The following is a 114,633-nucleotide window of genomic DNA, read 5'->3' as shown; positions in this document are numbered from 1 at the left end:
AACGGCAGTCGCCGAAAGGATCGCAACGGCGGTAGCGCAACCATTCGGCGTCATTTTTTCGCCCGATGTGGCGGCGACCGGAGGCTGGGAAGCTTATGACTGTGCCCTTTCCTACTACAGTTATCGCAGGATGATGACAAAAGCCGCGCTAGCGACATCTCAACAGTGTCTGACGGCCCTGATACAGAAATACCCGAAGGATGCCACGTCGCTCGCGATGCTGTCGCTGACCAATCTTGACCAGGTACGCTTCGCCTACAAGCTTGGCATCGTTCCGCCAAAAGAGGCGCTAGAAAGGGCCTCTGAACTCGCCAACCGTGCGTTCGCCATCGATTCGCAAAATGCCCGTGTGCTACAGGCACTCATGCTGTCCTATTTCTTCAGCAACGATGTCCCTGCCGCCCTGGAAGCAGGCGCAGCATCCTATGCCCTGAACCCAAACGACACGGAGGTCGCCGGCGAGTATGGCTTACGGTTGTCCATGAGTGGGAAATGGGACACCGGCTGCGATCTTGTCAGCAAGGCAGTCAGTCATGGTGCCGGCCCAGCGGGATATTACGAAGTGGGGATGGCGCTTTGTGCGTTCATGAGGGGAGATCTTCAGGCCGCGGAACTCTGGTCGCGGATGTCAGACCTGACCTATAACCCCATGCATCGAATGGTTCTGGCCTCAATACTCGGCGCCTCGGGAAAGACGATACAGGCCCGTAAGGAGCTGGATTGGCTGAATGCGAATGCGCAGAACTTGATGCCAAACATAAAACGGGAAGTGAAGACACGGCTCGCCAGGCCCGAAGATCAGGACAAGGTTTTCGCTGGCTTGCGGGCAGCCGGATTGGCACTCACAGAGGACCCGATCTCCAACTGATCTCACTCATCTCTGCATCAGCCATCAGCCAGGTCGAAGACAGTAGATGATACGCGATGCTACAGGGCACCTTTGAACCTGCATGTTAGCTTCCTCAATCAGTATGAGGGTATTTCGCTGGGATACACATGCAGAGATATGGCACGGCAGTCCTGATCGTTCTTCTGACGAGTTGTGGGCACCCGAAAGGTGTAATGGCACCGGTTCCGGCACCGATCGGCGACACCAAAGTCGCCGGCAAGGTCGATATGCTGGTCGCGACGACCCGCCAACCCTCCGGATCGACAGCAACACTGTTCGACGGCGAGCGGGGCTCGAAACCGCATTTAACCGAGATTACGGTCTCAATTCCCAATGGCCGTGAGCAGGGCAGTGTTCAGTGGCCAAAGAAATTGCCTCCCGATCCCAGGACGGACTTTGCCGTTACGAATGTCCGGCAGATGGAGACTGTTGCCGAGGGCCGCGCCTGGTTCAAGCAACAGGCCAATGGCAGCCATGCCCTCGTTTTCATCCATGGCTTCAACAACACCTATGGCGATGCCGTCTTTCGCCTCGCCCAGATCGTCCACGACAGCAACATGCAGGCGACCCCCGTATTGTTTACCTGGCCGTCACGCGCGGAAATCACTGGGTATCTGTACGACAAGGAAAGCACGAATTACTCCCGTTCGGGGCTGGAACAGGCGCTGCGAACGCTTGCCGGCGATCCCAGCGTGAAGGACATAACCGTACTGGCGCATTCGATGGGCTCATGGCTCGCGATGGAAGCGCTACGGCAGATGGGGATCAGAGACGGCCGGGTCGATCCGAAAATCAAGAACGTGATCCTTGCCTCACCCGATATCGATATTCAGGTATTCGCAAAGCAATATGTAGAAATGGGTGAACCGCGGCCGCGCTTCACGATCTTCATGTCGAGCGACGACAAGGCACTTGCAGCCTCCAGCTTTATAACAGGACGCGTGTCCCGCCTGGGGGCAATCAATCCAGCCGAAGAACCCTATCGCTCACGGCTGGAAAAAGCGGGCATCACCGCAATCGACCTCACGAAAGTGGAGACGAAAGACGGCCTCAACCACGGAAAATTCGCAGAAAGCCCGGAAATCGTGCAGCTGATAGGGCAACGCCTGATCATGGGACAAACCCTGACGGATTCCAATGTCACGCTCGGTCAGGGTATCACCGCAGTGGTCGGCGGAACGGTGACAAATATTGGTGCCGTTGCCGCAAGCGCCGTGGCCGCGCCAGCAACGATCGTCGAGCAGCCCTTGTCAGCCAAGACAAAACGGCCGCCCGCGGAAACGACACTCGACGCAGACCTCAAGCCTCAGCAGCTCGTTCGGTAGGAACGGGATGGCCGTTGAGGCTCATCAAGGCCATGCCCGCTAATCTCGATCGCCAGAGATAGCTGCATGACACGTCTACTACCGTAAAATACGTCCCCGAACGGCTCTCGTCATGCCACGCTTCCGATGCGTTGATCACCGACAGAAAGAGAGCGCGAGATGCTGAACAGACGAATGCTTATCGTCACCATCGTGGTTGGTACGGCCGGCTTCGGCATGCCCGTCGCGGCGCAAACGCTCAGCTATGCCGAAGCAACAACCAAGCTGGCCGAGACCTGTGGGGGCGACATTCAAAAGCTCTGCAAAGGGCTCAATCTCGGAAATGGACGTATCCTCGAGTGCTTGCAACAGAATGCGGCCAAGGTATCGGCAGGCTGCAAAGGTTCTTTTGCTCAGGTTTTCCAATCCATCAGCAAGCGCGAAGAGGCCCAGTCCTCCTACGAGCAGACATGCAAGCGAGACATGAATGCGCGATGCGCCGGCGTCAAAGGCGACGGCTTCGTTCTTGCCTGCCTGGTCAAGAAGGAAAAGCGAGTCAGCCCGGAATGCTACCAGGTGATCACTGACGCAGGTTGGAGATGATGTCATGCAGCCTATGATTTCCAGAGCCGCACTTCTGCTGTTTTCCATCATGGCCTTGCCGATGGTGGTGCCGGAGCCAGCCTTTGCCCAAGAGGTTTCCCAGGAGCGGATCGTCAAGGGCCTCGGCAAGCTTACCGCCGCAGCCCCGGCGATCGATATCGAGATCCTGCGCCAGGAAGCAATCAATGGCGGCGACAAACCAATGTCCGCGCTCCCCAACTGGGGACGTTTAGCAAAGCTTCCGCAGATGGTGGTCGAGATCAATTTCGAAAACGATTCAGTTGCTATCCAGCCAACATCCTACCGAACGCTCGGAATGATCGCGGATGCGCTGCATCATCCGAACCTCTGGGACTACAATTTTCTTGTCGTAGGCCACACAAGCGCAACAGGCAGCGACGCACATAATCTCGATCTGAGTGGCCGACGCGCCGATGCGATCAAGGAGGTCCTCGCGACCACGTTCGCAGTCAATCCGTCGCGGCTTTACGCCGTCGGTGTCGGAGAGCATCTGCCGATCGAGGGGAGCAAGGAAGACGCATCCGTAAACCGCCGGGTCCAGCTCATCAATCTCGGTGTGTTCAAACGCAGATCCTAGCGATCGGCCGGCGCTCGTTTTCGTAAGGCCGGGTTCGCCCGACCGCATATCCGCTTATGCCGTGGCTTCGGAGATGAACATTTCGGTCCGAAACCGCTCAACAGATCCACAAACTGAAACGTCCCACCCGTTCGGGTTGGCGAGGAGGATATTATGGGTGACGCAAGCATTTATGCGAAATTCGAAGAACTGAGCCCGTTCGAGATCAAGGATGAATTGATCAGGCTTGCGCAGGTCGACAAGGCCGGAAAGGCCTATCTCAATGCCGGGCGAGGAAATCCCAACTGGATCGCCACCCGAGCACGCGAGGCATTCTTTCTTCTCGGCCAGTTTGCCCTGACGGAATCCAAGCGCACCTTCTTCGATGCCGAAGCTGGCGTGGCCGGTATGCCGCCAACCAGCGGCTGCTACGATCGTCTCAAGACTTGGACTTCCAAGCGCATCACGGATCCCGAGACGCCGGGAGCCGATACGCTGCAAGCGGCCGTCGATTTTGCGATCATGAAATTCGGTTTCGATCCCGACAAGTTTGTCAACGAACTGACGGACTCGATTATCGGCGATCACTACCCGGTACCGGACCGGTCGTTGGTGCACAATGAAGCGATCACCCACGAATATCTGATGTGGGCGATGTGTGCCGGCCACCGCCCGACAGCCAAGTTCGATCTCTATCCGGTCGAGGGCGGTACGGCGGCGATGTGCTACATCTTCAAGGCATTGAAGAATGCCCGCCTGCTCAATCCCGGCGACACGATCGCGCTCGTCACGCCGATCTTCACCCCTTATCTCGAAATGCCGCATCTCGAAGATTACGCCCTCAAACAAATCCATATTTCGGCGGAAGCGGAAGATCGTTTCCAGCTGACAGACGACGATCTGCGACCGCTGGAAGACAAGACGGTCAAGGCGCTGTTCATCGTCAATCCGGGTAATCCTTCCGCCGTCGCCATCGATCCGGACTCCATGGGAAGGCTGGTCTCCTTCGTGCGCACCAAGAGGCCCGACCTGATGATCCTGACGGACGACGTCTACGGAACCTTCGTGCCGAATTTCGAGTCCGTCATGGGGCACCTCCCTCACAACACGATCGGCGTCTATTCCTTCTCCAAATATTTCGGCTGCACCGGCTGGCGGCTCGGCGTCGTCGCCGTCGCCCAGGACAATATTTTCGACAAGACAATCCAGGCGATGCCGGAAGCGACACAGAAGCTCATGGACGCCCGTTACAAGGCGCTCACGCCGAAGCCTCGCGACATCAAGTTCATCGACCGGGTTGTCGCCGACAGCCGCGATGTGGCGCTGAACCACACCGCCGGCCTGTCGCTGCCGCAGCAGGTCATGATGTCATTATTCGGCCTTGTGGAGATGATGGACGAGAACAAGCTCTATCAGAAAGCCTGCATGGCAATATGCGAGAAGCGTTTTCACATGCTCATGGACGGCATGGGCATCGAATTTGCCGCGCGACCCTATTTCGACCGCTATTACGGCATCATCGACTACGAATACTGGGCGCGGAAATATGTCGGTGACGAGGTTACCGACTGGGTCAAGGAGAATGTGCATCCGCTCGACATTGCCTTCAAGCTTGCCGAGGATCACGGTATCGTGGTGCTGAACGGCTCTGGCTTCGAGGCCCCGAACTGGTCGGTGCGCGTATCTTTCGCCAACCTCCCGGACGAATCCTATTCAGCCATCGGGCGCGGCATCCGCTCCGTCGCGCGCGGCTATCTTCAGGCCTATCGTGCCGCCAAAGGACAAACAGCCCAGCCGTAAGTGTCGATTGGGCCAGACAGTGTTGACCCGCATATTTCTCGCCCGCCCGCAATGGAGAGGCAAGACAAACACGCACATAAATTGCCCCGTCAATCTTGTGAGGACAAGACAATGCGATATCATCGTACACAGGCGCGTTTTTCATTCCTCGGGAGCTCCATTCTCGCAGCTGCGGCCATCTCCCTGGGCCATTGCCCGGCAGCCAATGCACAGGGACCGCTTGACGACTTTCCTCTCGTCATAACCTGCCAAAATAAGGACACCTATCATGTGTTCTATCTCTCAAGGGTAGCGAAAGACGGAACGGCAACCTTTACGGCCTCCGATCGACTGGCTGGAACGATCACAGTCACCGGACAGGCCAAGGCGGTTGGTGACGCACTTTCAGGTGGCAGTTGCGCGGGAAAAAGCCTGGAAGATTTGCGGGCGTCCGGACAGGCACGCGATGCCAAACGGTGATTGACGCTGAAGCGGTGATCACATCACGTGGCCGCAGTAGGCTGGCATCATGAGGAAGCGGGAGGACTGGACTCAATCTAGTGTTCGCTCGTCGGAACTTTCCTATTAAAGGCCCCCTCTTCACCTCGCAGCCCAGAGTAAATTGCGTAAAATCCGGTAAAATCTATCGCAGAAGCCACCACCATGGTGCTTCCTCATTTGAGCTTAATCAGAACGCCATGTGAAGGAGCAACCAATGAAGAAGCGGATATCGGTTCTTAATCTTGTGATAGCCCTGTCACTTTTGATCCCGGCACCACCATCTGCCAACGCGCAAGAGACGACACGGAAAGAACATCGGAGAATGAATTGGGCAGAAAACCTGCCGGAATCGGTAAGGAATTTTCACGGCAAGCGCTTCACCGTTTTGCATTACCACACGCAGCATGAAACAGGGCACCATCCCAAACCTGGAACAAAAAAAGAAATAGAAGCTATCCGATCTGCTGTGCGAGGGAACAAGTGGCTCACAGCAGAGCTTAGGGCGAGAAAGATCAGACCCGAAGATATTCAGTGGGTTGAAAGAACTATGAATGGCAGTCTGATATTCTACATTAAATGACTCTTGCTTGGGTCAGTCCGAGAATTCATGACTACGGTGCAATCTGACCCGCTGCCGGTTTCATGGACATCGACTTAAGGTGTTCCTCCTAAAACCGGACTTTCACGCCCGCTTCCGTGCCGTTCTTGCCGAAGCGGAGGCTGCGGTTGGGCCGGATTGCGTAGATAGCGGTCAATGGCACGAAATCCAGCATATCTCCAATGTAGTAGGTCGGAGAACTCATTTCATGAGATTGTAGAATCTTATGCGCCAATACCCCGACGATATATCGCTTCTGTGTTGACGATATCCTCCCTTAATCTGTTTCCGTCATCGCCAGTCAGGTGGTGCCGGAAGAGAAATTGCGCCCGAACGGGCCACATGCGAGCTGAGTTTCTTAAGCCGCAGGAGAAGATGGAGACACAATGAGCATCATGCGTAAGACGCTGGGCTTAAATGCTGAAACCGAAATCCCATTTGTCGGATTCGGCACCTACCTCATTCCCGATGATCAGGCAGCCGAAGCCGTCCGTACGGCAATAGGCGTAGGCTATCGTCACATCGATACTGCGGCAGTGTATGCGAATGAGGATGGCGTCGGTGAGGGCATCCGGGCGGGCATGAAGGACAATGGCCTTACCCGTCAAGATATCTTCGTCACCACGAAGCTTTGGCCTGGCAATCCCGAATGGAATGAAGCGGCGAAGACCGAAGAGCAGACGGGCATTGAGGCTCATGAAAGCCTAGCACGTCTCGGGCTCGATCATGTCGATCTCTACCTCATCCACTCCCCCCATGGCGGCGCTGAGCGCTTGGGCCAGTGGAAGGCACTCCAGAAGCTGAAAAGTTCCGGGAAGGCTCGGGCGGTAGGTGTGAGCAACTATAATATCGCCCATCTTGAAGAGATCAGGAATTCCGGTTTGGCGATGCCGGATGCAAACCAGATCGAACTTCATCCGTGGTCGCAGAAGCCGGAACTTATCGCCTACATGCGCGCCAACAACATAGCCCCGATCGCCTACAGCAGCTTGGCACCGCTTTCCACCTGGCGTGCTGAGCCGGGACAGGACAGCGCAAAGACCAACGACATGAAGAATGGCGACGATCTGCTTCTGCGGACTGCCGCGAAATACGGTGTTTCAGAAGCTCAGCTTCTTCTTCGCTGGGGTGTGCAGAACGGTTATGCCGTTCTGCCGAAAAGCCTGAACCGAGAACGGATGCTCAAGAATCTCGACCTCGATGGTTTCTCAATCGACGAGAGTGACATGGCCGATATCCGTTCACTCGACCGTGGTGACGGCATCGCTTGGTCAATAGGGGATCCGAGCAAGATCAGCTGAACCGTTTAAGGAGCGCCGGAGAGTTTGTTCGAACTCTCGGGCGCTTATTTGTCAATGGCCGCCTGAAGTCTGGCGACCAGAGTATCGATCGTCACCCTGAGACGCGGTGAAGTAAACTCGGCAGCTTGCCAGACCGCGAACGTGTTGAGCGGTGTGGAAGGGAACTCTTCAAGCAACGGGACGAGACGACCGTCAGCGACCTCAGAGCGTACAAGCCAAGTCGGAACCCAGGCCAATCCCATGCCCTGTACCGCGGCATCGACTATCGCTTCCTGATTGTCGAATTGATATCGCCAGCGAAGCTCGGGTTCCATCAACTCGCCACCGGGGTGCCAAAGTGACCAGGGATAAGGCTGATCGTTTCGCCAGTAGACCAGAGCATCGTGCTCACCGATGTCTGCGACCGTCTTCGGTCTTCCTCGGGCCTCAAGATAGGATGGCGATGCGCAGACAATCTTTTTCTGGGCAGCGATCTTGCGGGTCTGAAGCCCACTTCCCTGTCCAGGCCCGTTGTTGCGAACCGCCAGATCGTAACCCTCACCGGCGAGATTGACCAAGGTATCGGTGTAGCGAAGGTCAAGCTCGAGTTTGGGGTGCTCGCGAGCCAGATCAAGAAGGATGGGCTGTACACAATACCGTCCGAAAAGCAGCGGCATGGAGATCTTCAGCTTGCCGCTGACCTCGCGTTTACCCGTCTCCAGAAGCGCCTCGCCCATGCGGATCTCGTCGAGCGCGCGCAGGCAGCGTTCGAAGTAAGCATGACCATCTTCAGTGAGGCTCTGACTTCGAGTGGTCCGATGAAAAAGCCTTGTGCCGAGACGGGCCTCCAGACGGCCGATGGTTTTTCCGACCGCGGATCTCGTCAGCGAAAGGCGTTCCGCAGCCTTGGCAAAACTACCTGCCTCAGCGGTTGCCACGAACACCGATACCCCATCGAGGTTATCTCTCATCATACACTTCTGTCGAATACATGGAACCAATTTCGGGATTAATTATCCCCACTGCGGATAAATAATCTACATTAATAGTGAGGTTACGCAAGCTTGATCGGTCCGGTTCAACAGAGCGACCATGAGAATAGCAAATCAAGGAGAGTGGTAATGAAGGTCTTCGAACTCCGTGGAGCGAACGGGCTCGAGAGCGTCGTTCGAGGAGAACGGCCTGAACCTGTTCCAGAACGCGGGCAGATCCTCGTCCGGATGAAGGCGTGGTCCTTGAACCATCGGGATCTGTTGATCGTCAACAACAACTACAACGGATTGGTGCCAAACGGATCCATCGCGCTTTCCGATGGCGCAGGCGAAGTTATCGCAGTCGGTGAAGGTGTTCGGCGTTTCAGAGCCGGTGATCGGGTTAGTCCCACCTTCTCCAGTTCATGGATATCAGGGCCGATGGCAGCAACCGATCCCGCAGGATTTCGGGGCGCGCTCGTTGACGGTGTTTTGGCAGAACTCGTCATCTGCGATGAACGCCAGGCCGTGATGATCCCAGACCATCTCTCGTTTCAGGAAGCCGCATGCCTTCCGTGCGCAGCAGTGACCGCTTGGAACGCACTGTTCGGTCCACGCCCGGTCCTGAGTGGCCAGACGGTTCTCACTCTTGGGACTGGTGGCGTATCAACCTTCGCCATCCAGTTTGCAAACGCGGCGGGGGCTCGTGTCATCTCGACCTCTTCCAGCGACGAGAAACTCGAAGTAGCGCGTCGACTTGGGGCAACCGAAACCATCAACTACCACGCTTCACCGGAGTGGCAGGACGAAGTTCTCCGTCTAACGGATGGCCGCGGTGTCGACCATGTCGTTGAAGTCGGCGGCGGCGGAACCATCAATCGATCCGTGGTAAGCACCACAGTTGGCGGCCAGATCCATATGATCGGAGCCCTTTCTACCGGCGCGCTGAATCCTCGTCTTCTCGTGTCATGGAAGACGCTTCGCGGCATCATGGTAGGCTCCGCGGCGGATCACGCATCGATGAACCGATTGGTCGATTTTCACCGGATCCAGCCATTAATTTCAGATGTCTTCTCTTTCGAGGATACGGTCGAGGCATACCGATATCTGGAATCAGGGTCTGCTATCGGAAAGGTCGTCATCAAAGCATGATGCGCGACAAGCCAGTCTCCCGACAGATTTTATTTAGTTTATCAAAGCGTCTCAGCCAGCTTCGTGTCGGGACACTTGGCTTCAAACCACCCTTGTCTTAACGACCGCTTTGGGCCGAATTCGGACATGTCGCAGAAGCGCTACAAGCGGACATTGCAATTGAAGCCGGTGGCCGGGTGTGGCCGATACAGCAGCAATGGTGCTGGTTGATTTGCCGACGGCGATGCTAACGACTGGCCGAGTGTCTCGGGGACTTTCCCTCAGCCCAACTGGGAGTATGAGAGAACTGGAGCTGCCGTGATGCGAATTACAATCCACCACGAAATCGCTGTCTGTATTCCGCCGGAGTGAGACCTACGACCCGATTGAATACTTTTCGAAATGCGCTCGGATCGCTGTAATGCACTTTCCAAGCAACCGTATCGACCGGGTCCTGGGTAAACTGCAGGAGATCGCGGGCTTTGTGCATGCGTAGGCGCTGCACGTACTCGCCTGTCGTGTGACCGGTAGCCTTTTGGAACCTGCGCATGAAGGTACGTTGTTCAAGACCAGCCTGTTCGGCAAGAGCACCAAGTCCGCTCTCCTTTCCTTCGCTGGCCTGGAGCCAATGCTGAACTTTCAGAATGGCCGCGTCACCATGGTTCAGGCGTGGAGAGAAGGTGCTATAGTAGCTCTGCTCTCGGCCCGGCGGATCAACCAGAAATGCGCGTGCAGTGTCCAGCATGACGTTGGGGCCGAGGAAGCGTTCGATAAGCTTGAGACTGAGGTCGATCCAGGCCATCACGCCGCCGGCCGTCAGAATGTCACCATCGTCGATAATGATCCTGTCCGTGTTGATCGAGACGTCGGGGAACGTTCGGATAAGTTGTTCCTCATACGTCCAATGGGTTGTGACCGTTCGTCCCGCAAAAAGCCCCGTCTCGCCAAGAAGAAAGGCTCCTTTACAGACAGAGCCAAGCACCGAGCCTTTGGAGTGTTGATCGCGAAGCCAAGCAGCGTAGACCTCTGCCACGGCCTTCGCAGGCGGATCGCCCAATCCGGGTGGAACAATGATTACCGTTGGATGCCCAGATGCTCCCGGCAGAGTGTCGTAGGTTCTCTCGGGTGCACTCTGGCCTGTAGCTGTGCGCCAATGGCTAATTCTTAGTCTTAGCGGGTTACCGCCGCCTTGCGCGCGTGCACGAGCCTCGGCGGCGGCGAAGAGGTCGGTCATTCCGAGCACCGAGGCGGCCTGTGCGCCCTCGTAGTCTACAATCCCTATCTCAGGGATGAACTCACCATTGTCCATATCGACCCACTATTTGTCATTACCGCCACTCACATGACGCAAATCGGGCGGATATTCTAGCTCATCACTTCAGAAAAGGAGATGCCTGATGAGCAAACGCGCAATAGTCATTGTCGACCTCCAAAAGGACTATTTGGGTTCGGGTCGGTTTCCGCTGGTGGGTATCGATGCTGCGGTCCTAAAGGCGACGCAGGTTGTAGAGGCCGCTAGGAAAAATGGCGACCTCGTCATCCATATCCGCCATGAAAGTCCTATAGAAGCGCCATTCTTCGCCATCGGAACCGAGGGCACAGACATCATTCCGGCAATCGCGCCTGGTGAAGGCGAGACTGTCATTACGAAGAATTACCCAAATGCGTTCCGAGAGACGGACCTCGCCCGCATCCTCAATGCCTCGGCGGTCGAAGATGTCGTTCTGGTTGGTGCGATGAGCCACATGTGTATCGACGCCACTGCACGGGCCTCGGCCGACCTTGGCTACCGCACCACCATTGTCGAAGACGCCTGCGCCACGCGGGATGTCGAGTTCAAAGGTGAAGTCGTTCCCGCCGCCATAGTTCACGCGGCCTTCATGTCGGCACTCGCATTCGCCTATGGCCAGGTGGTGTCCACTGCCGACTTCGCCTCGTAACTTAAGAACTGATCGAAAGTCCCTTTCATGAACATCAAAACGAATTCAGTAACACGACGGCATGCGCTGACGATCGGCGGCGCGGTGCTCGCGTCGTCGCTGATATCTCCATCTCTCTCCATTGCCGCAACCGCCGGCAAAGCTACCGACGCGAAGATCACTCAAGTCCGCAACGCGACTCTTATCGTTGAATACGGTGGAGCACGGTTCCTCGTCGATCCGATGTTGTCCGAAAAAGGCGCGTTTCCTGGATTTCCAGGATCGGCCCATAGCCAACTTCGAAATCCGCTCGTCGAACTGCCCATGCCTATCGACAAGATCATCGATGTCGATGCGGTCATCGTGACACATCTGCACCCTGATCATTGGGACGAAGCGGCGAAGTTGAGACTACCGAAGTCCCTTCCCATCTATGCCCAGAACGAAGCGGATGCCATTCTGATCAGGAGGGACGGCTTCAGTGATGTCCGCGTCCTTTCTGACAGTTCCGAGTTCAATGGCGTGAAGCTGACGAAGACTGTAGGTCAGCACGGCTCGGATGAAACACTGGCTGTTGCGGGCGAAATCCTCGGAAAAGTCTGCGGCGTTGTGTTTCGCCATCCCAATGAGAAGACGATCTACCTCGCAGGCGATACTGTCTGGAACCGCTTCGTCGAAAGCAGTATCGCTCGGTACAAACCCGATGTGATCATCCTCAACACGGGCAACGCCGTCGTGCTCGGGTTGAACCCGATCATAATGGGGCGCGAAGACGTCCAGGCTGTCCACAAAGCGGCTCCAGCAGCAACGATCATCGCGACACACATGGAGGCGATCAACCATTGCATCCTCAGTCGTGCTGACCTGAAGGACTTCGCCGAGAAACAGGGTTTCGCGAGAAGCCTTCTCATCCCGGCCGACGGGGAAGTCCTACCCGTCTAAGCTACGACGGCCGCGAACACGTATGATCGTAAGCGTCATGTGGTAAAATCGAGCTGGAGGGTGAAAAGCTTACATAGCTTACCGCCCTGCAGCTCGTTGTTCTGTTGCAGCCCCTAAGCCATGCGATCCTAAAGCTGGCAGAACGAGGCGACGGCTGCAAAAGTCGATCGGAAGATGTTCCGCAAGGGCCGACTTCTGTCGTAACTCAGAAGCGCCAACAGCGGTCATGAGCGACCATCCAAAGCGGATGATCTTCCGGTCACAGAAGTCTTAGCGAATCTGAGGTCGGCGGACATTCTACCCCGCTTCAAATATGCCTGAGGACCGCCAACCTTCAGCAGTGGACGACCCATCCAACGCTGACGATGAAGGCCAAAGCGGCTCCCATAGAAATTTGAAATCCTGAAAAGGCCATCCTAATTCCTCTCACAAGTGTGCATCCGACATATCAACGCGCCACCTGTCTGATGAGATTAAGCCCATAGTACGTCACAACGGCGCATAGACCGACAATCGACCCGTAATTGACGAAGAATTGAAGCGTGCTTTCGTTGAAATCCCACATGTCGAGCGAGTAGGTCAGCATCAGCTTGGACCCGAACGCCATGTCGAACGAGCTCTTCACGCCCCAGATTGTAATGACGAGCGCCACCGTGCGGAGTGCGATGGTGCGAACAGTGCTTCGCGCGGCGAGGCCGAGGGTTGCTCGGACCGTGTTCATCACGACCGTCCAGCGCGTGCCCAGGTGGATCGCGATGATGAACAGGGTCCAGTATCCCGCGAACATGTGGATTTCCCGAACCGCGAACGCGCCATCCAGCGCCATGAAGGAGAAGAGATCGCGCGATATCAGCAGGCTCGTCGCCAGCATCACAAGCATCGCGACCGCCAGACAGACGATCGTGATGATGTTGAACAGCCGAACGGTATCGCGTCGGCCCTTTCGGACGTTCCCGTACCAGCGCCGGTTGAAGACGTTGTGGCCGATCACCAGCGCAAACAGCGCTGTGCCGAGGATCTCATGGGACAGGTTGTCGAGCCACCAGTAGGCGAGACAGGCGATGATCAGCGCGACGGCCAGGAAATCAAGAAACAGGCGAACGCGGAATAGAGTGGTCATTCGAATTCGAACCGGCGCATTTCGTTGAACGTGTAGAGGAAATCCCGGTCCGACCGAGATGTGTGGCAGCGCTGACAGCGCGCGGTGTTCTCGTCCATGTTGATCGTGCCGTCCGGCTTGAACCATTGGAACTGCCAGTCGGCGGTTCGGCGATTCTCGTCATAGTCCTGGCCCCAGTTCTCGCCCTTCTCCATGATGAAGTAGCGGAACACCTTTCCGTCGCGATAGTCGACAAGGGCGACATGAGTGCCATTCGGGATCGGCTGCCCGGCCTTGACCGCCTCGATGGCCTCGCGGGTCGTCATGATGTGCTCGGTGACCTCACCACGGTTGACCGTCGTATAGTGAACGAGCTTATCGATGTCGGGCATCGTTACCCGTGTCGGCTCGGCCTGAACCTGCATGCCGACCATGAGGACGGTGGTGGCGACGAATGCGGCGGCACCGAAGGTTTTAAGGATATTACTCACCGACATCTCCGCGCTTCTGCCCGTATTGTTCATCGCTGACGCGTTCCATCCAGTCGACGGTCTTGCCATCCAGGGCTTCGGAAATGGCGATGTGCGACATTCCGCTGTCAGGGGCGGCGCCATGCCAATGCTTGACGCCGGGCGGTATCCAGACGACGTCGCCGGGACCAATTTCCTGAATGTCACCTTCCCAGTGCTGGACCAGTCCAGCACCTTCCGTCACGATCAGCGTCTGTCCGAGCGGATGTGTATGCCAGGCCGTCCGAGCGGCAGGTTCGAAGGAGACGAGGCCTCCTCCGACACGGGCTGGCGAGGTTGCCTGGAAGCGGGACTGAACCTTTACGGAGCCAGTAAAATATTCCGGCGCACCGGCGGTCGCCACCTGCGAGGCGGCACGCGTTACGGACACCTCACGATCAGGTTCGGCAAAGGCCGTTGTCGCGCCGAGTGCCATGGCGGCGGTGATGATGGATTTGGGGTTCATGGTGCAGTTCTCCGCGAACACATCTTTGGCGATAGCGGCGGCAGAGACGGCGCGCGGCCAACCCGAATAGAAGGCCATATGCGTGATGGTCTCGACGAGCTGCTCTTCGGTCACGCCATTCGCTTTTGCGCGAACGAGATGCGACCTGAGCTGATCCGGACGGTTGAGAGCGATCAGAGCACTGACGGTCACCAGGCTGCGGTCACGCTGGGAAAGCTGCGGCCGCTCCCAGACGTCAGCGTAGAGAACATCGTCGGTCAATTCCGCGAGCTTCGGTGCGATGTCGCCCATCAGTTGCTGGGTCCGGGATTTTGCGGACTCAAGGTTCGATGCTGGTTCCTGTGCCATGGTCGTCTCCAATCCAGCTCCGAGCACGATGGCTGCGCCAAGAATTCCCGACATGATTTTCTTCAAGGTGGTTTCCTCTCTGGATGTTTTGGCCCGCACCGATCTGCCGACGCACAGGCTGCGGGCGCTTGGCGCGCCCGCCCGGAAAGACCGTCAGGCCGATGCGAGGTGGCGGTCGAAGAACGGCTTCAGCTTCGACAAGGCCGCATCGACATATTCGGGGACCCAATAGGTCTCGATGTGCTTTGCACCTTCGATCTTGAAGAGTTCCTTGTCCGTCGTGCCCGTCGCCTTCGGGAAAGCGTCCTCGGTCATGTAGAGGGTGTCGGCATCGCTGCCTGCGATCATCAGCAGAGGCACGTCGATCAGCGCGATCTCGTCGGTCGCATCCCAACGCATCAGGTCCATCAGGCTGCTTGTCGTATAGCGGAAGGTCGATCCGGGATGGGCGTTGGTGCGCCAATAATACTCGTAGCCCTGGCGGTAGAGATCGAACGGCAAGGCGGCGATCTGCGCATCCGTCATATCGGCATCGCCGGAATAGAGGACTTCGCCACCAGCAGCTTCCTGAGCCCGCGCAGTGGATGCCTGCTGCAGGCGCTGCTGGATCGTGTCCATCTGGCTATCCTTGAAGCCATTACGACGGACGCGACCGGAGTTGAACATGCTGAGCGTTGCGAGCGCCTTAAAGCGCTTGTCGGTCTTGGCGGCTGCCAGAGAATAACCACCGCCGCCGCAGATGCCGAACAGGCCGAGACGCGCAGTATCTACACCAGGGAAGCTGCTGACAAAGTCAGCCATGCCGTGGATGTCCTCAATACGGTATTGCGGCTTGTCGGTGCTGCGCGGCGCACCACCACTTCCGCCTTGATAGGCGGCGTCGGCCGTGATCGTGATAAAACCCTGTTCCGCCAGGCGCTGGGCGTAGAGGCCTGTTGTCTGCTCCTTCACGCCACCATTGGGATGCGCCAGAACGATTGTCGGATATTTCTGGGCCGGATCGTAGTTCGCCGGGGTATAGACATTGGCAACGATGTCGAGGCCATTGAGCTTGTATTTCACCGGATGGATATTGACCTTGCCCGCTTCGTTCTTGGTGATCGCCCCATCATAAACGAGGGTGAAGGGGTTCTGCTTGTAATCGGCAGCGACTGCTTTCGTCGGCATTGTAGATACTCCTAAGACCGCACCGGACACGATGAGAGCGGATGCTCCCAGAAATTCACGTCTGTTTGCGTTGATGATATCGGCGGCCATTGCCTGGCTCCTTGTATGTTTGGGTAAGGGCGTCGAAGCTCTTTTCGCGCCTGCGGCGGTGGATCAGTCGAGCTTCTTGTCGGCGAGGAATTTCGAGACCTGGTCGGCGATCTCGACATTGTTCAGGTCCGACATCAGAAAGTGAGTGCCGCCCTTGATACCGACGTCGGGCAGATGGACGACTGTCGCATCGCCGCCATGCTTGTTAACGGTGTCGACCCAGAGCTTGGCCATCGCCAGACGCACACGCCAGTTGTCCCGACCGCGCTCAGAGGTCGGTTCGATCGGGAAATTGTCGCCGTAATAGATGATGATCGGCAGCTTGGTCAGCTTCTCGAAATCGGCGACGGGCACGACTTCGCCCTTAAGCGTGCCGGCAGCACTCGGCATGTCGGCAGGAACCTCACCTTCCGGGAAGATGAAGCCACTGCCGGGTTCAAGCGCCACGATGCCTGTGACATTGGTGTTCTTGATCGCGGTCAGCCAGCCGGGGCCGCCGGCCTGCGAATGGGTGAACAGGATGCCGGGTCCGGTCTTGTCGAACAGCGCCGACATCGCATCGGAGATCACGTTGGCATCGTAAGGCCCGGTGTTCGGTGTGACCGAACGGAGAAACTGGTCGAGGGCTTCAGGGCTGCGGTCGAACTGGACGTTCTGAAAATAGTCGGGCCATTTTCCGAGCCGGAACTGGTCGAAGAAAAGCTGGTCGTAGGGTGTCGGCTCGATCGTGGCCGCCACGGTGGAATTGCCAGCCCGGCCACGTCGCGGCTGATCGACGAGATAGGTGGAGAAGCCCTTGCGCAGGAAGATGTTCTGGAATCCTTCGCGACCGTCCGGTGTCGTTTCCCAGCTCCGGGCCGACTGGAAGGCTCCATGCAGCATGACGATCGGCAGTGCCTTCGGGTTCTGAGGCTTCTGATAAAAGACGTAGGCATGGTCGCCATGCAGGGCCTGACCCGCCGCGGTCGGCGCATTGTTGTCATAGGTGCCGGGTGTGACTGACACCGATCCACCGACCGCAAAGCTTCCCTGTTCCTGGATGATCAGGGGCTCCGGCTTTGGTGCTGTCTGGGCGTAGGCCGTGCCCGAGGAGAGGACCAGTGCGGAAACCGCAACAGCGGAAAGGGTTCTGGTGAACATGATCGCGATACCTGCCTTGCAACATGAAGTTGGACAGAAGCTACGCGAGCGCCATTCAGGTGATTAGATACCTATTTCCGATTGAAGGTATTAGCCTGCCTTATTAATCACGTTCCGTTGATTACCTCGTCATCCGCGATATCGCAGCGCGTCGACCACAAGGGCGAAAGCTGGTGAGGCGTGACGGCGGTTCGGGTAATAGAGGTGATAGCCGGCAAACGGAGCGCACCAGTCTTCAAGCACCCGGACCAGCCTTCCTTGCGCGATATCGTCAGCCACGAGATCGTCCGGCATGTAGGCGAGACCGAGGCCGCGCCTCACCGCATCGAGACGCATCGCGATATTGTTGAACACCATCTGCCCGTCGACTCGGACCTTGAGCTCATGCCCGTCCTTCTCGAACTCCCACGCCAGGATATTACCGTAGGTCGGCATCCTTATCTGAATACAGTTGTGTTCTGTCAGATCTTCCGGCACCTCGGGCCACGGGTGCTGGTGGAAATACGATGGAGCGCCGACAACGGCCATCCGCATCTCCGGCCCGATCCTGACCGCAATCATGTCCTTGGCGAGTTGCTCGCCCAGGCGGACACCCGCATCGTAACGTTCGGCGACGATATCGGTCAGACCGTAGTCGACGGTGATCTCGACGTTGACGTCGGGATTATCAGGAAGGAATTTTTCAAGCGCGGGTGCCAGCACGGAAATCGCCGCATGTTCGCCAGCCGTGATCCTGACGGTGCCCGCGGGTTTGTCACGCATCTCGCTGAGCGCCGCCAGTTCCGCCTGGATTTCCTCAAACCGGGGACCTGCCGTCTGGAGAAGACGTTCGCCTGCTGCCGTGGGTGATACCCGGCGTGTCGTGCGGGTCAGCAACCGTAGCCCGAGACGCTCCTCGAGACCTCGGACGGTCTGGCTAAGGGCGGACTGCGAGACACCGAGCTTCACGGCTGCCCGCGTAAAACTCTCCTCACGCGCGACCGTTACGAATGCGAGCAGATCGTTGAAATTCTCCTGAGGCATTCATTAGGCATCCTTATAGCTTCATCCCGATTACTGCCCCTAATCGACATGGTCGGCAAGGGCTATCTTCCCGTCATCACAATGCAGCTTTGCCGTGGAGGACGGCGAAAGCCATCCAAATCATCGGGATTGCAATGCCTCACGGAAACACCGCCACCTCACCACCGAACAAGACCGCCATCCTGGCGACCATCCTGATCAGCTACGTGATGATCGTGCTCGACATCTCGGTCGTGCTCACGGGCCTGCCGAAAATCCATACCGAACTCGGTTTCTCCGATGCCGGGCTTGCGTGGGTGCAGAGCGCCTATACTCTGACGTTCGGAGGTTTCCTCCTGCTCGGTGCGCGTGCCGGAGACATTCTTGGCCGTCGCCGCATGTTCATCATCGGCATGACGATCTTTACCATCGCCTCCGTCGCGATTGGTGCGTCGCAGTCCTCGGCATGGATGCTGTCCTGGCGTGCTGTTCAGGGACTGGGTTCTGCCATTCTCGCGCCCACCACGCTCGCTCTCCTACAGACCAGTTTCGATGAAGGCGAAGAGCGCGTCCGCGCTGTCTCGCTCTACAGTGCCGCGGCAGGCGTATCCGCGACTGTCGGTCTTGTCGTGGGCGGCCTCCTTGCCGACTGGCTTTCATGGCGCATCGGGTTTCTGATCAATCTCCCGATCGGCATCGCCATGGTCATCGCGGCACGCATCTATATTCATGAGACAGACAAACGCCCCGGCGCTTTTGACCTACCCGGTGCGGTAACCTCGACGCTGGGCATGGGTGCCTTCGTCTACGGCTTCATCCGGTCCGCGCAGGCAGGCTGGGACACGGCGACTTTTGCCACCATTGCCGCAGCCATCATCATGCTTTGTGCGTTTGTTTTGATCGAGCGCCGTGCCAGTCAGCCCATTCTTCCGCTTCGCCTGTTTTCCGACATGGAACGTTCGGGAGCCTATGCAGGCCGCGCGCTTTATATCAGCGCGATGGTAGGGTTCTTTTTCTTCACGACCCTATATCTCCAGCAGGTCGCAGGTCTGCGCCCCGCATTGGCAGGCCTGGCCTTCGTTCCGGCAACGATGCTGCACGTCCCGATCGCGATCATCGTGCCACGGCTTATTCGGCGCTTTGGTCACAACACGATCCTGATCACGGGCATGCTGATCGGCATCGTCGCCATGGCATGGCTCAGCCGCGCGGGTGTCGGATCGAACTACTGGACCGCTGTGGCGATGCCGATGATATTGATCGGTATCAGCCAGGGTCTGACCTTGAGCCCGCTCACCTCGTCTGGCGTGGCGCGTGTTGCTCGTGAGGAAGCAGGTGCCGCCTCTGGTGCCGTAAACGTCGCGCATCAGATCGGCAGCTCCGTGGGACTTGGCATCCTTATTGCCATTGCAGCTAACGGCTCCTCCGGCCTCAGCGGCGCGGACCTCACGGCCTACCGGGTTTCCCATGCGTTTAATACCGGCACCGTCATGCTGGTAGCGACATTGCTGATCTCGCTTTTCACCATCGTTCCTGCTGCACGGCGGCAGGCTCTGTCCCAGGAAGAAGCCGCTCCAGCTAAATGCGCGGCCTGATCAAGGAAATGACAATGAAAAAACGAACCCTCGGAACACTTGAAGTCTCCGCGCTCGGCCTCGGATGCATGGGGCTCAGCCACGGTTATGGAGCAGCGACCGATACCAGGGATGCCATTGCCCTCATCCGCACCGCTTACGATCACGGTGTCACCTTCTTCGACACCGCACAGGTCTACGGCCCGTTCACCAACGAGGATGTCGTCGGCGAGGCGTTGCAGCCGATCCGCGACAAGGTCGTCGTCGCCACCAAGTTCGGTTTCGAGCTTCCAAGCCCGGACGGCGGCCAACACATGAACAGCCGACCGGACTACATCCGCCAGTCGGTCGAAGGATCGCTGAAGCGTCTGCGCACCGACGTCATCGATCTTCTCTACCAGCATCGCGTCGATCCGAATGTGCCGATCGAGGATGTTGCCGGAACCGTCAAGGACCTGATCGCCGAAGGCAAGGTCAAGCATTTCGGGTTGTCCGAAGCTGGCGCACAGACCATTCGCAAGGCACATGCCGTGCAGCCGGTCACGGCGCTTCAGAGCGAGTATTCCCTGTTCTGGCGCGAGCCCGAGAAGGAAATCATTCCGACGCTTGAAGAACTCGGCATCGGGTTCGTGCCTTTCAGCCCGCTCGGCAAGGGCTTTCTCACGGGCAAGATCGACGAGACCGCAACCTTCGGAAAGGGAGACTTCCGGAGCATCGTCCCGCGCTTCCAGGCGGAGAACCTGAAGGCGAACAAGGCGCTCGTCACCGCCCTGACGCAGATAGCCGACACCAAAGGCGTCACACCCGCCCAGATCGCGCTGGCATGGCTGCTGGCTCAGAAGGAATGGATCGTGCCGATCCCCGGCACCACCAAGCTTCACCGACTGGAGGAAAACCTCGGTGCGGCAACGATCGAACTCACCGCCAACGATGCCGGCGAGATCGCGGACGCGCTCTCGAAAATCGACATCATCGGCGACAGATATCCGGCGCACCTCCAGTCCCGCGTCGGCAAATGACAACAGGAGAATGACCATGAAAACCAGAAAACTCGGAAATCTCGAAGTCTCCGCACTCGGTCTTGGATGCATGGGCATGAGCTCGGCTTACGGCCCAGCTGCCGACAAAGCCGAGATGATCAAGCTGATGCGGTTCGCCCATGACGAAGGCCTCACCTTCTTCGATACCGCCGAGGCTTACGGCCCCTTCGTCAACGAAGACCTCGTCGGCGAGGCTCTCGCCCCGATCCGCGACAAGGTGGTCATCGCCACCAAGTTCGGCTTCGACATCGATCTCGAAACAGGCGAACGCCGCGGAGGCACCAACAGCCGTCCGGGACATATCAAGGCCGTCGCCGAAGCCAGTCTCAAGCGACTGAAGACCGACCGTATCGACCTCTTCTACCAGCATCGTGTCGACCCCGCCGTTCCCATCGAGGACGTGGCGGGTGCGGTAAAGGACCTTATCGCCGAGGGCAAGGTCAAGCACTTCGGCCTCTCGGAGGCAGGCGTCGGCACGATCCGCAAGGCACACACTGTCCAGCCAGTCGCTGCTGTCCAGAGCGAATACTCGCTGTTCTGGCGTGGCCCCGAGACGGAATTGCTGCCCGTGCTTGAAGAACTGGGGATCGGTTTCGTGCCCTTCACCCCGCTCGGTGCAGGCTTTCTAACGGGCAAGATCGATGAAAACACCAAATTCGACTCGACCGACTTCCGCAACGCTGTCCCGAGGTTCACGCCCGAGGCACGCAAGGCGAACTTTGCTCTGGTCGATGCGATTACTGTGATCGCCGAGAACAAGCGATCGTCCCCAGCGCAGGTCGCGCTCGCTTGGCTGCTTGCCCAGAAGCCTTGGATCGTTCCGATCCCAGGCACGACAAAGGAACATCGCCTCAGGGAGAACATGGGCAGCGTCGATCTCGAACTGACTTCGGCTGACCTTGAAGAGATCGCGTCCGTGCTCGCGAAGTTCGAGGTCGTTGGTGAGCGCCTGCCAGAGGCCGTCCTGAAGATGACTGGCCTCTGACATGAACGGCGTGTCGCCCTCCCGTTTCGAGTTCTATGCCATAGGCACATGCTGATCCGGGCCGGCTCGCCGAGAAGCGGATCGACGGTGATTAAGATGCCCCAGAACGCAAGAAAGCCCCGCGTGTTGCGGGGCTTGTTTATCGGATTATTTGGGTCCGCTGACGGACCGGCTTAATGTCTTTTGTTGTATTTGGGGAAGTTTTTGGTTGCGCGGGCCTGAACATAGAGAGACTTGTAAATTCCTTCGCTCTTGAACGGATCTGAACCATCGACACATGAACCTGACCGCCAGATGTGTTGTGGGGAAATGGCCAGCTTGGGCTTCCCTTTTTTAGAGCTTGCCGAAGCGGGTCCGTTCCCGAGCCGGTATGTCCTTCTATGCAGAGGACCAGAAACAGCGAAGGATGGAAGAGTTCACAGGTAGGGGCCGGACGCTCTTCTGCGCTCCGGGCGCCTGGACACCACTCCAGTTTGCGAGTTTATCTCATGTGACCTATGCTCCGCTTCCCGGTCGGCAGCCTGTATCTATTTGCCCCTCGGTTGTGACCACCATGGTTTCGAACAGGTCGATGCGATGGAAAGGAGCCTACTCCGCTACATCTGGAGTCATACCCGCAGGCAACAACTTTGGATCCTGCTCGTCGTGGCGGCATCCATGGTACCGTATTTTTTGGCCTTCGACCTGCCGAAGCAGATCATCAATGGCCCAATTCAGGGTAACGGCTTTGAAGCACTGGATGCGCGACAGCCGTTTTTCCGAGTTGTCTACGACCTTCCATTGATCGGGCGTGCGGAAGTTTTCAGCGGTATAGATCTTAATCGCCAGCAGATGCTTATGGCCCTGAGCACAACATTCCTGCTTCTGGTGCTGATAAACGGGCTCTTCAAGTTCTACATCAATACATACAAGGGCAGGCTCGGCGAACGGATGCTGCGTCGTATTCGCTTCGAACTCGTAGACAGGGTACTGCGCTTTCCTCCCAAACATTTTAAACGGCTCAAATCCGCCGAAATCGCCAGCATGGTCAAGGACGAGGTGGAACCACTAGGAGGCTTTACAGGGGACGCGTTCGTTCTGCCCGCTCTACTTGGTGGGCAGGCGCTGACAACGCTTGGTTTCATCATCGTTCAGAATGTGTGGCTTGGTATGCTCACCGCCGGCATCGTAGGGATACAGCTGAGCATCGTACCGCGGATGCGTCGAAGGGTGCTGGAACTCGGGCGCTTGCGCCAATTGACTGCGCGCGAATTTTCGGGCCGTGTCAGCGAAATCGTCGACGGCATCGGAGCAGTCCACAGCAACGATACTTCCAATCTCGAACGCGCCGACATCGCTTGGCGCCTTGGCCGGATTTTCTCGATCCGCTACGACCTTTATCGGTGGAAGTTTCTGGTAAAGTTTGTCAACAATCTCATCGCTCAGGTCACTCCGTTCATCTTCTATGCTTTCGGCGGCTATTTCGTTTTGATCGGAAAGCTCGATCTAGGACAGCTCGTCGCCGTCATTGCCGCCTACAAGGATCTTCCAAGCCCATTAAAGGATCTCATCGACTGGGATCAGGCACGCCAGGACGTGCAGATAAAGTACGGAACAGTATGCGACCAGTTCAGCGTCGAACCGCTTATCGCGCAATCGGTTCACGCGCCTGCCAGTGGACCGACTTCACGACTGGAGACTTCCATCATCATCAACAATCTCACACTTGTCGACGATACTGGAGCGAGGCTGCTGGATGGGGTTTCCGCCGAGATTAAACCCAATGAGACTGTCGCCCTCGTAGGTGCCGCCGGCAGCGGAGCGGAAGCGTTTGCAGAGGCTCTCGCTCGTCTCGTCTGGCCGGAATTCGGCGGCATTACGATTGGTGATCAAGATCTGCTCGATATGCCGGAGTCGATTACGGGACAACGTATTGCCTACGCTTCAGGCGAGCCGTTTTTGCTGCATGGCAGTGTGATGGACAATCTACTTTATGGACTGAAAAATGCTCCAAGGCCAAGTGCAACGACTCACAACGAGCGGCGGATTGAATCGGAGCGCTATGCCATCGAGGCGCGCATGGCAGGAAATGTCGACTTCTCGCCACACGGGAATTGGATTGACTACCAGGCAGTCGGAGCAGATGGGCTGGACGATCTTCTCCATAAGGTCCTGCCGACATTGGACGACTTGCAGATATCCGGTGACATTTTCGGGCTGGGACTGCGCTCCACGATCGATACGAAAGAGCAATCGGCCGTTAGCGGGAGGATCGTCGAACTGCGTGGCTCCCTGCGCAAGCGTCTGGTAGAGACGCAACTTGACGAAATGCTCATACCGCTCGATTTCGATCGCTACAACATACAGGCGAGCGTCGGAGAAAACCTCTTCTTCGGAACCTGGAGCCGGGGAACCTCCCCCGACCTTGACGTGATCACACACCCCTGTTTCCAGCGGGTTCTGAATTCGACCGGCCTCGATCATAGCCTCTATGAAATGGGCTTGGAGATCGCTGAAACCACCGTCGAACTCTTCCGCGACGTGGCACCCCAGCATTCTTTCTTTCGCAGGCTTACATTTATGGCTGCGGAAGAGATTCCGATCTATCAGGCAACGTTGTCGCGATGCCGCGGGCTTCGCTTTGAGCACATCCCCCCTGAAGATCGCGCATCGATTATCGTACTGAGCCTGGCTTATATCGAACCGTTTCACCGCTTCGGCATTCTCACCGAGCCAATGATGGACCGGGTTGTGGCCGCGCGGAAACTCTTTCATACGGACATTCCCGACGACATAGCAAACCTGATTAACCGCCATGATCCCGAACGCGTTACCGCATCGGCGACGGTACTCGACAATGTGTTGTTCGGCCGCATCGCCTCTCAGGTGGCCGACGCCGATGCCCATATTCAGGCCGTTGTGAAGGAGCTGTTTCGCGCGGCGGGTCTTTATGAGAATGTCTTGTCGCTGGGTCTGCAGTTTGACGTTGGCGCTGGAGGAAAACGTCTTTCGCTGGCACAGCGGCAAAAGCTCAATCTTGCTCGTGCGTTGATGAAACGCTCGGACTTCACTATATTCAACAGGCCTTTGTCGGCACTTGACCAGCGGGTTGACGAAGAGATCACGCGGGGCATCGTCCAACGGCGAAACAAGGCGGAGCAAGCCTCCACTATCCTGTGGGGCCTTTCCGATCCGCGTGTGGCGCAAATTTTCGATCGGGTGCTATTTTTTCAGCGTGGATCGTTGATCGGCAATGGGACCTATTTTGAACTAGCGCGGTCAAATGCCGCGTTTCGAGAGTTCCTAGACTTGCCTTCCGACCACCGATGAACATCGAGATGCTATAGAAAAATATCTTGCTGGAGAGACTAAATTGCTTAGCGATGAGGTCCAGACATTGAAGGAAGTACCTATCTTCGCAAGCATCGAGCCGTCTAAGCTGAAGCTGCTCGCTTTCGCTTGCGATCGCATGACATACCGAAAAGGCCAGGATCTTTTCCGCCAAGGTGACCAGGGCGATGCCGCCTTTGTGTTGCTATCCGGCACGGCAAACGTGATCGTATCATCTGCCTCCGGCGAGCTGACCGTCGCGGAAGTCGGCCGCAATGCGGTCGTTGGGGAGATGTCTATTCTGTGTAATATTCCACGCACGGCAACGGTACGTGCTACGTCGAAATTGGAAGCATTGCGTATTTCTCAGGATCACTTTCTGGCGTTAACCAGCGAATTTCCCGCTGTTGCTTCGGAGATCATGCGCACGCTTGTAACACGCTTGAGCAAGACAACCGCCGAACTCGTCAAGGCGCGCCTGCCGCCCACCCCGGACTGACCAACATCTGGTTCAGCGCAAGATGGCGAAGACCGCTTGCCATCTTTTGGAAGCATTGGTTGCTCGAAAACCTGACAACTGCTATATTTCGCCCTCCTGATTTACTGAATGCGGCGTGCAGGTGGGAGTGCGCCTGAAGCTCTCCCGGCTAAGGAGGGTTGTGCCGTGATCTTCGCTAAATCGATATTTTTACTGGTCACTCTATCGGCCAATTTGGCGGCCGCAGGCCAGCTACACGAGGCAGCACGGAATGGGAATCTTGCGCTTCTGACACAGGCTCTCGACGCGGGAGACAATGTATCAGATGCGGATGAGGCCGGAGATTTGCCTCTCATCCTGGCCTCGCTAAGTGGAAATACCGACGCCGTAGGTTTAATTCTCGCCCGCGGTGCAGATATAGAGGGCCGTAACAAAAGCGGGCTGACTGCGCTGCACGCCGCCGCCTATGCCGGAAACCTCGACATAGTGAAACGTCTTGTGGCTGAAGGGGCTGCAGTTAACGACACCCAAAATTTCTACCACATGTCCCCGCTTCATGCAGCGGCCGAGGAAGGTCATGCCGATGTCGCCGCATTTCTCGTTGCCAACAAGGCGAATATCGAAGCGACCGAGAGGAATGGCTATACGCCACTTACGCAAGCCGGGTGGCGCGGATATTGGGATGTCGGCGAGATGCTAATCAAGGCGGGGGCAACATGCCAGAAGGCTGAACTCGTCGGTGAACCGCTCTACAAGGAGTGCATAAAACGGAAGTCGCCCTGATATGACTTGAGGACGACATCGGGAGGGACATCATGTCCACAGATAGGAAAAAGCGTTATCTTGGGCTGGCTACGCTGGCAATTTGTGCCTCGCTGGCGCAAACCGCAGCTGGCGAAGACTTCGTGAATACGGGCTATTTTGGCAATGTGGCGATCAAGGGATATGACCCGGTTGCCTATTTCGTCGATGGCAAGGCGGTGGAAGGGAACGCCCAATATTCCCATCGCTGGCTGGGAGCGATCTGGTATTTTGCCAGTGCCGAACACCGGGATCTTTTCGTCAAGGAACCCTCCCGCTATGCCCCTCAATACGGGGGATATTGCGCGGATGGCGTGTCGTTCGGGACGGTAACGACTAATGTCGATCCACGCGCCTGGCGCATCATAGATGGCAAACTCTACATCAGTTATGATCCCGGTGCGGCCGAAGGCATGGAGACAAACAAGTCAAAGGTGCCGGAATCGCAAAAACACTGGGCCGACGTCCAGCAGACGCTCATATCCGAGAAGATCCAGAAGCAGTGGAAATGACGTTGTTGTGATCAGCGCGCTTTTTCCTCAAGCGAGAAATACTGCAGCGATCGCGGCGTAATATGGACATATGCGAAATTGGCCATCCCCGTATTCACGTTGCGATAAACGGTGCCGCACACCAAGCGATCTAGAAAATAACCCTCGAACTTCTCGCATAGTCTGTCGCCCTTGATTTCCGCAGTGCCGGTAATGCTTGTGTTGGCGCTGCGGTAAGCCGTCTTTCCGTCCGGGCTGAAATACTGGAGGAATTCGGATCCGTTTCGATGCCTGCCAATCCATGTCTGATTGTCGGTCAAAGCCCTCAAATCCGCCTCTGTTAAACGATCCCGGTCATGGCCCTCGAAGCCGAATGGCCAATCCGGAATGCCGGCGGATTTGAGTGCGGTAAGATGATGGTCGAGATCTTCGTCTGGCCAATAGTCATAGAGATAGCGATAATAGCTCAGATTGCTTTCCGGAAAGAGCCCAAGCAACCGTGTCGCTTCCTCTCGCGCACGCGTTTTGTCGCCAATGTTTGCGTAAGCTGCCGCAAGATATTCCCGGGCCGGTTCAGTTTTCGGAAGATTCTTCAGCGCTGCCTCGATTAGCGGGATCGCATCACTTTCCTTACGCGCGGTATAAAATACTATCCCTGCGAGCAGCTTGAAACCAGGCGCTGGCGAAGGATCGAGCCGGAGCGCCATCTCAATTGTGGAAACAGCCTTCTCAGCCGAGCCTGTATGCGCCTGGATAAGCGCCAGGTTGGCAAGCGCCTCTGCGTCGTTGGGTTGGGCCGCTATCGCGTTGTTGGCCGACGCAAGCGCTTCGCCGCTGTGACCGTCGACCCACTGCAGCAAAGCGAGGACGGTATGCGCCCGGGAATTTTCAGGATCCAATTTCAGTGCCTGTCCCGCCGCGTCATAGGCAATCTTTCGCGCCACCGCGGCCGACCACATAAAGTTGTAGTCGTTACGCCAGACGTCGACTGCTACCCGGGCTATCCCAGCATAGGCGTCCGCAAATCGGGGATCGAGTTCGATAGCCTTTTGATAGAAAGACAATGTCCGCCGATAGGTATCAACATCGCCATAGATGAATCCCTCGTGCTGGGCCCGCATGTAATAGTCGTAGGCCTCCAGACTGTCGGTAGGCATACGGGAAAGCTGTTGCTGCTCCCCTTTGCTCAACTTGACCGAGAGCGCCGATATGATCCGTCCTATCACATCATCCTGAACGGTGAACAGATCAGCATATTGGCGGTCGTATTTTTCAGCCCAGATCGACAGGCCTGTCATCGCCTCGATCAACTTGGCATTGATCCTCAGGCGTGTTCCGTCGCGCTGCAATGTCCCTTCGAGCACATATCGGACCCCTAGGGCAGACGCCACTTCTTGGATCGTGCCGGATTTTTCACGAGCATCCGAGACAGAATGTTGAGCGACCACGAAGAGTCCGGAAACCTTGGAGAGTTCGGTAATGAGGTCATCTGTCAGACCTTCGGCCAAGTGATCGCGGGTTGTCTCACCGCTCACATTGGCGAAGGGTAACACCGCGACGGATGGTTTGTCCGGCAAAGGATAGGCATATTGTCCCGTCGGCTGCGGGTTAAACAAAGTGGACTGCGCATGCCACCATGTCAGGCTGATCACTGCAATCAGCCCACCGATCATGGTGATTGCAACCGGTATTCGCCTCCGCCATACGAACCTGAAGATTGGAAATCGCCGCAGTGGCGGCGCCTCAGCCAAGACACGGTATACCCTGATGTGCTCGGAGAGACCCTTGAATTTTCGACTACCCAATGACTCGTATTCAACATTGATCTTGGATCTGACCTGATCGTAGGTGGAGCCGGATATCACGATGCCGCCAGGCACGGACAATGCCTCGATTCGGTCGGCGATATTCACGCCTTCGCCGTGCACATCATCGTCCTCGACAAGAACATCCCCGAGATTGATGCCAATGCGGAATTGCAGTTGCGCAGCTCCAACGGAAGTATCGCGCTGCTCCCTCTTCTGTCTCTGGACATCGATTGCGCACCTAAGAGCGTCAACGACACTATGAAATTCCACGAGCAGTCCGTCGCCCAGTGTTTTCACGAACCGGCCATTGTTGGCCTCGATAGTGGGGACCCAAATATTGTACGTGTCGGACCGAAATTGCGCGCGCGTCCTCTCTTCGTCGATTTCGCTGAGACGGCTGTAACCGACGACATCTGCGATCAGGATGGCGGCGAGACGACGTTCCATGCGTCCTCCCAATGTCCGTGAGGTTACAACAAACGGATCGTCGATGCCACCGGCTCGCCGTGCAACCGCAGATACCCTATCGATGGCGCCGCTGCGAGCTTATATCACAACGTCTCCGCTTGGCTTAAGCCCCTGAACAGGGACGATCATTGCCCCTCTGAGCCGATTTCTGGATATTGAGTGGAAACTTACGCCTCAGAGCGAAATTCCACGACCTCCCCGGTCTCCGACGATTGCTGGGCGGCCAGTCCCATCAGCACCGCCCATTTTCCATCTTCCACCGTCACCTCCACAGGCCCATCTCCTCGCACGGCACGCAAGAAGCGCTGGTGCTGGTAAAAGGTCGAGCCGTTATGATCTCCTGCATCCAGCAGTGCCGGATCGACAGGGATGTCGATCGCGCGTGGCCCTTGCGGCTCGCGCGGCGAAACGATCACCTTGGCGACCGGCGGGCTCCCGAGATGTTCCGGCCAGAAACGCCCCGGCCCCGGCACCTTGCATTCGATCTTGCCATCCGGCCCGATGGCCGAAATTTCCTCCTGATACCGCGAGCCTTCGGCGAACATGCATAGTTCCAGCATTGCGCGCGCACCGGAAGCGAAGTCGACAATCGCATAACCATGGTCCCAGATATCCGGCTGCAGACCATCATATCGCTCATCGGCATGGTTCACCGCCTGCCCGCCGGACGCCATGATGCGCACCGGATCGGATTTGAGGATCAGCCGCATCAGATCGAAAAAATGGCAGCATTTTTCCACCATCGTGCCACCGGTCCGGTTGTTGAAACGGTTCCAGTCGCCGACCTTTTTCAGGAAGGGAAAACGGTGCTCGCGAATGGTCAGCATGCGGATGCCGCCGGTTGCGGCTTGCGCCTCGGCAATCAGCCGCGCCACAGGCGGCATGTAGCGATATTCCATCGCCACCCAGATCGGCGCCGGATATTTTTCGCGCAAGGTCTCGATGCGGGCCATGTCGTCGGCGCCGGTGAACAGCGGTTTTTCCACCAGAACCGGCAGCGGCCGGATCGCCGCGATCTCCTCCAGCTGTCCGAGATGAAAATGATTGGGGCTGGCGATCAGCAGGCAATCGATCGCCTCGATGGCCAGAAGCTCCTTGACCGACCCGACCAAAAGCGCATTCGGAGCAACATCGGCAGCGCGTTGCCGCATACCCGCATCCGGCTCGAAAATCGCCACCACATCCGCATCCGGCAAAAGCGCCAGATTGCGCAAATGCTCCTGCCCCATCATGCCACAGCCAATCACACCGTAACGCACTGCCATATTCCCTCCCGTTATTTCAGCCGCGACACATAACGGGCGACCGAATGGTCGATCCATGTGCGCGAAACCTCCGCCCGTTTGCCATCCTGCGCCTCGCTGACACGCAGCACCTGCAACGCCGGCTCTCCCGCCCGGCGGCCAAATATTTTTGGCGCCCATTCCGGCACCGTATCGAGACCGATGCTGTCTTCCGCCCGCACGATCCAGAGACCGAGAGCCTCGCGGTAATAGAGGTAAAGCGACTCCGACAACTCTTCCGCGCGGATGGTTTCGACGTAATCGCCGTCTAGCCAGATCTCTTCCAGCGCCGCCACCTTGCCGGACAGGAAACGAACACGCCGGATGCGATGCCCCTCTTTAGACGTTCCGAAATCCGGCAGATCGCCAAGTTTCGGCAGACGCCTCACATCGAGAATATCCGCAGTCGGCAAACCGCCGCCGTCGAGCAGTTCCAGCCGGAACATCGCATAGATGCTTTTCGGATCGCTGACGGCACGCACGTAATTGCCCGAGCCCTGCACCCGCTCCAGCATGCCGCGCGATTGGAGTTCCGCCAGCGCCTTGCGCAGCGTGCCGGTGGCGATGCCGAGCTTTTCCGACATCTCCCGTTCTGGCGGCAGTTTTTCGCCCTCGATCAGCCGGCCGCTGGCAATGTCCCGGATCAGAAGCTCGGTGATCTGCAGATAGATCGGCAGGCTGCCGGATGTCTGCTGCATGCCGTCTCCCATCACGCGCAGCCGAATTGATACACTATTGATTTACATCAATCGCAATGTTACGCAACAGGCAATCGATCTCGGGGAGGAGAATTCCGATGACCGTTGTGCCCGTTCGATCCGCTGATCTAGACGCATCCGAAGTTTCGTGGTTTTCCGCGCTCTGCTCGGATGATTACGCCTTTCTCGGCGTGCCCGACGGCGTCCTGCGCTCCAGCTTCGACCATTGTTCCGACATTGTGAAAAAGGCGGAAGCGCTGGGGTTCCGCAACATCCTCTGCCCCTCTTCCTATCAGGTCGGACAGGACACGCTGAGTTTTGTCGCCGCCTGCGCGCCGATCACCGAGCGTATTAATCTTCTCGCCGCCATCCGCTGCGGCGAAATGCAGCCGATCATGCTGGCGCGCACTGTCGCCACACTCGACCACATGCTGAAGGGCCGCCTCACGCTCAACGTCATCAGTTCCGATTTCCCCGGCGAGGTCGCCGACAGCGCTTATCGGTATCGCCGCAGCCATGAGGTCGTGCAGATCCTGCGACAGGCCTGGACCCGCGACACGATCGACCACGATGGCGAGATCTACCAGTTCAAGAACGTATCCACCGAACCCGCCCGCCCCTACCAGCAGAATGGCGGGCCGTTGCTTTATTTCGGCGGTTATTCACCGGATGCGCTGGAACTTTGCGGCGCTCAGTGCGACGTCTATCTGATGTGGCCGGAGCCGAAGGAACAACTGGCGGAACGCATGCGCGCCGTCCACGCCCGCGCCGAGGCACATGGCCGGGTGCTGGATTACGGTCTGCGCGTGCACATGATCGTACGTTATACCGAACAGGAAGCGCGGGAGTATGCCGAGCATCTCGTCTCGAAACTGGATGACGAATACGGCAAGCTGATCCGCGAACGGGCACATGACAGCATCTCGCTCGGCGTGTCGCACCAAGCGCGTGCCCGTGAACTCGCCGACCAGTTCGGTTACGTGGAACGCCACCTCTGGACCGGCATCGGCCGCGCCCGCTCCGGCTGCGGTGCCGCCATTGTCGGCTCGACGGATCAGGTTCTTTCGGAGATCGAAGCCTATCGAAAGATGGGCATTCGCGCCTTCATCTTTTCCGGTTACCCGCATCTCGACGAGGCCGAACATTTTGGAACAAAGGTCCTGCCGCAGTTAAAAACCTGCTCGCTTCCGCACGCATATGGTCGCGTGCCAAAAGAGACGCCCGCCACGCCGCTCGGCACCGGCGAACGGCGCTAATTTTTACGCACCGCTTCCCGGATGGGTGAACAGGCGGTGGCCATTGTCGTCGAAGACATGCAGGACCGGTTTCGACAGGTCGAAATGCACCGTGTCCCCTGCGTTCAGCCGCTGCTGGCCCGGCAGCACCGCCAGCAGCTTTTCGCCGCCGATATCGCCATGCACGACGGTTTCCGAGCCCAACGCCTCGACCAGATAGAGTTTTGCGGCCGGATGCTGCGGGTCGCTGCTGACTACCAGATGTTGCGGCCGCACGCCAACGGTCACCTTGTCGCCAACCTGCAGCTTCGCCTGCCCGGTCTGCAGATCCGCACGATAACCGCCTGCGAAGGTGAGCGTGGCCGAACCGGAAGACACAGCCACCACATCGGCTTTAAGAAAATTCATGTGCGGCGCGCCGATAAAACCCGCCACGAACCGGTTGGCCGGCACGTTATAAAGCTCCAGCGGCGTGCCGACCTGCTCGATCTTGCCGGCCCGCATGACGACGATGCGATGCGCCAAGGTCATCGCCTCTACCTGATCGTGCGTGACATAGATCATCGTTGACCCCAGCCGCGCATGCAGCGCGGCCAGTTCCGCACGGGTCGAGACACGCAGTTCGGCATCGAGGTTGGAGAGCGGCTCGTCCAGCAGGAAGGCCGTCGGACGCCGCACGATGGCGCGGCCGATGGCGACACGCTGCCGCTGACCACCAGAAAGCTGGCCCGGACGGCGATCCATATAGGACTCGATTTCCAGCATGCGCGCCGCTTCATTGATGCGCTCGGTAATCTCGGCCTTCGGCATGTTGGAATTTTCCAACCCGAACGCGAGATTCTGCCGCACGCTCATATGCGGATAGAGCGCATAGGACTGGAACACCATGGCAAGCCCGCGATCGGCCGCCGTCACGTCATTGACGCGTTTGCCGTCGATTTCGATCTCGCCACTGGTCACCTTTTCCAACCCGGCAATGGTGCGCAGCAGCGTCGATTTTCCGCAGCCGGACGGACCGACAAAAACGACGAATTCGCCGTCCTTGATATGCAGGTCGATATCTTTCAGAACCGCGAGTGCGCCATAGGATTTCTTGACGTCGGTGAGTTTGATTTCGCCCATCGGTGTCCCTTACTTCAGGCCGGTGCCGGCAATGCCGGTGGTGATGAAACGCTGCAGGAAAATGAAGACCAGCACGACCGGGATCATGGTGACGACGGTCATCGCCAGAATGAAGTGCCACTGCACATTGAGTTCGCCGGAATAGATGCTCAAGCCCACCTGCAAGGTGTAAAGCTCACGCCGCGACAGCACGATCAGCGGCCACAAAAAGTCGTTCCAGCGCCAGACGACCGAAAAGATCGCCAGCACGGCGAGCGCCGGTGCCGTCAGCGGCAGCACGATGCGCCAATAAATCTGCCATTCCGATGCCTTGTCCATGCGCGCCGCATCGATCAGCTCGTCGGGAATGGTCAGCATATATTGCCGCAGGATGAACACCCCGGTCGGCGTCGCCACCGTCGGCAGGATGACACCCCAGAGGCTGTTGAACAGGCCAAGCGACGAGATGATCGAATAAAGCGGCACCATGATCACCGACAGCGGCACCATCAGCGTCGCAAGGATGACCAGCATGGCGAGCGAACGCCCTTTGAACTCGTATTTCGACAGCGCAAAGGCCGCCATGGAATTGACCACCAGCGTGATGACAGTCGCCACCACCGTCACGAACACCGAATTCCACAGGTAACGCAGGAAATCGAAATGCACGAAGGGTTCGGTATAGTTGTTGGTGGCGAACGACATGGTGCGCACCGGCGTGCGGTCGTTGATATTGACCTTGACGATCTCGCCCGGCGCCTTGGGATCGACCATCTGCGCCACCAACCCGATACGCCGCACTTCCGCCAAAACCCGCGTCGAACCGTCCGGCATCCTGGCGTCATAGAGCATCAACGGCTTGTCATAGCCTTCCACTGTCGCCTGGCTGGTGACATAAGGCAGGATCGACGGCGGGAATTCGGCAAGCGCCGCCGGTGTTTTCAGCGAGGAAAACACCAGCCAGACGGCAGGGCCGAACATGATGATCAGGCCTCCGACCAGCCAGACCCAGGTAAAGATATCGGTCCAATGCCAGCCCTTGCCACCCTTACGGCGCAGGATGAAACGCGCGACCTTTCCCATCAGCGTTTCCCCTTGTTTTCGCCGCGCTTGCCGATGCCGAGCTGGATCAGCGTCAGCACCACCAGCACCGTGCCCATTAGGATCGAGGCGGCAGCCGCCAGACCCGGATTGCGCAGTACCGAAGCAAAGCCCGTTTCATAGATATATTGGGTCAGGAACAGCGTGCTTGTGCCCGGCCCGCCGCCGGTCAGCACGTAGATTTCGTCAAACACCTGCACCGACTTTATCAGCGCCAGCACCACGACGACGAGAAGGTTTGGCGCCAGCAGCGGCAGTGTGATGCGCCAGAAGACACGCGCCGGCTTGGTGCCGTCCATCTCCGCCGCCTCGTAGAGATCCTTCGGGATCGCCTGAAGGCCGGCCAGAATGATCAGCGCGTAAAAACCCATATGCGCCCAAAGCGACACGCCGATCGTGGCGGCAAAGGTCCAGTTGCGGTCGGTCAGCCATGTGTATGGATCCATGCCGAACTGGTAGAGGCCGAAATTCAAGAGGCCCTGCCGCTGCAGGATCCACTTCCAGATCAGCCCGACCACAACCGGCGACAGCAGAACGGGGAAGAAGAAGACGGCGCGCCAGAAGGACCGGGCGGCAAGTTCGCGATTGAGGATCAGCGCCGTGATCAGCGCCGTCAGGATCATCAGCGAGACCTGCAGGACCACGAACCAGAACGTGTTGCCGACGGCGGTCCAGAAGGCATCCTCCTGGCAGGACATCGGATCGAGATAGTTCTGGCACTCGAACAGGCGTGAATATTGATCGCCGCCGACAAAATCGCGCTCGGAGAGGAAAAAGGCGGTGCCGCCAGTCATCGAGTAGACGAAGTTGATGACCAGAGGCAGCAGCACGAAGATGCCGAAGATCAGCATGTTCGGTGCCAGGAAAAACGCCGCCATACCACCGATGCCGGTCGCCTTCTGCAGGCGGCGCAAGGGCGCATCGATGATGCGCATGACGGCGTTGATGGGGCCTAAGAGGAGGCTGGAGAGAGATGGTGTTGTCATGCTTTGCTTGATCTCCCGCCGACTTCGCGTTTCGTGATTTGCCCCTCATCCGGCTGCCGCCACCTTCTCCCCGTTCTGACGGGGAGAAGGGCTTTGTGGCAACGCCTTGCCTCGAATTTATAGGGCTGAGCTGGGCACGTCCCCTCTCCCCGTAATGACGGGGAGAGGTGGAGCGCAGCAAGCTGCGCTTTAGGTGAGGGGCAACCTTTCAGCCGTAGCTGATGCGGTTACTTACCCGCATCCTTCACCTTCTGGGCGATATCCGAATCGATGCGCGTGAACGCATCATCGATCTTCAATTCGCCCGCCAGCGTCTGGCCGATACGGGTGACGATCGCCGCATAAACCGTGTCGGACCAGCGCCAGCCCGGCAGTTTCAGCGCGGCTTCAGATGTCGTCTTGGTGGACTCCACGAAGACATTCAGCGCGGCCTTGGCCTGCTCATTGTCCGACTTGAAATTGAGGCCACCCTTATCGACCACGGCCTTGTTGCCGGGCAGGAACAGCGTGCGCTCGGAAAATTCTTTGACGACTGCTTCCTGCGCGAACCAGTCCATCACGGTCGCGACGTCCTTCTGGTTCTTGGTGTATTTCACCGCGACGAGTGCCGCACCACCCGGCATGCCGGTGCAGGCGGCCGGGCCACAGGGGCTGCCGACAGCAACCCAGTCAAAGTTGTTGCCGATCTTGGTGGCAAGGTTCGCCACCTGCCAGGAACCGGAATAATAGAAGGCAAGCTGGCCGTTGATGAAATCGTCGGCTGCCGCGCGATAGGTGCTGCCGGCAGCAGACACCCAGACATCCTTGCTGACAGTGCCGTCACCAGCCCAACCGACGAACTTGGTCAGGTAATCCTTGGCAGCAGCGTCCAGCGGCGCAGGCTTGCCGTCAGAGCCGATATAATTGGCACCGTAGGACAGAAGCGGCGCAGTGATGCGATGGCCGGAACGGTCGATCGCCATTGCGAACGGCACCTGCTGGCTTTCCTGCACCTTCTTCGAAGCGGCTGCCCAGTCTTCCCATGTCGCCTTCGGGCCGGGGATCGGCACGCCGGCCTGATCGAACAGGGTCTTGTTGGCATAACCGCCGGTCAGTGTGATCTGCGTCATGAAGCCGGAAATCTGGTTGGAACCGTCCGGGCGCATCCAGTCGGCCTGGCTGCCGTAATTGTCGTCCCAATATTTGGCGTCCTTCACCAGCGGGCGCAGGTCCAGCCAGTGTTTGGACAGTTCCTTGATGGCGGTGACGCGGGCAATATCCGGCCCGTTGCCGGCTTCCAGCTGCACCGGCAACTGTTCCTTGATGACGCTATAGGCGACATTATCGAGAATGACGTTGATGCCGGGGTTTTCCTTCATGAAACGCCCGACGAGGTCCTTCATCACCTCGCCTTCAACGCCATCGGAATACCACATGATGCGCACATCGCCGGCATGGGCCGCCGTCGAGGTGAGAAAAGCGAGCGCGAGGCCCGTAAGAAGCGATCTGGTCTTCATGCGCATTTTCCTCCTCTGATGGACTAAGGCCTCCCAACCCGTCCGTTGACCACAATCAGGCAGCAAGCATGTTTGCTTCGCCCTTCACGCTGTAATCTTTCCGCGCGATCACGCGGCCTTCTGCCTCCACCGTTCCATCGGCACGGAAAGACACGCTACCATATTCCGGGTCCTCGACAACGATCGTGCCATCGGCACCATGCTCAGCCGACAATCCGGAAAACCGGTTTTCCACCGAGGCAATATCACCGGCCTCGCAGACCCTTACGATCCAGCGCGTTTTTTGCCCGTATTGTCGCAGTTCCGCACCGGCAGACGGTCCATCACTGGTCGCATGCAGATCGGACCCGGCACGCAAAAGCACGGCCCCCTCACCCGAACGGGCGAGTGCCAGACTTCCCGAGACGCGGCTTTCATCGAACTCGGCGGCCGGGAACCAGGCATGGGTAAAGTCCGGCTGTTCCTCGTAAGTGGTGAATTCCAGAACGGCGAGGCCGCGATATTGCTGCACGCGCGGAATGGTGCCGCAACCACCCCAATAGGACGGGCGCCCGTAACCGAACTGGATGGTTTCGCCCGGATGGTTGATCCAGATCGCCGCTTCCGGTTTTTCGCCGATGCGCAAATGCAGCACGGTTTCCTGATAACCCCATTCGTCCCAGCGGTAATGCACCGTCGAGCCCATGGCGAAATGCCTGCCTTTGTAATGATAAAGCGCGGCAAAGGAATTTTCGCCCTGCGCGAAACGCCATTCCTGATGCCGATCACCCTGATGATCGGCAATCGCTGCAAACTCTTGCGGGATCACCAGACCATGGTCGCGCAGGCACACCGCCATCTGCGGTAGGCAATGCACACGGCGGCCGTAGAAACCCTTGCCCCAGAGCAGGCGGGCAACCGCCGAAAGCTCCAGCGAGCGACCGGCGCAGAGCGTGTGTTCGTAAGACCGCCCCTGCGCCGCCGTGACCATGCCATGATGCGCCGAACGCGCGATGATTTCGGCAAGCCGCACGATCCCGACCTTGGCGCGATCCGCGATATCATTATCCGGCGAAAGCGCCGCCAGCGCCGTCAGGCCCTTCAGATCGATCGGGAAGTAAGGAGCCGAATTGAACTCCGCCATTTCCCAATGCTCGAAATGGTCGAGCCATGCCCGCACTCGCTCCGCGCCAACTTTTGCCTGCTCCGAACCCTTACGGCCGGAACGGACAAAAGTGGCTTCCGGGAGAAGATGACCAGCGAGATAAGCGGATGTGTGGAAAAGCAGTGCGTGGTTTTCCGAAAAATACCACTGCACGTCATTGCCCGGCTCATCCATCCAGTAACGATAGTTGAGGATGGCGGCATCGATGCGGGCGCGCGTCTTTTCGTTGATATCGCCGCCCCATGTCGTGCGCGACCAGATCAGCGGCACCAGCGAAAAATCGGCGCAGTCGTGGCAATCCTCGATCGACGGCAGGATTTCCTCGATCATCGCGTCGGTGTCAGCTCCACCACGACCGCTGGCCAACCGGGCAAAGGCGCGCACCGTATCGCGCTCGGAATAATCGGACACTTCGGTCAGCGTGTCGGTGATACGCTGCGCCAAGGAAGCCGAGGCATCGCCCTGCCGCGCCGCATGGCAGATTTCCACGCCCACGGAACGGGAAGCGACAAAACCACCGGCATTCAACGTCACGCGCAGATGGCGGAAATCCGCCGGCGCATTTTCCGACGCGCCGACATTGAGGCTGCCGACACCGGCCGGAAGTTCGAAATCGTAATCGAACCGCTCAAGCGACATGAAATCGCCTTCGATGGCGACATTGACCTTGGCTTCGACCGGCAAGGCCTTTGCAAACAGAACGGTAATATCGCCGCCAAAATAATGCTGGCGATCGAGATGCATGCCGTCGAGCGCTTCTTCCAGACTGTCCGCTACGCTACCTGCCACCGGGACCGGCAGCGCGACATTGACGTCGGGACCAGCGAGATAATCGAACTGGTAGAAATAACGGGCATCACGTTCGGCGAGATCATCGAAAAACAGCACGATCTCGTTCAGACCGGCGGTCAGTTGCAGTTCGAATTCCTGCTTGGCTTCGAGATTGCGGCTATAGGGCGCCATCCAGCCGACTTCCGAACCGTTCAGCCACAGAACCGCGCCGCCGCAGGTGCCGAGCCGGATCTTTGCCGTGCCGGCTACCTCCGCCTCGATATAGGTGCGTGTCCATGTGGCCAGCCGCGTCGGGCGGAACCAGAAGCCGGATAGATCGAGCCGTGGTGAACCGAAGGGCAGCCACCAGCGTGACGCCTCGAATTCACCGCGCACATCCGGCCGCTTGCCACGATAGGTCTCGGCAAAAATGGTGCGGCAGGGATATTCGTGCGGAATGAAGTTCTTGACCTTGGTGAGGAAGAAGAACGGGTCCATCTCGCCCTTCATCGGCGCGTCGGGCACGTCGAACCGTTCCTCGGCGATGCGGCCAAGCTGCCAATAACGCACGGAGTCGCCCGGCTTCAATGTCTTGCGCATCCAGTTCTGTTCCGGGTTCATCTTCGCCTGCCGCCTTATCTGAGTTCGCTTAAGGCCACCGGGGCCACGTCGTTATACTCCTGGTTTTCGCCGGTCATGCCCCAGACAAAGGCATAGGCATCCGTGCCGGCGCCCATATGGATGGACCATGCCGGCGACAGCACCGCATCAAGATCCTTGACCAGCAGATGCCGGGTTTCCTCCGGCCGTCCCATCAGGTGGATGACACGCTCTTCCGGCGCGAGGTCGAAATAGCAGTAGGCCTCCATGCGCCGTTCATGCAGATGCGGCGGCATGGTGTTCCAGACACTGCCTTCGGCAAGATCGGTAATACCCATCAAAAGCAGGCAGGAAGGCGCCACCTGCGGGTGGATATACATCCGCAAATTCCGCTTGTTGGAGCGTCTGGTTTCGCCGAGATCGAGCGGCTTCGATTCCGCCCGATTGATCAGCCGATGCGGGATATCGGCACCGGCCGGAACCGAATTCATATAAAACCGCGCCGGCCTGTCAGTAGAATGGCTGGCGACCGAAATCTCCTGTGCACCCCGGCCGATATAAAGAATGTCGCGATTTTCCAGTTCGAATTGTTGGCCATCCACCGTGATCGTGCCGGCACCGCCCAGATTGGCAACACCCATTTCGCGGGCGGAAAGAAGATACGGCGTGCCGATATCCTTGCCCGAACCAAAGGTCAGCGTCGCATCCAGCGGCACCGCGCCGCCGAGGATCAGACGGTCAACATGGGTATAGGTAAAACTCACCTCACCCGGCTGAAAAAGGTCCTCGACCAGAAATTCCTTGCGCAGCCGTGCCGTATCGAATGCCTTGATGTCATCCGGGCCGGCGCCATACAGAACCTTCATCGTCATGACGTTTCTCCTTCGACATGGCGCAGCGCCTCGGACAGGCAAAGGATCGCCAGCGCCTGCCCGTAACCGGTCGGCTGGATCGGGATATCCCGATAGAACTGCAGGTCATGGCCCATGCGCGTGCCGTAGGACACGTTCAGCACGGTGCCGCTGTCATCGATATTGGCGAGCAAGGCCTCAACAGCCCGCAAACCGGCAGCTTTCCATTCCGGCGTGCCGAGCCCCAGCCGATGCCCTTTGAGCAGGCCGTACCCGAAACCGGCCGTCGCCGAAATTTCCTCATAGGAGGTCGGATCGTCGAGCAGCGTGCGCCATGCGCCGGATCCGGTCTGTGTTGTCAGCAGCGTAGCGACCTGCGCCACCAGTACGCCGGTCAGAAATTCCTTCACCGCTGCCGGGATATCGGCGAGATCGAAAAGATCCAGCATACCGGCGGTGATCCAGGCATTGCCGCGCGCCCAGCGGGCTTCTGCGAAATTATGGTGTCCCTGAAACGTCCAGCCATGGAACCACAGCCCGGTCTTTTTGTCGGCCAGATAACGGGTATGGACGAGAAACTGTTTGACCGCCTCGTCGACCAGTTCGGTGCGGCCACTCGCCTGTCCGTAGGAGGCAAGGAACAGCGCCACCATGTAGAGCGTGTCGTCCCAAAGCTCGTCGTCATTGACCTTGTCGGACACGTGATGCGCAAAGGCGCCTTCCCGCGTGCGGCCCATTTCGGTGATGGCGCGGTTTGCCCATGCATCCAGCACCGGCTGCCAGCGCGGATCGCGGGTTTCGCGCCAGAGAACCGAAAGGCCCAGCATCGGCGCTGTCGTGTTGACGTTCAGCTTCGGCAGGCCAGCCTCGATGCGGGCGGCATACCAGTTCTCGATCAGAATTTTGAGGTCGTCGCGACCGGTGAACTGCCACATCCGGATCAGGCCATAAAGGCCGACGCCCTGCGGCCATTCCCAACTGTGGAAGGAAATGTAATCGCCGGCCGAGCCATCGAGATTGGGTTCGTGAAAGCGACCGTCATCGCGCAGGCCGGTCATGCCGGTGACGAGCAGATCGAGTTTTGCACGGATATGCCGGGCTGAAAGGCCCATCGTCACTCCTCCTTCCACCCTCTCGCGAAGGCAGTCCTCCAATCCGCTTCTCCCGAGCGGTGACGGGATGTAAACATCGGATTTGCGATTGCGCAATCTGAAAATTTTTTGCAGTCTGATGACGATTACCGGAGAGGATCGATGGCGGACGCAGCACTTCCCAACAAGCGCGGCAAAAAAAGCCGGCGTGTGCGGCTGGAAGATATTGCTGAAAAAGTCGGTGTTTCGCTGAGCACCGTGTCGCGCGCCCTGACTGGCGAAAAAGGCGTGCGCCACGATATCCGCCAGCGCATTCTGGAAGCGGCAAAAGACGCCAATTATCCGATGCCGGCGCCCGTGCCGGGCAAGAAGATCGTCATTGCCGCCTCCAGTGCCGCGATGATCGATTACGTGCGCAACCAGTTCACCCTGCATGTTCTGGAGGGTGCACGCGACCGCGCCCAGATGCTTGGCCTCGACATCATCACCCGCCCGATTGCCGACGCCAGCGACGAACGCTCTGTCCTCGACGAGGCGGGCAGCGATCCCGACGTGACGGGCCTCTTGTTCCTGACGGTGGATGACGAACGCATGCTGGCGGCTACCCGCGCCTTCGACAAGCCGGTCGTGCTGATCAATGGCGACGACCCGCATATGCGGCTGTCGAGCGTCACGCCCTGCAACCGCTCCGCCGCGCAACTTGCCACCGACCGGTTGCTCGATCTCGGCCACCGCCGCATCCTGTTCCTGATGCGCCCCGGTCGCCGCACAATCGAACGCCGGCAGGAAGGTTTCTGGGACGCATTACGCCATCGCGGCATCACGCCGACACCGGACATGACCGTCACCGTCGATGACTGGCTGCCGGAACTGGCGACACAGGCGATCACTGAGCGCATCGTAGCCAGAGGCCTCGATTTCACCGCCATCCTCACCGCTGGCGACAGCCTTGCGGCCGGCGCCATGATGGCCGTGCAGCAGGCGGGTTACAGCGTGCCGGAAGATGTCTCGGTGATGGGCATGGACGACCTGCCGCAGGCCGCTTTCCTCAACCCGCCGCTCAGCACCGTGCATATCCCCATGCGCGAAATCGGCATGACGGCGGTCGACCTGCTGCGCGATCTCTGTTCCGGCGTGCCGGCTCTGCCGCGGCGCATCGAGCTTGCCTGCCATGTGGTGGAAAGACGTTCGGTCGCCGCAACTAACTCCTAAACGGACTGGAGCTTTTCGGGCGACCCATCTGCCAGGAGCAACGCCCACATTCCTGTACCACCAGATGACATCCCCGATGAGGATAGAAGCGCAATTCTATCTTCAGGGAGGGGCTTCCGCCTCTTCACACCGTCACCTCCCAGGCTACGAAACCGGATCCGGTGATGTTGACGGTGTGTGGTCACTCTCCTGGAACGAGATAGCTATGCGCCGTCACGAACTGAGCGATGAAGAATGGACCATTATCGCGCCGCTACTTTCGATCAGCTGCCGTGGAGTTGAGCGAGTTGCGAACACCCGGTGATCAACGACGTCCTCTGGCGCTTCCGGACCAGCTCGTCATGGCGCGATGTGCCGGAACGTTATGGGCCCGTGCACCACACTTTATCCAATCGCTTTTCTCGCTGGCGCAAAGCAGGTGTGTGGGATCGTCCTCCTGATGCGGTTTCTAAGCGCTACCCGTTCAGCTAAAGAAATGCGGTAGATAACATCGGGAACACTGCGATCAGGAAGAGGCCAATGAGCAGCGCGCCGATATACGGCCAGATCGCCTTCATCGCTTCGTCCGGCGCAACGCCACCGATCTTGCAGGCAATATAGAAGCCGATGCCAATCGGCGGGGCAATCAGGCCGACATTCATCGCCGTGACGACAACCATAGAGTAGTGCACGTCGTTGATGCCGAGGGTTTTGGCAATCGGGAACATGATCGGCGCCATCAGCACGATCGCCGGAAGGCCTTCCAGCACACAGCCGAGCACCATGAAGATCAGGACGGTCACGCCCATGAAAGTGAGCCAGCCACCAGGAAGGTCCGTCACCGCTTGCGCCAGCTTGAAGGCGAAGCCCGTCTGGGTGAGTGCCCAGGCCATTGCCGAGGCGCAGCCAAGAATGATCAGGATCGCGCCGGACAAGGCCGCAGTCTCGACCAGCATGCTGTAGAGTTTCTTGAGGCTGATGCCGCCATAGAGTGTTGCGCCGATAATCAGCGCATAGAGAACTGCGATAGTCGAGACTTCGGTAGCAGTTGCCACGCCGCCGCCGACGGCGCTGCGGATGAGGAACGGCAAAAGCAGGGCCGGCGCCGCGATGACGATCGCCTTCCAGATTGCTTTGACGGAGGCACGCCTGACGCCTTCCATCGATTCATGCCGTGATTTCCATCTGGCGAGAACGGCCAGCACCAGCAGGAGCACCATGGCGATGGCAAAGCCGGAGGTGAACAGGCCGGCAATCGAGACACCTGCGGTCGAGCCGAGCACGATCAACACGATCGAGGGCGGAACGGTTTCGGCCATTGCCGCGCCGGTCGCCAGTAGCGCGATCATTTCCGGTGGTTTGTGGCCGCGCCGTTTCATCTCCGGAAATAGCGCCGGCGCGACCGTCGCCATATCGGAGACCTTTGATCCGGAAATGCCCGAGACGAGAAACATGGAACCGAGCAGGACATAGGACATGCCCGCCTTCACATGACCCAGCAGCGAGGCAAGCACTTCGACGATCGCCTTGCCCATGCCGGTCGCGTCCAGCACGCAACCAAGAAGGACGAAAATTGGAACAGAGAGAAGAATGATGCTGGACATGCCCTCATCCATGCGCCCGATGATGACGAAGGTCGGCATGGAGGTGGTGAAGGTCAGGAAGGACAAAGCCCCAAGACCGAAACAAAAAGCGATCGGCACGCCCATGGCCAACAACAGGCCCACGCCGAAGACGAGGAAGATGACGATATTCCAGTTGCCGAAATAGGCGAATACCGGCTCGAGCGCAAAAAGCGCACCACCGGCCGCTCCAACCAGAACCGCTGCGCCGATCAACATCCGGGCGTTACCGATGCGGACCCCGTGGAGAATGACGGTAGCTAGCATCAGCGTCAATCCGACGGGCAGCGCCGAAGCGCGGTAGCTCATCGGGATCAGCAGAGACGCCGATGTCACATAGCTCTCTTCAATCGCGTAATCGAATGCGGGATAAAGTAGGCTGCCGAGGAAAACGGCGGTGAGAAGCAGACCGACAGTCGCGACGAATGCCTGTTTCCGTTCATCGAGAAGATGCAGAAAGACTGTCAGGCGCAGGTGTTCATGCCGATCGATGGCGATTGCGGCACCAAGCATGGCAAACCAGAGAAACGCGAAGGATGCGCTTTCATCCACCCAGATGAGCGGCGACGAGAACACATAGCGTGCGGTCACGCCGACCAGCAGGATCGCGATGATGAATGTCAGCAGAGCCGCACAGATAATCTCGACCGGCCGCATCCAACGCGAGCCCGGTACCGACTGCTGAAGCTCCATTGCCGGCAGGTCGTCCATCACTTCGGAACTCATCGCCATCTCTCCTCCTCAATGGCAACCGGATCGCCAACTCCACCTCCTCCAGGCTTAAGCGGCGGTCCGGGTCTAATGCAGGTTCACGGCAGGTTCTCCCGGAAGATCACCTCGCTGCGCAGCGGGTCGATATCCTCTTCGGCAGGCCTGCCTTCTCGTAGATTGTTGAAGACCCGGATAGCGCGATTGATCGTCTCGCCGGGGTTCTGGGTAATCACCGCATCCATGGTGCCGTCGATCAGGAATGCGCGGGTATCCGGCGTCAGGCCATGGCCGATGAAGACCAGGGACTGTTCCCGCCGCGCATCCTTGATTGCCTTGCCGACACCGCTCGCGCCGCCACCAATGTTGTAGATGCCGGCAAGATCCGGATGCTGGCTCAGCAACATCCGCATCTGCCGGTAGTTGAGCGCCTCATCATCGTGGCCCTCACGGATGCCAACGACCTCGATATTCGGATGGCTTTCCCGCAGAACATGAAGAAAGCCCATCTCGCGCTCCTCATGAGCCCTGTAGCTCAGGCTCCCGGCGATCATCGCGACCTTGGCCGGCGTATTGCCGACAAAACGCGCTATCAGATATCCGGCCAGCCGCCCGATCGACCGATTGTCGAGACCGAGATACATCGAGCGCTGGGCATTGGCGATGTCGGAGATCAGCGTTACCGTCGGCACGCCCTTTTCCGCCAGACGATTGACCGCTTCGCGCACCGTCGGATGTTCGAGCGCCATGAAGGCGATGCCATCGGCGGATTTCCCATGCCTCAGCATTGCAGCGGCCAGCGCATCCGGGCTGAAGCTCTTGATGTATTCGACTGTCGGCTTGATGCCGTTCTTTTGGAAAAGCGGTGTCTGCTCAACAACCAGTTTGCCGAGATGAGTGAGATAACGGTTGGTCCCGGCCGGAAGCAGGAACGAGATATTTGCCGGCGCGGTCGCTGCCGTCTCTCCCAGCAGATCGCCTTCGACATATCCGAGTTGCGCGGCCGATCGCATCACGCGCTGCACCGTCGGCGCACGAACACCCTGGCGCCCGTTCAGCACACGGTCGACGGTCGCCGTCGATACACCGGCATGTTGGGCAACATCGACAATCGTCGGGCGCCGGCTGATTTCAGACTGTTCAGTGGGCTCTAACAGCATCGAAACACATCAAATTACATCAGATTTCACGTTTGACTTCATCATTCATATGATTGATTTTCGTCAATGGGAAGAGACTTTTTTCATAAGGGAGGGAACAGATGAAAACGACATTGAGCCGCCGCACGCTCCTTAAAGGGCTGGCCGCTGCACCGGCCGCGGGCGCCGTATTTTCGATTCCACGCCTTGCTGGAGCAGCTGAGATCCAGCTCCGCTATGGCAACAACCTGCCGCTCAGCCATCCGCTGAACATCCGCGCCAAGGAAGCAGCCGACCGGATCGCGAAGGAAACTGACGGCAAGGTTGAAATGCTGATCTTTCCGGCAAACCAGCTCGGCGGCGACACCGATATGCTGTCGCAGGTTCGCGGTGGCGCGCTTACCTTTTTCACACCTTCCTCGCTCGTCATCGCTACGCTGGTGCCGACCGCGGCTCTCAATGCCGTCGGTTTCGCCTTCAAGGATTATGCGCAGGTATGGAAGGCGATGGACGGCCCGGTCGGCAAGCTCGTACGCAGCAAGATCGAGGGCTCGCGCCTCTATGCGCTGGAAACCATGTGGGACAACGGCTTCCGCCAGACGACCACCAGCGGCAATGCGATTACCAATGCAGATGGCATGCAGGGCCTGAAGATTCGCGTGCCGGTAAGCCCGCTTTCGGTCGACATGTTCTCCGCACTCGGCGCATCCCCGACCAGCCTGCAGTTCAGCGAAGTCTATTCGGCTCTACAGACAAAGGTGGTCGATGCTCAGGAGAACCCGCTGCCGATCATCCAGGTCGCAAAACTCTATGAAGTGCAGCAAAACTGCGCACTCTCCAACCATATCTGGGATGGCTACTGGTTCATCGCCAACGGCCGGCAGTGGTCCGATTTGAAGGACGACGTAAAGACGATCGTGGCACGTGCAATCAACGAAGCCGGACTGCAGCAGCGCCAGGATATCGCCGCGCTGAATGCGGGCGTACAGGCAGATCTCGAGAAAGCCGGCATGACGTTCAACAAGGTCGAGACGGAGACATTCCGCGCCAAGCTGAAGACGGGCGGCTTCTATTCCAAGTGGAGCAAGGAATTCGGCGACGAAGCCTGGGGCGCGCTCGAAAGCGTCGTCGGCTCACTCGCCTGATCCTGACATATACGGCGGCAGGCAAATACCTGCCGCCCCCATCAATTTCAATCAGAATTACGAGCAAGACATCAGATGAGCCGTTTTTTTGGAAAGATCCGCCAGGCGGGTTATGTCGTGGATGATATCGAAGCGGCGATGCAATACTGGAGCGATACGCTGGGCGTCGGTCCATTTTTCTACAAGGAGCGGGTTCCGATCGTGAACTACCGCTATCGCGGCAAAAGCTACGAGCCGCACAATTCGGTGGCGCTGGCCAATTCAGGCGAGCTGCAGGTCGAGCTGATCCAGACCCGCAATGACGTGCCTTCGATGTACAAGGACTTTCGCGACGCAGGACATCGCGGCCTGCAGCATGTCGCCTACTGGACCGACACTTTCGATGCAGATCTCGATCGGCTGACACAGCAGGGCTACAAGGTGGTGATGGAAGGCGAAGTCGGTGAGAACGGCCGCTTCGTCTATTTCGATACGCATTACCATCCCGGTACCGTCATCGAACTCTCGGAAGTCGCAGGTCCTAAGGGTCGCATGTTCGACGCGATACGCAAGGCGTCGGAAGACTGGGACGGCAACGCCCCGGTTCGCCCCTTCCCCGACCTCTCGAAGATCTGAGGCTCCCGTGACGGATACGCATTTTACGGCGGATTACCTGATAGAGACACCGCTTCCTCTCGAGAAAGTGGCGGAGATCATGGCCGGGGAGCAATCCTCCGGCACGTTCATCCGTGTCGCGGGAGAGACGGACGATCTGCGCGCCCGCGCGCGTGCGGAGGTACTCGGGGTGGTCGACTTGGGGGAGATCGACCACCCGACACTGCCGAGCGCCTGGCTTATCCGCCGCGGCATCACCACCAGGCCGCATCGCGCAACCGTCAGGATCAGTTTTCCCATCGACAATATCGGCGTCAATCTTGCCGCACTTGCCTCAACGGTCGCCGGTAACCTCTACGATCTCGGCGAGGTCACAGGTCTTCGGCTGGAAAACATAAACCTGCCGGCCTCCTGGCGCCGACGATACCTTCTGCCGAAACAGGGCATTGCCGGCACGCGCAGACTGACAGGCGTTGCCGAAGGGCCGATGATCGGTTCGATCATCAAGCCGAATGTGGGATTGACCCCGGAAGATACGGCGAAGCTGGTCGGGCGGCTCTGCGATGCCGGTGTCGATTTCATCAAGGATGACGAGATTTCCGCCGATCCGGTCCACGCCCCCCTTGCCAAGCGTATCCCTGCCGTCATGGCAGTGGTCAAACGCGTGGAGGACAGGCTCGGGCGTCGCGTCATGATCGCCTTCAACATTACCGATGAAACGGATGCCATGCGCCGCCATGCCGATCTGGTCGAGAGTGAAGGCGGTACCTGCGTCATGGCCAATCTCAACTGGTGCGGCTTTTCGGCAGTCGAGACGCTTCGGCGTTCGACCGATCTGGCGTTGCACGGCCATCGCAACGGTTTCGGCGCCTTGTCACGCTGCGATGTTCTGGGCATCGGTTTCGGTGCCTATCAGGTCCTCTGGCGACTGGCCGGCGTCGACCACATGCATGTCCATGGACTCGACGGCAAATTTGCCCAGGAGAACAGCGAGGTCATTGAAAGTACAGCCATGTGCCTGACCGCACTCGACGATCAGTCAGACGACCGCGTGCTTCCCGCGTTTTCGTCGGGCCAATGGGCAGGCACCGTCCCTGTCACATGGAAGGCGGCGGGCGGTGACGACTTCCTGTTCATGGCGGGAGGCGGCATCATGGGTCACCCGGGCGGCCCCGCTGCGGGCATCGAAAGCATCCGTGCGGCCTTTCACGCCATGAAGAATGGCAAGACGCTGGAAGACGCCGCCGACACATCGGAGCCACTTCGCAAGGCTCTGGAGTTCTTCGGTAAGGCCGCATGAGTGCCGATATCAACGCTCCCTTTTACGGCTGGTATGGCGACGACTTCACCGGAGCCACGGATACGCTGGCGACACTTTTCAGCAGGGGCGCGAAGGCATTCCTTTTCCTTGGCGTCCCCTCGTCCCGCCACCTCGCGATGGCCGGCGCACTCGATTCCGTCGGCATAGCCGGTTCGGCGCGCGCCATGACGCCAGACGCCATGGAAACCGAGCTCCGCCCGGTCGGACAATTCTTCGCGCGATCGGGCGTAAAAGTGCTGCACTACAAATGCTGCTCGACCTTCGACAGCGCCAGGAATGTCGGCAACATAGCAACTGCAATGACCGTCCTGCGCGGTTTCGTCGATCAGCGGCAGGCCGTGATCCTCGGCGGACAACCGTCCCTCGGCCGCTATTGCGCCTTCGGTAATCTCTTTGCCTCGATCGGAACGGAAGCAACCGTCCATCGCCTCGACCGCCATCCGACCATGAGCAGGCATCCCTCGACGCCGATGGCGGAAGCGGATCTCAGACGCCACCTGCAGCAACTCGGGGCCGACGCCGTCGGGCTTGTCGATTGGACCATGCTGGAAAACGACCGGCCTCTCGCCAGTGACGAACCGAACATTCTCTTCGATGTCCTGACGCAGAAGCATCTTGCAGCGATCGGGACTGAGCTGAAACACCGCGCGCGGCAGGGTTCACTCCTTGTCGTCGGCGCAAGCAGTGTCGCGGAGGCCATTTACGGCGACCGATTACCCCCCGTTGTCGGGCCACAACCGACGCATACCGGGCCGGTGCTTGCCATCGCAGGCTCGCTCTCGCCGTTAACGCGCCGGCAGGTCGAGGCCGCGACATCCTTTATCCGCATCAGCGCCGATGCCGGCAGGCTCGTTGAGGAGGAAAGCTATCGCGAAGGCATGGCGACGCGGATCGGCTCGGCCCTCAGGGACGAGCGCAATGTGCTACTGTCGACTGCGCCGCAGGATCCGGCTTCGATTGCGAGCGCGGATACGCGGCTGGCGCAAACGGTCGGTCGTTTTGCGGATCGATTGCTGAGCGAAGTTCCGGTCCGACGCCTGATTGCGGCGGGAGGCGATACATCTAGCCATATGGCAAAAAACATCAACCTTTGGGGTCTCGCCTATGGCGGTCAGCTTTCGCCGGGTGTCGCGCTTTCGATCGGACGCAGCGACGATCCGCAGCGCGACGGAATAAGCCTGATGCTGAAGGGCGGCCAGATGGGAAGCATCGATCTCTTCGACCGGTTTGCCGCTGGCGCTACGTGAGCACTTGTTGGCGGTGATTAGTCGCGCACCCCGTCAATTGCACACCATCGTCTTTTCAGCCGAAGACTGCATGTCATTGCCGCATTGGCAGGTCTCCCGGTAAAATCGGTTCCGAGAAGTTTTCCCGATACCCGGATTGAAACTGTTGGTCGGATCGAGCGACCTGTAATGCTCCGCCAGTGCCGGCTTGGCGCGGTAGATATGCCCGACATTATGCTCGGCAGGATATTCCGCACCGCGCGCATCGAGACGCTCCAGCATCATCTCCTTCAGCCGTTTGACGTCCGTTCCTGGCTTGACGATGTAATCCTGATGTAGGACGTGGCAGAGGAAATGTCCGTAATAGAGCTTCTTTTCGACATGCTGGTCGATTTCTGCAGGTAGCTGCTCGAACCATTCGGCATCGTTGCGGCGCAACGCGATGTCGAGCGCAAGAACATTCTCGCGCTGCAGTCCGTGAACCGCAGCGTAGCGGATGGCGGCGCCCGCTGCAGCGAACCTATGCAGCATCGCCTTTTTGCCTTCCTCCGCATCACACAGAAACCAGGAATCAGGCCCTACATTCCGGTTCAGCGACTGTTCCACCTCGCCGGCCATATCTCCCGGAATTTTCAGAATGAGGTGATGTTCGAAAGCCTGGCGATAGGCAAGCATTCGCTTGGGCAACGCTTCGGGTAGAAGATCGGCTACTGGCAGAACAGGGGGCCGAGGTGATCAAAGTTCAGCCGCCGATCGACGATTGGGTTTACCCACTATGGATGGATATCAGCTGGGGCAAAAAGAACATTCTCCTCGATATCAAGAGTGGATATGGCAAGGCAAAATTCGCCAAGCTTCTGCATGACTCTGACGTATTGATCAACGGCATGCGGCCGGAGGCTCTCGGGCAACCGCTACGCCAGCGCTGGTGTCTTTGCTCATGGACTGTTGGAGGCGCGGCCCTTATGACAGCTTCGGCGCGGGCATCTATTACAACGCGATCAGCCCCGACCTTAAAAACAGCATCAAAACGCTGACCGGCGGTGTAGGCGACGTCAAGGATGAAAAGGGCATGGAAGTCTTCTATGACTTTGCCTTTATCCCTGCCATGCGGCTGATCATCCCCTTGCCACCCGCGTCGCCGAAAACGAGAAGGCGACGGACGTCCTCACCGCGCGAATGACAGTTTCCCGGTGAATGCAGAACGAGATCGGCGCGTGAGCATCTTTCAACGACGGATGTGCATTTCGGCAAACTTCAGGGGCAAATCATGGGTGTTTGGAATGCTTTAGGCATCTTCGGTCTCAACATATTGATTGTAGCGGATGCACTTCTGGCGAGCGCGCCGACGTCCCACGCGCAGCAGCCTCCGGGTTCCGGTAAGACCGAGACGGAGAGCGTGAACAGTTCAAACAATCCGCTTGACCCATTATTCGTCGTCAACCTCCAAAACTACTATATCCCGAAGCTTGAAGGTCTTACCGACCGTCACGCCAATGTAACCATCTTGCGTGCGTTGACGCCCTTCGAGATCGGAGGTGCCGGAAATCTGCTCCGCACAAGCGTTTCGCTCGTGGGACGACCTGATGTCGATGGGGCATTAACAAAAGGGATCGGCGATCTTACGTTGTTCGATATCCTCGTCATGCAGACGGAGCCCTTCGGCTGGGGGCTTGGACCATTGCTGGTGGCACCACCGCTGAGGAGGAGCGATACGGGTGCTGGCAAGTGGCAGGCAGGCGCTGCAGCGGCCTTCACTGCTCCTCAAGACTGGGCCTGTTCGGGAGGCTCGGGACCTATCAGCGGTCATTTGCGGGCAACGGAGCACGACCTGACGTCAGCACCGCGACCATCCAACCGTTCCTGTTCTTCAATCTCAGTAACGTATTTTATCTTCAATCTACTGGCGCCTGATCGATGGATTTCAAAAACCGCGACTACTACACGCCGATTGGGCTTGGCGTCGGAAAACACTGGGCTCTTACTACTTCTTTGTCGATCGACGCCTATGTGGAACCGCAATACAGTGTCATAGCGACAGGTGGTGGCGTACCGCGGTGGCAGATCTTTGCCGGGCTGAACTTCTAGTACGCGCTTTCAGGGCTGAAGAGTAGATCCGGTGATTAGGTCTAAGGCACGATCTCAAACCCGCCTTGATCTACAGCCGCCTTCGTCATCAATGCGGGAGAGATCAATCGCTGCCACCAACGACTTTCGCCACACGGTCGGCGTGAATATCAAGATCTTTCACGATTCCGGCGGGCCGCATCGAAAGGCCGTATGTTTCTTCAGGAGGGGCAATCAACCTGATGATGACCACTTTTGCCTTTGTTGGAAATTCTGCCAATACCGTCTCCTGAATGTCGGAGGAAGATTAGCGACAGTTCGTGTCGTGGCACAGTCGATATACGACACAGAAAGCGCGTTACTCCGTCATTCAGAAAATCGTCACCAGCAAGCCCTTCCACCGGGCGTTGCGCCGCCGTGAAGCTTTTATGACTAAAATGAAAAGCAGGTGGAAAGGCTTGTTACGGGCCTGACACAAGCAGGCACTAAGAGGCTCGCAACACAGCGGGCCGGAATGCGGCTCGCCCCGAGACAGCCGGAGTGCCGACCATGAAAGTCATCCAGATCACCGACACCCATTTCAGCCCGGAGAAGCCTCATTTCAACGGCAACTGGGAACCACTTCTGACCTGGATCGAAGACCAGAAGGCCGACCTTATCATCCATACCGGCGACCTTTCCGTCGATGGCGCCGACAAGGACCATGACATTACCTTCTCGATGGATTTGATGCGTCAGGCGACGGCGCCGATGCTGATCGTTCCCGGCAATCACGATGTCGGCCATCTGCCGGGCTCGCACCAGCCCGTCAATGCCGAGCGCCTGAAGCGCTGGCGTGATCTCGCAGGAAGCGATCGCTTCATCGAGGATGCGAACGGCTGGCGTTTCGTTGGGCTCAATGCGCTTCTTGTCGGTCACGAGGAAGAAGAAGAGGCGCAGTTCGAATGGCTGCGGACCGCATTTGAAGAGCGTAACGGATGCCGGCTGGCGCTGTTTTCCCACAAGCCGCTGTTTGTCGACGAGCCGCAGGAAGGCGATACGGGGTACTGGGGTTTCCGCCCCGCCCAGCGCCAGCGTTTCTTCGACCTGATGGCCGAACATGACGTGCCGCTTTTCGCCAGCGGCCACCTGCATTGGGCCTGGACGGGCAAGTTCAAAAACACGTCGATCGTCTGGGGACCTTCGGCCGCCTTTATCATCGATACGCTGGAGCGCGAAATGCCGGGCGAGCGACTGATCGGCGCGGTCGTGCATGAGTTCGGCGACGAGGTGACGAGCGAGATCGTCGCAGTGCCGGGTACGACGGCCCATTACATCGATGACGTCATCCACGAAGTTTACCCGCAATCTGCGCCCAAGGGCGGTCCGGCGGCGAAGTCGCATCGCTGGGTGAGCGAGGAGGCCGCGGAATGAGCGCGCTTACCCTCACCAACATCCAGAAATCCTTCGGCGGCAACCAGATCCTCAAGGGTGTCAGCCTCGATGCGCAGCCGGGCGAGTTCATCGCGCTGGTCGGCCCGTCGGGCTGCGGCAAGAGCACGCTTCTGCGCATCCTCGCCGGTCTCGAGACTGCCGATAGCGGCGATATCGTCATCGAGGGGCGCGAGGTGAGCCAGGTCCAGGCTGCCGACCGCAATATCGCGATGGTGTTCCAGTCCTACGCGCTCTATCCGCATCTGACGGCGGCGCAGAATATTGCCGTGCCGCTGGTCATGCGCCGGCTGACGCGGACGCAGCGCATCCCGTTCGTCGTGCCGCTGATGCCGGGACATCGCAAGGCTGTCGCCGATATCCATCGCGACGTGCGCGAGATGGCGGCATCCTTGAAGATCGACCAGCTTCTCGACCGCAAGCCGGGCCAGATGTCCGGCGGCCAGCGCCAGCGCGTGGCACTGGCCCGCGCCATGGTGCGCCGTCCGGCCGTGTTCCTGATGGACGAGCCGCTGTCCAACCTCGACGCCAATCTGCGCGTCCATGCGCGCGGCGAGATCGTCGAATTGCATCGCCGCGCCGGCGTGCCGACCGTCTATGTCACCCATGACCAGGCGGAAGCGTTGTCGATGGCGGATCGCGTGGCGGTGATGATCGGCGGTTCATTGCTGCAGCTCGCGCCGCCGCAGGTCATCTACGACGATCCGCAGCATATCGAGGTGGCGAAATTCGTCGGCCAGCCGCGTATCAACCTCATCGCCTCGCAGGTGGAAGAGAACGGCATCATTGCGCTCGGCGCCGAGCGTTGCGTGCTCGCCGATCGCAGCCTGCCGGCCGACAGCCAGGTCACGCTCGGCATTCGGCCGGAATTCGTGCAGGTATCGCGTTCCGGCGAGGCGGGTCTTCCGGCCCATGTCGATCGCATCGAGTTCCTCGGTTCGGAAATCATCGTCTATTGCCGCCTCGACGGGATAGGCGAAACGATGATCGCCAAGGTCACACCGGCCGAGGGTGCAGGGCTTGCCTCCGGCGCGCCGGTGCGTCTGTCGGCATCTGCTGAGCATATCTTCGTATTCGGTGCCGATGGCACCCGTCTGGCTTCCGCTCCGCTTGCCGAAAACGCAATCAGGGAGGCGGTGCATGGCTGATATGGCCGCAAGCCCGATCGGAGCAATTCCGGTTACCGCGAAGGCAAGGCGCTCGGTTGCCGAACGTCATGAAGCGCGTGCGGGGATCATGCTTTCCCTGCCTGCCATCGTGCTGGTCTTCCTGTTCATCATCCTGCCTGTCGCAGCCGTGATCTTCCTCGGCTTCACCAATTTCGAGCTCGGTTATTCGGGGTTCGAATTCGTCGGTTTCGAAAACTATGTCGAAGCCTTCGGCGACCGCACCTTCCAGAAGTCGCTGGGGAACACGATCGTCTATGCGGCGATCGTCACGCCGGTGTCGATCTTCATGGCGCTGGGCCTGGCGATGCTGATCGAGGCCGAAGGCATTGGCCGGTCGTTCTTCCGCACCGCCTATTTCCTGCCTGTCGCCTCGCTGCTCGTTGCCATGGCGACCGTCTGGCAATATCTCTTTCATCCGACGATCGGGCCGATCAATACGATGCTCGCCATGATCGGGGTTTCCGGTCCGAACTGGCTCGGCTCGGCCGGCATGGTTCTCTACAGCCTGTCGATCATCGGCGTCTGGCAGTCGGTCGGCTTCAACCTCGTGCTGTTCCTCGCTGGCCTCACCGCCATCCCACGGGAGCTTTATGCGGCGGCCGAAATCGACGGCGCCAAATCCTCCTGGGACCGGTTCCGGCTGGTCACCTGGCCGATGCTCGGACCGACGACGCTGTTCGTCACGACGATCAGCATCATCAACTCGGTCAAGGTGTTCGAGACGGTCAAGACGCTCACCGAAGGCGGCCCCAACAAGGCGTCGGAAGTGCTGCTCTACACAATCTACCAGGAAGGTTTCGTCTATCTGCGCGTCGGTTACGCCTCGGCGCTGACCGTGGTCTTCCTCGCCATCCTCGTCGTGCTGATGTTCTTCCAATACCGAGTCCAGGACAAGCAGGTGCACTACTCATGAGCCCGAACGGTTTCAACTTCGGCCGCGTCGTCCGGCTCTCCATCCTCAGCCTCGGTGCCGTCGTTTTCCTGGCGCCTTACATCTTCATGATCTCGACTGCCGGCAAGGCGCAGAGCGACATCTTCACCTCGTCGCTCAACCTCATCCCGCAGCACTGGTTCTACGTGGAGAATTTCACCAAGGCCTGGTCACGCGTACATATGCCGACGCTGCTGTTCAACGGCGTGATCGTCTGCCTGATGATCCTCGTCATCCAGGTGGTAATCGCCATCCCCTGCGCCTACGCCATGGCGAAGCTCAAGTTTCGTGCGGCCAAGGCGATGATGGTGCTGGTCATGCTCGGTCTTCTGGTGCCGATCCATGCAACGGCCTTGCCGCTCTATGTCGGTTTCGACCGGATCGGCGCGCTCAACAGCTATGCCGCGCTGGTCGCTCCTTTCTCGATCTCGGTCTTCGGCATCTTCCTGTTCCTGCAGTTCTTCCGCGCCATGCCGGATGACCTGATCCACGCCGCGCGCCTCGACGGCATGAGCGAGATCGGGGTGATTGCCCGGGTCATCGTGCCGAATGCCTGGCCGGCGATCACCGCGTTTTCGATCTTCTCGGTCGTGGCCCACTGGAACGACCTCTACTGGCCGCTGATCGTCGTCTCGAACCAGGCCTATGCCACGCCGCCGCTCGGTCTTCTCTATTTCCGCGCCGCGGAAGCGGGAGACGACTACGGCGCGCTGATGGCGGCAACACTGATCATCACTTCCCCACTCGTCGGTGCCTTTCTGATTGCCCAGAAGCGTTTCGTCGAAGGGATCACCATGACCGGTCTCAAGGGCTGAACCCCCGTACCCCCGGTCGCCATACCTCCCGAGCATAAACCCAATTGTTCAACGCAGGAGCCATGCGATGAAGCACTTCACCAAAATCCTTGCCGCAGCAGGCGTCGTCGTGACGATCGCGCTGCCGGCGCATGCCGAAACCACGCTAAACGTGCATTACCCGATGCCGGGCTTCTTCAAGGACGTGATGGACACGATCTCGAAGAAGTTCATGGAAGAGAACCCGGATATCAAGATCCAGTTCGCCAATCCTTCCGCGACCTATGAAGAAGGCATCCAGACGATCATGCGCCAGGCCGGTACGGCCGAAATGCCTGACCTGACCTTTATCGGCCTCAACCGTCTGCGCATGGCCGACGAGCGTGGCATCCCGGTCGACATGGCCCCGATGATCGCCAAGGACAAGGCGACGATGGCCGAGCAGGGCTTCTCCGAAACGATCCTCAAGCTTGCGCAGGTCAATGGCAAGCAGGTCGGTCTCGCCTTCGCAACCTCGAACCCGATCATGTACTACAATGCCGATCTGGTGAAGGCTGCAGGCGGCAACCCGGATCAGCCGCCGAAGACCTGGGACGAAGTCATTGCACTCGGCGCCAAGATCAAGGCGCTCGGCAACGGCGTGGAATCGGTCGACTTCCGCTGGCAGGGCGACGACTGGATGTTCTCGGCGCTTCTGTTCGGCGCAGGCGGCACGATGCTGTCGGAAGACGAAAGCAAGGTCACGTTCAACGGCAAACAGGGCCAGAAGGCGATGAAGATCGTTGATCGCCTCGTCAAGGAAGCCGGCATGCCGGTCTTCACCAAGGCTGCCGGCGAGCAGGCCTTCGTTGCGGGCAAGGTCGGCTTTGCATTCCAGACCACCGGCGCGCTGCGGAACACGATCAAGAATGTCGGCGACAAGTTCGACCTGCGCACGGCTGAAATTCCGCTGCTCGACGCGGAAAACGGCAAGCTGCCGACGGGCGGCAACGCTGTCGTCATCCTGACCAAGGACGAGGCCAAGCAGGAAGCAGCCTGGAAGTTCGCCAAGTTCGCCGCCGGCCCTTATGGCGCCTCGGTTGTTGTTCCGGGCACCGGTTATGTTCCGAACAACGAACTTGCCGCCAAGTCGCCCGAATATCTCGGCAACTTCTACAAGGAAAACCCGCTGTTCCAGGCCGGCCTGAAGCAGATGCCGCGGATGATCCCGTGGTACGCCTTCCCGGGTTCCAACGGCGTTCGCGTCACCCAGACGATCGTCGACAATACTGCCCGCGTTGTCGAACAGTCGGCCACGCCGGACGAGGCTCTGGAAGACGCTGCGAAAGAAGTGAAGCGTCTGCTGCCGCGCAGCTAACCCCGAACGTGTAGCAGATTAATTGCCGCCGGATCGAAAGGTCCGGCGGTCTTTTTTTGTCTTCAGATCGCCCGGACACTGCCGCCGCGTCTCAGCGTGTAGGCCATTTCCAGGTGCCTGGGCGGAGCAGCGTTTTCGGCGATGTCAAGAAGCAGGGAGGCGGCAGCTGCGCCCATACTTGCATCCGGCATCTCGATCGTAGTCAGTGGCGGATCCATCATCCGGCCGAGCGATATGCCGTCAAAACCCGCCACGGATATGTCACCTGGAACCGAGAGGCCTTCGCGGCGCAGTGCGCCAATGACGCCGAAGGCCAAAAGATCGTTTGAGGCGATGATCGCCGTCGGCTTCCGGTCCGCGATTGTTGCACTCAGGTCGAGGAGGTCGTAGTCACCGACGAAGGATATCTGCATGGCTGGCAGTGGGTCTATGCCGGTACCCCGCATTGCGCTGGCATAACCGTCATAACGCAGCTTGGCTCGGTCCGAGGTCGAAAAGCTTCCGGAGAGGAAGAGGATACGACGATGGCCAAGTTCCCTTAGATAAGCGGTGAGTTCATGCCCCGCCCTGAAATTGTCGACTGTCACGGCGGAAGGGAAATGCGGGGTCGGCCGATTGTGCAAAAGCACAGTTGGCGGTAGCGGCAGGTCAAGAACACCGCTCTTTTCCGCGCCGCAAAGCGTGAGGATCAACCCCGTCGGCTTTTCGTTCAGAAGGGCTGCAACCGCATTCAGTTCACGGGCGGGGTCATAGTTCGACTGGGCGATCAGAACACCATGTCCCGCCATCAGCATGCGGTTCTCGATGCTCGACAGAGACGACGAAAAAACCGGGTTGGTGATGCTGGGGATCAGGATGCCGACTACCAGCCTGCGGCCCGACTTGCCGCCGGGCACAGCATGGCGATAGCCGAGTTCGGCAGCCGCGCGGCGTACCTTGCGCAGCATTGCGTCGCTGATCGATCCTTTCAGCGTCAGCGCCCGGCTTGCTGTAGCAAGCGAGCAGCCGGCCAGTTCCGCCACATCCTCCAGCGTTGCCACGTGTCGAGACCTCTCGTTCGAATCCTGCAACGGCTATAACACAGGTCTAACGCCGTTGTGATGTCGGCTCTTCAACGACTCAATGGCCCTCATCGAGGATGTTGCGAAGCTAGCCACAAGCCTTGCAATGAACGGCATCGGTATCGTGCCGCTGGAGGCCGCATTCGGGGCAATCGACATCGACCTTGCACGGCTGACGATCGTCTGGTCCAGCCGGACAAAAAGCGAGAAGTCGATGATCATCGTCACGACTGAGGTCAGCTTCCCAAGGAAAACCCGTACTGTCTTTGCAAATCCCAGCCATAATTATACGCACGCCCTGCTTGCGAGCATTCCGCGCATGCCGAATGGTCCCGGGCTTGCACCCTCCTCATCGACTGAACGAGCCTGCAAGGCGGTTCAGTGGTTTTTGATTGATCCGGGCAATTCGGATCGTTGTTCCGCCAATAGTCTTTTACGGACGAGAATGCTCATCACCCGCGCTGTGGTCGAAAACTCCATCTCGTCCAGAGGACCTTCCCCTTCCCATGGCTTCGAAAGCCTGTCGGCGACGCCCCCGGCAATGCTGGCGGGGACAATGTCCGAGCACCCTTTAAGAGCCTCGAAAACTTCCGATATTCGAACGGCATGTTGACCGAAAGCCACCTCTGGCTCCGGGACATAAGCGTCCCAGTCTTCAAACTCGTGAAGGGCATCGCGAAAGAGATATTGCAGGGTGATTGGTGCGTGTCCGTGCTCCAGAGCAGGCAAAGTCGACGTCATGCGTGTCATCCCTTTTCGATCATCCGCAACGGTTACAGGCCACCGACACAAAACAAGACTCGTACACAGCAACGCGATTGAACCGCTATCCGGTTCAATAAGGCAGATGAATTCCCCAATAGAAGCTCTCGGGATGCCGGTCTTCTGGCGACGGCTTCTCGTCATCAGCCCGATTGAGATCGATGCGGGCTTGCCGCTCTGACCGTACGGCCAGATCCTGCAACAACCGAGGACGGGCCGAAAACGCAATGAGGTCAAACCCAAATAAAGGAAGGCTGCTCGCGATCATGAAACACCTTGAGATCCGGTTCATCACAATACCGGATGCTCGGCCAGAACGTTGCTGCGGTCAATATTATCTACATAATTAGTGTACTATTCCGCGGCGCCGTTACGCCGCGAGCCTACGATGCGATAGGCGCGCAGCTGGAGCGCATCCGCAAGGTCATGCCCTGTGATGCCCATCTCGTGCCACGTGCGGAACAACATGGCGAGATCGGCACCGACTTCTATCACGGAGGTCTCGCCATTCCCGGCTATGCCGGGCTGCACCCGGCGCGATATGTTGCAGGTCTGGCACAGGCTGCCGAACGGGCTGGCGTGACCATCATTGGCGGCATACGCGTGACGGCAATCGAACGGCAAGCAGCAGGTTTCCGGGTATCGGCGGGCAGGAAGCAGATCCAGGCAAAGCAGGTTCTGCTCGCTACGAACGGTTATAACGGCTCGCTCTATCCTTTTCTGCAGCGCCGTATCATCCCGATCCGCAGTGCAATCATAGCAACCGAACCTCTGCCGTCCGCCGTCATGAGCCGGTTGATGCCGAAGCGGCGGATGCTTGCCGGAAGCCAGCGTGTCGTCACCTATTTCCGGCCATCGCCGGACGGCACGCGCATCGTTTTTGGCGGCCGCGTGCTCAAAGTTACCGGTGAAGACGTGGTTGAAACGAATGCGGCGCATCTGCGCAAACAGATGCTGCAGGTTTTCCCCGAACTGGCAGATGCAGGGATTTCCCACTACTGGCACGGCCAGACCGGTTTCACCTTCGACAAGCTGCCGCATCTCGGTCAGCATGAAGGCGTTGATTACGCCTGTGGTTCAACGGGACCGGTATCGCGCGTGCCAGCTGGTTCGGCCACAAGATTGCCCAGCGCATGCTGGGGATCGAAGATAAACCGAGTACCTACGAAGATCTGCCCTTCCGCAGCCGTCATCTCTATTACGGCAAGCCCTGGTTTCTGCCCCTCGCCGTTCTCTATTACGAGATGCGTTACCGCTGGGACCAGCGGTAACGCCGGTCCGAGTGCTTCCATCGGGTAGTGCCGCTAACCCGCATCTTCAGCCGAAGGATTGCGAAGCCAGCCCATAAACGATCGGCCGGCCGCCGTCGCTTTCGCCATAACTCGCAGCCTCGGACGTCACCATCGTCTTGACCGTATCATAGACGGACATGCCGGACTGCTGGACGAAATTCGCAAAGTCGCCGGCCTCGAAACGAAGGTCGATCCGCAGGAAACTCCCGACATGCGCAATGATATGCGGACGTGTCACGGCGATGGCGTCCGCATCGCAGGACGCGACGACCGGGCCGATCACATGCCCGCGCCCGAACCGCCGTCTCATCGAATAGGCAAGCAACCGGTCGCCGTCGTAAAGACCGTAGCAGATCGAGCTTTCAAGCAGACGGATGAGATGAACCCGTCGCTCCGCACCGAAGGCGGGCGTATCGAGCGCAATCACGGCTTCGATATCGGCGCGATCCAAGCGCCTGAGCATCAGTCCGTCGGCGATTGCGGCAGTTTCCGACGGCGCAATGGCCTCGCCCTGACATTGAAATATAGTCCGTTGCGGGCGAAAGCCGAACGAGACGTAAAGGCGGCGTGCCTCACGGGTCGAGTTGAGACGGATATGCCGGCCGGAACAATCCGCAAGCACACGTTCCATCAGCCATCTCGCAGCGCCGTTCGCCTGCAGTCGAGGGGCAGTAATCAGCATGCCGAAAGTGGCAAACTGATCTCCATGAGGAAACCACATGGTGGACGCGGATATTCGTCCGATCTCGTCAAGCGCGACGAAGCCGTGGCCGACATCGCGTGCGTGCTGCCAATCGGGCGCCCGATGCGGCCATCCGACGGAAATCGACAATGCCTGAAGTTGTGAAAGCTCGACATCCGCGATGTCGGCCGTACGCATCTCGAACGCATCGACATGCAATGTCTGTGGTATCTTCGTATTCATCCTTCACCCAGCCGCGACAGGACTTTCTTGCAGGCCCGGTAAAAAGCCCATCACTCCCAGTGATTATATTAGCCTGCACCCGGCGAAACATTTCACTGCGAAGATGAGTTTCGGCACAAGATTGCACCGTATCCCTTCGACTTTCAGCAGCCATCCCTTTTCCCGACGACTAACCTTGGTCTTCAAATCGGGGAGATGCCGCCATTACGGCACATAACAACTGGGCATGACGGCAAGATCGATGCGCACCTACGAGATCCTGGAAAAACTGGTTGGTTTCCCTTCCGTCGTCGGCACGCCCAACAACGATATCGTTGAGTGGATTGCGGCCTATCTCTCCTCGTTCGGCATCAAGTCGCATGTGCTGGCAGGACCCGAGGGTGACCGCGCCAATCTTTTCGTGACGATCGGCCCGGCCGACAGGTCCGGCTATATTCTATCAGGTCACATGGATGTGGTGCCGGCCGTCGAGGATGGATGGAGCAGCGATCCTTTCACATTGAGAGCCGATGGCGAAAAGCTGTATGGCCGCGGCACCAGCGACATGAAAGGTTTTCTGGCAGCTGTTCTGGCAGCCGTTCCCGCGCTGGTCGCTGCCCCCCTTACACGCCCGATCCATATTGCCTTCTCCTATGACGAGGAGGCCGGTTGCCGGGGTGTGCCGCATCTGCTTGCCCGGTTGCCGGACCTGTGCATGCCCCCTCTCGGCGCCATCATCGGAGAACCGAGCGGCATGCGGGCAATCCTTGCGCACAAGGGAAAGGCTGCAGCGAAGGTTACGATCACGGGGCGAACGGGACATTCCTCGAGGCCCGATCTCGGCCTCAATGCAATCCATGCGATGACCGATGTATTGCAGGCCTCCGTCGCTGCGGCAGCGGAGCTGACAAACGGTCCGTTCGAAAGGGAATTCGAGCCTCCCTATTCCTCCATTTCCGTCGGAACGATCCGCGGTGGCCAGGCCGTCAACGTCATTCCGGACCACTGCTCGCTCGAGATAGAGGCAAGAGCCATCTCGTCCGCCGAACCGCAGGCGCTGCTTGCTCCCGTGCGAACGGCCGCCGCAGCGCTCACCGTCAGAGGTTTCGAAGTCGACTGGCAATTGCTCAGCGCCTACCCTGCCCTTCTGCTTGCCTCCTCGTCACCGCTCGCGGCCCTTCTTGAAGACCTGACCAGTATCGAACCGCTCGCCGCGGTCAGCTATGGCACGGAGGCGGGTCTCTATCAGCAGGCGGGCATCGATGCGATCGTCTGCGGGCCGGGGGACATCGCCCGTGCCCATAAGCCGAACGAATTCATCCTGACGAGCGAACTGGCTGCTTGCCAGACGATGATCGAGACGCTCGGCCAGATATGCTGCCGGCAAACTTGAGATGGGAACAGCATCATGACCTTCCTTTTCCACTCAGACGCCGTGCGCGGCCAGATTTTCCGGGACGCCTTTGCCCGGGACCTTCCCGACCTGCCTTATTCCATGGATCCATCGACCGTCGATCCCGACGCCGTTCGTTACCTCATCACCTGGACGGTTCCGGAGAACCTTGCGCGTTACCGCAATCTCGAAGTGCTGTTTTCCACCGGCGCCGGCATAGACCAGTTCAGCACGGCTTCGGTGCCAGAGCATGTGAAGATCGTGCGAATGGTCGAAGAAGGCATCGTGCGGATGATGCAGGAATATGTGGTGCTCGGCGTGCTCGCGCTTCACCGCAACCTTCCCGCCTATCTGCAGCAGCAGCAGGCCGAAGCGTGGAAGGTATTGCCGCAGCCTCAGGCCGGCGATCGCCGTATCGGCGTCCTCGGCCTCGGCAATCTCGGCCAGGCCGTGCTTGAACGCCTGAAGCCCTTTGGCTTTCCTCTTGCCGGCTGGAACAGGTCGGAGCGCAACATCGATGGAGTTCGCTGCTACAGCGGCGTAGATGGTCTCAAGACCATGTTGTCCGAAACCAACATTCTCATCTGTCTGCTTCCCCTGACCGATGAGACACGCGGTTTCCTGAATGCAGACATCTTCAACGCGATGCCCAAGGGCGCAGGCCTCGTACATGTCGGACGCGGCCCTCAGCTCGATCATGACGCATTGCTCCTGGCCCTTGATGACGGCCAGCTTTCCGCAGCCGTGATCGACGTGACGGACCCGGAACCGCTCTCCGGCGGTCACCCATTCTGGCGGCATGAGAAAATTCTGCTCACCCCGCATATCGCCAGCATCACCCAACCCCATACGGCCGCGCGTGCCGTGATCGACAATATCAAGAGGCTTCGCGCCGGACTGGATCCGGTCGGACTCGTCGACAGGCAGCGCGGTTATTGAAACCTCGACATCGAAAGGACAACCATGTCGCTCCTCAAGACCATCGAAACCAACCCGTCCTTTGCCCCGCGTGAAGGCCGCCCCACGCCCGAAAGGCTGATTTCCGGCGACCCGCAGTTCAAGACATGGGCGCAGGATGAAGCACATGGCGAGCTGATCCATACCGGTGTCTGGGAAGCGACCCCGGGCCTCACCCATTCGATCAAGGGCGAGACCTTCGAGTTCTGCCACATCATTTCCGGCGTCGTCGAAATCACCCCCAAGGATGGCGAGCCGGTCGTCTACAAGGCCGGCGACAGCTTTGTCATGAAGCCCGGTTTCGTCGGTGTCTGGAAGACGATCGAAACAGTTCGCAAGATCTACATCACGGTCACGCCCTGATACGATTGCAGGCGGCGCGACTTGGCTATCAAGCCGCGCCGTATCGGCCATCTGCCGAGACCCCATGAACAAGCATTGCGCAAACGACGGTACCGTCGTCACGTAACCGGAGGCATCACGATGAGCCTGAGTTTCGATCCCGATAGCCTGACCTTGCCCGTGGGGCATTTTATCGGCGACCGGCTTGTCGCGGCCGAGGGCATGATCCCGATGCAACGGCCATCCGACGGGAAGAACTATGCCGGCTGCCCGGTTGCCGACGCCGATCTCGTCGATCAGGCGGTCCAGACCGCAAAATCGGCATTGAAGACAAGCAATTGGGGCGGACTGCGTCCACGCGAGCGACTGAACCTCCTGCATCGCTGGGCCGATCTCATCGAGCAGGAGGCGGAAACGCTGGCCCGGCTGGAGGCGGTATCCTCCACCCGCCCGGTCGGCCAGCTGGTCTCGGGCGATATCGCGGTCTCCGCAGAGCAGATCCGCTTCTTCGCCGAATTCGCCGACAAGGAAGGTGGCGATCTGGCGCCGACCGACGACGGCAATCTCGGCATGATCATGACGGAACCCTATGGGGTGGTCGGTGCCATCACCCCATGGAATTTCCCGATCAACATGGCGGCGTGGAAACTCGGTCCGGCACTTGCCGCCGGCAATGCCGTCGTCCTCAAGCCGTCCGAGATGACACCCTTCTCAACGCTCTATCTTGCCGAACTGGCAGTGCGGGCCGGCATACCGGCGGGCCTGATCAATATCGTTCTCGGCGACGGAATGACCACCGGCAACGCCATTACCGGGCACCCCGACATCGCCAAGGTGAGTTTTACCGGCTCGACGCGCGCAGGCTCCGCGATCATGGAGAATATCGCCCGCACCGGCATCAAGCCTATGACCCTGGAGCTTGGCGGCAAGAGCCCGCAGATCGTCTTCGCCGATGCAGATATCGAAAAGGCGGCAGCAGCGGTGACGGCAAGCATCACCAGCAATGCCGGACAGGCCTGTGTTGCAGGATCCCGGCTGATCGTCGAAAAGAGCGCCTCCGCTGCGCTTATCGAAGCCATCCTGAAACGGATGAAGACCATTGTTCCGGGCCCGACCTGGGATGCGGCAAGCCAGTATTCGCCGATCATCTCCGACAGGCAGCGCCAGCGCATTGATGACATCGTCACGGCCTCCGTCGCAGCCGGCGCGGAACGCCTGACGGGCGGAAGCTCCATGGATGTGCCCGGTTATTTCTACGCGCCAACGCTTCTGACCAGCATAGACCAGAGGTCTCCGGCGGTGGTCGAGGAAATCTTTGGGCCTGTGTTGACCATACAGACATTCGAGCACGAGGAAGAAGCCATGGCGCTTGCCGACCACCCGAGCTACGGGCTGGCCGCCGGCCTCTTCACCAGCGATCTTTCGCGCGCAATCCGGCTCACCCGCCGCCTGCAGGCCGGCACGATCTGGGTCAATCGCTACGGTCGTTCGCGCGACCACATTTTGCCGACAGGCGGCTACAAGCAGTCGGGTATCGGCAAGGATCTCGGCCGGGAAGCATTCCAGGCCAACCGTAAAAGCAAGAGCGTCCTGATCAGTCTCTGAGGATGAAGAACATGAAGACACACACGATAGCCCTGATCCCCGGCGACGGTATCGGCCGCGACATGACCGCAGCCGCATGGTCGGTGCTGCAAAAGGCCGCCGGCAAGCACGGTTTTGGCCTGAAGGGTACCGAGTTCCCCTGGTCCTGCGCCTTCTACAAGGAGACCGGTGCGATGATGCCGGCCAATGGCATCGAGATCCTGCGCGGCTTCGACGCCATTCTGCTCGGTGCTGTCGGCTGGCCGGCGGAGGTTCCGGATTCGGTTTCACTGCACGGGCTGCTTCTGCCGATCCGCAAGAGCTTCGTGCAATATGCCAATATCCGCCCGCATCGCCTGCTGCCGGGCGTGGAAGGCCCGCTCAAGGCGACGCAATTCGATATCCTCTGCATCCGCGAAAATACCGAGGGTGAATATTCGGGCGCCGGCGGACGCATCCATCAGGGCAGTTCCGACGAAGTCGCCGTCGAGACCTCGATCTTCACCCGCAAGGGCGTGGAGCGTATCCTTCGTTTTGCCTTCGAACAGGCACGCAGCCGTCGCGGCAAGCTTGCATCCGTCACCAAATCGAACGCCCAGAAATATTCGATGGTGTTCTGGGACGACGTGACGAGAGAGCTTTCCGCCGAATATCCGGATGTCGAGGTCACCAGTTATCATATCGACGCCATGGCGGCGCGCATGGTCATGGCGCCTGAAAGCCTCGATGTCGTGGTTGCCTCCAACCTGTTCGGCGATATCCTGACCGATCTTGGCGCGGCCATCCAGGGCGGGCTCGGTTTCGCCGCTTCCGCCAATATCAATCCCGAGCGCAACGCCCCGTCGATGTTCGAACCGGTACACGGCTCCGCTCCCGATATCGCCCATCTCGGCATCGCCAATCCGATCGCCACGGTCTGGTCCGGCGCCATGATGCTCGACCATCTGGGAGAAAAGGAAGCCGCCGCCGCGATCATGAAGGCGATCGAGGCTACCACCGCAAGCGGCATCGGTACCGTCCCCGGCAAGGACCGGACGGACGCCATCACCAGCGCGCTGCTTGCCGCGATCTAACATTACCGAGGACCGGACCAATGCAGAATTTGAACCTCTCGTCCCTGTTTCGGCAGGAAGGCCTGATCGGCGGAACATGGGTCTCTGCCCAATCAGGCAAGACGGTCGACGTCACCGACCCGGCCAGCCAGACGGTCATCGGCACTGTTCCGGATATGGGCGGTGACGAGACGCGTGCGGCGATCGAGGCCGCCAACAAGGCCTATCCGGCGTGGAAGAAGAAAACCCATGCCGAGCGCGCAGCGCTGCTCGAAGCCTGGTATGGCCTGATGATCGAGCATATCGAGGATCTGGCGCTGATCCTCACCACCGAACAGGGCAAACCTCTCGATGAAGCCCGCGGCGAAATCCGCTACGGCGCATCCTTCGTCAAATGGTTCGCGGAAGAAGCCCGCCGCATCGGTGGCCAGACCATCCCGTCGCCGACACCGGATCGCCGCATCATCGTCCTGAAGGAAGCCGTCGGTGTCTGCGGCATCATCACGCCGTGGAATTTCCCGAATGCGATGATTACCCGCAAGATCGCCCCGGCGCTCGCCGCCGGCTGCACGGTCGTCGTAAAACCATCCGAATTCACCCCCTACTCGGCGCTGGCGCTGGGCGTACTTGCCGAAATGGCGGGAATTCCGGCCGGCGTGGTCAATATCGTTACCGGTATGCCGAAGGAAATCGGCAACGAGATCATGGCCAATCAGACGGTGCGCAAGATCTCCTTTACCGGTTCCACCCCTGTCGGCTCGCTCCTGATGCGGGGTGCTGCCGACAGCGTCAAGCGCCTGTCTCTGGAACTCGGCGGCAACGCGCCTTTCATCGTGTTCGACGATGCCGATCTCGATCTTGCCGTCGAAGGCGCGATCATCTCGAAATTCCGCAATGGCGGCCAGACCTGTGTCTGCGCCAACAGGATCCTGGTACAGTCCGGCGTCTACGAGCGTTTCGCCGAAAAGCTCACGGCACGGGTCAACACCATGAAGGTCGGCCCCGGCACGGAGAGAGGCGTTTCGATCGGCCCGATGATCAACCAGGCCGCAATCGCCAAGATCAATCGCCACGTCGAGGACGCGCTCGCCAAGGGCGCAACGATCATCTCCGACAAGCCTGAACTGCCGGCAGGCGGGCAGTATACCGCTCCGATCGTATTGACCGGCGCAACGACGGACATGCAGCTTGCAAACGAAGAGACCTTCGGCCCCATTGCTCCCCTCTTCCGTTTCGAGACGGAAGACGAGGCGATCGCCATTGCCAACGGCACGCCCTTCGGTCTGGCGGCCTATTTCTACACCGAAAGCCTAAAGCGGGCATGGCGGGTCGGCGAAGCGCTCGAATTCGGCATGGTCGGACTGAATACCGGCGCGATATCGACGGAAGTCGCCCCGTTCGGCGGCGTCAAGCAATCCGGTCTCGGTCGCGAGGGATCACAGCTCGGTATCGATGAATATCTGGAAGTGAAGACCTTCCATATGGGCGGGCTCGCCTGAGCCCGACCTGAAGATGTCACGAAAAAGAGTGGGGCTGCATGCAACCCCACTCTTTTTGTTTTCACGACCGCTGACGGAACCGGCGACGGCTTACTGGATCTTGTCGAGCATCTTGAAATACAGGCCGACAAACGGCAGGAACCAGGGCTTGCCGAAGTGACCGGGCACGGCCGGCCAATCGAGATCCTTCACCGGGTTTCTGTCCGGTCTGCCGAGGATCGCGTCAGCCATCGTCATGCCGAGATGGGTGGAAAGCTGCGCGCCATGGCCCGAATAGCCCATCGCATACCACAGACCGTCATGGTAACCGGCACGCGGATAACGATCCTTGGTGACATCGACGAGGCCGCCCCAGCAATAGTCGATCTCGACCTTCGCCAGATGCGGAAAGATCCTGCCCAGGCTCTCGCGCAGAATTTCCCCGCTCTTGGCGTCCGAACGCTGGTCGGATGTGGCGGAAAATCGCGCCCTGCCCCCGAAGATCAGCCGGTTATCCGGCGAAAGGCGCCAGTAATTGCCGATATTCATCGTGTTCACGCAGGTGCGGTTGCCGGGCATGGTGGCAGCCACTTCCGCATCGGTGAGCGGCCGTGTCGCGATAATGAAACTGCCGACTGCCATGATGCGACGGCGGAAATAGCCGAAATTTGGCGTCGTATAGGCGCCTGTCGCCACAAGCACGTTGTCGGCCGTCACGACACCCTTTGCAGTTTTCAGGATATGACGTCCACCAGCCTGCGAATGCTCCGTCACCAAAGCATTTTCGACGATCGTTGCACCACGTCGCGTCGCTGCCTCGGCAAGGCCCACGGCATAACGCCCCATATGCATCATGGCGCTTTTCTTTGACAGCATCGCGCCATGGAAGGGTGAGCCGACTTCACTTTTCAGATCAGCGGGAGACAGAAGTGCCGTATCCGGATCGACCTCCGCATGCACGGCCTCGAAGTTCTTCGCCAGTCCTGCGAAATGCTGCGGCTTGGACGCGAGCTTCAACTTGCCGGCACGACGAAAGTTACAGTCGATGCCTTCCTCGGCAATGATTGCCTCGAGCGTGTCGATGGAATCGTCGAGCGCCTTGTAAAGCGCAATCGCCCGCTCCTTGCCCAGTTCCTGCTTGGCGGCAAGGTAACTATGCGCCAGGCCATTGTTCAGATGGCCGCCATTGCGTCCCGAAGCACCGAAACCGACGGTGTCTCGCTCGAGTACGACGACCTTGGCGCCTGCCATCGCAAGCTGCCGCGCAGCGCCAAGGCCTGTAAATCCTCCGCCGATGACGGCAACGTCGTAATGACCCTCGACAGGTCCCTGAACGGCTCCCGCAAAGCGGGATGCCGTATCATGCCAATAAGAGACGTATTTCATCAGCCTCGGCCCCTCCTAAAGTCCGACAACGCCGGCCAGACCGGAGATATCGGCGATTTCCGTATATCCGTAATAGGGGTTGGCCGGCTCATGGCGACGATTGACCCAGACCTTGTTCTTGATGCCGAGATCATGGGCCGACATCAGATCGTAGCGGAAGGACGACGAGCAATGAAGGATGTCTTCCGGGCCGCAGCCGAGCATGTCGAACATGTATTCGAAAGCCTGGAAGCGCGGCTTGTAGGCATTGGCCTGCTCGGCCGTATAAACGGCATGAAATGGAGCACCGAGCTTGGCGACGTTGGAAGGAATCTGGTCGTTCATGGCGTTGGAGAGAATGACCAGCGGAATTTCCTTGGCAACCTTGGCAAGCCCTGCCGGCACATCCGCATGCGGCCCCCAGGTCGGAACGCGCTCATAGACCATCTTGGCATCTTCGTCCGTGAAGGTCACGCCGTTACGCTTGCAGGACCGTTCCAGCGAATTGTAGACAACCTCGGCATAGGGCTTCCAGGCTCCCATGATCTCATCGAAGCGATAGCCTGCAAAATTCTTGATGAACTCCAGCATCGCCGGCTCATCGAGACGGTCGCCATAAAGGTCGCGCGCCGCTTCAGCCATCTGGAAGTTGATCAGAGTACCATGGCAATCGAAGGTGATGTATTTCGGGCGGAAGGTGGTCATGCGCTTCATCCTTGCATGGGGCCTTTGGGAAGGCCTGGCTGGCCTATCGGGTGATGATCGATAATAGAACTGCTTCCCGCGCGTCTGCCGACTGATTTCCCCTCTTTCGAAGCAGAAAGTTCCGTATCCTGCCTTCGCTTTGGCATTTGGTTGCAGAAACCCGGCCTGAGGCCCGGCCAAAACAGCCCTGAAACGCGGCGGCAAGATCAAGCCGCGGCATAAGATGCGGCAACGAGCCGCCGCTTTGGCGGAAGATATCGTTACAGCCACCGCCTTCGGATAATCGTCCGGCCTATTCCCCCCGAAACTCGAATGCAGAAAAGGGAGCATCGTCCATGCAGATGGGTGACATCGAGATCAAGGCCTTTGCCGCCGAACACCTTGAGGCAGCCGTTCGTCTCTCGCGGGAGGCCGGCTGGCCACACCGTCCGGAAGACTGGCAGGTCGCCCAGCAATTGAGCGAGGGCGTGGTTGCGACAGAAGAGAACGGCAACGTGGTGGGCACCGCTCTCGTCACGCCCTATGGTTCGGATTGTGCGACGATCAATATGGTCATCGTCGATGCCGCCATGCGTGGCCGCGGCCTCGGTCGCCGGCTGATGGATGCTGCCCTGGCGATCGGCGGCGCACGGCCTCTTCGCCTGATCGCCACCAGCGACGGACTTCCTCTTTATGAAAAGCTCGGATTTCGACAGACCGGCACGATCCTCCAGCACCAGGGGATTGTCGCCTCGGCACGATCTTCGGTCAATACGCAGGCCGCAACAGCTGATGACCTGCCCGCGATAACGGCACTCGACAGACAGGCCTTTGGCGCAGACCGCACGGCGCTCATGCGCAGGCTTTTCGAGATCGGCGAGTTCGCCGTCATCCGCGCTGGCAGTGAAATCACCGGCTTTGCCTGCATTCGTGCCTTCGGTCGCGGCGAGGTCATCGGACCCGTGGTCGCCGGCAATCTTAAGGACGCGCAATCACTCGTGTCTCATTTCCTGGCCCAGCGGATCGGCAGTTTCGTTCGTGTCGATACCATCGCTGCTGCCGGCCTCGCTCCCTGGCTTTCGGAGCACGCTCTTTCCCATGTCGGCGGCGGCATCGCCATGTCGCGGCCTCTTTCCATTCAATCCGCCGCCTCTACGGCGACAACCTTTGCCCTTGCCAATCAGGCCCTTGGCTGATCCGGAGAACATCATGCTCAGTAATTCGCTCATCGAACTTGATCGCGCCCATCTGGTCCATCCGGTCGCATCCTATCGCGGCCATGAACAGCAGGGCGTGCGGGTGCTTGCATCTGCCAAGGGCGCAACCGTCACGGATGCCCGCGGTCATCAGCTGATCGACGGTTTTGCCGGGCTCTGGTGCGTCAATGCCGGTTACGGACATGACTCGATCGTCGAAGCCGCGGCGCGCCAGATGCGTGAGCTGCCCTATGCGACAGCCTATTTCGGACTGGGTTCAGAAGCCCCCATCCGCCTCGCAGCGGAACTGGCCGATCGCGCGCCCGGCGATCTCAAGCATATCTATTTCACGCTTGGCGGTTCGGATGCCGTCGACAGCACAATCCGCTTCATCCGCTACTACTGGATTGCCAGGGGTCAGCCGCAGCGTGACCAGTTCATCTCCATCGAACAGGGCTATCACGGCTCCTCGACGGTCGGCGCAGGCCTGACCGCGCTTGCCAATTTCCACACGGGCTTCGGAATTCCCTTCGAATGGCAGCACAAAATCCCGTCGCCCTATCCCTACCGCAATCCTGTCGGCCAGGATCCTCAGGCGATCATCGATGCCTCGCTTGCCCAGTTGAAGGACAAGATCGAGACGATCGGTCCGGACCGGGTTGCGGCATTCTATGCCGAGCCGATCCAGGGCTCCGGCGGTGTCATCGTACCGCCCAAGGGCTGGCTGAAGGCAATGCGCAATCTCTGCAAGGAATACGGCATCCTGTTCGTCGCCGACGAAGTCATCACCGGCTTCGGTCGCACCGGACCGCTCTTTGCCTGCACCGAGGATGAGATCGTCCCCGATTTCATGACGACCGCCAAGGGCCTGACATCCGGATATGTTCCCATGGGCGCCGTGTTCATGGCAGACCACGTCTATCAGGTGATCGCCGATGGCGCGGGTGCCTCGGCAGTCGGCCACGGCTACACGTATTCGGCCCATCCGGTCAGTGCGGCAGTCGGTCTCGAAGTCCTGAAACTCTACGAAGAAGGCGGCCTGCTGGAAAACGGCGTCAAAGCCGGCGCACGGCTGATGGCCGGCCTCGAAGGCCTCAGGGATCATCCTCTGGTCGGGGATGTTCGCGGACGCGGCATGCTGGCCGCCGTCGAACTCGTGACCGACAAGGTCGCCAAAACCCCGCTTCCCGCTGAAGCGGCTCCGGCACGGCGGGTCTTCGACCGCGCCTGGGATAATGGCCTTGTGATCCGCGCGTTTGCCAATGGCGTTCTCGGTTATGCTCCGCCTCTTTGCTGCACGGATGACGAGATCGATGCGATCATCGAGCGTACGGCAAAGACCCTCGATCAGACGCTTGAAGATCCCGATGTCCGCCGCGCCTTGAAGGATTGAGCCCGGATCACGTACCGGGCCTTATACCGCCAACCGGCAAATTTCAGAATTTTCTGCCGCACTACCCCGCCAATTCGGAGAAAATGGCGGGGCCGAACTGTCAAACTTCAATCTAACAAAGGCCCAAAACCCCATAAAACCTGCAAAGGAAGGGGCAAAACAACAGGGCACGGAACAGCATAATCTTTGGCACTCGGCTGCACAGCGCGCCAATTGCCCAGAAAACGGGATGCTAACGTGACGAAATCTCTGACAACATTCAAATATCTGTCCTTCGACGTCGTTGGCACGCTGATCGATTTTGAAGACGGGCTGACCTCCTGCCTCAAGGAAATCGGTACCGAGAACGGTGTTGAAGTCGATGGCGAGGAAGCGCTGGCACTGTACCGCGCAGCCCGTTACTCGGATTCGACAGACCTTTTCCCGGATGATCTTGTTCGCGTTTATCTCCTGATCGCGCCGAAACTCGGCCTGCCCGCCGAAAAGGCCTATGGCGAACGCCTGCGCGATTCTGCAAAGACCTGGAAGGCCTTCCCGGACAGCGTAAAGGCGCTGGCCGACTTGAAGCAACATTATCGCCTGATCGCGATGACCAATGCGCGTCGCTGGGCATTCGAGTTTTTCTCCAAGGAACTCGGCAATCCCTTCCACGCCGCCTTCACAGCCGATGATACCGGCACAGAGAAACCCGATCCGGCCTTCTTCCATCAGGTCTTCGACTTCGTCTCCTCAGAGGGCGCAAGCAAGGATAACATCCTTCACGTCGCCCAGAGCCAATATCATGACATCGGCATCTCCCGTCAGCTCGGCATGACCAATTGCTGGATCCAGCGCCGGCATGCCCAGAAAGGTTATGGCGGCACGATCGAGCCTGCCGAATTCACCAAGCCTGACTACCACTTCACTTCGATGGCCGAACTGGCCGAAGCCGTGAGGGTTGCCAACGAGAACTGACCATCGACGATCTTCGTAACATCGGGCCAAGCCGGCTGAAGACCGGCCGTCCGCCAACGGTGAAAAGGGGAATGACATGCATAACAGGATCACCAATTGGACCGCGTCAGACGACGCAATGGTCGAGAATGCCATTCGCCGCGGAGCCACACGGCGCGAACTGCTCAGCATGATGCTTGCAGGCGGCGTCGCAATGTCCGCCGGAGGCATGATCCTCGGCCGGGCATCCGATGCCATCGCTGCGACCCCGAAGAGCGGCGGCAACCTCAAGGCGGCCGGCTGGTCGTCCTCGACAGCCGATACGCTCGACCCGGCAAAAGCCTCCCTTTCCACCGATTACGTCCGCTGCTGCGCACTTTACAACCGCCTCACCTTCCTCGATCAGGCCGGCCTCGTGCAGATGGAACTGGCCGAGAAGGTCGAAAGCGCAGATGCCAAGACCTGGACCGTCAAGCTACGCTCGGGCGTTACCTTCCATGACGGCAAGTCGCTGACCTCCGCCGACGTCGTCTTCTCCCTCAAGCGTCACCTTGATCCGGCCGTCGGCTCCAAGGTCAACGCGATCGCCAAGCAGATCACCGACGTCAAGGCGGTCGACCCGACAACGGTCGAGATCGTGCTCGCCAACCCCAATGCCGACCTTCCGACGATCCTGTCGCAGCACCATTTCATGATCGTCCAGGACGGCACGACCGATTTCTCCAAGGGCATCGGCACCGGCGCCTTCAAGCTCGAGACTTTCGAACCGGGCGTTAAGTCGATCTTCGCCAAGAACCCGAACTACTTCAAGTCGGGCGGCGCTCATGTGGACTCGTTCGAATTCTTCGCTATTTCGGACGACAATGCCCGCGTGAACGCGCTTCTTTCCGGCGACATCCATCTTGCCGCCTCGATTAAACCGCGCTCCATGCGCCTGGTCGAAAGCCAGCCCGGCTTCGTCCTCTCCAAGACCACATCCGGTAACTATACCGACCTCAATATCCGCCTTGACATGACGCCGGGCGACAAGGCCGACTTCGTCAAGGGCATGAAGTACATCACCAATCGCGAACAGATCCAGAAGTCGGTTCTGCGTGGCCTGGCCGACATCGCCAACGACCAGCCGATCTCGCCGGCAAGCGTCTATCACAATGCGGAACTCAAGCCGAAGGCCTTCGATCCGGACAAGGCGAAGTTCCACTTCGAAAAAGCCGGCGTGCTCGGCCAGAAGATCCCGATCATCACCTCCGACGCCGCCACCTCTGCCGTCGAAATGGCGACCATCGTGCAGCAATCGGCTGCCGAAATCGGCATGAACCTCGACGTCCAGCGCGTTCCGAACGACGGCTACTGGTCGAACTACTGGCTGAAGGCGCCGATCCATTTCGGCAACATCAATCCGCGTCCGACACCGGATATCCTGTTCTCGCTTCTCTACGCGTCCAACGCGCCGTGGAACGAAAGCCAGTACAAGTCCGAAAAGTTCGACAGCATGCTGGTCGAAGCACGCGGCCTTCTCGATGAAGCCAAGCGCAAGGAAATCTACGGCCAGATGCAGGTCATGGTCGCAGAAGAAGCCGGCACCATCATTCCGGTCTACATCTCGAATGTCGATGCCATCACCGAAAAGCTGAAGGGCCTCGAGGCCAACCCGCTTGGCGGCATGATGGGCTACGCCTTTGCCGAATACGTCTGGATCGACGCCTGAGGCTCATGCATGATGGCAGGAGACATCCGTCTCCTGCCGTTCGTGCCGCATGTTCCGGCATATTCCGCTCCAGACGGGCGCCTGCCGGCAGTTGGAACTTCTCAAAACCAGGGAGCCGATCTTGAGGACATTCGTACTCAATCTCATTGCGCACCGGCTTCTCATTGCAGGCCTGACACTGCTGATCGTTTCGTTCGCAGTCTTCTTCGCAACGGCCATGCTGCCCGGCGATACCGCCAGCATCCTGCTCGGTCAGGCGGCCACACCCGAAGCGGTGGCAGGTCTTCGCGCCGCCATGCATCTCGACGAACCTGCCGTGTTCCGTTTCTTCCGCTGGCTCGCCGGCTTGGCCCGGGGCGATCTCGGCACGTCCTACGTCAACAATGTCGCGGTGGCGGATCTGATCGGCGGACGTTTCGTCAACACGATGCGCCTTGCCGGCATCACGACGCTGATCGCCGTACCCGTTGCCCTGACGCTCGGCATTACCTCGGCCATGTTCCGCGGCTCCATCTATGACCGCATCGTCACGATCCTGACGATCGGCGTGATCTCCGTGCCCGAATTCATGATCGCCACGTCTGCGGTCCTCGTCTTTTCCGTCTATCTGAAGTGGCTGCCCGCACTTTCCTTCGCCAACGAGGTGACCTCCTTCTGGCAGGTGCTGAAAGTCTATGCCATGCCGGTCATCACCCTTGCCTTCGTCGTCTCGGCACAGATGATCCGCATGACCCGCGCAGCCGTCATCGACACGATCAACACGCCCTATTTGGAAGCAGCCCTTCTGAAAGGCGCTTCGCGTCCGCGCGCGGTGCTCTACCATGCGCTGCCCAACGCGGTCGGCCCCATCGCCAACGCGATCGCGCTGTCGCTTTCCTATCTCGTCGGCGGCGTCATCATCGTCGAGACCATCTTCAACTATCCGGGTGTTGCCAAGCTGATGGTCGATGGTGTCTCGACGCGTGACCTGCCGCTCATCCAATCCTGCGCCATCATCTTCTGCATCGGCTATCTCGCCCTGATCACGCTTGCAGATATCGTTGCCATTCTTGCCAACCCGAGGCTGCGCTGACATGACCCTATCCACGCCCTTTTCGAGCAAAGTCAGCTACAGCTTCAGCTGGGTCGGAATGGTCGGGCTTGCGATCATCGTCTTCTGGGCGGTCATCGCACTGGCGGCCCCGCACATCATTCCCTACCCGATCGGAGAAATCGTCGACGAGGATTATTTCGGCCCGATGAGCAGCAAGCTGCTTCTCGGTTCCGATTATCTCGGTCGTGACATGCTCTCCAGGTTGATGATGGGTGCGCGTTATACCGTCGGCATCTCGCTCGCAGCCGTCTGCATTGCCTGTTTCACCGGGACGGCGCTTGGCATGGCCGCAGCCGTGATCGGTGGCTGGTTCGATACGATCCTCAGCCGCTTTCTCGATGCGCTCAACTCCATTCCCAGCAAGCTTTCCGGCCTCGTCGTTGCTGCTGCGATCGGTTCCTCGATCAATGTCCTGATCGTCATGCTGGCGGTCATCTACACCCCCGGCGCCTATCGCTTCGCCCGCGCGCTTGCCGTCAACGTCAACACGATGGACTACATCACCGTCGCGCGTACCCGTGGTGAAAGCATCCTCTACATCATCTTTTCCGAGATCCTGCCGAACATCATCGGCCCCTTGCTGGCGGATTTCGGCATTCGTTTCGTCTTCATCACGCTGCTTCTGTCCGGCCTCTCCTTCCTCGGCCTCGGTGTACAGCCGCCCTATGCCGATTGGGGTGCGCTGGTTCACGAAAACATCAGCGGCCTGCCTTTCGGCGCACCGGCTGTCATCGTGCCCTCGCTTGCGATTGCCAGCCTCACGATCAGCGTCAACCTGCTGATCGACAACCTGCCCAAGAAGATCCGCGACCGGAGTGCGTGAATGGAAAATCTCGTAGAAATTCGCGGACTGAAGGTCGAGGCGACAACCGATTCCGGCCGCCGCCTGGACATCATCAAGGGCGTCGATCTCGATATAGCACCGGGAGAGATCGTCGCGCTGATCGGCGAAAGCGGCTCCGGCAAGACCACCATTGCCCTGACCCTGATGGGCTATACCCGCACCGGCTGCCGCATATCCGGCGGCAGCATCCATGTCGCCGGCAAGGACATGGTGACGTTGAGCGAGCGGCAGCGGGCAATGATCCGGGGTCGGGAAATATCCTACGTGCCGCAATCGGCCGCCGCCGCTTTCAACCCCACCAAGCGCATCATCGATCAGGTCGTCGAGGTCACACATATCCATAAGCTCCTGCCACCGGCCGAGGCCAGGCAGAAGGCCATCTCTCTGTTCAAGGCACTCTCCCTGCCCAATCCCGAACAGATCGGCGATCGTTACCCCCACCAGGTTTCCGGTGGTCAGTTGCAGCGCCTCGCCGCCGCGATGGCGCTGATCAGCGACCCGAAACTCGTGATCTTCGACGAGCCGACGACGGCACTGGATGTGACGACCCAGATCGAGGTTCTGCGCGCCTTCAAGTCCGTCATGAAGAAAAGCGGAATTGCCGGTGTCTACGTGTCTCACGATCTGGCTGTCGTCGCTCAGATCGCCGACCGTATTCTAGTGCTGCGCAATGGCGAAGTGCAGGAAGTCGGCTCCACCGAAACCATTCTTAACGATGCCAAACATCCCTACACGCGCGAACTTCTGTCCGCTTTCGAACCCAAGCCGCGCGGCGATCAGCTGGACCTTGCCGCCGAAGCAAAACCGCTGCTTGAGATCAATGCCCTGACCGCAGGTTATGGACCGCTTCAGGAAGACGGATTGCCGCTCGTGCGCGCCGTTCAGGAAGCCAGCATCACGGTGCAAAAGGGACGCAATCTCGGCATCATCGGTGAATCCGGCTGCGGGAAATCGACACTTGCCCGTTCCATCGCCGGCATTCTGCCAGCCTCATCCGGCAAACTGACCCTCGACGGGCGCCAACTGGCACCCTCGGCACGGCAGAGAAGCCGCGAGCAGCTTCGCGAATTGCAGATCGTCTTCCAGCATGCGGACACGTCTCTCAATCCGGCAAAATCGATCGAGGACATCCTCGGCCGCCCCCTCACCTTCTATCACGGCATGAAGGGCAGCCAGCGCAGCACCCGCATCGATCAATTGCTCGACATGGTGCAGCTACCGAAAGCACTGCGCAGCAGAACGCCGGCAGAACTCTCCGGTGGCCAGAAACAGCGCGTCAATTTCGCACGCGCGCTCGCCGCCGAGCCGAAGATCATCCTCTGCGACGAGATCACCTCGGCACTCGATACGGTCGTCGCCGCTGCGGTCATCGATCTTCTGAAGGAATTGCAGCGCGAGCTTGCGCTTTCCTACATCTTCATCAGCCACGACCTGTCGGTCGTGGAAGCCATCTGCGACGAGATCGTCGTTATGTATCATGGGAAAAAGGTCGAGCAGATCACCCCGGCTATCTCGAAAATTCCGCAGCACCCCTATTCGCAACTGCTGTTTTCTTCGGTGCCCAAGCTGGACCCAAATTGGCTCGACAGCTTGGAGCGCGACCCGGAACTGGTGAAGGCCTATGCACACGCCTGAACGCCAAAAGCGCCGGTTTGCAAAACCCGGCGGTTATTTTCGAGAAAGCCGATTGTGTTACACAAGGAAAAGGCTGGTGAGAGGCATATGCGCCTTCACGATCGGCGATTTCAGCACCACGAAGCTGAAATATTTGTCGATGCCGATATCCATGTCCGTCAGGCGTTCCATGATCGTCTGGTACTCGCCGATACCGGCAGTGACGAATTTCAGCAGATAGTCATAGCCGCCGGAAACGAGATGGCATTCGATGACCTGATCGACTTTCTCGACCGCCGCAAGAAAACGGGCAAAGTCGATCTGCCGATGGTTCTTGAGCGTGATCTCGGTGAATACGGTCAGCGTCTGGCCCAGTTTGCCGATATTGATCTGGGCCGAATATCCGTCGATATAGCCCTCCTGCTGCAATTTCTTCACCCGCATCAGGCATGGGCTTGGGGAAAGATTGACCAGTTCGGCAAGCTCGACATTGGTGATGCGGCCATTCTTCTGGAGTTCGTAGAGAATCTTGATGTCGATACGGTCGAGCTTCATCTGCGATCTCTCCTTGCGACCAGCACGCGGCAGCATTTTATTCTGCCGTTTTCCGAAAACCAGCTTAACACCATGAAGACGCTTGTCTATTCCATTGTGCAGCAGGCGCCACGGCAGAAAAATCTGCTTATCTCGGACCATGCAGCATTTAATGCCGTCCGTGCCATCTGTCCGGTAACCGATGGGCGGTCCGTCTCGTTATGCTTGCGGCGACAAGGAGAAGAAATGCCATGCCAGCGCCGCTCACGCTCGTCCCGACGTCCCAAGATCTCCCGCAGTCTGCCGACGCTGTCGTTATCGGCGCCGGCATTGTCGGTGTCTTTACCGCCTATTATCTGGCGACGCGCGGCCTGAAGGTTGCGCTGGTTGAAAAGGGCTTTGTCGGCGCCGAACAATCGAGCCGCAACTGGGGCTGGTGCCGCCAGCAGAACCGCGATGCCCGCGAACTCCCGATGGCAACGAAAAGCCTCGATCTGTGGGAGCGTTTCGCCGCAGAAACGGGTGAAGACACGGGCTTCCGCCGCTGCGGTCTCCTTTATCTGAGCGACAATGAGGAAGAGATCGCCGGCTGGGCCAGATGGCGGGATTTCGCCAGGACCGTAGGCGTCACCACGCATATGCTGGACAGCGTTGCAGCCAGCGAGCGCGGCAAGGCAACCGGCCGCCCATGGAAGGGCGGCGTATTTTCGCCAACGGACGGCACGGCCGATCCCGCCAATGCCGCCCCCGCAGTCGCCCGTGCGATCATCAAGCTGGGCAGTTCCGTACATCAGAACTGCGCAGCCCGCGGTATAGAGATGGAAGGTGGCAGGCTTTCGGCCGTCGTCACCGAACACGGAACGATCAGGACGAAGGTGGCGATCCTGTCCGGCGGCGCATGGGCATCGTCCTTCTGCCGCCAGCTCGGCATCCGCTTCCCGCAGGCTTCCATCCGCTCATCCATCCTCTCCGTCGGCCCGGGCAAGGGTGATCTTCCGGATGCACTCCATACGGCGCGGGTATCGGTCACCCGGCGCGGCGACGGCGGACACACACTGGCAATCAGCGGGCGTGGCCGTGTCGACCCGACGGCGCAGAACATGCGTTTCGCAGCACAGTTTCTCCCCATGTTCATGCGGCGCTGGCGCAGCCTCTCGCCCGGTGGACTGGAAGGCTTTCGCAGCGGCCATGAAAGCCTGAAGACATGGCGCCTCGATCGGCCGACGCCGATGGAGGAAATGCGCATCCTAGATCCCGCGGTCGATCGCAACACCGTCAAGCTGACGCATGAGCGGGCCATGGAACTTTTGCCCGATTTCAAGGGCCGGCCGGTCACCGCAGCATGGGCCGGTTATATCGATTCCACGCCGGATGGCGTGCCCGCCATCGGCGAGACTGCAGTCGTTCCGGGCCTCGTGCTTGCGGCGGGCTTCAGCGGCCACGGCTTCGGCATCGGCCCGGGAGCCGGCCATCTGATCGCCGACATCATTACCGGCGCGCAGCCGATCGTCGATCCGGTCCCTTACCGTCCCGAGCGCTTCGAGCGGTCTTCCTGGGGCAAGGTCGCCGACTTCTGACCGATCGCCCTTTGATGTAAGCTGAGACTGGCAACCAACCGACACGGAAAAACGCATGCAGGCACGCCAACTGGAAGTTTTCTGCATGCTGATGCGCTGCGGGACCGTGACCGGAGCCGCCGGCATGCTCAACATATCGCAGCCCGCCCTCAGCCAGATCCTGCTCCATGCGGAAGACCAGCTGGGTTTCAAACTGTTCAATCGTGTTCGCGGCAAGCTGGTCCCGACCCGCGAGGCCGAGGAGCTTTATCCCGAATGTGAGAAAATCTTCTCGGAACTGGGCGCCTTGAAGCGGCATACGACCGACATGCGCTTCGGCCGCACTGGCATCATCCGGGTTGCCGCCTCCGCACCGCCGGCCATGTCGATCGTGCCGAAGGCGCTCGCATCCTTTCGCGAAGCCCATCCGGATGTCGTGATCCGCTCCCTCATCGCACCGCTGGTCAATGTCGTCGACATGATCCGCAACGGCGATGCCGCAATCGGGCTTGTAATGAACAACATGGCGAGACCGGGCATCGAGGTCGAAACGCTCGGCCATACCGAACTCATCTGCATCCTGCCCGAAGGACACCGGCTGGCAGAGCGCGAACACATCAATTTTTCCGACTTGCAGGAAGAAACGCTGATCTCCTACAGGGCCGGCACCTATCCCGGCCGCATACTTCTGAGCGCGGCAGCGGCCGAAAAGCAGATGTTCAATCCGGCCATCGAGATCGACATCTCGCTGACCGCCCTGCCCTTTGTCCGCGACGGTTATGGTGTCGCCGTGGTCGATGGATTGCTTCCATGGGACCAGTTTCCCGGCCTCATCCGCAAACCACTGTCTCACAAGGCGATGGTTCCGATCGCACTGCTCACCAGCCGCGACCGGCCGCTCACGGGAAGCCACCTGGCGATGCGCGACAATATTCGCGACGCCTGCGCCTCGGTCTTGGCCAAGGCGGAAGATCTCAACCGTTAGAGCCGTTCAGGCATCCCGGACCCATGCTCCGATCGGAGCCGGCCTGACCGGCGCCTGTTCCCGCAGGCGTCCGGCGTCGCAGACGGAAATCCCGGCCTTTGCCGCAATCAGCTCGGCACCGGCCAATTGGCAATAACGCCCCTGGCAGCGGCCCATGCCGACCCGCGCGAGCGACTTCACCCGATTGGCTTCCGCACCGCCGTAATCGACACTCTCGCGCAACTGACCGGCAGTGATCCCCTCGCAGCGGCAAACCACCGTCTCGTCGGGCGTTCTGCGAACCATCTCGGCCGGCCAGGGAAAGGCGCGCGCCATGCCACGAGCGAAACGCTCATACCGTCTGAGCCGCCGCAGATCCGCAGAACTGTCGGGCGCGGCCAAGCCCATATCGGAAAGACAGGCATGCGCCGCGAGGCGACCGGCGACTTCCGCCCCGTCGGCTCCGAGAATGCGCAAGCCGTCACCGGCAAGATAGAGCCGTTCTGCAGCCCTTCCCATTCGGTCGGTGCGCGGAAGCCATTGCGCCCAGCCGGTATCATAATCGAACTGGCAACCGGCAAGCCCGGCAAGCTGTGTTTCTGCCCGCAAATGCCATCCGATACCGACCATGTCGCAATCGCTTTTCCGCAACGTGCCGCGTGCATCCTGCCAGCGGATGCTCACCGGACCGCATTCGTCGGCATCGATACCAAGTATCTTCACGCCAGCATGGTAAAGCCGGCCCAGCTTGGCGCGCATCATCATCCCGCGCAGGACAAGTCCCGGCCTTGCCAGCATGCCGGGAAGTCCAGTCATCTGCGTCCGCAATGACGAAGTGTCGAGAATGGCCTCGATCTCTGCCCCGGCCTTCAGCAATTGCGTTGCGACCAGCGTCAGCAGCGGCCCCGAGCCGGCAAGCACGATCTTTCGCCCAAGCGCGACGCCCTGAGCCTTGAGAGCGATCTGCGTTGCGCCGAGACTGTAGACACCGGGTGACTGCCACCCTGGCACCGGTGCGAGGCGATCGGTGGCGCCTGTCGCAAGGATCAGCCGGTCATAGCCGAATTCGCGCCGGCCCGAAGGCGTCAACGCATGCAGGCTTCGGTTGGCGCAGGCAAGGACGGAACTCTGCGGATGGTAATCGACCTGTCCCTTGGCCACCATCTGGTCGAACCGGCCATGCAAGGCGACCGCCTTGTCGGCTTCGGTTCCGTAGAGTTGCTGCGGAGATCGGGTAAAGCCATCCGGCGGCCGGCGATAGATCTGGCCACCGGCCTTCATGCCCTCGTCAATGACAACGGGCTTTATACCCGCCGATACCAGCATCTCGGCGGCGCGAATGCCTGCCGGCCCCGCGCCGACGATGACGACCTTTTCGGCACCGGAACTCATGACGGCCACCCGGCAGGCGCTTCTGTCAGCAGTTGCATGCCCTCCATGACCGGCGTCGAACAGGCACGAAGCCTTCCGCCATCGGCCTGCCAGATCCAGCAATCCTGGCAGGCGCCCATCAGGCAGAAACCCGCCCGTCCCTCCGGCCCGAATTCCGATTGCCGCAGGTGATGGGAAGAGGACAACACCGCCGTCAGCACCGTATCACCGGCAAGAGCCTCGCAGGGCGAGCCATCCAGATGAAAATGCACCCGCGGTCTTGCCGTTTCCGACAGACGGACAATTCGCCCGGTTCGCGGGTGCGGCTTCATTCAGCAGCCTCCTTCACCTCGATCGCAGGCTCCGGCATTTCCCTGAAGCGCGCCCGGACATCCGCGAGAGCTGCGGATACGCCTTCCGGTCCGACACGGCCCTTCATCCGACGGAAGATTTCCGTCTTGGTGAAGAAGCGCCAATGGATCGGCAGACCGGCAAGAATGTCGGTCAGGAGATCGTAGGCGGCCGGCGTCCATTGCGCCTCATACCCCTCGCGCTCGGGGCCGTAGTGGAAGTGGCCGGTAGATGCGGAACGCGATGCCCTCAGGCTTTCGGTCGCCTTCTCATCCGCGACACCATCACGAATGACGACTGCATAGTCGCGCTCTGCTGCCTCTGCAGAGACATATCCGCGTTCGACATCGCGAACCACGCGCCAGACCTCACGTTCCAGTGGATTGCCGCGCCCGCCGCCGCCTGCCGAGCGGATTTCCAGCACGTCGCCGGGCTGCAGGATGGCGGTATCGATATTGCCGAGCCGGCGATAGTCGTCCCGACCGGGGTTGAGCACCATGTCGGAAAGGCCTGCAGCCTTGCCGCCGAGCAGACCCCAGGGCCGGAAGAAGCTGCGGTCGCGGTTGCGCGCGGTAATCCGGCTGCCCGGGCTGAACACCCGGAACGCCATCTCGGTCGCAAGACCGCCACGCCAGCGACCCGCACCGCCACTGTCCTTGGCCAGCCCGTATTTGACGAATTCGATCGGCACTTCGGTCTCGGTAATCTCGATCGGCGTGTTCTTGAGGTAAGCGGCATCGGCGCCGGAGCCGTTGGTGCCATCGCGATGCGGCATGCCACCACCACCGCCGACGACCGGATTGACGGCCGCGATGACGGTACGGCCCCGCTCGTCGGTGGTCATGACGTTGACGATGCAATTGTTGCCGGCAGGTGCTGCCGGAAGCCTTTCAGGCACGGCCTGGCAGAAGGCGCCGAAGATCACTGAACGCAGGCGGGCGCAGGTCAGCGACCGCATGCCGACGGCAGCCGGCGAAATCGGGTTGAGCACGCTGCCCTGCGGCGCAATGCAGGTAAACGGGCGTGTCAGGCCGGTGTTCAGCAGGATCTTCGGATTGATCGTGTAGAGCACGTAATAGACGCCGACGAGCAGCATCGTATGCCGTGGATCGCCACCCGAGGGAACGTTGAGCGAAGATCCGAGCTGCGGATCGGAACCGGTGAAATCAAGGATCGCCTCGTCGCCCTTGATCGTCATCGTCAATTTCAGCCGGCATGGATTGGCCTCGACGGAATCCTCGTCCGCGTAATCGACGAAGACATAGGTACCGTCCGGCATGGAGCGCAGAATGTCACGCGCCTGCGCTTCGGCATGATCGAGCAGCACTTCCGCGCCTTCGAGAAAGGCCTCTTTCCCGAATTTCTCGACCATTGCCAGGATCTTGCGCTCGCCGGTATTGAGCGCACCCACCAGCGCCTTGATATCCCCGATGTTGAGATCGGGCTTGCGAACATTGGTGGTCATGATCTTCAGGATGTCCTCGTCGAAGACACCTCCATTGACCAGCTTCATCGGGGGGAAGCGGATGCCTTCCTGATGGATTTCGGTCAGGGCGCGCGAAAGAGACGCCGGCACGGCGCCGCCCATGTCGGTATTGTGGATGTGGCCGCCCGTCCAGGCAATGATCTCACCCTCATAGAACACCGGCTTCCAGAGATGCGTATCGGGCGCGTGGGTCGCGACGAAGCAGGAATAGGGGTCGTTGGTGAAGGCGACATCGCCGGGCTTGTAGTCGGCTACCATGTCGATTGCCCGCGTATAGGTCAGGCCCGGATACCATGTGGCGCCGAGCCCCATCGGCACGCCGAACGTGTCGCCATTGCGGTTGATCAGCATCACGGTGAAATCCTCCGTCTCCTTGACGAAGGCGGAATGTGCGGTCCGCTGCAGCGTATAGGCCATGTTCTCGGCAGCCGCGCGGGTGTGATTGGCAAAGACCTGAAGGTTCAATGGGTCAAACATGGCTGGTTACTCCGAGAAGGTCAGATGCAGGTTCAGGTGGCGGTCGACATCGACCGTGGCGCCGGCCGGAATGGCAAAGGTCGTATCTTCCTGCGCGACCACAGCCGGGCCTGAGAACCGGCCGCCCGGATGAAGAAGATCTCGCCGGTAAAGGCCGATCCATTCGAATTCCTTGCCGGTGAAGACGGGGATCTCCCGCTCCGGCACAGCCGCAGCACCGGCATGTTCGGCCTCGACCGGAAGCTCAAGAGCCGGACCGGCACCGATCGCCGAAAGCCGCAGGTTGACGATCTCGATCTCTCCGTCCGGATCGTCGAAATCGTAGAGCTTCGCATGCATGGCATGGAAGGCGTCTTCGATGGGGCTGAGCTTGCCCTCGGCGATCCAGGCTGCCTGAACCGGCACCTCGATCTCGAAGCTCTGGCCGACATAGTGCATGTCGGCGGAAACATGCAGCGTCGCCGGTCCCTGATGTCCCTGCTTCGAAAGCCATGCCAGACCTTCGGCAGAAAGCGAATCCAGCGCCTTGCGCAACAGCGGTGTTGCCTCGGCGGAAAGATGTGTGAAAACGGTGCGGATGAAGTCGCCGCGAAGATCGGCCACCAGGCCGCCCAGCGCCGAGACGACGCCCGGACGTGGCGGGCCGATGACCTTCGCCATCTTGAACTCCCGCGCCAGGAAAGCGCCAAGCATCGGCCCGCCGCCGCCGAACGGCATCAAGGTGAATTCCCGCAAATCGACGCCAGCACGCGAGGCAAGCTTCTCCACCTCCACAAACATTTCGGAAATGGCGATATCGAGAATGGCCTGCGCTGCCTCTTCGGCCGTGCGGCCGATCTGGTCGGCGAGCTTGGAGACTGCCGCACGTGCCAGGCCGACATCGATCTGCAACTGGCCGTAAGCCATCTGGCTATGGCCGAGCCAGCCGCAAACCGCCATCGCATCCGTCACGGTCGCCTGCGTACCACCACGTCCGTAACAGACCGGTCCCGGCGTCGATCCGGCAGATTCCGGTCCTACGCGCAAGACGCCCTGCGCATCGACGCTTGCAATCGAACCGCCACCGATACCGATGGAGCTGACCGAGACCGATGGAATATGCAGCGGAAACTCGCCGATCAGTTCGCCCGTGCCGAATTGCGGCTCGCCGTCGATGATCAACGCGAAATCGGCCGAGGTTCCGCCGATATCGAGCGTCAGGATATGCCTCTCACCGGCGCGCCGGGCAAGCCAGGCGGCGCCGATAACGCCGGATGCGGTACCGGAAAGCAGCATCTGCACGCAGGAACGCTTGCCCTCCGCCGCATTCATCACCCCGCCATTCGACTTGGTCAAAAGTGCTGGAGCCGTCACACCACGGGAAACCAGCTTGTCCTCCAGCGCCGTCAGATATCCGGAAACACGCGGATGGACGTAGCCGTTGAGAATGGCGGTAGTCGTGCGCTCATATTCGCGGATGACCGGCCAGACTTCCGAGGATGTGAAGACGAACAGATCAGGGGCCGACTTTGCAATCTGCGCCTTGACCGCCGCTTCCTGGGCATCGTTGCGCCAGGAATGGAGGAAGGAAATGATGATGCCCGATGCGCCCCTTGCCTTGGCGGTTGCAACGGCTTCGATAACGGCCTGCATGTCCGGCGCCTGCGCTTCGCTGCCATCGGCTCTCAGTCGGGCCGGAATGCCGAAGACCATGTCACGCGAGATAAGCTGGTCGGGACGCGAGCAGAAGAGCGAATAGACGTCCGGCATTCTCAGGCGCGCCAGTTCGATCACGTCTTCGAAACCGGCATTGGTCATCAGCGCCAGCGACACGCCGCGCCTCTGGATGACGGTGTTGATGCCGACCGTCGTACCATGCACGAAACGGCTGATCGCCGCCGGATCGAGCCCTTCGCGCTCGGCGAGAAGCGAAAGCCCTGTCATCAGTTCCGCACCCGGATCGTCCGGCGTGGTCAGAACCTTCAAGGAGGCGACCCTGCCTGACCGCGTTTCGAGAGCGCAGAAGTCGATGAAGGTTCCGCCGATATCGACGCCGACCTTCCAATCCTGTTCCTTGAGATGGCCTTTGCCGGGCGCTGGCGCATTGTCCATATTGGATCCCTTTCCGTCTGGTTGTGCAAAGCTGGCACGATGGAACCACGTCGGTCCAAGACGGAAAGGGCGATATCCCATAAGCAGAACTTATGCTCTCGAATGCGCCAACCCATAGGTCGGACTTATGGGACTGCCCAAAGCTCGACTTTGACTTGACCATGTCGGATCGGTCACTCTTCATCCGATTTTCAGGATGAAGAGGAAGCCGGATGGATGTGATTGTTGTCGGTGGTGGCCTGATGGGCGCGGCCTCGACCTTTTTCCTGGCACGCCGCGGACTGCGTGTGACGCTTATCGAGCGAAACCGCGTCGGCAGCGGTGCGACCGTCGCATCCTTCGGGAATATCCGCAGAAGCGGCAGATATCTGCCCCAACTCCCCCTCGCCCACCGGTCTCTGGCCCTTTGGAGGGAGGCGGGAAAGCTGCTTGGGCGCGATGTCGAGTTTCGCGCCGCCGGCCATCTTCGCCTCATCTTCACCGAGAAGGGGCTGAATGAGATGCGCAGCTTCTCCGAAGCGGCGCGGCCCTGGGGGTTGGATCTGGAGGAACTAGGCCCGAAGGATGTGCAGGCCCGGTTTCCGGGCCTCGGCCCGACCGCAATCGGCGCCTCCTTTTCCCCACAGGACGGAAGCGGCAATCCTCGCCTCATTGCCCCCGCCTTTGCAGATGCCGCACGCCGGCTCGGTGCGGAAATCGTCGAGGAAGCCATTGTCGAAAGCATAGGGAAAACACCACACGGCTTCGAAGTTCGAACCTCGAAAGGCCTGTATTCGTCGCCCATACTCCTCAACACGGCCGGCGCCTGGGGCGCACGGATCGCCGAGCAATTTTCAGAACCGGTACCGATCGTCGCCAGAGGTCCGCAAATGGGCGTCACCGAGCCGCTTCCGCATCGGGTTCTGCCGGTCGTCGGCGTCTGGGGACATGACCATGGCGGCGGTTATCTTCGCCAGGTCGAACGCGGCAACATCGTGTTCGGCGGTGGAGCGGAACGCACCGATGTCTCGCTGGATAGCGGCCATGCGAAAGCCGATCCCGCTCGCCTTCCGGGACAGCTCAGGGCACTTCTGCCCCTGCTGCCGGCGCTTGCAAACGTCTCGGTGATCCGCACCTGGTCTGGCTGTGAAGGTTATGTCGCCGATGGACTGCCCGTCATGGGTCCTTCCGCGACAACCGAGGGCCTGTATCACGCCTTCGGCTTTTGCGGTCACGGGTTCCAGCTCGGCCCCGGAGTGGGTGACGTCATGGCCGAGCTGATCGCAACGGGCAGCACACATACACTGGTGGGGGATTTCTCGATCAAACGATTTGCGAGAGCGGAGCTAACGGGCTCTTAAAGAGAGTCGAACCACTAACCCACATATTTAAGCGGCTGGTCTCATTGTCGCTTCACGCTGTCTGGAAAAGGCCGAAGACCAGCAGCCAGGGGCCGGACACGAGCGTGACCACGTCCATCATGGCACGAAAATGATGGTCTCCGATGCGGGCCACAAGCGGACGGATGGCGAAGGTGCCGAGCATGAGCGCCAGTCCGTTCGTCGCCCCCTCGCCAGATCGTGCATGGAAATCGCTCCGAACTCATGAAAGCTGACGATCTTCGCCATCTGGACGATCAGCGAAGCGGTCGCCTCGGTGGCGATGGAGGCGCCGCGCACGAGGCCGAGCGCCAGAAAGGCCGGCACACGAGCGGCCCGGTGGAGAGGAACAGTCCGGTCAGGAAGCCGACCACGGCACCAACAACGGGCATCTGCACCAAATTGATCGAGACGATGCCCTTCATCACCAACCGGCGCAGCGGCACCAGCGCCATAATTAAGAGGCCGAGCAGCATTTCCGGCCATCCGCCCGGCAGGGCATAGGCCATGACGGCCTTCCAGGCGATGGAGCGCCACCATGCGATCGCCCGCGAAAGATTGGCCATGATCGGTATCGCCTCGACGACGCCAAACATCGGCACCAGCAATGGCAGAAGCAGCAGGCTCGCACCGGTTCCGATCACACCTCTCAGCGCGCCGGCGCCGAGTGCGGCGCAAAGCAGCAAGATCCACTGTTCCAAGATCGGTCCTCACGCGGCATGGCCCGACCTTAGTTCGGGAAGGCTTCATTCAAGTCGGCGATTGCCTCGCAGGTGAGGCGCGAAACGGGCCGGTCACCGATGAGGAAGACCAGCTTGGCCGTTTCCTCAAGTTCCTCATAGGCGTGAACCGCGTCCTGCAGGGATTTACCGGAAACGATCGGACCGTGATTGGCAAGCAGCATTGCCTTGTGTCCACCGGCGATCTGTCGAACGGCATCCGCGAGCTTGCGGTCTCCCGGCCGGAAATAGGGAAGAAGCGGCAATCGCCCGATCCGCATGATCTGGTAGGCGGTGAGCGGCGGCAGGACATCGGATGTATCCTCGTGGCAAAGGCAGGACAGGGCGACCGCATGTGTGGAATGCAGGTGGACGATTGCACTTGCCTCCGGCCGTTCCTGATAGACAGCCAGATGGAAGAAGGCTTCTTTCGACGGCGGATCACCGACGAGATGGATGCCCTCGGCCGAGACCTTCGATATCTGCCCGGGAGACAGAAAGCCGAGCGACGAATTGGTCGGCGTGACGAGGATCGTGCCGTCCTCCTGCCTCACCGATAGGTTTCCGGCACTGCCATGCGCAAGGCCACGCCCGTAAAGCAGCGCACCGAACTTCACGATCTCGGCACGCAATTCATCCTCTTTCACCCACTGCCCCCTATTTCATCTGCCCTTGTTGCAACTGCTTAAGCGCCTTTGCGAAAAAGTCCGGCGCGCCGAAATTGCCGGACTTGAGCGCCAGCGCAATCCTGCCTTTGCCGCCGATCAGGATCGGTACGCCCGGATCGATTTCGGGGCCGATCGAAAGTGCGTCGAGATCGAGCGCCTGGGCGACCGCGCCGGATGTCTCGCCGCCAGCGACGACCAGCCTGCTGACGCCGCTCTCGACCAGCGAACGCGCCGTCCTTGCAAACAGGTCGTCGAGCGTCTCGGCCACCTTTTCTCGGCCGTAGCGTTTTTGCAAGCGCTCGACTTCCAGCGGATCGTCGGAGGAATAGATCAGAGGTGCATTGCCGCGATGGGCCGCGGCGAATTCGAGGATTGCGCCGACATCGAGCCTACCCGCCATGGCCGCATCAATATCGAGTGCCATGATCGGGTGACCTGCGGCATGAACGGCAATCTGGTGGCGGGTCGTGGCAGAGCAACTGCCGGCGAGGATCGCCTCGGGTCCGTCGACGCCGCAAAATGCAGTGACCGCTCCCGCAGCCTTGCCGCTGCGCAGGAAATTGGCAGGCAGGCCGATCGCGATGCCCGAGCCGCCGGTGATAAGCCGGTGCCCCGCCGCTGCCCGGCCGAGCGTGACGAGATCGTCATCGAGCGAGGCATCGCAGATAACCATCGTCGCCCCGTCTGCCGCAGCCGCATCCAGCGCGGATCTCACGGCCCCGCTTCCGGAACGCACGATCTCGGTATTCACAAGCCCGACCGGATCGCGCGTCTGCTGCGCCAGCCAGCGCCGGATGTCGGAATCCGTCATCGGCGTCAGCGGATGATGGCGCATGCTGGATTCGCTGAGCAGCCGATCCTGCACGAAGAGATGGCCCTGATGAACGGTCCGGCCGACGGTCGGGAAGGCCGGGCAGGCAATCACGCCCTTGACGCCGAGAGCAGTTGCAAGTGCCTCCGCAACCGGCCCGATATTGCCTTCCGGCGTGGAATCGAATGTCGAGCAGTACTTGAAAACAAACTGCTCACACCCCTGATTGCGCAGCCATTCGAGCGCGGCAAGCGATTGCTCGACAGCATCCTCGACCGGCGAGGAGCGGGTCTTGAGCGAAATCACCCCCGCCTCGACGGATCGGTCGGCCTTCACCTTGGGAACGCCGAGATACTGCGTGACCACAAGCCCACCCTGCCCCGGCAACCCTTTTGCAAGCGTGTTCGCTATGTCTCCGGCCCCGGTAAAATCGTCGGCGATAACTCCGAGCAGCATCGTCTAGTGCTCCTGCCTGTGCATCAATTGTTTCATCCGTGTCACCGCGCTGCCGGGCGCGGTCAACACAGCACAATCCACCCGTTCGCCGACCGGACCGGCGGCGCGGGCGGTGGAAAAATGGGCGAGCATGATCGCATCGCAATCGGCCAAAACTAGAGCCGCATCGGCGACCCTTGCATCGTGATCGACCACGTTACCCTGCCTCAGCTTCTCGATCGCACCATCTGCAATGATCGTGCGAAGCTTGGCCGGACTGCCTACCTCTGCCGCAAATTCGCGAAACTCGTCTTCCATCGTCTCGACAGCAGGGGCAAAGGTCGCCACCATCCCGATATTCGAGCCCGCCGTGATCGCGGCGCGAAACATCGCCTCATTCGGCATGAGAACGGGTATCCCGATCTCCGAGGAAAGCCGGCGGATAGCGGGGCCGAAGGCCGAGCAGGTGATCAGGATACCATCTGCGCGACCCGAAACGGCCTGCCGGCCCAGAGCGACGAAACGCTCGCTGAGACCGGGCGACAGTGGCCCGACCTCCCGAGCGCGATCCAGTGACAGGCTCTCGTCGAGGATATTGACGGCCTCGGCCTCCGGCCAGAGCCGCCGCATGGCATCGGTCACGGGCACCATGGCAACCGGCGTGGCATGAAAGAGGAATATGCGTGGCGTAACCGTCATGGCGATCTCACTGCCCGGCCAAGAAGGTGCGGTCCTGCAGCCGGCGCATCTCCCAAAGCGACGAGGCCTGCGGCTCCTCCACCATGTCATAGGTAATCAACGTGCCGGCTGGGATATCCACCTTGGCGCGATTGCCGGTCAGAAGATGGGCGCAGGCGGGGTTTTCAAGCGCGACGGGCACCGCCGGAACGATGCGGGCCTTCAACATCGGGCTATGGTCATTGCCGAAGACCTCTCCCGCCTTGATGTCGCGTGCCGCGACTTTGACGAGATCGTAGCGAGGCCGGTAATCCTCCGATCCTGTATCGATGCCGAGCAGGCCCGCCATCAGCAGCGAGGTCGAGGTCTCGACGCCGCAAAGGTGATAGGGCCGATAGATGACCGCCGTCGTCTCGTCATAGTTCGGGATCTGGCCCTTGGTCACAAGGACATGGTTGGAATAGGCGTTGTCGCACCGGACGACAAGAAAGACGCCGCCGCCGAGCCCGGATTCATCCGGGCGCCGGAGGCAGGTGGCGAGGTCGATCGTATCGACCTGTCCGAAAAGGCCGCCATTGGCGATCTCCGCATAGGCAACCGGGATCTCGGTAATGCGCAGCGCCGCATGGACGAGCGTGTCGACGGCAGGCTTCATGCCGGTATAGTTGGCCGCGACCGTGATTTCGCAGAGATCATAAGCGCCGGGTTGCGGCAGGCGCGCCAGAATATCCTTGCGTCTTGCGACATATTCGGCGGCCTGCCCTTCGGGAATCATGGCGAGCCATTTGCGATCCTCATCGGAGACGGCAACCGTCTCGACATAGGGCTCATGAATCTTCTTGTCGGTCTTGATCGAGACCGTGCCGGCAGCCTCGTCATAGACGAATTCGCCATCGGTTGCCTTGCCGCCGGAAATCACCGTCAGGCCGACAGATTTCGCCCATTCGTAGAACTGAATCAGCAGCCCGTGCTGGTCGCCATCGACCGGCGTGTAGATGACACCTGCTTCCTTCGCCAGGCGCTTCAGCATCGGGCCGACCGCGACGTCGCAATCCTTCGTCACCATGGCCACATGCTTGCCGGCCTCGATCGCCTGCACGGCATATTTCACGCTCGCCTCCGGCACGCCGCTGCACTCGCAGACGATATCGACGGCAGCGATGGAACCGATGAGTTCCGGCTTGTCGGTAAAGATGGAATTCCCGCGCGCAATCTCGCATTTGGCCTGCTCTGCCGTACCGGCATAGGCGACCTTGGCCATATCGAAGCCCGCCTTCTCATAGGCACCGCGCGCGGCATCGATCGAAATGTCGGCGACGGCAGCGACATTCAGCCTCGGCGTGACAGGTGCCTGGGTGACGATGGCAGTGCCATAATTGCCCGCACCGATAATGCCGACCCGTACTTCGGAAACCTTGGCGAAATTTGCGTAAAGATGGTGATATACCATTGTTTTAAGTATCCTTTTCATGCGCGCCGAGTGACGCTCTGGAGGTTGCGGACCTGCCGCCAGGCCGCATTGAATAGCGACGCGCAGCGATGGGCCTGCATCCGGAATGAACATGCGGTGTGGTCAGGCAGCCCGGGCGATCCGAGAGACAAGATCGCCCTTTACCGCCTCAGCCGATTTTCTTGGCCTGCGGCTCGTCCATCTGGTGTTCCTTGCCCGCCCGGTTCTTGAACAGCCAGGGCGAGACCAGCAGCACCACGGTGATCAGCAGGATCACCAGCGCGATGGGGCTCTGGAAGAAGACGGCGACATCTCCGTCAGAAGCGACCAGGGTGCGGCGAATGCCACGCTCCAGGATGGGTCCAAGGATCATTCCGAGTACCAGCGGTACCGGCGGGTAATCCAGCTTCATCATCAGATAACCCAGGACGCCGAAGCCGATCACCAGAGCCACCTCGAACATCGAATTGTTGATGCCGAAAATGCCGAACGCGATGATGGCGATGACCGCCGGAAACAGGTAGCTCGGCCGGACGAAGGCACAGGTGGCGAGCACCGGGGTCAGCACGATGGTGATCGCGACCAGCGCCAGATTGCCGATGTAGAAGCTGCCGAAAATGGTCCAGACGAATTCCGACTGTGTCTGGAACAGCATCGGGCCGGGCTGCAGGCCGATCATCAGCAGGCCGCCCATCAGCACCGCCGTCGTGCCGGAGCCTGGAATGCCGAGCGCAAACATCGGTATCATGTTGCCATAGGCGGCGCTGTTATTGGCGGCTTCCGGCGCTGCAACACCTTCCATCGCGCCATTGCCGAAGCGTTCTGGATGTTTCGAGGTACGCTTGGCGAAGGCGTAGGAGATCATCGTGGCGGCGGTCGCGCCGGCACCCGGCAGGATGCCGATGAAGAAGCCTATCAGCGAGCCCGAGCCCAGTTCACGCCAACATTGCAGCGTGCCGCGCACATCCGGCAGGAGTTCACGGAAGCGGAACCGGTTATTCTCCTCCGGCTTACCGATCGAAGGCGGCGTGGCATACATTTCCGCCAGACCGAACAGGCCGACAGCGATGATGGAGAATTCGATACCGTCGAACAGCCGGACCTCACCAAAATCGAAGCGCGGCAGGCCGACCATCGGATCCAGACCGATCGTGCCGATGAAGAGGCCAGCAAACAGCGACATCATCGCCTTGTTGAGATCCCGGCCGCCGAGCACGCTGACGAGCGACAGCGAGAAGATCATCAGCGCAGTCATCTCGATCGGCCCGAAGGCGATCGCGGCCTGGGCGATGGTGGTGGCAAAAGCGGTAAGCAGGATTAGGCCGATCAGGCCGCCGATGAAGGAGGCTGCAATACTCAATCCGAGTGCCGCGCCGGCCTTGCCGTTTCGCGCCAGCTTGTGGCCATCGATCACGGTCATCGTGGCGGACGCATCGCCCGGAATGCCGAGCAGGATTGCGGTGACCGCACCACCATATTGGGCGCCGTAATAGACGGCTCCAAGTGCTGCAATCGCCGCCGTGCCGTCAAAGCTGACGGCGACCGGCAGCAGGATTGCCACACCGGCGGTCGGCCCGAGCCCCGGCAGGGCTCCGATGAATAGGCCGATGATGGCGCCGACCATGATGGCGGCGAGAACGGAGGGTTGCGATGCTGCGACCAATCCCTCGGCAAGCAAATGCCATGATTCTAGCATGATATCGTCTCTTCTTCAGGGATCAGAGCAGCGGGATGGCGAGAACTACGCCAAACACGAGATAGAGTATGAAGGCCATACCGACGGCGATGGCACTGACGGCCGCAATCGAGCGGGCGTCGCGGGCCCCGAATATGCAGCCGATGGCAATCATCAGCGGCACGGAGGCCACCAGCATGCCGATAAAGTCGGAGAGCAGGACGAAACCGACCAGTGCCAGACTGACCAGCCCGACCCTGACCACTTCCATCCGCTCGACGCTGCCGAGAAAATCGGACTGCCTGATGACCTTGAGAAAATTGAGTGCGGAAAATAGGGCCAGCCCCGCCCCGATCCAGACGGGGAAGAAGCCGGCCGAGGGCACGGAACCCTCTTGATAGCCATAGCCACTTCCCTGCCAGATCATGTAGAGGCCGAGCAGGCCGAAGATCGCGGAAAGACCAAGATCGAATGAACGTAAGGGTATCACCTGCCGCGCCTCCCAAGCGTAGAGTATTTGAATTCTTCTGTGACTATCGGCCCCAAGCTGATCGGGGGCCGCCAATCTCACTTGATTAGACCGAGCTCGCGCATCAGCGTCTCGTAGCGCTGCGAGGTTGCGACGATTTCCTCGCCGAACTGCTTGCTGTCGAGGAAGAGCGGTATTTCGTTGAACCGGTCGACATATTGGCTGCGCCATTCCGGGCTTTCCGACACGGTTTTCATCACGCCCTCCCAATAGGAGACCGCTTCCGCCGGAACATCCTTGGGCATGATGATGCCGCGAAGCTGGGTATGGACGATGTCATGCCCCAGTTCCTTGAAGCTCGGCACCTCGGGAAGAGACTCCATCCGTTCCGCCGAGGTGACGGCAAGGGCCCGCATCTTGCCGGCATTGACCTGTTCGAGGATCTCGTTTGGATTGCCGAACAGAAGGTCGAGATGCTTGCCGAGCACCGCCGCCATCACCTCGCCCTCGCCGTCATATGGCACGACCTTGATCGAGCTGCCGAGTTCCTTGTTGAGGAGATGTGACAGAAGTGCCGGATCCGACACAGCGCCGGCCGAACCGATTGTCAGTCCCTTGGCGCTCTTGAGGTCGTCGATCGACTTGATCTTGGAATCAGCAAGCACAGCCAGGATGTAAGGTGAGCGCGCGATCGCCGCGAGCGGGGTAAAGTCCTTGTAGCTCAGCGGCATCTTGCCAAGCAGCGGCGTGGTGAAGAAGCTGACGCCGACACCGCCGAGATAATAGGGATTGCCCTTACGGGAACTGATGTAGGAATAGCCGACCGCACCCGAACCACCCGGCCGGTTTTCCACCAGCATCTTGACCGGAATGAGCTTCTTCTCGTCAATCACCTTGGCCATCGTGCGCGCGACGATATCGCTGCCGCCGCCGACGCCGAAGGCGACGATGTAATTAATGGTCTCGCTCGGATAGGCACTGGCGTGCGCGAGGCCTGACGCAAATGGCTGTGTTGCGGCAAGAGCTGCGCCACATGCCAAGAGCGTGCGCCGTTTGATGCCACTGTGGGTTTCATTCGTGTCCAAGATATTTCCTCCCGATTTGAACCTCGGCCCTCCAGCCGATACCGGCAATCCCTTCCCGATTGCGGTTTGACAACTTTGGACCCGCCAACGGTGGCAAAGCAAGTATAATAATGATACCGATTGGTATGGTAGAAAGACCAATCGGAGAGCCGATGGATACGATCAACGACGTCAATCTGCGGCTGCTCCAGACCTTTCTCGTCGTGGCAAGCGAAGGAAGCTTTCGGCTTGCCGGCGAGAAGCTGAACCGCGCCCATTCAGCCGTGAGTGTCCAGATCCGTCAGTTGGAAGAACAACTTCAGGTTAAGCTTTTTGAGCGTACGACACGCAGCGTCAAATTGACGGAAGAAGGCGCCAAGCTGCAGGAAAGTCTGAGAAAGGCCCATTTCGAGATCCTCCATGGGCTTCGCGAGATTCGCGAGGCCGCGGATCTGAAGCGCGGACAGTTGTCACTCGCCAGTTCCTCCCATGTAGCATCCGTCCACCTGCCTCCTATCCTAACGCAGTTCGTCAGCCAGTTTCCGGAAGTGGCGGTGACAATCCGGGAGTTGACCTCAACCGATCTCTACGCCGCGCTACGCAAGCAGGAAGTCGATTTCGCCATTGGTCCCCATGGCACCGACCCGACTTTCGAATTCAGCCCCATTTTGGTCGAGCCGCTTCACGCCGTGGTTCACCCCCGCTTTGTCGATCCGGCTAGAAAGGTGATAACCTGGAGGGAAATCGCCCGGTTCCCGATACTCCTGCCTGCCCCGCAGACGGCTATGCGTCGCATCGTCGACCAGGTTCTGCATGACAATGGATTGGTCGAGACAAACCGGTATCAGTTCATTCAGGCCGAGACGATCATCGCCATGGCAGAAGCCGGGCTCGGGATTGCAGTCCAGCCGAGCACGCGGCTGGCCAAACATCCACCGGTGATCGCACGGGTGATGACGTTGAACGAACCCCATATTCGACGTGCCATGTCACTGATCCGCCTTAAAAAACGTGATCTGTCGCCGGCAGCCCGACACCTGGCGGATACCATCATTCGTGAAGTCCGCCGGGTCACCGACTATGTAGAAGGAGAAGAGTTCTTCACGGCTTGAAACAGCTAGGGGGCTAAGCTCTTGAAGCGATGCGAACCGCCGACCATGCAATTCCGATGGAAGCATGAACCTTAGGCAGACCGCATTCTGACACGGCCCAAGCACTGGGCTATCTCCTCCTGCAGCAGTTCAGAAACGATGCGGCCTATTCGCGATAGCGGCTTGCGGGCATCTATTGCGAGGCTCACTGTCTGAGGTTCGGCGCCCTTGTCGCGCAGGGGAATGAAGACGAGCGAGCCGTCAAGGATTTCCGGCGCAGCATCGAGCTCCGATGTGAAGGCGATGTATCGACCGCTGCGAGCAAGTTGCTTGACCAGTTGCAGCGAGTTGGTGACAACCGCCTTTTGGGGATCGTTAAACAGCCATCCGTAGCGCGCATCGAGATAACGGCGAATGAACAGCGCTTTGCTCTGCAGGGCGATCGGATGCTGCGTTGCTTCTTGCAAACTGGTAGTCTTAGCCCGCGCCAGCTCGTGCTGAGGTGACACCACGCTGCCGAGCGGAAGCTCGGCACTCCACAGGACATGCACATCGCGCCTCGGTGACAAGTTGAACGCTGCGATAATGTCGGCATCGCCGGCCATGAGTGCCGAAAGGGCGTCGTCGGGGCTGGAGATTTCGACTTCGAGTGAAATTCGCGGATGGGAACTCGCCAGTTTTTCGATGAATAGCGGCAGGAAGCCGTTGGCATGACTATCCATTGCTACCAGCCGCAGATGTCCTAGATGAATACCCTGAAGCTGTCGGATATCGGCTGCTGCCTTTCGTTCGTCGCTCTTCCAGCGGCGGGCAAGCGCGATCAGTGCATCGCCGGCGGCGGTCAGTCGCATGCCTCGCGGCATGCGCTCGAAAAGCTCGACGCCAAGATCCTCTTCCAGCAGCAGTATCTGCCGGTCGATGGCAGATGCCGCAACGTTCAGCTCCTTTGCAGCCTTCTGGATGGATCCGGAGCGGGCCACCTGGTCGGCGTAACGCAGCGACGCAGGAACCAGCGAACCACGCATATCGACACCTTCAATCCATACTAATTTTTCGAATGCATGATTGCTTATTCTCCGATGGACGGCAACGGAAAATTCGCTGATTGTCACGATCAAGATGACAACGGGGATCGCAAGTGAGCGCTCCATCCAAGGAGAAACGGGATGCAGAGCGTGAATGGAACGATACCGCTTGACCCCCTCCCCAATGACGGCGCGCTCTCGGGCGCTCGGGAGAACAATACGAAGTTCTCGCGGCTTGTTGAGGAAGCGTGGTCGCGGTTTTCATCGACGCGCTACACGGGCTTTTTCCTGGTCCTGCCAGCGCTCCTGTTCCTTGGCGTCTGGTTTATTTGGCCGGTCGTATCGATGATCGCGAGCAGCCTTTCCGCCCATGTGGTCGATGGCGTCACGGTCGAAGGTTTCACGCTCGAAAACTACACTAGGCTGTTTTCCTCCGACCTATATTTCCGCATTCTGGCCCGGACGGTCCGAGTAGCCTTGCTGACCTCTATCTGCGCTGCGGTCTTCGCCTATCCGCTGGCCATCGCGATCAGTCGCGGCGGCCCTTCGCTGGCAAGGCTAGTCACCATCACTATCCTTGCGCCTCTGCTGGTCAATGTCGTCGTGCGCTCCTATGGCTGGCAGACGATCCTCAATAAGACCGGTGCGCTCGCCTGGGCGCTGAAGCAGGTCGGCATCCCCCACCCACCGGCTCTGCTCTACACCGAATGGGCGGTGCTGATCGCCTGCGTCCACGTCTACTTGCCGTTCATGGTCATGCCGCTTGCCTCGGCAATCGCTCGCATCGACCGTAGCGTCGAGGAAGCAGCACGGGTTGCCGGCGCAACCAGACTGCGTGTCTTTCTGAAGGTGATACTGCCCCTTAGCCTGCCCGGTCTTGCCGTTGGCGCTTCGCTGGTCTTTTCGCTGAGTTCGGCCGCTTATGTGACGCCGCAGGTGCTTGGTGGCAATTTCTCGCCGCTGCTCGGTACGCTGATTGAGCAGCAGATCCTGACGCTCAACGATTGGCCGTTCGGCGCTGCGATCTCGACGCTGCTGATCGTCATGGTACTGGCCGTCAACCTCGTTTTCCTGAAAATCGTCAACCGGCGCTTTGCTCGCTGGACGGAGGCCGCCCGATGACCGAGACCGTCAGCCCACTCCTGAAGATTGTCGTTGCAATCGTCCTCGTGATCGTCGTGGCCCCGCTCGTAGTGCCGCTTCTGATGTCTATCTCTGACACAGCCTATATCGTTTTCCCGCCGCAGGGCTTTACCTTGAAATGGTATGCGGCGGTGCTGACCAACCCCGAGGCTCAGGGAAGCTTCCTCTTCTCGCTCGAACTTGCAAGTATTGTTACCATCATGTCGCTGATCCTCGGCATTCCCTGTGCGATCGGGCTGACGCGCTTCAAGGTTCCGGGCCAGGATGCGGTGCTCGGCATCATCCTGTCGCCACTGATCGTGCCGCTGATCGTAACCGGTGTGGCACTGCTGCAGCTGTTTTCGATAATGGGGTCGCGAGCTACCCTGCTGCAACTCGTCATCGGCCATACGGTAATCTGCCTGCCCTATGTCATCCGCTCCGTTTCGGGGAGTTTTGTGCTGACCAACCGCAATCTTGAGGATGCCGCCTCGGTTCTCGGCGCAGCACCCCATGTGGTGGCGACAAAGATCATCTGGCCGCAAGTGCGGCCAGGCATTTTGGCCGGCGGCATTTTTTGTTTCATCGTCTCCTTCGACGACTACCCGATCTCGATGTGGCTGGCCGACGGCAATCACTTCCCGATCCCGCTTTATCTCTACACGGTGATCGAACGCTCGTTCGACCCGTCGATCGCGGCCATTGCCTCGCTGATGATCTTCTTTGCGCTTCTTCTCGTGCTCGTCATCGAGAAAGTCTTCGGGATCAGCCTTGCCAGGCTCGCCAGCTAATCCGTCTGCACATTCGCCGCCTTAAACTCAGCAAACCAATCGTTAAACAAAAAGGGGAAATGACATGACCAATATTTCGAGGCGCACATTCGGTAAACTCGCGCTAGGTGCCACCGCCATCGCCGCACCCCTGGCAGCCCCGATGGGCTTCGTGCGCAACGGCTGGGCCGCAGGCAAGGAAATCCAGATAGGCATCTGGGGCGGCTCGCAGGGAGAATTCGTCAAGAAGAAAATCATCCCGGACTTCGAAAAGGATTTCGGCGCCAAGGTGACCGCCGAGGAAGGCTTCACACTTGCCAATGTCGGCAAGATGCGCGCCACCAAAGACAATCCGAAGTTCTCGGTAATGTTCATCGACGACGTTGCGATTCCGATATGCAAGACGGAAGGTCTGATCGAGCAGATGCCGAAGGGTGATATGCCGGCGCTCGCCAACCTCTACCCGCGCTTCGGTTTCGACGGCTGGGCAAGCGCCTTGGCCATCTCGGTCGGCAGCATGTTCCACAATTCCTCCGTCAACCCGCCGGCAAGCTATGCAGATCTTTGGAAGCCGGAATATGCCGGCAAGCTGAAACTGGTCAGCCCCAAGAACACGCCTTCTGTCTTCTTCCTGATCGTCGCCGCGGCGGTCAAATCCGGCAAGCCGTTTTCAGAGGCCCAGTATCTGGTCGATGACAGCTTCGACAAAGTTGCAGAGCTGAAGCCGAACATCATGAACCTCTTCGACAACGGTCCACAGGCAGCCAACGAAGTGGCTCAGGGCCAGGCTGATATCGGCCTGCTGGAACTGTCGAAATATATCTATCCCTACACGGCCAAGGGCGCTCCGGTGACGATGAGTTTTCCCAAGGAAGGCAGTTTTGCCGGCAACAACTGCCAGGTTCTGGTGAAGGGAGGCCCGAACAGGGACGTCGCCGTTGCCTTCATGAACCGCATGCTGGAAGCCAAAACACAGAAGGCTTTTAGCGAGTTCGCACTTACTGCCCCACCTGTCTCCGGCATCGAGTTTTCAGAAGAAACCCTGAAATACATCGCCTATCCGGTCGAGGAAATGGACAAGCGTGGCCTGTTCACGCCGGACTGGGAGTTCATCAACGGCAAACGTTCGGCCTGGACCGAAAAGATGAACGGCATTTTCTCGGTCTGAGACCACCTTCAACCAGCCGGCCGATCCTGTTCATCGGCCGGCCAGTATCAATCGATGGAGACGGTCTATGAGTAACCCGGCAAGCATCTCTAAAACCGAAGGCGGCAGTGTCACGCTGCGTGGCATCAGCCGCAGCTACGGCGCAAACCAGGTGGTGAGCGATATCAATCTCGAAGCCAGAAGCGGCGAGATCCTGGCTCTGCTCGGCCCGTCCGGCTGCGGCAAGACCACGACGCTCAGAATGATCGCCGGACTGGTTCAACCGACAGCGGGCGACATCGCCATTGATGGCAGGCCGATCACTGACCTTCCCGTTCATCGGCGCAATCTCGGCATGCTGTTCCAGAACTATGCGCTGTTTCCGCATATGACGGTTCTGGAAAACGTCGCCTTTGGCCTGTCGATGCGTGGCGTCGAAAAGGCGGAGACGGCTGAGCGGGCAAAGCGGGCGCTGGCGCTCACCCATCTCACCGGCTTTGAAGATCGCATGCCATCAGCGTTATCCGGCGGCCAGCAGCAGCGGGTAGCCCTTGCCCGCGCCATCGTCTACCGGCCCAAGGTCCTGCTGCTCGACGAACCGTTCGGGGCGCTCGACAAGAAACTGCGTGAGGCGATGCAAATCGAGCTGCGTCAGCTCTGCAATGAGTTGGGGCTCACCACCATCCTCGTCACCCACGATCAGGAGGAGGCGCTGGTGCTGGCCGACCAGATCGCCGTGATGCGCGGCGGTCGCATCGAGCAGGCGGCGTCGGCCCGCGAGATCTACGAGCGGCCATCGTCGCATTTCGTGGCCGACTTCATTGGCACGTCGAATTTTATCTCCGCGACCATTCTCGGCAAACATGATGGCAAAACGACCCTTAAATCTGCCTCCGGGCAGTTATTTGAAAGTCTTGTAGCGACGGAGCTTGGTATCGGCGAAAAGGCCGTTGTCGCCATCCGTCCAGAAAGCGTCCGTCTTTCAGCTACCGGAGAGGCGACGGAAGCCATCAATGCACGAAGCGGCCGCGTGCTGCGAACCGTGTTCAAGGGGCAGACACTTTCCGTATGGCTGGAAATGGCTGGATCTGAATTCGTCTGCGCACTGCCGATTGAGGCGATTGGAGCCTCGCCTCCCCAGCCAGGTCAGATTTGGACCGCAAACTGGTCTGCCGAACGCACCCTGATCGTGCGGGAGCAGTGACATCCTGATGAGTATGACTGTTCCAGCCATCGGCATCATACTGCCATCCTCGAACCGCGTCGTCGAACGCGTCACGAAATCGATTCTCCATGATTATCCCGGCGTCGACGCGTGTTTTGCCCGTGTACCCTATGATGGGCATCCCGCCGACGGATATAATCTGGTCCCGTTCCTGCAGTCTGCAGCCATGCTGGCCCAGGCAAGACCCGGCATCATCCTCTGGAATGCCACCCGCGGTGCGCTTCTCGGGTTCGAGCCGGATCGAACGCTTTGCGCGCTGATAGAGGCGGAGACCGGCGTTGCTGCAACCACCACGGCGTTGGAAACACCTGCCTTGCTGAAATCCCTTGGTCTGACCCGGATCGGTTTGTTGCAACAGGGAGACGCACAGGAAGGAGGGCAGCTCGTCAATACTTTCGCCACGCAAGGGATCGCTATCGTGGCGCGGCGCGATCTTGGCATACGAGACAATTTCGAGGCATCAAGGGTTTCAGGAGCAGAGATCTCGAGGCTGGCTGAAGAGCTCACGGCCGCGCAACCGAATGCGATCCTTATCTGGAGCACCAATCTTGGTGGTCACGCCCTGGCCGGCGCACTGACAGCAAAGCTGAAGCTACCGGTTTTCGATTCCGCCACGATCGGCACGATTGCTGCGCTAGAAAAGGTGGCCTTGGGATACCAGAACCTGGACAGCAAGAGATCATCGGCCGCGTTCAAGGCCTTATAAAACTAGCGGTGGGCCGTAGAAACGGAACGGATGGGCGCTAACTTTTTGGTCTTGATGGGAGAGGAACCGACGACCACGTTGTCTCGAAGCCATCTGTCGGCTACGGATCCTTGCGGGTCCTGATTAGTGGTTAAATCCTCGAGCTTTGACCAACCAAAAAAGCCGCCTTGAAGGCGGCATTTTTGGTTGCGGGGGCCTGAACACAGGGAGACTTGTAAATTCCTTCACTTTTGAAAGGAGCCGAACCTGGGACCCTGAGAAGAACGGCGGCAAGAATATAGAAATTTTTCAGTGAGATATCTTACCGCGGAAGAAAGCTTGCGAACGTAACGCTAAATACCAACGTTCACCCGCCGCCGGCTGTGCATCGAGAAGCCCATCATCCGAAATATGAACGATGTACCGGCTCGCGCTTTTCTCGGCACGCCTAGCTCAGATCGGTCGGACACTACATCATTGACGCGCTTAGTTCCTCATCCATAACACTTCTGAAAAGCTCCAGTGATTTGATTGAACTTCGCAATTGCACGACAATTTCAGCAATCGCATAAGGTCGTCGCCTAACAGGATTTGCCAGACTTGGTCGGGTCATTACCTGAACCATGGAGGAACCAATGACTGGCAACACATCATCTCAACTCGAAATCCAAAGCACACACCTTGCATCGTCGCCTAGGCTCTCATTTCCTGAAAGGTGTCTAAGTATATACAGGATGAAGTGTACCTGCGTCTCAGCCCACCCACGTGGCTGCGGACCGAACATGCCTTGCTGGGAGCCTGTGCGATCGCTAATCCTTTTCGGCGCTTTCAACCCAAGAGGATAAGATGGCAACTGGTACAGTAAAGTTTTTCGCTCAGGACAAAGGCTTCGGCTTCATCAGCCCGGATAGTGGTGGACCGGATGTGTTCGTCCACATCTCGGCTGTAGGCTTCGGCGCTTCCCTGAGCGATGGTCAAAAGGTCAGCTACGACGTGGGCCAAGACCGGAAGACGGGAAAGTCGAAGGCTGAGAACGTTAGCGTCCTCTGAGAATAAAATCCGGTCTCGTCGAAAAGGCGAGATCGGGTCAAATCGAACCACATTAACGTTGCTCCGCTTCGAACCGGCGGCCACAGATGGCGAACAGTTACAACGCAACTACAGTGCGATACATAAAAGTGCCTTTATGAAATAACCCAGACACCCTTCGGGTAATAACTGCCTCATCATTGTCAGCAGGTAGGGTTTATCATGAAGAGCTCCCTTTTCGTTGCGATCGCATTGACGATCACAGGCGTAGGCATGGCTGCATCTTACGTAGCATCCGCGGAACCTCAGCCGGAGAATGCGTCGCCAATATATGGTGTCACGCTTCCCGAGGGTTACCGGGATTGGAAGTTCATCGCGCCTGCGCAGGAAGCGCCTCCCCTGGATGAGTTACGCGCCGTCCTGGCAAACGATGTTGCAGTCGAGGCCTACAAGGAGGGAGCGCTGCCGTTTTCGGATGGCTCTGTCCTCGTGAAGCTCGCCTACAAGCGACAACAGTCAACCGAATTTCCGCCGGCAACAGTGCCCGGAGCTCCGACGACGGTTCAGGTTATGGTCAAGGACTCGAAGAAATACCCAGACAGCCATGGTTGGGGCTTTGGCCGCTTTGTAAATGGCAAGCCGGTTGACGTTGCGCAGCATGAGACCTGTCTTGCGTGCCACGTGGGCAATGTGAAGGATCACGACTACGTCTTCACACGCTATGCTCACTGACAGCTGACAAGATCATGCCGTTTTTCGAGCGTGAGGCTCTGCTCTGGGCAACGCCTGTAGGATATGGCGTCATGGACGTGATCCCGATCACAAAGCCGAACAGTTTTGCCATACCGGGGATATCATACCCATCCCTCACCCGATTGCCCTGTCTCACTTTTCATGATCGAGGCCTGACGGTCGGCCTGTCCTCAATGATACTAACCTCTGTTTCGGTCAGGAACGCGGCGGCCACGTCGGTCGCAATGACGCGAGTAAAACCACGCTGTGCAAATTGGAAGCCGGCGAATTACCCCTTCCGACGACGTATGGCCGTCTCTGGGACACTCCATGTTTTGCGCCAATATCTTCCAGCCACGGCGGGTGAAACCTTCGGAATGCAATCGTGAAACTGGGCGTGGACCTAGCTTATCTCGATTCTTGATCGACTGACATCGGTTCTGTACACGAAGCAGAATGAGTGTCGGGCTGCACGCGCCCGGTTTATGTCCGCGCTGAGGCCGCTCTGCCAAATGCCGGATCACTGTCTAACGAGAGTTATTGCGAGCAAGGCTTGCCTATGTTCTCGGAGGTTCTGTTCCGGCCGGCAAAAGGCCTATGATGGAACCATTTTTGATGGTCAGGCACGACGAGACATTTCTATTCAGGGATTGACCGACGCCTCTTCAACGACTGATCTTTCGGCCGCTCCGAAAAGGGCGGCCGAGTTTTCTCCTAATGTTCACCGCTACTTCGCGGATTGGCGAGCTGCCTCTTCAATCACAGCTGCTACTTTCTCCGGCTGAGACATGAAGACCGCATGGCTTGCATCGATTTCCGTGACCTGACTGCCTGCGCGTTTGGCCATATCGCGCTCCAGCTCCGGGTTGATCGAGCGATCTTGAGTTGCGACAATTGACCAGCTCTTTTTCGTCTTCCATGCCGGCTCACCCACCTTTGCCGCAAAGGCATTTTTGGCGGCAAAGACCTGGCTTTTCGCGAGGAAGGCCGCATCCTCCCCAGGCAGATCAGCAGCAAAATCCTGCGCAAAGGCCGCGGGATCCAAGTACAGGAATTTCCCGTCCCTGGTCTGCTTGATCGAGTTTCCTGCGGGTGGCTTTGATCCCGCAAGGTCGAGCAGGCTTTCGCCCTTTTCGGGCTGGAATGCAGCAACATACACCAGTCCGGCCACATCCGGCCTTTTGCCTGCCTCCGAGATCACCATACCGCTGTAGCTATGGCCCACGAGCAGACTGTAACCATCCTGAAGATCGAGCACCCGATTGGTCGCTGCGACATCATCAGCAAGCGACGTGATCGGTTCCTGCACGATGGTGACGTTGAAGCCTCGGCGCTCCAAGATTTCGGTGGCTTTGCGCCAACCGGAACCATCGGCAAGCGCGCCATGAACAATGACGATATTTTTCACTTCCGCAGCCTGAACTGCGGTGGCGATGATGCTGGTTGAGAAAGCGAGAGCAAGCGTAAACAAGAGCCGTTTCATAGGGTTCTCCTTAAGGTTTCCGAATGTGATTAAGCAGCGTCAGCCGAAGGTGAAGGCGTAGGCCTGCACACCAGGATCGAGGAAGCGAATGGCGAAGGTTTTGGCTTCGATCACGCCGGACTGACGGACGAGCTGGTAAAGACGAGTCGACGTGACGATGCCGTTGCCGTCCACGTCGGTATCGGCGCCATGATCCGCACCGGGCGGGTGACCGTTGATCGTGATCTGGAACCGAACGGGCTTACCTACTGCACCCGGCCCAAGCACCAGATGCAGGTCGCGAGCATTGAACTTGTAGGTGATCCCGCCATCTGGACCGTCGAGTGCCGCGGCTTCAGCGCCGACCGTCCAGATGCCGGAAAGCCCCCACTTATTCAGTCCTGGGGTCGCGACGGAATAGTCGCGGGACTGGTCTGCACGCAGGCTCTCATTCGATGCAAAGCCGGCAGCTTGTCGGTAGCCGATATAGGTCTCGCCAGAGCGGATGTGCTTCAGGTCCGGGCCGGCCTCCGCACCTTTTGCCTCTGGCGTGACCGGTGCGCTTTCAGCTGCGGCACTGCCAGCTTCACGCAGCAAATCCTGGATGGCCTGCTCAGTCTGTAGATAATTGCCCTCACCGAAGTGATGATACCGGATCTGCCCCTTTGCATCGATCAGATAATGCGCCGGCCAGTAGCTGTTATCAAAGGCGCGCCAGATCCTGTAATCGTTGTCGACGGCGACCGGGTATTCAATCTTGAAGTCACCGATGGCCTGCTTGACATTGTCGACCTTTTTCTCGAAGGCGAATTCAGGAGCATGGACGCCGATTACGACAAGTCCCTGATCCTTATATTTCTCCGCCCAGGCACGGACGTAAGGAATGGTTCGAATGCAGTTGATGCAGGAATAGGTCCAGAAGTCGACGAGCACGACCTTGCCGCGCAATTGCTCGGTAGTGAGCGGTGTCGAGTTCAGCCACTCAACGGCCCCATCCAGGGATGGTGCGCGACCTTCGACAGGCAGTCCCGATGTGAACGGGGTGGCACTCGACGGAAGAGCACTCGAATTGCTCGCGACTTCAGTTGCGGGTTCAGCATCCTGATTTGCGTGGAAACGATCAAGAACGGCTTGCTCGAACGACGTGGTGCTGGAGTAGGACAGCCGCGCAAGAGCGCCAGTATCCAGTCCAAGTGCGATAACCGTAACACCCGCAAGAACAGCTGCACCGAGAAGCTGGCGGACGCGCTCACTAAATCCGAGGGATCGCTTCAAACCCGCAAAAACCTTGCCTCCAAGTAATAGGGCTATTGCAAGCGAGGTGGCTGCGCCGCCGGCATAGGCGGCAAGCAACAAGCTTGTTTCGAGATTGGCCCCCTTGAGTGCTGCGCCCGTGAGCACCAGACCAAGGATCGGCCCCGCACAGGGCGCCCACAAAAGACCGGTGGCAATTCCCAGGATCAGAGAGCCTGCGATAGTCGGAATAGCCCCGGGCCTCCCGGTGGCATTGGCCAGACGGTTACCCAACTCAACGACCGGTCGGGTGACGATGCTCGCCGCACGGGGTGAGATAAGGCTTACGCCGAAGACGGCCAACAATGCTAGGGCGGCAAGACGTCCATATTCATTCGCGTTGATTGCCCAGCTGCCCCCAACCGCGGCCAGCGTAGCAACGGCGGCAAATGTGGCCGCCATGCCTGCGAGCATAGGCAGTGTGCTGCGGACGAATGATTGTCCCGCACGCGCAAAGACAAAGGGGAGGATAGGCAGGATGCAGGGGCTGAGGATGGTCAGCGCCCCTCCAAGATAGGCAATGATCACGAGCGTCATCATCTTTTCCTTTGAAAGAAGATTTAGGGCTCTGGGCGGCGATGGCGCGACCAGCAATGTTGCCAGTGTGCGGATCTCGCGTATCTCGGGTGTGTCCGGTCTCGGCTGGATTTGTATTCGAATGTAGAAGGGGCGCTTGGACAAAATGCGGGGCAAGCAGGTAGCGCCTACTCTCATGGAGGCGAGAAAATTGTATCAAAGCGTATCTAAGGAGCTGCCTGTTACAGAAGCATTCACAATGGATTTGCTCAAGACACATCGAAGATACATGCGCCAGGCTTTTTGCCGATCATATCAACACGGATCGGAGAGAACCCCATGAGCACTCAGATTGATCTTCAGCGTCGCCGTTTCTTCGGCGTTGCAGCCATGACAGTTGCAGCCGTCGAACTCGGTGCCACCGGATTGGCCAATGCCAAAACGCCCGCCACAGCGACTTCAGCACCATCCATGACAGGGGCGCACACGTCCTTCGGCTCATTGAAGCAGATCGACGCTGGCGTTCTCAACATTGGCTACGCCGAAGCCGGCCCCGCGGACGGTCCGGCTATCCTGCTGCTGCATGGTTGGCCTTACGATATCTATAGTTATGTCGATGTCGCGCCCATCCTCGCCTCGGCAGGATATCGGGTGCTCATCCCCTATCTGCGCGGCTATGGCACGACCCGCTTTCTCTCCGATGACACGCCGCGCAATGGCCAACAGGCAGCACTCGCCTCGGACATGATTGCTTTTCTGGATGCGCTGCAGATCAAACAAGCCGTCGTGGCAGGCTACGACTGGGGAGCGCGCACCGCCGACATCATGGCTGCTCTCTGGCCCGAACGTTGCAAGGCTTTGGTTTCCGTGAGTGGATACCTCATCGGCAGCCAGGAGATTAACAAGAAGCCTCTGCCTCCCAAGGCAGAGCTTTCCTGGTGGTACCAGTTCTATTTCGCAACGGAACGCGGCCGTGCAGGTTACGCCGCCAACACCCTCGACTTTGTCCGCCTAATCTGGGAAACGGCATCGCCGACCTGGAAGTTCAGCGATGAGACCTTTAATCGCTCCGCGTCTGCTTTCGACAATCCAGACCATGTGGCCATCACCATCCACAACTACCGCTGGCGGCTTGCTCTGGCAGAGGGTGAAGCAAAATATGATGTTTTGGAGAGTCAGCTTGCGAAACTTCCGGTAATCACCATACCAACAATCACCATGGAGGGCGATGCCAATGGCGCGCCTCATCCCGCTCCGTCCGCCTATGCGTCGAAATTTTCCGGCAAATACGAACATCGCGATGTCGCCGGTGGCATCGGCCACAATCTGCCGCAGGAAGCACCTGAAGCTTTTGCCAAGGCCGTTCTGGACGTAGCCAAGCTTTAAGCTTGCCGAGACCCGCGAACAGCTATCTTACTGGATCGGCCCGGTAAGTTTCGCTGTCGCGGGCTTCTTCTTGACCTTGGGAAATTGAAGGCTTCCAATGGAACACATCGATCATATTCTTGTCGTCGATGACGACAGAGAAATCCGGGAACTCGTCTCAAGCTACCTTAAAAAGAACGGCTTGCGGGCATCGCTGGCGGCCGACGGTCGACAGATGAGAACATTCCTGGAGGGCAATACGGTCGATCTGATCGTGCTCGATGTGATGATGCCGGGCGATGACGGCTTAGTCCTGTGCCGCGAATTGCGGGCCAGCAAGCATAAAGCCACACCGGTTCTCATGCTCACTGCTCGTGACGACGAAATGGACCGCATCATCGGACTTGAAATGGGCGCCGACGACTATCTGTTGAAACCATTTGCGGCGCGCGAGCTTCTTGCCCGGATAAAGGCGGTGTTGCGCCGAACCCGGATGCTCCCGCCAAACCTTCAAATCAGTGAGGCCGGTCAACTTTTGAGGTTTGGCGACTGGCGTCTCGATACCATCGGTCGCCACCTCATCGACAATGACGGGACCGAGATTGCGCTTAGCGGTGCCGAATACCGTCTGTTACGTGTCTTCATAGATCACCCTCAGCGTGTTCTGAATCGCGACCAGTTGCTCAACCTCACCCAGGGGCGTGATGCCGAGATCTTTGACAGATCGATCGATCTCCTGGTGAGCCGCGTACGCCAACGGCTGGGCGACGACGCCCGCGAACCGACCTATATCAAGACGGTGCGCGCCGAAGGTTATGTCTTCGCGGCTCCCGTCGAGATAACGGAGCCGAGGGCATGAGCAGGGGGCATCACCACATCGTAGGCTGGCCACGTTCGCTGCGATCTCGACTTTTCCTGATCCTGTTTGCTGGCCTTGCCATTGCCTATGGCCTGTCATTCAGCATTTTGTTTGCAGAACGCTACATGTCGGCCAAGGCCGTGATGCTTGGCACCCTGGAAAGCGATCTGGCGACCTCTATCGCTGTCATTGATCGCTTACCCGCCGAAGAGAGATCCAACTGGGTCGATCGCCTGAGCCGCGGTAACTACCGGCTTGTTCTTGGTCCAGGCCTTCCGGGCGTGTCCGACATGTCCGGCCGGGGAGCGGAAATTGCAGAACGGATCGAAGAGGCCGCCGGTCACAAGTTCCCTCTCAAGGTTCAATCCATCCCGGGAGACGGCAAAAGACTTCAAGCTCATCTAACACTGTCTGATGGCGCGCCGCTAACAATCGACGTTACACCTCGTGGTGTGATGCCGCTTGCCGAGTGGTTGCCTTATGTCTTTGCTGCGCAAATGGCACTTCTGCTTCTATGCACATGGTTTGCGGTACGGCAGGCAATCCGCCCTTTAAGCGTTCTGTCAGCAGCTGCAGAGGCACTCGATCCGAGTAAGCAGGGAGCACCGATGAGCGAGGGTGGACCAACCGAAGTCGCCCATGCCACCCGTGCCTTCAACGCCATGCGCAACCGGATTGCGCATTATCTGGAGGAGCGGATACAGATCCTTGCAGCGATCTCGCATGACCTGCAGACACCGATCACGCGTATGCGGCTGCGCGCCGATATGGCTGATGATACTCCGGAGAAGGAAAAACTCGTCAGCGATCTGCGCGAGATAGAACGGCTCGTGCAGGATGGTGTCGCTTACGCGCGTAGCTCCCATGGTAGTGGAGAGAAGACGTCTCGCATCGACCTAGCCTCCTTCATCGACAGCATCGCCTATGACTATCAGGACACTGGAAAGGCCGTCTCGGTGCTCGGTGTTGTGCAAGGTATAGCGATTACGAAGCCGCATGCGCTTCGCAGAATCCTGACAAATTTCATAGACAACGCCATCAAATTTGCCGGCAGCGCCGAAATCTCTGTCGGACGAAGCGATGGAGGAAATGTCATCGTGACCGTGCTGGATCGCGGACCGGGAATACCTCCCGATATGCTGGATAGTGCCATGCAACCATTCTTCAGGATCGAGACTTCGCGAAACCGTGACACCGGCGGAACTGGACTTGGGCTTGCGATAGCCCAGCAGCTCGCAGCGACCATCGGCGGGTCCGTGCGGCTTTATAATCGGCTTGGCGGCGGGCTCGCAGCCGAGGTGAGCTTTCGCTGATTCCACTCACAATGAAGAAGGCCCACGTCCTGCGGCTAGGTTGCGATACAGTTGAGCAGTTTTGAGAAATATGCCGGATACGCCGATGCGTCAGAACAAGGGGGTAAACAGCGCCGCATCGGGCGGCCAGTTTAAGGAGCCCAATATGACCACGATCGACAAAGTTCTCTATCCCGGCCAGCGAACACCCGAGAGCCTCGACACGGACGAAGCTCTGCCCACATTCAGCGTTTCGCGAATGCCGCAGCCACTTCAGCTCGGCGGTCCGATAGCAATCGATGGAGAACACTGCCGCCGCCGTCCTATTACGGTTTTCCTCCCGATCAGGCGGCGACGATAGGGCTCTCCCATGCCGTCGACTATGCCTGACGATCCAAACTTACACGTCCTTCATTCGTCATGACCGTGAATACAACGGCAGCCAGAACCCCTTGGGGAGACAGTTTCCTCAGTGGCTCGGTTTAGGCCGAGGAGCTACATCGTCGGGGAAGAAGAAGTCTTCCCGCCAGCGATATCTTTTGGGTTCGAATGGGGATTTTTGGTTGCGGGGGCAGGATTTGAACCTGCGGCCTTCAGGTTATGAGCCTGACGAGCTACCGGGCTGCTCCACCCCGCGCCAAGCGCAAACGAGTTGTTTGCGCGGTATCGTCACAGCTTAGCTGTGAAGCTTTGTGCCGGAGCAAAACCTTTAGGTTTTGTCTCCTGTAAGGAGGGCACCGGCCAAGACCTGTGTGCTTTCCTTGCATACGTTTTGTTCTGCGTTGTGCCTTTAAACGACGAAAGGCCGCTTTAGGCGGCCCAATCGGTAATTCGGCTTGGGCCGAGGTTGTGTCGAGAAGATTGTTTCCGCTGTTATGCGGCATTGC

The 114,633-nt window shown here is 59.2% G+C and carries 106 protein-coding genes, 1 tRNA gene and 2 pseudogenes (1 of these 109 only partly in view); 62 read left to right on the top strand and 47 right to left on the bottom strand.

The window, feature by feature from the left end:
- The 8 genes from HNQ72_RS16040 to HNQ72_RS16005 all read left to right on the top strand — a co-directional run.
- On the top strand, window positions 1–868 hold the 3' end of the coding sequence (locus HNQ72_RS16040; RefSeq protein ID WP_183993710.1) for a hypothetical protein. It extends 884 nt beyond the left edge of the window; the window shows 868 of its 1,752 coding nt (coding positions 885–1,752); its start codon lies beyond the left edge, outside the window; its stop codon occupies window positions 866–868.
- A gap of 194 nt (window positions 869–1,062) precedes the next feature.
- Window positions 1,063–2,214, top strand: a complete 1,152-nt coding sequence (locus tag HNQ72_RS16035) for an alpha/beta hydrolase (protein ID WP_409457252.1) — start codon at window positions 1,063–1,065, stop codon at window positions 2,212–2,214.
- Window positions 2,215–2,388: 174 nt separating this feature from the next.
- Window positions 2,389–2,796 carry a cysteine rich repeat-containing protein gene (locus tag HNQ72_RS16030; RefSeq protein ID WP_246450414.1) on the top strand — a complete coding sequence of 136 codons (408 nt, stop codon included), beginning with the start codon at window positions 2,389–2,391 and terminating at the stop codon, window positions 2,794–2,796.
- 4 nt (window positions 2,797–2,800) lie between these two features.
- Window positions 2,801–3,394 carry an OmpA family protein gene (locus HNQ72_RS16025; protein ID WP_183993257.1) on the top strand — a complete coding sequence of 198 codons (594 nt, stop codon included), beginning with the start codon at window positions 2,801–2,803 and terminating at the stop codon, window positions 3,392–3,394.
- Between the two features lie 153 nt (window positions 3,395–3,547).
- Window positions 3,548–5,173, top strand: coding sequence for a bifunctional aspartate transaminase/aspartate 4-decarboxylase (locus HNQ72_RS16020; protein ID WP_183993256.1), 1,626 nt, complete (start codon window positions 3,548–3,550; stop codon window positions 5,171–5,173).
- Window positions 5,174–5,284: 111 nt separating this feature from the next.
- A complete protein-coding gene (locus tag HNQ72_RS16015) occupies window positions 5,285–5,632 on the top strand; it encodes a hypothetical protein (RefSeq protein WP_244654498.1) in 348 nt (115 codons plus the stop codon).
- Between the two features lie 235 nt (window positions 5,633–5,867).
- A complete protein-coding gene (locus HNQ72_RS16010; protein ID WP_183993255.1) occupies window positions 5,868–6,233 on the top strand; it encodes a hypothetical protein in 366 nt (121 codons plus the stop codon).
- Window positions 6,234–6,637: 404 nt separating this feature from the next.
- Window positions 6,638–7,552 (top strand): aldo/keto reductase, encoded by a 915-nt coding sequence (locus HNQ72_RS16005; protein WP_183993254.1) that lies wholly within the window; start codon window positions 6,638–6,640, stop codon window positions 7,550–7,552.
- Window positions 7,553–7,596: 44 nt separating this feature from the next.
- Here HNQ72_RS16005 and HNQ72_RS16000 read toward each other — a convergent pair whose 3' ends face one another.
- On the bottom strand, window positions 7,597–8,502 hold the full coding sequence (locus tag HNQ72_RS16000) for a LysR family transcriptional regulator (RefSeq protein WP_183993253.1): 906 nt from the start codon (window positions 8,500–8,502) through the stop codon (window positions 7,597–7,599).
- Between the two features lie 150 nt (window positions 8,503–8,652).
- Here HNQ72_RS16000 and HNQ72_RS15995 point away from each other — a divergent pair, with 150 nt between their 5' ends.
- Complete coding sequence (locus HNQ72_RS15995) at window positions 8,653–9,654, top strand: zinc-dependent alcohol dehydrogenase family protein (protein ID WP_183993252.1); 1,002 nt, start codon at window positions 8,653–8,655, stop codon at window positions 9,652–9,654.
- Window positions 9,655–9,961: 307 nt separating this feature from the next.
- On the opposite strand, the gene HNQ72_RS15990 is transcribed toward HNQ72_RS15995, so the two are convergent.
- Window positions 9,962–10,942 (bottom strand): GlxA family transcriptional regulator, encoded by a 981-nt coding sequence (locus tag HNQ72_RS15990; protein ID WP_183993251.1) that lies wholly within the window; start codon window positions 10,940–10,942, stop codon window positions 9,962–9,964.
- A gap of 88 nt (window positions 10,943–11,030) precedes the next feature.
- Here HNQ72_RS15990 and HNQ72_RS15985 point away from each other — a divergent pair, with 88 nt between their 5' ends.
- The gene (locus HNQ72_RS15985; RefSeq protein WP_183993250.1) at window positions 11,031–11,573 is read left to right on the top strand and encodes a cysteine hydrolase family protein; all 543 of its coding nucleotides are present in this window, start codon (window positions 11,031–11,033) and stop codon (window positions 11,571–11,573) included.
- A 27-nt stretch (window positions 11,574–11,600) separates the two neighbouring features.
- Window positions 11,601–12,494, top strand: coding sequence for an MBL fold metallo-hydrolase (locus tag HNQ72_RS15980; protein ID WP_183993249.1), 894 nt, complete (start codon window positions 11,601–11,603; stop codon window positions 12,492–12,494).
- Window positions 12,495–12,942: 448 nt separating this feature from the next.
- Here HNQ72_RS15980 and HNQ72_RS15975 read toward each other — a convergent pair whose 3' ends face one another.
- The 6 genes from HNQ72_RS15975 to HNQ72_RS15950 form a co-directional block, all read right to left on the bottom strand.
- A complete protein-coding gene (locus HNQ72_RS15975) occupies window positions 12,943–13,614 on the bottom strand; it encodes a DUF4405 domain-containing protein (RefSeq protein ID WP_183993248.1) in 672 nt (223 codons plus the stop codon).
- Window positions 13,611–14,027 carry a cytochrome P460 family protein gene (locus HNQ72_RS15970; RefSeq protein ID WP_244654505.1) on the bottom strand — a complete coding sequence of 139 codons (417 nt, stop codon included), beginning with the start codon at window positions 14,025–14,027 and terminating at the stop codon, window positions 13,611–13,613. The genes HNQ72_RS15975 and HNQ72_RS15970 overlap by 4 nt, the downstream gene beginning before the upstream one ends.
- Before the next feature lie 49 nt (window positions 14,028–14,076).
- A complete protein-coding gene (locus tag HNQ72_RS15965; RefSeq protein ID WP_183993706.1) occupies window positions 14,077–14,970 on the bottom strand; it encodes a (R)-mandelonitrile lyase in 894 nt (297 codons plus the stop codon).
- A gap of 99 nt (window positions 14,971–15,069) precedes the next feature.
- Complete coding sequence (locus HNQ72_RS15960) at window positions 15,070–16,173, bottom strand: alpha/beta hydrolase (protein WP_183993246.1); 1,104 nt, start codon at window positions 16,171–16,173, stop codon at window positions 15,070–15,072.
- 63 nt (window positions 16,174–16,236) lie between these two features.
- A complete protein-coding gene (locus HNQ72_RS15955; protein WP_183993245.1) occupies window positions 16,237–17,313 on the bottom strand; it encodes an alpha/beta hydrolase in 1,077 nt (358 codons plus the stop codon).
- 129 nt (window positions 17,314–17,442) lie between these two features.
- Complete coding sequence (locus HNQ72_RS15950; RefSeq protein ID WP_183993244.1) at window positions 17,443–18,336, bottom strand: LysR family transcriptional regulator; 894 nt, start codon at window positions 18,334–18,336, stop codon at window positions 17,443–17,445.
- Window positions 18,337–18,470: 134 nt separating this feature from the next.
- Here HNQ72_RS15950 and HNQ72_RS15945 point away from each other — a divergent pair, with 134 nt between their 5' ends.
- From HNQ72_RS15945 to HNQ72_RS15915, 7 genes are all read left to right on the top strand, one after another.
- Complete coding sequence (locus HNQ72_RS15945; protein ID WP_183993243.1) at window positions 18,471–19,910, top strand: MFS transporter; 1,440 nt, start codon at window positions 18,471–18,473, stop codon at window positions 19,908–19,910.
- 14 nt (window positions 19,911–19,924) lie between these two features.
- On the top strand, window positions 19,925–20,908 hold the full coding sequence (locus tag HNQ72_RS15940; protein ID WP_183993242.1) for an aldo/keto reductase: 984 nt from the start codon (window positions 19,925–19,927) through the stop codon (window positions 20,906–20,908).
- A gap of 16 nt (window positions 20,909–20,924) precedes the next feature.
- Complete coding sequence (locus tag HNQ72_RS15935; protein ID WP_183993241.1) at window positions 20,925–21,914, top strand: aldo/keto reductase; 990 nt, start codon at window positions 20,925–20,927, stop codon at window positions 21,912–21,914.
- Window positions 21,915–22,490: 576 nt separating this feature from the next.
- Complete coding sequence (locus HNQ72_RS15930) at window positions 22,491–25,223, top strand: ABC transporter transmembrane domain-containing protein (RefSeq protein ID WP_183993240.1); 2,733 nt, start codon at window positions 22,491–22,493, stop codon at window positions 25,221–25,223.
- Between the two features lie 43 nt (window positions 25,224–25,266).
- Entirely contained in the window at window positions 25,267–25,722 is a 456-nt protein-coding gene (locus tag HNQ72_RS15925) for a cyclic nucleotide-binding domain-containing protein (protein WP_183993239.1), read from the top strand.
- A 165-nt stretch (window positions 25,723–25,887) separates the two neighbouring features.
- Window positions 25,888–26,484, top strand: a complete 597-nt coding sequence (locus tag HNQ72_RS15920; RefSeq protein ID WP_244654501.1) for an ankyrin repeat domain-containing protein — start codon at window positions 25,888–25,890, stop codon at window positions 26,482–26,484.
- A gap of 32 nt (window positions 26,485–26,516) precedes the next feature.
- On the top strand, window positions 26,517–27,014 hold the full coding sequence (locus HNQ72_RS15915; RefSeq protein ID WP_183993237.1) for a YHS domain-containing (seleno)protein: 498 nt from the start codon (window positions 26,517–26,519) through the stop codon (window positions 27,012–27,014).
- Between the two features lie 11 nt (window positions 27,015–27,025).
- Here the strand turns inward: HNQ72_RS15915 and HNQ72_RS15910 are convergent, their stop codons facing one another.
- The 3 genes from HNQ72_RS15910 to HNQ72_RS15900 all read right to left on the bottom strand — a co-directional run bounded on the left by HNQ72_RS15910 (window position 27,026) and on the right by HNQ72_RS15900 (window position 31,250).
- Entirely contained in the window at window positions 27,026–29,248 is a 2,223-nt protein-coding gene (locus HNQ72_RS15910) for an adenylate/guanylate cyclase domain-containing protein (RefSeq protein ID WP_183993236.1), read from the bottom strand.
- A gap of 188 nt (window positions 29,249–29,436) precedes the next feature.
- Complete coding sequence (locus HNQ72_RS15905) at window positions 29,437–30,534, bottom strand: Gfo/Idh/MocA family protein (protein WP_183993235.1); 1,098 nt, start codon at window positions 30,532–30,534, stop codon at window positions 29,437–29,439.
- A gap of 11 nt (window positions 30,535–30,545) precedes the next feature.
- Complete coding sequence (locus tag HNQ72_RS15900) at window positions 30,546–31,250, bottom strand: GntR family transcriptional regulator (RefSeq protein ID WP_183993234.1); 705 nt, start codon at window positions 31,248–31,250, stop codon at window positions 30,546–30,548.
- 98 nt (window positions 31,251–31,348) lie between these two features.
- Here HNQ72_RS15900 and HNQ72_RS15895 point away from each other — a divergent pair, with 98 nt between their 5' ends.
- Window positions 31,349–32,506, top strand: coding sequence for an LLM class flavin-dependent oxidoreductase (locus HNQ72_RS15895; protein WP_183993233.1), 1,158 nt, complete (start codon window positions 31,349–31,351; stop codon window positions 32,504–32,506).
- Window positions 32,507–32,509: 3 nt separating this feature from the next.
- Here the strand turns inward: HNQ72_RS15895 and HNQ72_RS15890 are convergent, their stop codons facing one another.
- From HNQ72_RS15890 to bglB, 7 genes are all read right to left on the bottom strand, one after another.
- Window positions 32,510–33,607 carry an ABC transporter ATP-binding protein gene (locus HNQ72_RS15890; protein WP_183993232.1) on the bottom strand — a complete coding sequence of 366 codons (1,098 nt, stop codon included), beginning with the start codon at window positions 33,605–33,607 and terminating at the stop codon, window positions 32,510–32,512.
- 9 nt (window positions 33,608–33,616) lie between these two features.
- On the bottom strand, window positions 33,617–34,669 hold the full coding sequence (locus tag HNQ72_RS15885; RefSeq protein ID WP_183993231.1) for a carbohydrate ABC transporter permease: 1,053 nt from the start codon (window positions 34,667–34,669) through the stop codon (window positions 33,617–33,619).
- Window positions 34,669–35,673: a carbohydrate ABC transporter permease gene (locus HNQ72_RS15880; RefSeq protein ID WP_183993230.1), complete on the bottom strand. Its 1,005-nt coding sequence runs from the start codon at window positions 35,671–35,673 to the stop codon at window positions 34,669–34,671. The genes HNQ72_RS15885 and HNQ72_RS15880 overlap by 1 nt, the downstream gene beginning before the upstream one ends.
- Before the next feature lie 227 nt (window positions 35,674–35,900).
- Entirely contained in the window at window positions 35,901–37,169 is a 1,269-nt protein-coding gene (locus HNQ72_RS15875) for an ABC transporter substrate-binding protein (RefSeq protein ID WP_183993229.1), read from the bottom strand.
- Window positions 37,170–37,224: 55 nt separating this feature from the next.
- Window positions 37,225–39,705 (bottom strand): hypothetical protein, encoded by a 2,481-nt coding sequence (locus HNQ72_RS15870; RefSeq protein WP_183993228.1) that lies wholly within the window; start codon window positions 39,703–39,705, stop codon window positions 37,225–37,227.
- A gap of 14 nt (window positions 39,706–39,719) precedes the next feature.
- Entirely contained in the window at window positions 39,720–40,556 is an 837-nt protein-coding gene (gene kduI / locus HNQ72_RS15865) for a 5-dehydro-4-deoxy-D-glucuronate isomerase (RefSeq protein ID WP_183993227.1), read from the bottom strand.
- Window positions 40,553–41,647, bottom strand: a complete 1,095-nt coding sequence (bglB, locus tag HNQ72_RS15860) for a beta-galactosidase BglB (protein ID WP_183993226.1) — start codon at window positions 41,645–41,647, stop codon at window positions 40,553–40,555. Before bglB ends, kduI begins: the two co-directional genes overlap by 4 nt.
- A gap of 141 nt (window positions 41,648–41,788) precedes the next feature.
- On the opposite strand from bglB, the gene HNQ72_RS15855 reads away from it, so the two are divergent.
- Complete coding sequence (locus HNQ72_RS15855; protein WP_183993225.1) at window positions 41,789–42,838, top strand: LacI family DNA-binding transcriptional regulator; 1,050 nt, start codon at window positions 41,789–41,791, stop codon at window positions 42,836–42,838.
- A 205-nt stretch (window positions 42,839–43,043) separates the two neighbouring features.
- A pseudogene (locus HNQ72_RS30535) lies at window positions 43,044–43,297 on the top strand (transposase); the annotation flags it as partial.
- A gap of 8 nt (window positions 43,298–43,305) precedes the next feature.
- Here HNQ72_RS30535 and HNQ72_RS15845 read toward each other — a convergent pair.
- Entirely contained in the window at window positions 43,306–45,171 is a 1,866-nt protein-coding gene (locus HNQ72_RS15845) for a TRAP transporter large permease (protein WP_183993223.1), read from the bottom strand.
- A gap of 77 nt (window positions 45,172–45,248) precedes the next feature.
- Window positions 45,249–46,307 carry a LacI family DNA-binding transcriptional regulator gene (locus HNQ72_RS15840; RefSeq protein WP_183993222.1) on the bottom strand — a complete coding sequence of 353 codons (1,059 nt, stop codon included), beginning with the start codon at window positions 46,305–46,307 and terminating at the stop codon, window positions 45,249–45,251.
- 101 nt (window positions 46,308–46,408) lie between these two features.
- On the opposite strand from HNQ72_RS15840, the gene HNQ72_RS15835 reads away from it, so the two are divergent.
- The 4 genes from HNQ72_RS15835 (at window position 46,409) to HNQ72_RS15820 (ending at window position 50,593) form a co-directional block, all read left to right on the top strand.
- Complete coding sequence (locus HNQ72_RS15835) at window positions 46,409–47,431, top strand: TRAP transporter substrate-binding protein (RefSeq protein WP_112504323.1); 1,023 nt, start codon at window positions 46,409–46,411, stop codon at window positions 47,429–47,431.
- A 75-nt stretch (window positions 47,432–47,506) separates the two neighbouring features.
- Complete coding sequence (locus HNQ72_RS15830) at window positions 47,507–48,046, top strand: VOC family protein (protein ID WP_183993221.1); 540 nt, start codon at window positions 47,507–47,509, stop codon at window positions 48,044–48,046.
- Between the two features lie 7 nt (window positions 48,047–48,053).
- On the top strand, window positions 48,054–49,325 hold the full coding sequence (locus tag HNQ72_RS15825; protein ID WP_183993220.1) for a RuBisCO large subunit C-terminal-like domain-containing protein: 1,272 nt from the start codon (window positions 48,054–48,056) through the stop codon (window positions 49,323–49,325).
- Complete coding sequence (locus HNQ72_RS15820) at window positions 49,322–50,593, top strand: four-carbon acid sugar kinase family protein (protein ID WP_183993219.1); 1,272 nt, start codon at window positions 49,322–49,324, stop codon at window positions 50,591–50,593. The genes HNQ72_RS15825 and HNQ72_RS15820 overlap by 4 nt, the downstream gene beginning before the upstream one ends.
- A 33-nt stretch (window positions 50,594–50,626) precedes the next feature.
- On the opposite strand, the gene HNQ72_RS15815 is transcribed toward HNQ72_RS15820, so the two are convergent.
- A complete protein-coding gene (locus HNQ72_RS15815; RefSeq protein ID WP_280518283.1) occupies window positions 50,627–51,289 on the bottom strand; it encodes a hypothetical protein in 663 nt (220 codons plus the stop codon).
- Window positions 51,290–51,303: 14 nt separating this feature from the next.
- Between HNQ72_RS15815 and HNQ72_RS31255 the strand changes: the two genes are divergently transcribed.
- From HNQ72_RS31255 to HNQ72_RS15800, 3 genes are all read left to right on the top strand, one after another.
- Window positions 51,304–51,609, top strand: a complete 306-nt coding sequence (locus HNQ72_RS31255) for a CoA transferase (RefSeq protein WP_183993217.1) — start codon at window positions 51,304–51,306, stop codon at window positions 51,607–51,609.
- The gene (locus HNQ72_RS15805) at window positions 51,513–51,755 is read left to right on the top strand and encodes a hypothetical protein (RefSeq protein ID WP_183993749.1); all 243 of its coding nucleotides are present in this window, start codon (window positions 51,513–51,515) and stop codon (window positions 51,753–51,755) included. The genes HNQ72_RS31255 and HNQ72_RS15805 overlap by 97 nt, the downstream gene beginning before the upstream one ends.
- Window positions 51,756–51,842: 87 nt before the next feature.
- On the top strand, window positions 51,843–52,607 hold the full coding sequence (locus HNQ72_RS15800; RefSeq protein ID WP_183993216.1) for a hypothetical protein: 765 nt from the start codon (window positions 51,843–51,845) through the stop codon (window positions 52,605–52,607).
- Window positions 52,608–52,763: 156 nt separating this feature from the next.
- Here the strand turns inward: HNQ72_RS15800 and HNQ72_RS15795 are convergent, their stop codons facing one another.
- A complete protein-coding gene (locus HNQ72_RS15795) occupies window positions 52,764–52,919 on the bottom strand; it encodes a hypothetical protein (protein WP_183993215.1) in 156 nt (51 codons plus the stop codon).
- Window positions 52,920–53,188: 269 nt separating this feature from the next.
- Here HNQ72_RS15795 and HNQ72_RS15790 point away from each other — a divergent pair, with 269 nt between their 5' ends.
- From HNQ72_RS15790 to HNQ72_RS15770, 5 genes are all read left to right on the top strand, one after another.
- Window positions 53,189–54,052: a metallophosphoesterase family protein gene (locus tag HNQ72_RS15790; protein WP_183993214.1), complete on the top strand. Its 864-nt coding sequence runs from the start codon at window positions 53,189–53,191 to the stop codon at window positions 54,050–54,052.
- The gene (locus tag HNQ72_RS15785) at window positions 54,049–55,218 is read left to right on the top strand and encodes an ABC transporter ATP-binding protein (protein ID WP_183993213.1); all 1,170 of its coding nucleotides are present in this window, start codon (window positions 54,049–54,051) and stop codon (window positions 55,216–55,218) included. Before HNQ72_RS15790 ends, HNQ72_RS15785 begins: the two co-directional genes overlap by 4 nt.
- Before the next feature lies 1 nt (window position 55,219).
- Window positions 55,220–56,152 carry a carbohydrate ABC transporter permease gene (locus tag HNQ72_RS15780; protein ID WP_183993704.1) on the top strand — a complete coding sequence of 311 codons (933 nt, stop codon included), beginning with the start codon at window positions 55,220–55,222 and terminating at the stop codon, window positions 56,150–56,152.
- Entirely contained in the window at window positions 56,149–56,985 is an 837-nt protein-coding gene (locus tag HNQ72_RS15775) for a carbohydrate ABC transporter permease (RefSeq protein ID WP_183993212.1), read from the top strand. Before HNQ72_RS15780 ends, HNQ72_RS15775 begins: the two co-directional genes overlap by 4 nt.
- A 67-nt stretch (window positions 56,986–57,052) precedes the next feature.
- A complete protein-coding gene (locus HNQ72_RS15770; protein ID WP_183993211.1) occupies window positions 57,053–58,321 on the top strand; it encodes an ABC transporter substrate-binding protein in 1,269 nt (422 codons plus the stop codon).
- 62 nt (window positions 58,322–58,383) lie between these two features.
- Here the strand turns inward: HNQ72_RS15770 and HNQ72_RS15765 are convergent, their stop codons facing one another.
- From HNQ72_RS15765 to HNQ72_RS30385, 4 genes and pseudogenes are all read right to left on the bottom strand, one after another.
- Window positions 58,384–59,361 carry a LacI family DNA-binding transcriptional regulator gene (locus tag HNQ72_RS15765; protein ID WP_183993210.1) on the bottom strand — a complete coding sequence of 326 codons (978 nt, stop codon included), beginning with the start codon at window positions 59,359–59,361 and terminating at the stop codon, window positions 58,384–58,386.
- Window positions 59,362–59,470: 109 nt separating this feature from the next.
- Window positions 59,471–59,631 (bottom strand): annotated as a pseudogene (locus HNQ72_RS30530) (ion transporter); the annotation flags it as partial.
- Between the two features lie 129 nt (window positions 59,632–59,760).
- Window positions 59,761–60,123, bottom strand: a complete 363-nt coding sequence (locus HNQ72_RS15760) for a BRA0787 family protein (RefSeq protein WP_183993209.1) — start codon at window positions 60,121–60,123, stop codon at window positions 59,761–59,763.
- Between the two features lie 94 nt (window positions 60,124–60,217).
- Window positions 60,218–60,412, bottom strand: a complete 195-nt coding sequence (locus tag HNQ72_RS30385) for a hypothetical protein (RefSeq protein ID WP_188868353.1) — start codon at window positions 60,410–60,412, stop codon at window positions 60,218–60,220.
- An 8-nt stretch (window positions 60,413–60,420) separates the two neighbouring features.
- On the opposite strand from HNQ72_RS30385, the gene HNQ72_RS15755 reads away from it, so the two are divergent.
- On the top strand, window positions 60,421–61,443 hold the full coding sequence (locus tag HNQ72_RS15755; protein ID WP_183993208.1) for an NAD(P)/FAD-dependent oxidoreductase: 1,023 nt from the start codon (window positions 60,421–60,423) through the stop codon (window positions 61,441–61,443).
- A gap of 18 nt (window positions 61,444–61,461) precedes the next feature.
- On the opposite strand, the gene HNQ72_RS15750 is transcribed toward HNQ72_RS15755, so the two are convergent.
- Complete coding sequence (locus HNQ72_RS15750; RefSeq protein ID WP_183993207.1) at window positions 61,462–62,361, bottom strand: GNAT family N-acetyltransferase; 900 nt, start codon at window positions 62,359–62,361, stop codon at window positions 61,462–61,464.
- Between the two features lie 241 nt (window positions 62,362–62,602).
- Here HNQ72_RS15750 and argE point away from each other — a divergent pair, with 241 nt between their 5' ends.
- From argE to HNQ72_RS15720, 6 genes are all read left to right on the top strand, one after another.
- Window positions 62,603–63,733, top strand: coding sequence for an acetylornithine deacetylase (gene argE, locus HNQ72_RS15745; protein ID WP_183993702.1), 1,131 nt, complete (start codon window positions 62,603–62,605; stop codon window positions 63,731–63,733).
- A 15-nt stretch (window positions 63,734–63,748) separates the two neighbouring features.
- A complete protein-coding gene (locus tag HNQ72_RS15740; protein WP_183993206.1) occupies window positions 63,749–64,672 on the top strand; it encodes a 2-hydroxyacid dehydrogenase in 924 nt (307 codons plus the stop codon).
- A gap of 24 nt (window positions 64,673–64,696) precedes the next feature.
- Window positions 64,697–65,053 (top strand): cupin domain-containing protein, encoded by a 357-nt coding sequence (locus HNQ72_RS15735; protein ID WP_183993205.1) that lies wholly within the window; start codon window positions 64,697–64,699, stop codon window positions 65,051–65,053.
- A 120-nt stretch (window positions 65,054–65,173) separates the two neighbouring features.
- Window positions 65,174–66,637, top strand: coding sequence for an aldehyde dehydrogenase family protein (locus tag HNQ72_RS15730; RefSeq protein WP_183993204.1), 1,464 nt, complete (start codon window positions 65,174–65,176; stop codon window positions 66,635–66,637).
- Between the two features lie 11 nt (window positions 66,638–66,648).
- Window positions 66,649–67,689, top strand: a complete 1,041-nt coding sequence (locus HNQ72_RS15725; RefSeq protein WP_183993203.1) for a tartrate dehydrogenase — start codon at window positions 66,649–66,651, stop codon at window positions 67,687–67,689.
- Window positions 67,690–67,709: 20 nt separating this feature from the next.
- Window positions 67,710–69,167 (top strand): NAD-dependent succinate-semialdehyde dehydrogenase, encoded by a 1,458-nt coding sequence (locus HNQ72_RS15720; RefSeq protein WP_183993202.1) that lies wholly within the window; start codon window positions 67,710–67,712, stop codon window positions 69,165–69,167.
- 90 nt (window positions 69,168–69,257) lie between these two features.
- Here HNQ72_RS15720 and HNQ72_RS15715 read toward each other — a convergent pair whose 3' ends face one another.
- Window positions 69,258–70,532 carry an NAD(P)/FAD-dependent oxidoreductase gene (locus tag HNQ72_RS15715; RefSeq protein ID WP_183993201.1) on the bottom strand — a complete coding sequence of 425 codons (1,275 nt, stop codon included), beginning with the start codon at window positions 70,530–70,532 and terminating at the stop codon, window positions 69,258–69,260.
- 15 nt (window positions 70,533–70,547) lie between these two features.
- Window positions 70,548–71,216 carry a haloacid dehalogenase type II gene (locus HNQ72_RS15710; RefSeq protein WP_183993200.1) on the bottom strand — a complete coding sequence of 223 codons (669 nt, stop codon included), beginning with the start codon at window positions 71,214–71,216 and terminating at the stop codon, window positions 70,548–70,550.
- A gap of 335 nt (window positions 71,217–71,551) precedes the next feature.
- On the opposite strand from HNQ72_RS15710, the gene HNQ72_RS15705 reads away from it, so the two are divergent.
- The 7 genes from HNQ72_RS15705 to HNQ72_RS15675 all read left to right on the top strand — a co-directional run bounded on the left by HNQ72_RS15705 (window position 71,552) and on the right by HNQ72_RS15675 (window position 79,997).
- The gene (locus tag HNQ72_RS15705; protein ID WP_183993199.1) at window positions 71,552–72,391 is read left to right on the top strand and encodes a GNAT family N-acetyltransferase; all 840 of its coding nucleotides are present in this window, start codon (window positions 71,552–71,554) and stop codon (window positions 72,389–72,391) included.
- Window positions 72,392–72,404: 13 nt separating this feature from the next.
- The gene (locus HNQ72_RS15700; RefSeq protein WP_183993198.1) at window positions 72,405–73,784 is read left to right on the top strand and encodes an aspartate aminotransferase family protein; all 1,380 of its coding nucleotides are present in this window, start codon (window positions 72,405–72,407) and stop codon (window positions 73,782–73,784) included.
- A 237-nt stretch (window positions 73,785–74,021) separates the two neighbouring features.
- The gene (locus HNQ72_RS15695) at window positions 74,022–74,738 is read left to right on the top strand and encodes an HAD-IA family hydrolase (protein WP_183993197.1); all 717 of its coding nucleotides are present in this window, start codon (window positions 74,022–74,024) and stop codon (window positions 74,736–74,738) included.
- Between the two features lie 76 nt (window positions 74,739–74,814).
- Window positions 74,815–76,425: an ABC transporter substrate-binding protein gene (locus tag HNQ72_RS15690; RefSeq protein WP_183993196.1), complete on the top strand. Its 1,611-nt coding sequence runs from the start codon at window positions 74,815–74,817 to the stop codon at window positions 76,423–76,425.
- 121 nt (window positions 76,426–76,546) lie between these two features.
- On the top strand, window positions 76,547–77,497 hold the full coding sequence (locus HNQ72_RS15685) for an ABC transporter permease (protein WP_183993195.1): 951 nt from the start codon (window positions 76,547–76,549) through the stop codon (window positions 77,495–77,497).
- Between the two features lies 1 nt (window position 77,498).
- Window positions 77,499–78,341, top strand: a complete 843-nt coding sequence (locus tag HNQ72_RS15680) for an ABC transporter permease (protein WP_112509013.1) — start codon at window positions 77,499–77,501, stop codon at window positions 78,339–78,341.
- Window positions 78,342–79,997 (top strand): ABC transporter ATP-binding protein, encoded by a 1,656-nt coding sequence (locus HNQ72_RS15675; protein WP_183993194.1) that lies wholly within the window; start codon window positions 78,342–78,344, stop codon window positions 79,995–79,997.
- 57 nt (window positions 79,998–80,054) lie between these two features.
- Here the strand turns inward: HNQ72_RS15675 and HNQ72_RS15670 are convergent, their stop codons facing one another.
- A complete protein-coding gene (locus tag HNQ72_RS15670; protein WP_112509010.1) occupies window positions 80,055–80,531 on the bottom strand; it encodes an Lrp/AsnC family transcriptional regulator in 477 nt (158 codons plus the stop codon).
- 230 nt (window positions 80,532–80,761) lie between these two features.
- Here HNQ72_RS15670 and HNQ72_RS15665 point away from each other — a divergent pair, with 230 nt between their 5' ends.
- Window positions 80,762–82,087: an NAD(P)/FAD-dependent oxidoreductase gene (locus HNQ72_RS15665; protein WP_183993193.1), complete on the top strand. Its 1,326-nt coding sequence runs from the start codon at window positions 80,762–80,764 to the stop codon at window positions 82,085–82,087.
- Between the two features lie 55 nt (window positions 82,088–82,142).
- Window positions 82,143–83,051 (top strand): LysR family transcriptional regulator, encoded by a 909-nt coding sequence (locus HNQ72_RS15660; protein ID WP_183993192.1) that lies wholly within the window; start codon window positions 82,143–82,145, stop codon window positions 83,049–83,051.
- A 6-nt stretch (window positions 83,052–83,057) separates the two neighbouring features.
- Here HNQ72_RS15660 and HNQ72_RS15655 read toward each other — a convergent pair whose 3' ends face one another.
- From HNQ72_RS15655 to HNQ72_RS15640, 4 genes are read right to left on the bottom strand one after another with little or no spacing between them, the layout of a single operon-like run.
- Window positions 83,058–84,422 carry an FAD/NAD(P)-dependent oxidoreductase gene (locus tag HNQ72_RS15655; RefSeq protein ID WP_183993191.1) on the bottom strand — a complete coding sequence of 455 codons (1,365 nt, stop codon included), beginning with the start codon at window positions 84,420–84,422 and terminating at the stop codon, window positions 83,058–83,060.
- Complete coding sequence (locus HNQ72_RS15650; RefSeq protein WP_183993190.1) at window positions 84,419–84,733, bottom strand: (2Fe-2S)-binding protein; 315 nt, start codon at window positions 84,731–84,733, stop codon at window positions 84,419–84,421. Before HNQ72_RS15650 ends, HNQ72_RS15655 begins: the two co-directional genes overlap by 4 nt.
- Window positions 84,730–86,715 carry a hydantoinase B/oxoprolinase family protein gene (locus HNQ72_RS15645; protein ID WP_183993189.1) on the bottom strand — a complete coding sequence of 662 codons (1,986 nt, stop codon included), beginning with the start codon at window positions 86,713–86,715 and terminating at the stop codon, window positions 84,730–84,732. The genes HNQ72_RS15650 and HNQ72_RS15645 overlap by 4 nt, the downstream gene beginning before the upstream one ends.
- Before the next feature lie 6 nt (window positions 86,716–86,721).
- Complete coding sequence (locus HNQ72_RS15640; protein ID WP_183993188.1) at window positions 86,722–88,806, bottom strand: hydantoinase/oxoprolinase family protein; 2,085 nt, start codon at window positions 88,804–88,806, stop codon at window positions 86,722–86,724.
- 212 nt (window positions 88,807–89,018) lie between these two features.
- Between HNQ72_RS15640 and HNQ72_RS15635 the strand changes: the two genes are divergently transcribed.
- Window positions 89,019–90,146: an NAD(P)/FAD-dependent oxidoreductase gene (locus tag HNQ72_RS15635; protein ID WP_183993187.1), complete on the top strand. Its 1,128-nt coding sequence runs from the start codon at window positions 89,019–89,021 to the stop codon at window positions 90,144–90,146.
- A 52-nt stretch (window positions 90,147–90,198) separates the two neighbouring features.
- On the opposite strand, the gene HNQ72_RS30970 is transcribed toward HNQ72_RS15635, so the two are convergent.
- From HNQ72_RS30970 to HNQ72_RS15595, 9 genes are all read right to left on the bottom strand, one after another.
- Window positions 90,199–90,330 carry a hypothetical protein gene (locus HNQ72_RS30970; RefSeq protein ID WP_280518281.1) on the bottom strand — a complete coding sequence of 44 codons (132 nt, stop codon included), beginning with the start codon at window positions 90,328–90,330 and terminating at the stop codon, window positions 90,199–90,201.
- 91 nt (window positions 90,331–90,421) lie between these two features.
- A complete protein-coding gene (locus HNQ72_RS15630) occupies window positions 90,422–90,865 on the bottom strand; it encodes a hypothetical protein (protein ID WP_244654502.1) in 444 nt (147 codons plus the stop codon).
- Window positions 90,866–90,894: 29 nt separating this feature from the next.
- Window positions 90,895–91,530, bottom strand: a complete 636-nt coding sequence (gene otnC / locus HNQ72_RS15625; protein ID WP_183993186.1) for a 3-oxo-tetronate 4-phosphate decarboxylase — start codon at window positions 91,528–91,530, stop codon at window positions 90,895–90,897.
- 10 nt (window positions 91,531–91,540) lie between these two features.
- The gene (gene otnK, locus HNQ72_RS15620; RefSeq protein ID WP_183993185.1) at window positions 91,541–92,818 is read right to left on the bottom strand and encodes a 3-oxo-tetronate kinase; all 1,278 of its coding nucleotides are present in this window, start codon (window positions 92,816–92,818) and stop codon (window positions 91,541–91,543) included.
- Window positions 92,819–92,821: 3 nt separating this feature from the next.
- Complete coding sequence (locus HNQ72_RS15615; protein ID WP_183993184.1) at window positions 92,822–93,496, bottom strand: aspartate/glutamate racemase family protein; 675 nt, start codon at window positions 93,494–93,496, stop codon at window positions 92,822–92,824.
- 7 nt (window positions 93,497–93,503) lie between these two features.
- Window positions 93,504–94,925 carry an NAD(P)H-dependent oxidoreductase gene (locus HNQ72_RS15610; RefSeq protein WP_183993183.1) on the bottom strand — a complete coding sequence of 474 codons (1,422 nt, stop codon included), beginning with the start codon at window positions 94,923–94,925 and terminating at the stop codon, window positions 93,504–93,506.
- A gap of 169 nt (window positions 94,926–95,094) precedes the next feature.
- Entirely contained in the window at window positions 95,095–96,621 is a 1,527-nt protein-coding gene (locus HNQ72_RS15605) for a tripartite tricarboxylate transporter permease (RefSeq protein WP_183993182.1), read from the bottom strand.
- Window positions 96,622–96,643: 22 nt separating this feature from the next.
- Window positions 96,644–97,090: a tripartite tricarboxylate transporter TctB family protein gene (locus HNQ72_RS15600; RefSeq protein ID WP_183993181.1), complete on the bottom strand. Its 447-nt coding sequence runs from the start codon at window positions 97,088–97,090 to the stop codon at window positions 96,644–96,646.
- 77 nt (window positions 97,091–97,167) lie between these two features.
- Window positions 97,168–98,154 (bottom strand): Bug family tripartite tricarboxylate transporter substrate binding protein, encoded by a 987-nt coding sequence (locus HNQ72_RS15595; RefSeq protein WP_244654503.1) that lies wholly within the window; start codon window positions 98,152–98,154, stop codon window positions 97,168–97,170.
- A 152-nt stretch (window positions 98,155–98,306) separates the two neighbouring features.
- On the opposite strand from HNQ72_RS15595, the gene HNQ72_RS15590 reads away from it, so the two are divergent.
- Entirely contained in the window at window positions 98,307–99,245 is a 939-nt protein-coding gene (locus HNQ72_RS15590; RefSeq protein ID WP_183993180.1) for a LysR family transcriptional regulator, read from the top strand.
- A 71-nt stretch (window positions 99,246–99,316) separates the two neighbouring features.
- Here HNQ72_RS15590 and HNQ72_RS15585 read toward each other — a convergent pair whose 3' ends face one another.
- Entirely contained in the window at window positions 99,317–100,249 is a 933-nt protein-coding gene (locus tag HNQ72_RS15585) for a LysR family transcriptional regulator (protein ID WP_183993179.1), read from the bottom strand.
- 141 nt (window positions 100,250–100,390) lie between these two features.
- Between HNQ72_RS15585 and HNQ72_RS15580 the strand changes: the two genes are divergently transcribed.
- The 7 genes from HNQ72_RS15580 to HNQ72_RS15550 all read left to right on the top strand — a co-directional run bounded on the left by HNQ72_RS15580 (window position 100,391) and on the right by HNQ72_RS15550 (window position 106,959).
- Window positions 100,391–101,371: an ABC transporter permease gene (locus HNQ72_RS15580; protein ID WP_183993178.1), complete on the top strand. Its 981-nt coding sequence runs from the start codon at window positions 100,391–100,393 to the stop codon at window positions 101,369–101,371.
- Window positions 101,368–102,162 (top strand): ABC transporter permease, encoded by a 795-nt coding sequence (locus HNQ72_RS15575; protein WP_183993177.1) that lies wholly within the window; start codon window positions 101,368–101,370, stop codon window positions 102,160–102,162. The genes HNQ72_RS15580 and HNQ72_RS15575 overlap by 4 nt, the downstream gene beginning before the upstream one ends.
- 64 nt (window positions 102,163–102,226) lie before the next feature.
- Complete coding sequence (locus HNQ72_RS15570; protein WP_183993176.1) at window positions 102,227–103,309, top strand: extracellular solute-binding protein; 1,083 nt, start codon at window positions 102,227–102,229, stop codon at window positions 103,307–103,309.
- Between the two features lie 67 nt (window positions 103,310–103,376).
- Window positions 103,377–104,492 carry an ABC transporter ATP-binding protein gene (locus HNQ72_RS15565; RefSeq protein WP_183993175.1) on the top strand — a complete coding sequence of 372 codons (1,116 nt, stop codon included), beginning with the start codon at window positions 103,377–103,379 and terminating at the stop codon, window positions 104,490–104,492.
- 7 nt (window positions 104,493–104,499) lie between these two features.
- Window positions 104,500–105,219, top strand: coding sequence for an aspartate racemase/maleate isomerase family protein (locus tag HNQ72_RS15560; RefSeq protein WP_183993174.1), 720 nt, complete (start codon window positions 104,500–104,502; stop codon window positions 105,217–105,219).
- A gap of 825 nt (window positions 105,220–106,044) precedes the next feature.
- A complete protein-coding gene (locus HNQ72_RS15555) occupies window positions 106,045–106,248 on the top strand; it encodes a cold-shock protein (protein WP_183993173.1) in 204 nt (67 codons plus the stop codon).
- Between the two features lie 201 nt (window positions 106,249–106,449).
- A complete protein-coding gene (locus HNQ72_RS15550) occupies window positions 106,450–106,959 on the top strand; it encodes a cytochrome P460 family protein (RefSeq protein WP_183993172.1) in 510 nt (169 codons plus the stop codon).
- Between the two features lie 727 nt (window positions 106,960–107,686).
- Here the strand turns inward: HNQ72_RS15550 and HNQ72_RS15545 are convergent.
- Window positions 107,687–108,442 carry an alpha/beta fold hydrolase gene (locus tag HNQ72_RS15545; protein WP_183993171.1) on the bottom strand — a complete coding sequence of 252 codons (756 nt, stop codon included), beginning with the start codon at window positions 108,440–108,442 and terminating at the stop codon, window positions 107,687–107,689.
- A gap of 39 nt (window positions 108,443–108,481) precedes the next feature.
- The gene (locus tag HNQ72_RS15540; protein WP_183993170.1) at window positions 108,482–110,254 is read right to left on the bottom strand and encodes a cytochrome c biogenesis protein DipZ; all 1,773 of its coding nucleotides are present in this window, start codon (window positions 110,252–110,254) and stop codon (window positions 108,482–108,484) included.
- Window positions 110,255–110,569: 315 nt separating this feature from the next.
- On the opposite strand from HNQ72_RS15540, the gene HNQ72_RS15535 reads away from it, so the two are divergent.
- The 4 genes from HNQ72_RS15535 (at window position 110,570) to HNQ72_RS15520 (ending at window position 114,107) form a co-directional block, all read left to right on the top strand.
- Entirely contained in the window at window positions 110,570–111,616 is a 1,047-nt protein-coding gene (locus HNQ72_RS15535; protein WP_183993169.1) for an alpha/beta fold hydrolase, read from the top strand.
- Window positions 111,617–111,713: 97 nt separating this feature from the next.
- Window positions 111,714–112,454: a response regulator gene (locus tag HNQ72_RS15530; protein ID WP_183993168.1), complete on the top strand. Its 741-nt coding sequence runs from the start codon at window positions 111,714–111,716 to the stop codon at window positions 112,452–112,454.
- Entirely contained in the window at window positions 112,451–113,767 is a 1,317-nt protein-coding gene (locus tag HNQ72_RS15525; protein WP_183993167.1) for an ATP-binding protein, read from the top strand. The genes HNQ72_RS15530 and HNQ72_RS15525 overlap by 4 nt, the downstream gene beginning before the upstream one ends.
- Window positions 113,768–113,912: 145 nt before the next feature.
- Complete coding sequence (locus HNQ72_RS15520) at window positions 113,913–114,107, top strand: hypothetical protein (protein ID WP_183993166.1); 195 nt, start codon at window positions 113,913–113,915, stop codon at window positions 114,105–114,107.
- Between the two features lie 199 nt (window positions 114,108–114,306).
- Here HNQ72_RS15520 and HNQ72_RS15515 read toward each other — a convergent pair.
- Window positions 114,307–114,383, bottom strand: a tRNA-Met gene (locus tag HNQ72_RS15515).
- Window positions 114,384–114,633 lie beyond the last annotated feature (250 nt).

Source organism: Aliirhizobium wenxiniae (genome assembly GCF_014201355.1).
In the GTDB taxonomy this organism is placed as follows: Bacteria; Pseudomonadota; Alphaproteobacteria; order Rhizobiales; family Rhizobiaceae; genus Neorhizobium; species Neorhizobium wenxiniae.
This window is presented reverse-complemented; position numbering and strand designations above follow the sequence as displayed.

Coding starts and splice junctions, on each gene's coding strand:
- HNQ72_RS16035 (WP_409457252.1), top strand. CDS start 1,063: ATGGCACCGGTTCCGGCACCGATCGGCGACACCAAAGTCGCCGGCAAG.
- HNQ72_RS16030 (WP_246450414.1), top strand. CDS start 2,389: ATGCTTATCGTCACCATCGTGGTTGGTACGGCCGGCTTCGGCATGCCC.
- HNQ72_RS16025 (WP_183993257.1), top strand. CDS start 2,801: ATGCAGCCTATGATTTCCAGAGCCGCACTTCTGCTGTTTTCCATCATG.
- HNQ72_RS16020 (WP_183993256.1), top strand. CDS start 3,548: ATGGGTGACGCAAGCATTTATGCGAAATTCGAAGAACTGAGCCCGTTC.
- HNQ72_RS16015 (WP_244654498.1), top strand. CDS start 5,285: ATGCGATATCATCGTACACAGGCGCGTTTTTCATTCCTCGGGAGCTCC.
- HNQ72_RS16010 (WP_183993255.1), top strand. CDS start 5,868: ATGAAGAAGCGGATATCGGTTCTTAATCTTGTGATAGCCCTGTCACTT.
- HNQ72_RS16005 (WP_183993254.1), top strand. CDS start 6,638: ATGAGCATCATGCGTAAGACGCTGGGCTTAAATGCTGAAACCGAAATC.
- HNQ72_RS16000 (WP_183993253.1), bottom strand. CDS start 8,502: ATGAGAGATAACCTCGATGGGGTATCGGTGTTCGTGGCAACCGCTGAG.
- HNQ72_RS15995 (WP_183993252.1), top strand. CDS start 8,653: ATGAAGGTCTTCGAACTCCGTGGAGCGAACGGGCTCGAGAGCGTCGTT.
- HNQ72_RS15990 (WP_183993251.1), bottom strand. CDS start 10,942: ATGGACAATGGTGAGTTCATCCCTGAGATAGGGATTGTAGACTACGAG.
- HNQ72_RS15985 (WP_183993250.1), top strand. CDS start 11,031: ATGAGCAAACGCGCAATAGTCATTGTCGACCTCCAAAAGGACTATTTG.
- HNQ72_RS15980 (WP_183993249.1), top strand. CDS start 11,601: ATGAACATCAAAACGAATTCAGTAACACGACGGCATGCGCTGACGATC.
- HNQ72_RS15975 (WP_183993248.1), bottom strand. CDS start 13,614: ATGACCACTCTATTCCGCGTTCGCCTGTTTCTTGATTTCCTGGCCGTC.
- HNQ72_RS15970 (WP_244654505.1), bottom strand. CDS start 14,027: ATGGTCGGCATGCAGGTTCAGGCCGAGCCGACACGGGTAACGATGCCC.
- HNQ72_RS15965 (WP_183993706.1), bottom strand. CDS start 14,970: ATGTCGGGAATTCTTGGCGCAGCCATCGTGCTCGGAGCTGGATTGGAG.
- HNQ72_RS15960 (WP_183993246.1), bottom strand. CDS start 16,173: ATGGCCGCCGATATCATCAACGCAAACAGACGTGAATTTCTGGGAGCA.
- HNQ72_RS15955 (WP_183993245.1), bottom strand. CDS start 17,313: ATGTTCACCAGAACCCTTTCCGCTGTTGCGGTTTCCGCACTGGTCCTC.
- HNQ72_RS15950 (WP_183993244.1), bottom strand. CDS start 18,336: ATGCCTCAGGAGAATTTCAACGATCTGCTCGCATTCGTAACGGTCGCG.
- HNQ72_RS15945 (WP_183993243.1), top strand. CDS start 18,471: ATGCCTCACGGAAACACCGCCACCTCACCACCGAACAAGACCGCCATC.
- HNQ72_RS15940 (WP_183993242.1), top strand. CDS start 19,925: ATGAAAAAACGAACCCTCGGAACACTTGAAGTCTCCGCGCTCGGCCTC.
- HNQ72_RS15935 (WP_183993241.1), top strand. CDS start 20,925: ATGAAAACCAGAAAACTCGGAAATCTCGAAGTCTCCGCACTCGGTCTT.
- HNQ72_RS15930 (WP_183993240.1), top strand. CDS start 22,491: ATGGAAAGGAGCCTACTCCGCTACATCTGGAGTCATACCCGCAGGCAA.
- HNQ72_RS15915 (WP_183993237.1), top strand. CDS start 26,517: ATGTCCACAGATAGGAAAAAGCGTTATCTTGGGCTGGCTACGCTGGCA.
- HNQ72_RS15910 (WP_183993236.1), bottom strand. CDS start 29,248: ATGGAACGTCGTCTCGCCGCCATCCTGATCGCAGATGTCGTCGGTTAC.
- HNQ72_RS15905 (WP_183993235.1), bottom strand. CDS start 30,534: ATGGCAGTGCGTTACGGTGTGATTGGCTGTGGCATGATGGGGCAGGAG.
- HNQ72_RS15900 (WP_183993234.1), bottom strand. CDS start 31,250: ATGCAGCAGACATCCGGCAGCCTGCCGATCTATCTGCAGATCACCGAG.
- HNQ72_RS15895 (WP_183993233.1), top strand. CDS start 31,349: ATGACCGTTGTGCCCGTTCGATCCGCTGATCTAGACGCATCCGAAGTT.
- HNQ72_RS15890 (WP_183993232.1), bottom strand. CDS start 33,607: ATGGGCGAAATCAAACTCACCGACGTCAAGAAATCCTATGGCGCACTC.
- HNQ72_RS15885 (WP_183993231.1), bottom strand. CDS start 34,669: ATGGGAAAGGTCGCGCGTTTCATCCTGCGCCGTAAGGGTGGCAAGGGC.
- HNQ72_RS15880 (WP_183993230.1), bottom strand. CDS start 35,673: ATGACAACACCATCTCTCTCCAGCCTCCTCTTAGGCCCCATCAACGCC.
- HNQ72_RS15875 (WP_183993229.1), bottom strand. CDS start 37,169: ATGAAGACCAGATCGCTTCTTACGGGCCTCGCGCTCGCTTTTCTCACC.
- HNQ72_RS15870 (WP_183993228.1), bottom strand. CDS start 39,705: ATGAACCCGGAACAGAACTGGATGCGCAAGACATTGAAGCCGGGCGAC.
- kduI (WP_183993227.1), bottom strand. CDS start 40,556: ATGACGATGAAGGTTCTGTATGGCGCCGGCCCGGATGACATCAAGGCA.
- bglB (WP_183993226.1), bottom strand. CDS start 41,647: ATGGGCCTTTCAGCCCGGCATATCCGTGCAAAACTCGATCTGCTCGTC.
- HNQ72_RS15855 (WP_183993225.1), top strand. CDS start 41,789: ATGGCGGACGCAGCACTTCCCAACAAGCGCGGCAAAAAAAGCCGGCGT.
- HNQ72_RS15845 (WP_183993223.1), bottom strand. CDS start 45,171: ATGGCGATGAGTTCCGAAGTGATGGACGACCTGCCGGCAATGGAGCTT.
- HNQ72_RS15840 (WP_183993222.1), bottom strand. CDS start 46,307: ATGCTGTTAGAGCCCACTGAACAGTCTGAAATCAGCCGGCGCCCGACG.
- HNQ72_RS15835 (WP_112504323.1), top strand. CDS start 46,409: ATGAAAACGACATTGAGCCGCCGCACGCTCCTTAAAGGGCTGGCCGCT.
- HNQ72_RS15830 (WP_183993221.1), top strand. CDS start 47,507: ATGAGCCGTTTTTTTGGAAAGATCCGCCAGGCGGGTTATGTCGTGGAT.
- HNQ72_RS15820 (WP_183993219.1), top strand. CDS start 49,322: ATGAGTGCCGATATCAACGCTCCCTTTTACGGCTGGTATGGCGACGAC.
- HNQ72_RS15805 (WP_183993749.1), top strand. CDS start 51,513: ATGGACTGTTGGAGGCGCGGCCCTTATGACAGCTTCGGCGCGGGCATC.
- HNQ72_RS15800 (WP_183993216.1), top strand. CDS start 51,843: ATGGGTGTTTGGAATGCTTTAGGCATCTTCGGTCTCAACATATTGATT.
- HNQ72_RS15790 (WP_183993214.1), top strand. CDS start 53,189: ATGAAAGTCATCCAGATCACCGACACCCATTTCAGCCCGGAGAAGCCT.
- HNQ72_RS15785 (WP_183993213.1), top strand. CDS start 54,049: ATGAGCGCGCTTACCCTCACCAACATCCAGAAATCCTTCGGCGGCAAC.
- HNQ72_RS15780 (WP_183993704.1), top strand. CDS start 55,220: ATGGCCGCAAGCCCGATCGGAGCAATTCCGGTTACCGCGAAGGCAAGG.
- HNQ72_RS15775 (WP_183993212.1), top strand. CDS start 56,149: ATGAGCCCGAACGGTTTCAACTTCGGCCGCGTCGTCCGGCTCTCCATC.
- HNQ72_RS15770 (WP_183993211.1), top strand. CDS start 57,053: ATGAAGCACTTCACCAAAATCCTTGCCGCAGCAGGCGTCGTCGTGACG.
- HNQ72_RS15760 (WP_183993209.1), bottom strand. CDS start 60,123: ATGACGTCGACTTTGCCTGCTCTGGAGCACGGACACGCACCAATCACC.
- HNQ72_RS30385 (WP_188868353.1), bottom strand. CDS start 60,412: ATGATCGCGAGCAGCCTTCCTTTATTTGGGTTTGACCTCATTGCGTTT.
- HNQ72_RS15750 (WP_183993207.1), bottom strand. CDS start 62,361: ATGAATACGAAGATACCACAGACATTGCATGTCGATGCGTTCGAGATG.
- argE (WP_183993702.1), top strand. CDS start 62,603: ATGCGCACCTACGAGATCCTGGAAAAACTGGTTGGTTTCCCTTCCGTC.
- HNQ72_RS15740 (WP_183993206.1), top strand. CDS start 63,749: ATGACCTTCCTTTTCCACTCAGACGCCGTGCGCGGCCAGATTTTCCGG.
- HNQ72_RS15735 (WP_183993205.1), top strand. CDS start 64,697: ATGTCGCTCCTCAAGACCATCGAAACCAACCCGTCCTTTGCCCCGCGT.
- HNQ72_RS15730 (WP_183993204.1), top strand. CDS start 65,174: ATGAGCCTGAGTTTCGATCCCGATAGCCTGACCTTGCCCGTGGGGCAT.
- HNQ72_RS15725 (WP_183993203.1), top strand. CDS start 66,649: ATGAAGACACACACGATAGCCCTGATCCCCGGCGACGGTATCGGCCGC.
- HNQ72_RS15720 (WP_183993202.1), top strand. CDS start 67,710: ATGCAGAATTTGAACCTCTCGTCCCTGTTTCGGCAGGAAGGCCTGATC.
- HNQ72_RS15715 (WP_183993201.1), bottom strand. CDS start 70,532: ATGAAATACGTCTCTTATTGGCATGATACGGCATCCCGCTTTGCGGGA.
- HNQ72_RS15710 (WP_183993200.1), bottom strand. CDS start 71,216: ATGACCACCTTCCGCCCGAAATACATCACCTTCGATTGCCATGGTACT.
- HNQ72_RS15705 (WP_183993199.1), top strand. CDS start 71,552: ATGCAGATGGGTGACATCGAGATCAAGGCCTTTGCCGCCGAACACCTT.
- HNQ72_RS15700 (WP_183993198.1), top strand. CDS start 72,405: ATGCTCAGTAATTCGCTCATCGAACTTGATCGCGCCCATCTGGTCCAT.
- HNQ72_RS15690 (WP_183993196.1), top strand. CDS start 74,815: ATGCATAACAGGATCACCAATTGGACCGCGTCAGACGACGCAATGGTC.
- HNQ72_RS15680 (WP_112509013.1), top strand. CDS start 77,499: ATGACCCTATCCACGCCCTTTTCGAGCAAAGTCAGCTACAGCTTCAGC.
- HNQ72_RS15675 (WP_183993194.1), top strand. CDS start 78,342: ATGGAAAATCTCGTAGAAATTCGCGGACTGAAGGTCGAGGCGACAACC.
- HNQ72_RS15670 (WP_112509010.1), bottom strand. CDS start 80,531: ATGAAGCTCGACCGTATCGACATCAAGATTCTCTACGAACTCCAGAAG.
- HNQ72_RS15665 (WP_183993193.1), top strand. CDS start 80,762: ATGCCAGCGCCGCTCACGCTCGTCCCGACGTCCCAAGATCTCCCGCAG.
- HNQ72_RS15660 (WP_183993192.1), top strand. CDS start 82,143: ATGCAGGCACGCCAACTGGAAGTTTTCTGCATGCTGATGCGCTGCGGG.
- HNQ72_RS15655 (WP_183993191.1), bottom strand. CDS start 84,422: ATGAGTTCCGGTGCCGAAAAGGTCGTCATCGTCGGCGCGGGGCCGGCA.
- HNQ72_RS15650 (WP_183993190.1), bottom strand. CDS start 84,733: ATGAAGCCGCACCCGCGAACCGGGCGAATTGTCCGTCTGTCGGAAACG.
- HNQ72_RS15645 (WP_183993189.1), bottom strand. CDS start 86,715: ATGTTTGACCCATTGAACCTTCAGGTCTTTGCCAATCACACCCGCGCG.
- HNQ72_RS15640 (WP_183993188.1), bottom strand. CDS start 88,806: ATGGACAATGCGCCAGCGCCCGGCAAAGGCCATCTCAAGGAACAGGAT.
- HNQ72_RS15635 (WP_183993187.1), top strand. CDS start 89,019: ATGGATGTGATTGTTGTCGGTGGTGGCCTGATGGGCGCGGCCTCGACC.
- HNQ72_RS30970 (WP_280518281.1), bottom strand. CDS start 90,330: ATGCTCGGCACCTTCGCCATCCGTCCGCTTGTGGCCCGCATCGGAGAC.
- otnK (WP_183993185.1), bottom strand. CDS start 92,818: ATGCTGCTCGGAGTTATCGCCGACGATTTTACCGGGGCCGGAGACATA.
- HNQ72_RS15615 (WP_183993184.1), bottom strand. CDS start 93,496: ATGACGGTTACGCCACGCATATTCCTCTTTCATGCCACGCCGGTTGCC.
- HNQ72_RS15610 (WP_183993183.1), bottom strand. CDS start 94,925: ATGGTATATCACCATCTTTACGCAAATTTCGCCAAGGTTTCCGAAGTA.
- HNQ72_RS15605 (WP_183993182.1), bottom strand. CDS start 96,621: ATGCTAGAATCATGGCATTTGCTTGCCGAGGGATTGGTCGCAGCATCG.
- HNQ72_RS15590 (WP_183993180.1), top strand. CDS start 98,307: ATGGATACGATCAACGACGTCAATCTGCGGCTGCTCCAGACCTTTCTC.
- HNQ72_RS15585 (WP_183993179.1), bottom strand. CDS start 100,249: ATGCGTGGTTCGCTGGTTCCTGCGTCGCTGCGTTACGCCGACCAGGTG.
- HNQ72_RS15580 (WP_183993178.1), top strand. CDS start 100,391: ATGCAGAGCGTGAATGGAACGATACCGCTTGACCCCCTCCCCAATGAC.
- HNQ72_RS15575 (WP_183993177.1), top strand. CDS start 101,368: ATGACCGAGACCGTCAGCCCACTCCTGAAGATTGTCGTTGCAATCGTC.
- HNQ72_RS15570 (WP_183993176.1), top strand. CDS start 102,227: ATGACCAATATTTCGAGGCGCACATTCGGTAAACTCGCGCTAGGTGCC.
- HNQ72_RS15565 (WP_183993175.1), top strand. CDS start 103,377: ATGAGTAACCCGGCAAGCATCTCTAAAACCGAAGGCGGCAGTGTCACG.
- HNQ72_RS15560 (WP_183993174.1), top strand. CDS start 104,500: ATGAGTATGACTGTTCCAGCCATCGGCATCATACTGCCATCCTCGAAC.
- HNQ72_RS15555 (WP_183993173.1), top strand. CDS start 106,045: ATGGCAACTGGTACAGTAAAGTTTTTCGCTCAGGACAAAGGCTTCGGC.
- HNQ72_RS15550 (WP_183993172.1), top strand. CDS start 106,450: ATGAAGAGCTCCCTTTTCGTTGCGATCGCATTGACGATCACAGGCGTA.
- HNQ72_RS15545 (WP_183993171.1), bottom strand. CDS start 108,442: ATGAAACGGCTCTTGTTTACGCTTGCTCTCGCTTTCTCAACCAGCATC.
- HNQ72_RS15540 (WP_183993170.1), bottom strand. CDS start 110,254: ATGATGACGCTCGTGATCATTGCCTATCTTGGAGGGGCGCTGACCATC.
- HNQ72_RS15535 (WP_183993169.1), top strand. CDS start 110,570: ATGAGCACTCAGATTGATCTTCAGCGTCGCCGTTTCTTCGGCGTTGCA.
- HNQ72_RS15530 (WP_183993168.1), top strand. CDS start 111,714: ATGGAACACATCGATCATATTCTTGTCGTCGATGACGACAGAGAAATC.
- HNQ72_RS15525 (WP_183993167.1), top strand. CDS start 112,451: ATGAGCAGGGGGCATCACCACATCGTAGGCTGGCCACGTTCGCTGCGA.
- HNQ72_RS15520 (WP_183993166.1), top strand. CDS start 113,913: ATGACCACGATCGACAAAGTTCTCTATCCCGGCCAGCGAACACCCGAG.